The 115,343-nt window shown below is 41.3% G+C and carries 79 protein-coding genes and 1 pseudogene (2 of these 80 only partly in view); 40 read left to right on the top strand and 40 right to left on the bottom strand.

From position 1 onward, the window contains the following. Positions 1 to 779, top strand: the final stretch of a protein-coding gene (locus B4G94_RS21730; protein WP_286861916.1) for a S41 family peptidase. The gene continues 832 nt to the left of window position 1, outside the view; the window shows 779 of its 1,611 coding nt (coding positions 833-1,611); the start codon falls outside the window, past its left edge; its stop codon occupies positions 777 to 779. On the opposite strand, the gene B4G94_RS21735 is transcribed toward B4G94_RS21730, so the two are convergent. From B4G94_RS21735 to uvrA, 5 genes are all read right to left on the bottom strand, one after another. Next, on the bottom strand, positions 769 to 1,932 hold the full coding sequence (locus B4G94_RS21735) for an endonuclease/exonuclease/phosphatase family protein (RefSeq protein WP_286861917.1): 1,164 nt from the start codon (positions 1,930 to 1,932) through the stop codon (positions 769 to 771). The two genes, B4G94_RS21730 and B4G94_RS21735, sit on opposite strands and share 11 nt — an antisense overlap. Next, complete coding sequence (locus B4G94_RS21740) at positions 1,877 to 2,755, bottom strand: rhomboid family intramembrane serine protease (RefSeq protein WP_286861920.1); 879 nt, start codon at positions 2,753 to 2,755, stop codon at positions 1,877 to 1,879. Before B4G94_RS21740 ends, B4G94_RS21735 begins: the two co-directional genes overlap by 56 nt. A gap of 11 nt (positions 2,756 to 2,766) precedes the next feature. Continuing rightward, the gene (locus B4G94_RS21745) at positions 2,767 to 3,447 is read right to left on the bottom strand and encodes a rhomboid family intramembrane serine protease (RefSeq protein WP_286861921.1); all 681 of its coding nucleotides are present in this window, start codon (positions 3,445 to 3,447) and stop codon (positions 2,767 to 2,769) included. 13 nt (positions 3,448 to 3,460) lie between these two features. Further along, complete coding sequence (gene mutL / locus B4G94_RS21750) at positions 3,461 to 5,341, bottom strand: DNA mismatch repair endonuclease MutL (RefSeq protein WP_286861923.1); 1,881 nt, start codon at positions 5,339 to 5,341, stop codon at positions 3,461 to 3,463. A 185-nt stretch (positions 5,342 to 5,526) separates the two neighbouring features. Beyond that, the gene (uvrA, locus tag B4G94_RS21755; protein ID WP_286861925.1) at positions 5,527 to 8,370 is read right to left on the bottom strand and encodes an excinuclease ABC subunit UvrA; all 2,844 of its coding nucleotides are present in this window, start codon (positions 8,368 to 8,370) and stop codon (positions 5,527 to 5,529) included. Positions 8,371 to 8,705: 335 nt separating this feature from the next. Here uvrA and B4G94_RS21760 point away from each other — a divergent pair, with 335 nt between their 5' ends. Then, positions 8,706 to 9,761 (top strand): DUF2157 domain-containing protein, encoded by a 1,056-nt coding sequence (locus tag B4G94_RS21760; protein ID WP_165309261.1) that lies wholly within the window; start codon positions 8,706 to 8,708, stop codon positions 9,759 to 9,761. Positions 9,762 to 9,849: 88 nt separating this feature from the next. On the opposite strand, the gene B4G94_RS21765 is transcribed toward B4G94_RS21760, so the two are convergent. Both B4G94_RS21765 and B4G94_RS21770 read right to left on the bottom strand, forming a co-directional pair. Further along, on the bottom strand, positions 9,850 to 10,527 hold the full coding sequence (locus tag B4G94_RS21765; RefSeq protein ID WP_108634837.1) for a response regulator transcription factor: 678 nt from the start codon (positions 10,525 to 10,527) through the stop codon (positions 9,850 to 9,852). 148 nt (positions 10,528 to 10,675) lie between these two features. Then, positions 10,676 to 11,995, bottom strand: a complete 1,320-nt coding sequence (locus B4G94_RS21770) for a sensor histidine kinase (RefSeq protein WP_286861926.1) — start codon at positions 11,993 to 11,995, stop codon at positions 10,676 to 10,678. Positions 11,996 to 12,108: 113 nt separating this feature from the next. Between B4G94_RS21770 and B4G94_RS21775 the strand changes: the two genes are divergently transcribed. After that, positions 12,109 to 14,481, top strand: coding sequence for an outer membrane beta-barrel family protein (locus B4G94_RS21775; RefSeq protein WP_286861928.1), 2,373 nt, complete (start codon positions 12,109 to 12,111; stop codon positions 14,479 to 14,481). Positions 14,482 to 14,558: 77 nt separating this feature from the next. On the opposite strand, the gene B4G94_RS21780 is transcribed toward B4G94_RS21775, so the two are convergent. The 3 genes from B4G94_RS21780 to B4G94_RS21790 form a co-directional block, all read right to left on the bottom strand. Further along, positions 14,559 to 14,975, bottom strand: coding sequence for an OsmC family protein (locus B4G94_RS21780; RefSeq protein WP_104383749.1), 417 nt, complete (start codon positions 14,973 to 14,975; stop codon positions 14,559 to 14,561). Positions 14,976 to 15,230: 255 nt separating this feature from the next. Next, entirely contained in the window at positions 15,231 to 16,580 is a 1,350-nt protein-coding gene (locus B4G94_RS21785; protein WP_286861929.1) for an SGNH/GDSL hydrolase family protein, read from the bottom strand. 6 nt (positions 16,581 to 16,586) lie between these two features. Then, positions 16,587 to 17,807: an OmpP1/FadL family transporter gene (locus tag B4G94_RS21790; protein ID WP_286861930.1), complete on the bottom strand. Its 1,221-nt coding sequence runs from the start codon at positions 17,805 to 17,807 to the stop codon at positions 16,587 to 16,589. A 146-nt stretch (positions 17,808 to 17,953) separates the two neighbouring features. On the opposite strand from B4G94_RS21790, the gene tpx reads away from it, so the two are divergent. Continuing rightward, a complete protein-coding gene (gene tpx / locus B4G94_RS21795) occupies positions 17,954 to 18,454 on the top strand; it encodes a thiol peroxidase (protein ID WP_108634842.1) in 501 nt (166 codons plus the stop codon). A gap of 81 nt (positions 18,455 to 18,535) precedes the next feature. Here tpx and B4G94_RS21800 read toward each other — a convergent pair whose 3' ends face one another. Continuing rightward, positions 18,536 to 19,708, bottom strand: coding sequence for a trans-sulfuration enzyme family protein (locus tag B4G94_RS21800; protein ID WP_286861932.1), 1,173 nt, complete (start codon positions 19,706 to 19,708; stop codon positions 18,536 to 18,538). 64 nt (positions 19,709 to 19,772) lie between these two features. On the opposite strand from B4G94_RS21800, the gene B4G94_RS21805 reads away from it, so the two are divergent. Next, a complete protein-coding gene (locus B4G94_RS21805; protein ID WP_286861933.1) occupies positions 19,773 to 20,525 on the top strand; it encodes a hypothetical protein in 753 nt (250 codons plus the stop codon). A 63-nt stretch (positions 20,526 to 20,588) separates the two neighbouring features. Here B4G94_RS21805 and B4G94_RS21810 read toward each other — a convergent pair whose 3' ends face one another. Further along, entirely contained in the window at positions 20,589 to 21,077 is a 489-nt protein-coding gene (locus B4G94_RS21810; RefSeq protein WP_165309258.1) for an META domain-containing protein, read from the bottom strand. Positions 21,078 to 21,492: 415 nt separating this feature from the next. Between B4G94_RS21810 and B4G94_RS21815 the strand changes: the two genes are divergently transcribed. The 5 genes from B4G94_RS21815 (at position 21,493) to B4G94_RS21835 (ending at position 30,210) form a co-directional block, all read left to right on the top strand. Beyond that, the gene (locus B4G94_RS21815; RefSeq protein WP_286861935.1) at positions 21,493 to 23,376 is read left to right on the top strand and encodes an alpha-L-fucosidase; all 1,884 of its coding nucleotides are present in this window, start codon (positions 21,493 to 21,495) and stop codon (positions 23,374 to 23,376) included. After that, entirely contained in the window at positions 23,366 to 25,705 is a 2,340-nt protein-coding gene (locus B4G94_RS21820; protein WP_286861937.1) for a glycoside hydrolase family 95 protein, read from the top strand. Before B4G94_RS21815 ends, B4G94_RS21820 begins: the two co-directional genes overlap by 11 nt. 246 nt (positions 25,706 to 25,951) lie before the next feature. Then, a complete protein-coding gene (locus B4G94_RS21825) occupies positions 25,952 to 26,812 on the top strand; it encodes a helix-turn-helix domain-containing protein (RefSeq protein ID WP_286861939.1) in 861 nt (286 codons plus the stop codon). A 157-nt stretch (positions 26,813 to 26,969) separates the two neighbouring features. Then, on the top strand, positions 26,970 to 28,688 hold the full coding sequence (locus B4G94_RS21830; RefSeq protein WP_286861940.1) for a M64 family metallopeptidase: 1,719 nt from the start codon (positions 26,970 to 26,972) through the stop codon (positions 28,686 to 28,688). Positions 28,689 to 28,764: 76 nt separating this feature from the next. Further along, positions 28,765 to 30,210: a hypothetical protein gene (locus B4G94_RS21835; RefSeq protein WP_286861942.1), complete on the top strand. Its 1,446-nt coding sequence runs from the start codon at positions 28,765 to 28,767 to the stop codon at positions 30,208 to 30,210. A gap of 178 nt (positions 30,211 to 30,388) precedes the next feature. Here the strand turns inward: B4G94_RS21835 and B4G94_RS21840 are convergent, their stop codons facing one another. The 4 genes from B4G94_RS21840 to B4G94_RS21855 all read right to left on the bottom strand — a co-directional run bounded on the left by B4G94_RS21840 (position 30,389) and on the right by B4G94_RS21855 (position 34,932). Then, the gene (locus B4G94_RS21840) at positions 30,389 to 31,858 is read right to left on the bottom strand and encodes a glycine--tRNA ligase (RefSeq protein WP_286861944.1); all 1,470 of its coding nucleotides are present in this window, start codon (positions 31,856 to 31,858) and stop codon (positions 30,389 to 30,391) included. A gap of 134 nt (positions 31,859 to 31,992) precedes the next feature. Next, on the bottom strand, positions 31,993 to 32,454 hold the full coding sequence (bcp, locus tag B4G94_RS21845) for a thioredoxin-dependent thiol peroxidase (RefSeq protein WP_286861946.1): 462 nt from the start codon (positions 32,452 to 32,454) through the stop codon (positions 31,993 to 31,995). 130 nt (positions 32,455 to 32,584) lie between these two features. Next, positions 32,585 to 34,309, bottom strand: a complete 1,725-nt coding sequence (locus B4G94_RS21850) for a M23 family metallopeptidase (RefSeq protein ID WP_286861948.1) — start codon at positions 34,307 to 34,309, stop codon at positions 32,585 to 32,587. Between the two features lie 11 nt (positions 34,310 to 34,320). After that, positions 34,321 to 34,932: a fumarylacetoacetate hydrolase family protein gene (locus tag B4G94_RS21855; protein ID WP_286861949.1), complete on the bottom strand. Its 612-nt coding sequence runs from the start codon at positions 34,930 to 34,932 to the stop codon at positions 34,321 to 34,323. A 483-nt stretch (positions 34,933 to 35,415) separates the two neighbouring features. Here B4G94_RS21855 and B4G94_RS21860 point away from each other — a divergent pair, with 483 nt between their 5' ends. The 9 genes from B4G94_RS21860 (at position 35,416) to B4G94_RS21900 (ending at position 50,641) form a co-directional block, all read left to right on the top strand. Further along, positions 35,416 to 36,051, top strand: a complete 636-nt coding sequence (locus tag B4G94_RS21860; RefSeq protein ID WP_286861951.1) for a DUF6266 family protein — start codon at positions 35,416 to 35,418, stop codon at positions 36,049 to 36,051. 36 nt (positions 36,052 to 36,087) lie between these two features. Next, positions 36,088 to 36,747 carry an HAD family hydrolase gene (locus B4G94_RS21865; protein WP_286861953.1) on the top strand — a complete coding sequence of 220 codons (660 nt, stop codon included), beginning with the start codon at positions 36,088 to 36,090 and terminating at the stop codon, positions 36,745 to 36,747. Between the two features lie 87 nt (positions 36,748 to 36,834). Next, a complete protein-coding gene (locus B4G94_RS21870; protein WP_108634856.1) occupies positions 36,835 to 37,323 on the top strand; it encodes a gluconate 2-dehydrogenase subunit 3 family protein in 489 nt (162 codons plus the stop codon). A gap of 7 nt (positions 37,324 to 37,330) precedes the next feature. Next, complete coding sequence (locus tag B4G94_RS21875; RefSeq protein WP_286862172.1) at positions 37,331 to 39,046, top strand: GMC oxidoreductase; 1,716 nt, start codon at positions 37,331 to 37,333, stop codon at positions 39,044 to 39,046. A gap of 382 nt (positions 39,047 to 39,428) precedes the next feature. After that, entirely contained in the window at positions 39,429 to 42,605 is a 3,177-nt protein-coding gene (locus B4G94_RS21880; protein WP_286861955.1) for a SusC/RagA family TonB-linked outer membrane protein, read from the top strand. 17 nt (positions 42,606 to 42,622) lie between these two features. Next, positions 42,623 to 44,185 carry a RagB/SusD family nutrient uptake outer membrane protein gene (locus B4G94_RS21885; RefSeq protein ID WP_286861956.1) on the top strand — a complete coding sequence of 521 codons (1,563 nt, stop codon included), beginning with the start codon at positions 42,623 to 42,625 and terminating at the stop codon, positions 44,183 to 44,185. Positions 44,186 to 44,683: 498 nt separating this feature from the next. Continuing rightward, positions 44,684 to 47,737, top strand: a complete 3,054-nt coding sequence (locus B4G94_RS21890) for a SusC/RagA family TonB-linked outer membrane protein (RefSeq protein ID WP_286861958.1) — start codon at positions 44,684 to 44,686, stop codon at positions 47,735 to 47,737. 12 nt (positions 47,738 to 47,749) lie between these two features. Next, the gene (locus tag B4G94_RS21895; protein ID WP_286861960.1) at positions 47,750 to 49,396 is read left to right on the top strand and encodes a RagB/SusD family nutrient uptake outer membrane protein; all 1,647 of its coding nucleotides are present in this window, start codon (positions 47,750 to 47,752) and stop codon (positions 49,394 to 49,396) included. Positions 49,397 to 49,747: 351 nt separating this feature from the next. Continuing rightward, positions 49,748 to 50,641: an alkaline phosphatase gene (locus B4G94_RS21900; RefSeq protein ID WP_286861962.1), complete on the top strand. Its 894-nt coding sequence runs from the start codon at positions 49,748 to 49,750 to the stop codon at positions 50,639 to 50,641. 78 nt (positions 50,642 to 50,719) lie between these two features. Here B4G94_RS21900 and nrdF read toward each other — a convergent pair whose 3' ends face one another. The 4 genes from nrdF to B4G94_RS21920 all read right to left on the bottom strand — a co-directional run bounded on the left by nrdF (position 50,720) and on the right by B4G94_RS21920 (position 54,580). Further along, positions 50,720 to 51,706: a class 1b ribonucleoside-diphosphate reductase subunit beta gene (gene nrdF, locus B4G94_RS21905; protein ID WP_108634860.1), complete on the bottom strand. Its 987-nt coding sequence runs from the start codon at positions 51,704 to 51,706 to the stop codon at positions 50,720 to 50,722. A 133-nt stretch (positions 51,707 to 51,839) separates the two neighbouring features. Beyond that, entirely contained in the window at positions 51,840 to 53,945 is a 2,106-nt protein-coding gene (gene nrdE / locus B4G94_RS21910) for a class 1b ribonucleoside-diphosphate reductase subunit alpha (RefSeq protein ID WP_108634861.1), read from the bottom strand. Beyond that, positions 53,905 to 54,312: a class Ib ribonucleoside-diphosphate reductase assembly flavoprotein NrdI gene (nrdI, locus tag B4G94_RS21915; protein ID WP_104383772.1), complete on the bottom strand. Its 408-nt coding sequence runs from the start codon at positions 54,310 to 54,312 to the stop codon at positions 53,905 to 53,907. The genes nrdE and nrdI overlap by 41 nt, the downstream gene beginning before the upstream one ends. Positions 54,313 to 54,346: 34 nt before the next feature. Beyond that, complete coding sequence (locus B4G94_RS21920) at positions 54,347 to 54,580, bottom strand: thioredoxin family protein (protein ID WP_077437059.1); 234 nt, start codon at positions 54,578 to 54,580, stop codon at positions 54,347 to 54,349. Positions 54,581 to 54,937: 357 nt separating this feature from the next. On the opposite strand from B4G94_RS21920, the gene B4G94_RS21925 reads away from it, so the two are divergent. From B4G94_RS21925 to B4G94_RS21960, 8 genes are all read left to right on the top strand, one after another. Beyond that, positions 54,938 to 57,340, top strand: coding sequence for a S9 family peptidase (locus B4G94_RS21925; RefSeq protein ID WP_286861965.1), 2,403 nt, complete (start codon positions 54,938 to 54,940; stop codon positions 57,338 to 57,340). Positions 57,341 to 57,598: 258 nt separating this feature from the next. Then, a complete protein-coding gene (locus B4G94_RS21930) occupies positions 57,599 to 58,468 on the top strand; it encodes an AraC family transcriptional regulator (protein ID WP_108634862.1) in 870 nt (289 codons plus the stop codon). A 482-nt stretch (positions 58,469 to 58,950) separates the two neighbouring features. Further along, positions 58,951 to 61,965, top strand: coding sequence for a SusC/RagA family TonB-linked outer membrane protein (locus B4G94_RS21935; RefSeq protein WP_286861967.1), 3,015 nt, complete (start codon positions 58,951 to 58,953; stop codon positions 61,963 to 61,965). A 52-nt stretch (positions 61,966 to 62,017) separates the two neighbouring features. Further along, positions 62,018 to 63,643, top strand: a complete 1,626-nt coding sequence (locus B4G94_RS21940; protein WP_286861969.1) for a RagB/SusD family nutrient uptake outer membrane protein — start codon at positions 62,018 to 62,020, stop codon at positions 63,641 to 63,643. A 149-nt stretch (positions 63,644 to 63,792) separates the two neighbouring features. Then, complete coding sequence (locus tag B4G94_RS21945) at positions 63,793 to 65,610, top strand: aryl-sulfate sulfotransferase (RefSeq protein WP_286861971.1); 1,818 nt, start codon at positions 63,793 to 63,795, stop codon at positions 65,608 to 65,610. Between the two features lie 9 nt (positions 65,611 to 65,619). Further along, entirely contained in the window at positions 65,620 to 66,849 is a 1,230-nt protein-coding gene (locus B4G94_RS21950) for a glycosidase (RefSeq protein ID WP_376786666.1), read from the top strand. Positions 66,850 to 66,967: 118 nt separating this feature from the next. Further along, positions 66,968 to 67,897 (top strand): endonuclease/exonuclease/phosphatase family protein, encoded by a 930-nt coding sequence (locus B4G94_RS21955; protein ID WP_286861973.1) that lies wholly within the window; start codon positions 66,968 to 66,970, stop codon positions 67,895 to 67,897. 42 nt (positions 67,898 to 67,939) lie between these two features. Further along, complete coding sequence (locus B4G94_RS21960) at positions 67,940 to 69,853, top strand: sodium:solute symporter family protein (protein WP_286861974.1); 1,914 nt, start codon at positions 67,940 to 67,942, stop codon at positions 69,851 to 69,853. Between the two features lie 90 nt (positions 69,854 to 69,943). Here B4G94_RS21960 and B4G94_RS21965 read toward each other — a convergent pair whose 3' ends face one another. The 18 genes and pseudogenes from B4G94_RS21965 to B4G94_RS22050 form a co-directional block, all read right to left on the bottom strand. Then, positions 69,944 to 70,459 (bottom strand): DUF2911 domain-containing protein, encoded by a 516-nt coding sequence (locus B4G94_RS21965; protein WP_286861976.1) that lies wholly within the window; start codon positions 70,457 to 70,459, stop codon positions 69,944 to 69,946. A gap of 170 nt (positions 70,460 to 70,629) precedes the next feature. Then, positions 70,630 to 71,877 (bottom strand): threonine ammonia-lyase IlvA, encoded by a 1,248-nt coding sequence (ilvA, locus tag B4G94_RS21970; RefSeq protein ID WP_286861978.1) that lies wholly within the window; start codon positions 71,875 to 71,877, stop codon positions 70,630 to 70,632. A gap of 66 nt (positions 71,878 to 71,943) precedes the next feature. After that, a complete protein-coding gene (locus tag B4G94_RS21975; protein WP_104383780.1) occupies positions 71,944 to 73,107 on the bottom strand; it encodes a 2-isopropylmalate synthase in 1,164 nt (387 codons plus the stop codon). A gap of 117 nt (positions 73,108 to 73,224) precedes the next feature. Next, positions 73,225 to 74,298: a 3-isopropylmalate dehydrogenase gene (leuB, locus tag B4G94_RS21980; RefSeq protein ID WP_108634869.1), complete on the bottom strand. Its 1,074-nt coding sequence runs from the start codon at positions 74,296 to 74,298 to the stop codon at positions 73,225 to 73,227. 138 nt (positions 74,299 to 74,436) lie between these two features. Continuing rightward, complete coding sequence (locus B4G94_RS21985) at positions 74,437 to 75,915, bottom strand: ATP-binding cassette domain-containing protein (RefSeq protein ID WP_286861980.1); 1,479 nt, start codon at positions 75,913 to 75,915, stop codon at positions 74,437 to 74,439. Then, entirely contained in the window at positions 75,909 to 76,499 is a 591-nt protein-coding gene (gene leuD, locus B4G94_RS21990; protein ID WP_108634871.1) for a 3-isopropylmalate dehydratase small subunit, read from the bottom strand. The genes B4G94_RS21985 and leuD overlap by 7 nt, the downstream gene beginning before the upstream one ends. A gap of 40 nt (positions 76,500 to 76,539) precedes the next feature. Beyond that, a complete protein-coding gene (locus B4G94_RS21995) occupies positions 76,540 to 77,067 on the bottom strand; it encodes a PEGA domain-containing protein (RefSeq protein ID WP_286861982.1) in 528 nt (175 codons plus the stop codon). 31 nt (positions 77,068 to 77,098) lie between these two features. After that, positions 77,099 to 78,437 (bottom strand): annotated as a pseudogene (leuC, locus tag B4G94_RS22000) (3-isopropylmalate dehydratase large subunit). Between the two features lie 177 nt (positions 78,438 to 78,614). Next, the gene (gene ilvC / locus B4G94_RS22005; RefSeq protein ID WP_108634873.1) at positions 78,615 to 80,096 is read right to left on the bottom strand and encodes a ketol-acid reductoisomerase; all 1,482 of its coding nucleotides are present in this window, start codon (positions 80,094 to 80,096) and stop codon (positions 78,615 to 78,617) included. A 116-nt stretch (positions 80,097 to 80,212) separates the two neighbouring features. Next, a complete protein-coding gene (locus B4G94_RS22010; protein WP_286861984.1) occupies positions 80,213 to 80,674 on the bottom strand; it encodes a DinB family protein in 462 nt (153 codons plus the stop codon). A 4-nt stretch (positions 80,675 to 80,678) separates the two neighbouring features. Continuing rightward, positions 80,679 to 81,269 carry an acetolactate synthase small subunit gene (gene ilvN / locus B4G94_RS22015; RefSeq protein WP_108634875.1) on the bottom strand — a complete coding sequence of 197 codons (591 nt, stop codon included), beginning with the start codon at positions 81,267 to 81,269 and terminating at the stop codon, positions 80,679 to 80,681. A gap of 9 nt (positions 81,270 to 81,278) precedes the next feature. After that, on the bottom strand, positions 81,279 to 83,021 hold the full coding sequence (ilvB, locus tag B4G94_RS22020) for a biosynthetic-type acetolactate synthase large subunit (RefSeq protein WP_108634876.1): 1,743 nt from the start codon (positions 83,019 to 83,021) through the stop codon (positions 81,279 to 81,281). Between the two features lie 131 nt (positions 83,022 to 83,152). Continuing rightward, the gene (ilvD, locus tag B4G94_RS22025; protein ID WP_286861986.1) at positions 83,153 to 84,853 is read right to left on the bottom strand and encodes a dihydroxy-acid dehydratase; all 1,701 of its coding nucleotides are present in this window, start codon (positions 84,851 to 84,853) and stop codon (positions 83,153 to 83,155) included. Further along, positions 84,837 to 85,727, bottom strand: coding sequence for a branched-chain amino acid transaminase (locus tag B4G94_RS22030; RefSeq protein WP_286861987.1), 891 nt, complete (start codon positions 85,725 to 85,727; stop codon positions 84,837 to 84,839). The genes ilvD and B4G94_RS22030 overlap by 17 nt, the downstream gene beginning before the upstream one ends. Positions 85,728 to 86,121: 394 nt before the next feature. After that, positions 86,122 to 86,370 (bottom strand): ATP synthase F1 subunit epsilon, encoded by a 249-nt coding sequence (gene atpC, locus B4G94_RS22035; protein ID WP_028071934.1) that lies wholly within the window; start codon positions 86,368 to 86,370, stop codon positions 86,122 to 86,124. Between the two features lie 21 nt (positions 86,371 to 86,391). Further along, entirely contained in the window at positions 86,392 to 87,894 is a 1,503-nt protein-coding gene (atpD, locus tag B4G94_RS22040; RefSeq protein WP_108634878.1) for a F0F1 ATP synthase subunit beta, read from the bottom strand. A 364-nt stretch (positions 87,895 to 88,258) separates the two neighbouring features. After that, complete coding sequence (locus B4G94_RS22045) at positions 88,259 to 88,909, bottom strand: hypothetical protein (RefSeq protein WP_108634879.1); 651 nt, start codon at positions 88,907 to 88,909, stop codon at positions 88,259 to 88,261. A 149-nt stretch (positions 88,910 to 89,058) separates the two neighbouring features. Further along, on the bottom strand, positions 89,059 to 89,763 hold the full coding sequence (locus B4G94_RS22050; protein WP_108634880.1) for an NUDIX hydrolase: 705 nt from the start codon (positions 89,761 to 89,763) through the stop codon (positions 89,059 to 89,061). Between the two features lie 322 nt (positions 89,764 to 90,085). Between B4G94_RS22050 and B4G94_RS22055 the strand changes: the two genes are divergently transcribed. The 8 genes from B4G94_RS22055 to B4G94_RS22090 all read left to right on the top strand — a co-directional run bounded on the left by B4G94_RS22055 (position 90,086) and on the right by B4G94_RS22090 (position 102,616). After that, a complete protein-coding gene (locus tag B4G94_RS22055; protein WP_286861988.1) occupies positions 90,086 to 91,774 on the top strand; it encodes a ribulokinase in 1,689 nt (562 codons plus the stop codon). A gap of 16 nt (positions 91,775 to 91,790) precedes the next feature. Further along, positions 91,791 to 92,483, top strand: a complete 693-nt coding sequence (locus tag B4G94_RS22060; protein WP_108634882.1) for an L-ribulose-5-phosphate 4-epimerase — start codon at positions 91,791 to 91,793, stop codon at positions 92,481 to 92,483. 44 nt (positions 92,484 to 92,527) lie between these two features. Continuing rightward, positions 92,528 to 94,030 carry an L-arabinose isomerase gene (gene araA, locus B4G94_RS22065; protein WP_286861989.1) on the top strand — a complete coding sequence of 501 codons (1,503 nt, stop codon included), beginning with the start codon at positions 92,528 to 92,530 and terminating at the stop codon, positions 94,028 to 94,030. Between the two features lie 75 nt (positions 94,031 to 94,105). Continuing rightward, positions 94,106 to 95,806: a sodium:solute symporter family transporter gene (locus B4G94_RS22070; protein WP_108634884.1), complete on the top strand. Its 1,701-nt coding sequence runs from the start codon at positions 94,106 to 94,108 to the stop codon at positions 95,804 to 95,806. Between the two features lie 95 nt (positions 95,807 to 95,901). After that, a complete protein-coding gene (locus B4G94_RS22075) occupies positions 95,902 to 97,050 on the top strand; it encodes an aldose epimerase family protein (protein WP_108634885.1) in 1,149 nt (382 codons plus the stop codon). Between the two features lie 13 nt (positions 97,051 to 97,063). Next, positions 97,064 to 98,605, top strand: coding sequence for an alpha-N-arabinofuranosidase (locus B4G94_RS22080; protein WP_286861991.1), 1,542 nt, complete (start codon positions 97,064 to 97,066; stop codon positions 98,603 to 98,605). 104 nt (positions 98,606 to 98,709) lie between these two features. After that, positions 98,710 to 100,671, top strand: a complete 1,962-nt coding sequence (locus B4G94_RS22085) for an alpha-L-arabinofuranosidase C-terminal domain-containing protein (protein WP_286861993.1) — start codon at positions 98,710 to 98,712, stop codon at positions 100,669 to 100,671. 25 nt (positions 100,672 to 100,696) lie between these two features. Beyond that, the gene (locus tag B4G94_RS22090; protein WP_286861995.1) at positions 100,697 to 102,616 is read left to right on the top strand and encodes a family 43 glycosylhydrolase; all 1,920 of its coding nucleotides are present in this window, start codon (positions 100,697 to 100,699) and stop codon (positions 102,614 to 102,616) included. 7 nt (positions 102,617 to 102,623) lie between these two features. Here B4G94_RS22090 and B4G94_RS22095 read toward each other — a convergent pair whose 3' ends face one another. Then, positions 102,624 to 104,537, bottom strand: a complete 1,914-nt coding sequence (locus tag B4G94_RS22095) for a DUF294 nucleotidyltransferase-like domain-containing protein (RefSeq protein ID WP_286861997.1) — start codon at positions 104,535 to 104,537, stop codon at positions 102,624 to 102,626. Positions 104,538 to 104,547: 10 nt separating this feature from the next. Further along, on the bottom strand, positions 104,548 to 105,168 hold the full coding sequence (locus tag B4G94_RS22100) for a 3'-5' exonuclease (protein ID WP_286861998.1): 621 nt from the start codon (positions 105,166 to 105,168) through the stop codon (positions 104,548 to 104,550). 257 nt (positions 105,169 to 105,425) lie between these two features. Here B4G94_RS22100 and B4G94_RS22105 point away from each other — a divergent pair, with 257 nt between their 5' ends. The 5 genes from B4G94_RS22105 to B4G94_RS22125 form a co-directional block, all read left to right on the top strand. Next, positions 105,426 to 108,044 carry an alpha-d-galacturonidase gene (locus B4G94_RS22105; RefSeq protein WP_286862000.1) on the top strand — a complete coding sequence of 873 codons (2,619 nt, stop codon included), beginning with the start codon at positions 105,426 to 105,428 and terminating at the stop codon, positions 108,042 to 108,044. A gap of 103 nt (positions 108,045 to 108,147) precedes the next feature. Beyond that, a complete protein-coding gene (locus B4G94_RS22110; protein WP_286862001.1) occupies positions 108,148 to 109,686 on the top strand; it encodes an MGH1-like glycoside hydrolase domain-containing protein in 1,539 nt (512 codons plus the stop codon). 1 nt (position 109,687) lies between these two features. Continuing rightward, entirely contained in the window at positions 109,688 to 111,274 is a 1,587-nt protein-coding gene (locus B4G94_RS22115; protein ID WP_286862003.1) for a glycoside hydrolase family 28 protein, read from the top strand. Further along, positions 111,274 to 114,072 carry a glycoside hydrolase family 95 protein gene (locus tag B4G94_RS22120; protein WP_286862005.1) on the top strand — a complete coding sequence of 933 codons (2,799 nt, stop codon included), beginning with the start codon at positions 111,274 to 111,276 and terminating at the stop codon, positions 114,070 to 114,072. Before B4G94_RS22115 ends, B4G94_RS22120 begins: the two co-directional genes overlap by 1 nt. Positions 114,073 to 114,119: 47 nt before the next feature. Beyond that, positions 114,120 to 115,343, top strand: partial view of a malectin domain-containing carbohydrate-binding protein gene (locus B4G94_RS22125; RefSeq protein WP_286862006.1) — the beginning only. 2,238 nt of this gene lie beyond the right edge of the window; the window shows 1,224 of its 3,462 coding nt (coding positions 1-1,224); the start codon lies at positions 114,120 to 114,122; its stop codon lies beyond the right edge, outside the window.

Raw genomic sequence — 115,343 nt, forward strand, 5'->3', positions numbered from 1 at the left:
ATGAACAACGTCAGGACTATTACTCAGAGAAACCGGGTGAGTTTGGTGACGGACGTGTTGTCATATTGATCAACGAAAGCACAGCATCAGCGAGTGAGATTCTGAGTGGTGCCTTACAGGATTTGGATCGGGCTACTGTCGTCGGAAGACGATCTTATGGAAAAGGCCTTGTACAAGAACAATTTGATTTCTCCGATGGGTCGGCGGTTAATCTGACTGTGGCGCGTTATTATACGCCGCTTGGCAGGTGTATTCAACGTAAATATAGCCGTGCTAATTTTGATGCCGCAAAATACATGACCGGATTTGATCTCTGGACATTGGATACGGAATTTCGTCAGAAGGAGATGTTTACAACCAGCAAAGGAAAATTGGTTTTTGGCGGTGGGGGGATTTTACCTGATGTGAATATCCCGATTGACACCAATGAAACAAGTGCTAAGTATCGCGAAATCTTTCATTCCAATGCAATTGAGGAATTTGTGTACGATCGTTTTACAAAACATCTGCCGGCATATTCTATCGAAAACTTTATCAGTGGTTACCATTTGCCGGCTACAGAGTTTAATTTATTTATCGCCTTTCTGAATGCGCAAAAAAGGATTTCGGTTAACGCAAGTGAAGCAAAAAGTCTACATGATCTGATCCAGTCGGATATAGAAGCTTTGGTCGGACGATATTATTTTGGTCGGGAAGCCTATTACAAAATAAAAAACAGAAGGGATAAATTTATAGAAATAGGTCTTAAATCGCTAGGCTATCAGCTGCCTAAGGCTTAAGCCGTAGATCCGACCATACCGGATAATGATCAGATAGCTTTTGTTTGACGACCTGATAATTCATGACCTCAAATTTAGGGCTGGCAAAGATATAGTCAATCTGAAAAATCGGCAAAAGCGAATGATGTGTTACGCCCCATCCATTTCCTTTTTCTTTAAAGGCGTTATACATGCCGCCTCCAATCAAATTTACAGAATAACTCATCGGTGTATCGTTAAAATCACCAACAGCGATGTAAGGATATTGACAGTCATTCATGTGTTTTTTTAAGGAATGTGCCTGTTCACTGCGGAGCTCAAAGGCATTTTTTAATTTTCTGCTCAGTCGACGGGTTGCTGTATTGTCGTTCTCATTCTTGTTGGACAGGTTTTGGATAAACTCCTTGTCCTCATTCTGAAGAGCAAAAGAACGTAGATGGATATTGTAGATGCGGATTAGCGTATCCTGTTTTTTGATGTCCACATAACAGATTCGATTGATACCGTAATCATTGTCACGGATCGTCCCGGAATCATAGATGGGAAATCGGGACAAAACAGCCATGCCGTAGGCTTCATAGTCATTTTTGGAACTAGGCTCAAAGAAGAAATAGTCGTAACCCAGTTTGTCCTTGAATTCCTCCGAAAATACATGTTTTCCTTTGATTTTACTGATGTATTCCTGAAAGCAGATGACATCCGGTGAGATGCTATCAATGATACGCACGACGTCAGCCTTAAAGCTTTTTTTTTCATCATTGACCTTTTTGAACAGATGCGCATTGAAGGTCATGATGCGGAGCGTCCTTGTCTCGGGAGGCACTGGCGGATTTTCTTTGCGGATGTTCCAATGTTTGGTTAGAAATGGCCAGCCGATTAAAATTGCGAACAACGAATAAAGCGCAATTTTTCGTTTGCGAAGCAGCCAGTAACAGATAAAACCAATATTAACGAGCAGGATGGGGAGATAACCTAACCCCAGAAATGCGATGGGCCAAAAAGATTTCGGATTGATGAAAGTCGCTGAATAACTCATGAGCAAAGCAATGATCGCAAGCATATTTGCCAGAAACATTGTTTTGCTTATAAATCCCAGTTTTCTTCTTAAAAAAGTCCTTCTATCCATCAACCTTGTCGCCACTATTGCTTGCTCGAAAGAGCGTTTCTTTTTCATGGTGTGTCAGACTTTCGTAACCAGATACTGAAATCTTATCCAAGATGGCATCAATTTCATCCTGATTGGGTAAGTCATAACGGTGTTTCCGATTTGTCGGTATATTATTGCCTACAACAACTTTCATTTTTGCAGGTCTTTTTTGTTTTTTCTGAAAAAGTGTAGACCAGTCCATTCCTGATCTGAGGGCATAGGTAAAAGCCATACCAAATAGTACGACCGCAAAATATGAGATCGCTGCAGGTCTATTGCCAAGGGTAAAAAATAAAAATTCCAGTGCAAAATAGACAATGGCTACTATTTTTAATTTAACCGTACCAAAAAGCAACAGCCGTAATTCGTAGTTTGGCACCAAGGTGACAATTGCCGCAAGGACAGCCGCCAACGGATGGGCTCCGCCCATTAAATGCAAGCTTGTGGGTGGCGGTATCAGCGTGCCAAAGCCAACATATAAGGAGCTGCTGAGGAGCCAGGAAGCGATATAAACAAAGAAAAACTGTCTCTTGTTTAAGAAGGTGAAGAATATTTGGCCAACCCAATACAGCCATAGACTGTCAAAAATCAAATTTAAAAGCTGTACATAGACAAAGTTGGATGAAATCAGTGACCAGGGTTGTGCTAAGAAGCTCGAAAAATTGCTGGGTAAACTCAACTGTTGTACAATCGGCTGTAAAAAGCTTTGTGAGATAAGTTTCAGCTCAAAAAGAAGGTCCAGAAAATAGATGAGGACAAATAAACAAACCTGTATGCTGATCACAACCGGAATCGGCGAACCAGTCTTATACGTTTGTCTCCAAAAATCTTTTAAACCAATGTTATTCATGACACACGCTATTAATAGATTCCCTTTCTAACCTTCCAAAATTTGAGCAGCAAATAACCGAACAATGCCCCGCCGACGTGAGCCAGATGGGCTACTGAATCTCCCGGTCTGGACAAGCTCATATAGATTTCGATCAAGATAAAGCCACCGATCATATATTTTGCTTTAACTGGTACAGGAATAAACAAAAATTGAAGCGGTATGTTTGGAAAAAGGTAAGCAAAAGCAAGCAATACTCCATACACTGCGCCAGAAGCACCCAACATCGGTATTCTATACGTAAGGGCTTCATAGTTACCGGTATTTGATAAGGTAAGGATTTCATTACCACTCATTCCATGGAGTGGAAAAAAAGATCCTGTCGCCTGATATAACTGGATTCCATTGACTGCAGTATACAAAAACCAAGCTCCAATGCCCGAAATAAGATAAAAGTTCAAAAAACGTTTTGGACCGAGGACATGCTCGATCATAGGGCCAAACATGACCAAGGAAAACATATTGAAAAAGATATGGCCAAGATCAGCATGCATAAACATATGCGTGATGACCTGCCAGATTTTGAAAAAGGGTGAATCAGGATAATAAACCGGAAGATAAGCATCTGCAATAGGTACAAATTGTGATCCTAAAAAGAATATAATATTTACAATCAGTAAATTCCTGATAACGGGTGTCAATTGTTGAAACATATAGTTTTATCTTCTAGTTTTTACCAAATTTTTCTGCCAATTCCTGTAAGGTAAATGTTACGATCACGGGGTTGCCATAAATGGAGATATTCGGTGATTGGCAGGCAAAGAGCTTATCAACCAGCTCGGCCATAGCCGTGTTATCAAGCTGTGTGCCCGGTTTGATCGCTGCATTACGGGCAAGACTTTTCGCCAGATTCTCCCTTTTTGACAGCTTGTACTCGGATTGATTATTCTTATAATCTTCCAATATCTTTTCAATCATTTTTATCTCATCAAAACCTGTTCCCAAGTCTGCTGGAATTCCGTCAATAATATAGGAATTTTTTCCAAATTCACGAATCTGAAATCCCAAACCATTGATGTCGTCCAATAAATCTTTCATCAATTCATTATCCGAAGGATTGAGGTCTATCGTCTGTGGGAATAGACTTTGCTGACTTAGGCCCTTATGCTGATCGAGTTGTGCCAGAAACTGCTCAAATAAAATGCGTTCGTGCGCAGCCTGTTGATCAATAAGGATAAATCCAGAATGAATCTGTGAAACAATATACTTGTTGTGCAGCTGAAAAAACAATTTGGAGGAAGTTTTATCTTCCACCTGGATAGCCTGTGGGCGATCCGTCTCCTGGTCTGCATCCGTATGCAGGGGGAGCTGTACAGACTCTTCCTTTTCCACGATTTCGTATAATGAATCCCAATTGCTTGGTATTCCCCCGGTTTTTTTGGCAAAGCCTTCGGCATAGCTATCCGATCTGGAATAGGATGATTTGGATTTGTCCGTATCAAAAGGGTTAAAGTCCGGATTGAAGGTGACTGTCGGAATAATAATCTCATCCAATGATTTCTTTGTGATCAGATTAGTGAAGCTGGTCTCTTGTTCGAAATCCAAAGAAGGCATGATATTATAGCGTCCCAATGATCTTTTCACTGCTGAGCGGATGATCGCATAGATCGCTTTATCATCCTCGTATTTGATTTCAGTCTTTGTTGGATGTACATTGATATCAATACGGGCGGGATCTATATCAATAAACAGTACATAAAACGGGAAGGTCTCCGCTTGCATGATATCCTCGTACGCATTCATCACTGCATGGTGCAGGTAAGGATCGCGAACAAAGCGTTTATTGACAAAGAAAAACTGTTCACCACGTGTTTTCTTCGCAAATTCAGGTTTACCGACAAAGCCTTCTACCTTAATAATGGAAGTGTCCTCTTCTACAGGGACAAGGCGTTGGTTGTAATTGTTTCCGAAGATATGGACAATCCGTTGTTTCAGTGTTTCGGCAGGTAAGTGATAGATTTCATTACCATCACTATGCAGGGAAAGGAAAATCTGCGGATTGGACAAAGCGATACGTTGAAATTCGTCAATGATATGACGCATTTCAACGGAGTTACTCTTTAAGAAGTTCCTGCGGGCAGGAATGTTGTAAAAGAGATTTTTAACTAAAATATTTGTTCCAGCAGCGACAGCTTCTGGATATTGGTTGATAACTTTTGATCCTTCTATTTCGACGACAGTACCAAGTTCATCTTCGATACGACGTGTTTTTAGTTCGACTTGTGCGATCGCGGCGATGGAAGCCATTGCTTCTCCACGGAAGCCCATGGTACGGATAGCAAATAAATCTTCCGCTTTGCGGATCTTTGAGGTTGCATGACGTTCAAAGCAAAGACGGGCATCCGTTACGCTCATTCCACAACCATTGTCAATGACTTGGATCAACGACTTGCCTGCATCTTTAACAATAAGTTTTATTTTGTCAGCTCCAGCATCAATGGCATTCTCAATCAATTCTTTTATGGCAGACGCTGGTCGCTGCACCACTTCTCCCGCCGCAATCTGATTGGCAACATTATCTGGAAGTAATTGAATAATATCCGACATATAATACAAAGTTACGAAAAACCTTTATGAAATCTGCTGCTTAGCTCGTGTACCAAATTCAGTCAAAGAAAGGCCCGATCAGGTGTTATTTAAAATCTGCGATAGGAGGTTATCCTGATGCACAGCATACACCGGACCGGATAGAGGCATAAAACCAACAAAATACACCGCCTCAAAATGAATGCCTATTGCATCTCTAATTTTAAGAAACGTGCGGTTTCGCTTTTCTTGTTTTTAATTAAATTTTCTGGGGTTCCCTCAAATAATACCTGACCACCCTCTTTTCCGCCTTCAGGACCGATATCAATCACCCAGTCAGCCGATTTCACAACATCCAGGTTGTGCTCGATAATCAACACGGTATTTCCCCGGTCTACCAATCGGTTGATTACGCCCATAAGCACGTTAACGTCCTCAAAATGAAGTCCTGTGGTAGGCTCGTCAAGAATGTAAAATGTATTTCCCGTATCTTTCTTGGAAAGTTCCGTGGCAAGCTTCACCCGCTGAGCCTCTCCGCCGGACAAGGTTGTAGAAGACTGACCTAAGGTAATATAGCCTAAACCGACATCTTGTAAGGTTTTGATTTTTCTGTAAATACTCGGTACGTTTTCAAAGAAATCGACCGCATCATTGATGCTCATGTCGAGTACATCTGAAATAGATTTACCCTTGTATCTTACCTCCAAAGTTTCTCGGTTATAACGCTTTCCGTGGCATGTTTCACAAGGAACCTGTACATCGGGCAGGAAGTTCATTTCAATGACTTTCAAGCCTGCACCCTGACAGGTTTCACAACGGCCACCTTTGACATTGAACGAAAAACGACCCGGTTTATAGCCCCTGATTTTTGCTTCGGGAAGTTGAACGAACAAGGTGCGTATATCGGAGAATACACCAGTATACGTCGAGGGATTGGAACGTGGTGTACGACCTATCGGGCTCTGATCAATTTCAATAACTTTATCAATATGCTCCAGGCCTTCAATCTTTTTGAATGGAAGTGGGGTTGCTTTAGCCCGGAAGAAATGTTTATTCAGGATCGGGTAGAGCGTACCGGTGATTAAGCTGGACTTACCGGATCCCGAAACCCCCGATACCACGATCAATTTGCCGAGCGGAAATGTTACGGTCAGGTTCTTGAGATTATGCCCTGTAGCGCCATGAATCGACAGTGTTTTGTGATTGCCTTCACGACGTGTTTCGGGAATTTTAACTTCTTTTTTCCCATTGAGATAAGCTGCGGTCAGGGAGTCTGATTTTAAGATCTCCTTGGGCTGGCCTTCCGCGACAACAGTGCCGCCATGAACACCCGCCGCAGGCCCCATGTCAATCACATAGTCGGCATGAAGGATCATGTCCTTATCATGCTCAACCACTAAGACCGAATTGCCAATATCACGCAAGTTTTTAAGTGCGTTGATAAGACGTTCATTGTCCCGCTGGTGTAGTCCGATACTCGGTTCATCCAAAATATAAAGCACATTGACCAGCTGTGAGCCGATCTGGGTCGCTAAACGGATCCGTTGTGCTTCGCCGCCAGATAATGTTTTTGCCGTACGATCCAGTGTCAGATAGTTTAACCCTACATCCAATAGAAAGCCCAAACGAGCCCTTATTTCTTTGAGTATTTCCGTCGCAATGACCAGCTGGCGTTCATCCAGCTTGCTTTCCACCTGATCGAACCATTCTTTTAATGCCGAGATATCTAATGTCGATAGTTCATGGATATTCTTGTCTGCGATCTTAAAGTGCAATGATTCTTTCTTTAACCGCGCTCCCGCACAAGTTGGGCAGGTAACTTTAGTTCTGAAATCATCCAGCGAAGGTGCTTCATCCGAAGATTTTCCGGAAAATTCCTCCAGCATTTTGAAGATCCCTTCAAATTCAACACGATACTCACGGGATCCGTAGCTCCCATAGGACACGGTGACAACAATAGGTTCTTCTTTATTGCCAAACAAAAGCTGGTCGATCTGCTCATCATTAAGTTTCTCCAACGGAGTTGTGACGGCAAAATCCAATTTTTTGGCTACGGCTTTAAGCACTTCAAACGTCCAGTTTTCCCGGGTGGGGCCCAACGGCGCCAGGCCTCCTTTCTGAATGCTGAGTTTCTTGTCGGGAATGACCGCATTTTTATCAATCTCGAAGATATAGCCTAATCCATCACATGCCGGACAGGCACCATAGGGTGAATTAAATGAGAATGTATTTGGCTGCGGTTCATCGTAGGAGATGCCGGATTCGGCATCCATCAGGTAACGGCTATAAAATTGCTCCTGATTGTCTTTGGTAGACACTTTGATAATGCCTTTTGCCGTTTTCATCGCTTGCATCACCGAGGTCTGCAAGCGCTTCTTATCTTCACGTTCTATTTTCAAACGGTCAACGACAATTTCAATATCGTGAATCTTATAGCGGTCTACTTGCATTTTAGGAATCAAATCCAATATTTCGCCATCCACACGCACTTTGACATACCCCTGTTTGCGAATTTGCTCAAAAAGCTCACGGTAATGACCTTTACGTCCCTTCACGACAGGAGCGAGGATATTGAGGGCTTGGCCTTCAAACTCATCCAGAATACGTTCGATCACCTGATCGTCAGACATACGCTCCATCTTTTTGCCAGTGACATAGGAGAATGCTTCCCCGGCACGGGCAAACAAAAGGCGCATAAAATCGTATACTTCTGTAATTGTTCCGACAGTTGACCTTGGATTTTTGCTCGTTGTTTTTTGTTCAATGGAAATCACCGGACTCAAACCTGATATCTTGTCGACATCCGGACGTTCCATGCCGCCCAAAAACTGCCGGCTATAGGCACTAAAAGTTTCCATGTACCGACGTTGGCCCTCTGCATAGATGGTGTCAAAAGCCAAGGAAGATTTACCACTACCGCTTAAGCCAGTGATAACGACCAATTCATTTCTCGGAAAAGAAACATCTATATTTTTTAGATTGTGCGCACGCGCTCCAAATACCTGAACTTCACTCTGTTCGCCCAAATCCGGGCTTCTTTTTACTGCCATGAAAACTCCTTAAAACCCGTGTAAAAGGGATAAAATGCAAAACATGCAAAATTACAGATTTTTAAAGGAATTATGCGAGCATATCTGACTTTTGGAATAAAATGTGATATACATGTGATTTGGATATCCTGCGACAACCCGAGGATTTAAGAAAGTTACGAAGGTAATTGTTATCTTGGGGTCGGCTAAGGTGGCTATGGCAACTTGTAAGCCCTAATTTTGTACAGGACCTAAAAAATAAAAATAAAACAGGAAGATACTTCGGTAAGTCGAAAATTTGCCGTATTAAAATCTTTGTTACTTATTCTTTGTTCTACAATATCAATACAATAACAATGCGAAAATACGACGTCAGCAAACAGGAAAAGCAATCCATCGAAGATATTGTCCAATTTTGGAAGAAGGAAAATTTATTGGATGAACAAAAGGCCAATGAACTGATGGATAGCCTCGACGTCAAAAGTTTCGATTGGGGACAGTTGGCCCGTTACGCCTTTTGGATTGCGCTGGCCTCCCTGGTATTTGCTGTTTTTTCGTTGTTTACAGATGCTTCTTTCCTTGCTTTCGTCGATACCCTTTACGAAGCACCCAATATTTTATTCTGCTTCTTTTTTGCGGCGGTCGCTGTCCTGTTTTACACGCTCGGCTTTCGCTACAAAAAACGTTATCCCTATAAGAACCTGTCCACGGAGACCATGATGCTGATCGGCGTATTCGGAACGGCAGCCTGCATTGGTTTTATGGGGAAGGTATTGGATAAGGATACCATGCATTATTCGCTCTTGTTTTTATTGTCCGTCGCAATCTACGGAATTCTCGCTGTAAAGCTCGATAGCAAGCTGATCTGGACCTTTATGCTATTGGCACTCGGTGTTTGGTTTGCCACCGAGACAGCTTACCATAGCAACTGGGGCTTTAAATTCTGGGGAATGAATTATCCCCTACGTTTTACGATTTTCGGTGCTATAATCACGGCGGCAGCTGTTTGGCTACAGCCACGATTTGAACGTTTACAGATATTTCAACCAGTCAGTTATATCATTGGGTTGATTTATCTTATGGTTTCTTTGTGGACACTATCTATCTTCGGCAACTATTCGGACTTTTATGAATGGACCACCGTACGCCAGTATCACATGTTTTATTGGGGGATTTTATCCACTGCGGTCTCGGCGTTTCTTGTAATTTATGGGTTAAAAGCAAAAGACAATGTCACCCGTGAGGTGGGATTTGTGTTTTTGGTATTGAATATTTATACCCGCTATGTGGAATATCTGTGGGATAATATCAATAGAGCCGTGTTTTTCTTGATCCTCGCAGTTTCTTTCTGGTTTGTCGGCCGTTGGGCAGAGAAACTATGGAACAGACGAAAAGAAGAATTAGGAGGATAAATCCGATGGAATGCCTTGGGGTATAACATCGAAGACCTAAACCACATGTGCAGAACAGGGGATGATCGGCTTTGAGGCAACCTGCATATCAAAAATGAACGGTAAATCCTACGCCTCGATTTGAACTGATGCTCAGATTCGGGTCATGACTCAGGTGTTTTCGTATGCGGGTGATAAAAACGTCCATGCTTCTGCCGGTAAAAAAATCAGCGCTTCCCCATACCTTTTCAAGGATATCTTCGCGTGTCACGAGCTGACCATTGTGTTGGCAAAGGAACAAAAGTAATTGTGCTTCCCGCTCGGTGAGCCTATATTGTTCCAAAGCATGACTCAGCAACAGTTGGTCGGGGAAAAAGAGGTACGAACCAATTGGAATGGAACTCGGGGACACATTTTTTTGATTGCGCTTTAGTATATTTTGTATACGAAGTAACAATTCTTCGGGATCACAAGGCTTGGTAATATAATCGTCAGCACCGATTTTTAAACCAGTCAACTTATCGATCTTCTGCTCTTTGGCCGTTAAAAAGATAAAAGGAAGTGATGGGAAAAGTGTATTGATCTCTTTTGCCAGCGCAAAGCCGCTCACCTGGGGGAGCATCACATCCAGAATAATTAAATCATATCCCACAAGCTGCTGAAAGTCTGCCGTGAGCTCATTTGGCTGTGAAATCCATTCCACCTGAAAGTCCGAAAGCTCCAGATATTGTCTCAGCATAAATCCAAAATCAGGATCATCTTCTACCAACAATAGTTTATTCTTCATTTCTTTGTTTCATCTAACGGATATCTGGCCCTTATTTCCTGATCCATTATAAAGTTAATAATACGATTTTTATTCAAGTGCTGCTTCGCGGCACTTCGTGTGGTAACCTCTGCCGCTGATTGGCAATGTAGGCCAACGAACTGAAAAATTAGCGCGGCAATAGCACCACAAAAGTTGTTCCTTGTCGCAATTTACTTATCACGCTAATCTTCCCCGCATATTTTTTGACGATGTTCCTAACCAAAAATAGACCAATCCCTAAGCCCTTTGTATCATGAATATTGTCTTTCTGGATACGGTAAAACTTTTCAAAAATATAGGGTAACTCGCTTTCTTCCATGCCCTGTCCGTTGTCATTGACCTGAATGGATAGATAGTCTTTTTGTTCCTCAAAACGGATATTTAGTTGTGTGGCACCATATTTAACCGCATTATTCATCAGGTTTGAAAATAATGTCGCTGTATCTATTGGGTTAAGGCAAATTGGCAAGTTGGGGCTTGGTTCCACAATGAGTTTGATCGTTGGGTTACACAGCTGAAAATCATTAAAAATTGCCTGTAGTTCTTTCGCTGTTGTTGGCGATAAACTTGTTGCATTTTGACTTTCGTTCAATGGATCTAATGTTTGTTCCAAACGGCTTACTTGACGTTCAATGACGGCAACAATTGTATTGTCGGGAGATTTTTGGAGGGTTCTGGCCGCTATTTTTAAGGTAGCAATCGGTGTTTTTAGCTCGTGCGAAATATTATCTACGACATCGTGCAACACCGCAATCTGTTTTTTTTGTTTCCTGAGGTTGTTAATTGTCCGGTAAAATAACCAGATAAAAGCCGCCAGGATCAATAAGGTGCTTAATAGCAGTGAGGTTAGCTCCTTAAATAGAATCCAGTTGAGATTGACCACCTCAAAAAAAGTCTTGCGCGGAACAGAAAAAACATATAGAATCTCCCTGCTTTGGATACTATCCTGAGTCCTGTTCGTTTCAGTTTTTTCCGTAAGCCATTTACTGCTGGATAATTCTGTAGGATTATGGAAGGTACCCTTTGTGGTATACACGGTGATGGGGCCATCAACCAATGGGGTTGCCGCATCTTTATAATAAATACCTAATATTTCCTGCCGGAGGATGACATGCATGCCCAGTGGCCGGAATATACTGTCGACATATTTTGTTAACTCCGCGGATGTCTTCTGCGCGTGTGTTTTATATAAATTTTTTAAACCTTCTGCCGTGATCTCTTTTTTAACCAGTTTAATGTAATAATCACGGGCGATATCCTTGCTTAATAAGTTGTTGTCAAAAATAGAATCGGAGTCTTCTAATCTGTCCAGATTCTTTTTGATATCAGCGAATATTTCACGTTGTTTGAGCCGGTAGGTATTGTACAATTGATAACCTTGTATGCCAATGAGGATGGCAAAAAATAGGATGAAAAGGATAATATAATTTTTAGGTTTCAATTCCATATACAAATATAGCCGCTCCTAACGAAGATCATAGACCTTAACGCAGCATTAACTCTTCATTAACCATATTTAGCTGTGTTAATGAACAATTTTGGGACATTAAATACCGAAATATGAAATGCTTATTATTTTTGCTTGCAGCACCATTGTTCGTGACGGCACAGACTAAACAGGTCGGGGGACAGATCCGGAATGGTAACAAGGAGGCGCTGGCTGATGCCTCCATTATTTTGTTGGACAGTACCTATCAACAGATCAGCGAAACAAAAACAGATCGTGCCGGGAAATTTGAAGTGTCATTGATGCAGCATAGCAAATACTATCTTAAAGCCTCGCATTTGAACTTTGGATCCCTTGAAATATTTTTTTACAGCGACACCATAAAGAGTCCCCTGATAGTGACACTTTTGCCAAAGGCGAAAGAACTTGCGGAAGTGAATGTGGTGGGTCGGCAACCGCGATTGATCCGTAAATTGGACCGCCTGGAATTTAATGTTCAAAATAGTAATCTCTCTGCACTCAACACCTGGGATATTCTCAAACGGACGCCTTTGGTAATGGCCAGCGGTTCGGACCTCCTGGTGCGGGGAAGCAAAAAGATCACGGTGCTTATTAACGATCGTAAGGTGATGCTGAGTGGTGACGAACTGAAAACTTATTTGGAGAACACAGCCGGTAATGATGTACAATCCATCGAGGTGATTACCAATCCACCGGCAAAATATGAAGCGGATGGAAGCACGGTCATTAACATTAAGCTGTCCAAATCTACCTTATATGGTTATCGGGGTACCCTGCTGGCTCTGGCCGAAAAGAGTACGACCTGGAAACAGTTGTTTGGACTGACGCAGTATTATAAAAACGAAAAGTTCAATCTACGGGGGACATACAATTTTGGTCGCGGTACCTATGCCCGTTATGAAACAAACTATGTGTATTATCCCAAGGAACAGACCTCTTGGGAAGGGACAATGGACCGTTTCGATACCAATAATAGCCAAAATAGCTATGTGCTGTCGATGGACTATACGCCAGACTCAACATGGTCGGTCAATGCAGGCTTAAACGGTTATTATGGGCCGAGATCCTATGGTGTTTATGAAGTGCCCACGATAATCTATAACAAAGACCGGGTGCAGGAGTCCAGTTATTTTACAACAAATGATCATGAACGTTCCAACAAGACCAATAACCTCTATCTACAAGTGACGAAGAAACTCAGCCCTAAGTGGAGCATTAATTGGTCATCTTACTTTACGTCCAGCCATGCCAGCAATGATCAGGATGTCTTGACGGCATTGAATTTTAAAGAAGAAAAGCCGTCGAGCACACGTTTTATTAGTAATAATGACAGCAAAAATCGCCTTTTTTCCTCGCAAGTAGACGTTACAGGAAAGATAGGGGGACTGGAAGTAGAATTTGGTGGAAAGTTTAGTGCCGTAAAGACAACAAGTGACCTGCTGTTTTCAGACGATGAATCTGGTACACTACAGCACCGACCGGACAAGAGCAGCCTGTTTGATTACAAAGAACGCAATGCGGCTTTATATACATCGTTTAACTATACCTGGAAGAAATGGAGCTGGAAAGCGGGATTAAGAGGGGAGTATACCGATTTGGAAGGTATTGTCTCAGAGCCTAAGGATATCAACAAGAAGGATTATATTGTGCTATTCCCGACGTTCTATATGCAATATGCATGGTCAGACCAACAGCAATTTGGGTTTTCCTATGGTAAGCGCATCAGCCGTCCCGCTTACTCCTGGCTCAATCCAGCGAAATCTTATTATAATCTGTTTTCCTATTTTCAGGGCGACCCACGTTTAAGGGCCACCATTGTACATAACCTCAACCTGACCTGGACAAAGAACAGCTGGAATGTGGATCTATTTTACCGGTTCGAGAAATGGCCTAATATGGAAATCGCCTTGCAGGATAACGTCAATCATCAACTGATCTTTCAATATACCAATATTAAGAAAGGGCAGGGGGCGGGGATAGATCTGGGCAAGAGTGTTCAGCTAACCTCCCGCTGGGGATTAAACCTTCAACTCGAAGGAATGTACAATGAGAATTATTTCATGGGATCTGATGCTCTGCTCCACAAGAATGATGTTTACATCGGTAATGGCAATATAAGTTCAAGCTATGTGCTGGACAAAAATGCCGGCTGGAATGTAGAACTTGGAAACAGTTTTACTTCACCGACTATTCAGGGGCCATTTCGGATTACAGGTTATTCCAGCACTTACTTGACCACCAACCGTAAATTTTTTAACAAAAAACTGGAAGTCAATCTGGCTTTTATGGATATTTTCAGGACTGAAAAAATGAGGATCTCGTCAAAGTATGCCGATCAGGACAATTATTTTGACGATTACCAAGATACAAGAAAGGTCAATGTAACGCTGCGGTATCACTTTGGAAATCAAAAAATCAAGAGCAGCAATCAGCCGACCAAGACCGAAGAGCAAAAAAGACTTTAGCCCATAAAAAAGGCCTACGCTTACACCTACAGATGGAATTAAAATCTGTGGGTGTAAGCGTAGGCACTATAAAAATATTAGTTTATTTTTAGCGAATATGTGATATTGATACCACCCGCAGCAAGCATATCATGTACTGAACAATATTTTTTCACGGCTAATTCCGCAGCTTTTGTTGCTTTGACTTCGTCGATGTCCCCTTTAAGGAAAAAGTTGATATGAATATCCGTAAATACCTGTGGAACCTCTTCGCGACGCTTTCCTTCTACTTCCACCTGGATATCGTCAATTTGCTGACGTTGTTTGACCAAGATACTATGTAGGTCGAAAACGCTACAGGAACCCAATGCCATCAATACCAGCTCCATGGGGCGAACACCTTTTCCTTCACCACCAATTGCTTCAGAGCCATCGATGTTCACTTTGACGGAAGATAATTCACTGCTGGCTTCGAAATGCACAGCCTGATTGACACGGTTTAATTTGATTTTCATAAGAATAATTATTTACGCGTATAGCACTTGTTTTTTTGCATTCATTCCATAGCAGCTTCCGCTGTCAAACCCCTCTTATAAAAGAGTTATCGGATGCAACCTTTGAAGCGGATGAACATTAAACAAACATAAACATTTCATGAACGTTGATGAATGACTTTGTTAAACAAAAATACGCATTGTTTCACAAAAAAAGGTCATCTGAATGTTCAATTCAAATGACCTTTTTTAGCTCTTTTTAGTTCATGTATAGCACTAAGGCAAGGCAACACCGCCATACTGGCTGACATTTACTTTTCCTAATTTGGTGCTATATTTTGCATTGATGGCGTCAACAAAAACATTGGCCATAATGGCATAGCCCATAGGCGTTAAGTGAACACCATCCAACGAGAATATATTACCGGTGATGTATTTATTGCTGATGGCGATACCGTTGATCTGATAGCCTGATTTTACCTTGTTCAGGAAACTATAGATGTCCGCTACTGCAAGTTTTTTACTATCCGCAACCTGTTTAATAATCGCGTTGAGCGCAACAATACGATCTTGGACCATTTTTGCCTCAGCCTCATCTAAGACAAAATTGTCACCAACAGGATTTTGAAGATATAGACCATAGGGGTACGGATTGACAATACCAGTTGCTGGGTCTTTAAGATCTTGTCGGCCCAGTAAACCCGCAGATGAGAACGGTAAGATAAACATGTCTTTATCCGTTGCTGCCCGAGGGGTAGTCTTTGTTTTGATATAGATATTCTCGAAAGGTGGCAATTTGGGGTCTTTTGCCGCTAATGCTGCATTAGCCCCTGCCAATAAGGCTTGACGGGTTACTGTCGTGAAATAAGGGACGGCAGTGACATCCGGAATGGTAGCGACAACCCCTTTCTGTTCTTTGCTGGTCAACTTAGTGATAAAGCTGGTATAAAGCCCTGCAAATGTCTGCTCGGAAATTAAGGTATTTGTGGCATCCGTGGTCACGGCACCATTTGTAGCATAGCCCAGCACGTCGTTGTTTCCTAAGGAGAAGGAAAAGAACGTATGGTCTTTGGTCGTTGCAAAATCTACATACGTTTTGGTTGCAGTTTCATTGTCTGGCAACAGTCGCTCAAAATAGGGATTTAGTTCACCCATACGCGGAGCAAATGCCAAATCCAGTCGCATACCTGGTACACCCAGATTATTGATTGGACCGGTGTATTTGATGTAAAGCGGCTTTTTGTCCGGCGTCTGCCCCCGGATAGCGAGGTGGTCAGTTACGGTGCCTAATTCTGGTTGACCGTTGACCAGCGCTTTTAAATATAAAAATCCGCTGCCATTATAGTTTTCCGCAGGAAAATAAGGCTGCAAAAATTCTCCGCCGCCCACCTTTTTCATCTCTTGCGCAAGCATATTCGGAAAAGATTGTTCCTGCCCCTTCAGACTAAGTCCACTATTGGCATAACCGGAAGTCAGGGAGTTACCGACAGCAATATATTTGCTGAAATCCACATTTTCAGGATTTCCACCTTTGGTATCGAGGTCGATAGATGGCTTACAGGACGCAGCCAATGCCAGCGCCACAAAACCAATATAAAGCTTAATATTTTTTTGAAATCTTTTCATAATCTATTACCATTTATAGGTGAATGAAATTGAAGGGGCGTGAATATTTGTCTTGTAAGCGCCCTCGATTTGTGTGACAGGGCTTGTGACAGTGCGCTCTTTCAATTTTTGTAAAACATAAGCTGCGTGAAGGCTGAATTTGTCGTTGATGGCGTAAGACAAGCCCAGTGCACCCATGAGCCGGTCGTTGTCCGGAGTCTCTGCATACACATAGTCTTTATCAACCGGCGTTTTTACATATCCCACTCCGGCACGTACAGCTAACTTTTCGTTGGCTTTGTAATTCACCCCAACTTTTCCTGAAAATGCATTCTTATAATTTTTTATTTGCTCTGTATCCTGTAGCAGTGGGGTATTGTCTGCATAATCAAAGACTAGCTTTTTATAGATATTGTATTGGATAAAAGTTCCGTCGGCAACAATATCCACTTTGTCACTCACCGGAACCGAGAGGCCGAGGTTGAGTGATGCTGGCAAAGGAAGTTCTGCGCTGAATTTGGTGTCGGGAAACGAGACTGCAACAGCATCAGGTACCGTAAATTCGGCATCACCCTTTTTCAGCTTTGTAACGACTTTTGACCGGTAAGATAAAGAGATCGCGACATTGTTGTCAAAGTTGTAATGCGCGCCGACGTTGTAACCTATACCCGTACCGGTACCTGTTAATTTAGCATGTGCAGAAGATCCGTCTGGTAAAAACAAAGGTAGTGACCTAGCGAGATCGACCATGCCAATGTTGTAAACAAAACCAGCACCTACGCTTAAGTTATCCGTCAATTTATAACTGATAGTGGGCTGGATGTAAATCGCACGCAATTTTAGGTGGTTGAGTTCGTATTTTCCAGGCCAACTGTCTCCCCAGTCCACTGCTCCGCCATAAGGCGTATAGACACCCAGTCCAGCCTTCCAACGGGCATTGTCTGGCCCAAATGTCGCAAAAACAGAAAAAGGAGGAGTCACTTGCGAGCGCGTGTTATACACTTGATTGCTTCCTGATTCTTTGAAGGCTGATCGATACATTACTGCGGATATGCCTGCAGAAACTGCATTGTGGTCCATTTTTGCCAGACCTCCCGGGTTGTAGAATATACTTGTTTCGTCTGTGAACAGTGCAGATCCGGCACCAGCCATGCCTAATGCCCGTACGCCCTGTGTATTCACTTGAGACCCTTGTGCAAAGAGCAGTGATGGTGATGCACAAAGTATTGAGAATAATAATTTCTTCATACTAGTGTTTATTGTTGGTTAACGTTCCTCTTTAAAATACAATGCTAACATAGTAAATGTTTGGCTAATATTAATAAATGTTGTGTAATATTTTTTTTGCTCGTACCTTTAAGTGCAAGGAAACTAAAATTAAACAATCATATTTTATGGCTACAATCACTTTTAAGGGCAATCCAGTGAACACTAAAGGCAACTTACCACAAGTTGGTGAGCAGGCGCCTGATTTTAAATTAACTGCAGGCGATCTTTCCGATAAATCTTTAGCAGACTTTAAGGGAAAAAAAATTGTGTTAAATATTTTTCCAAGTGTGGACACCGGAACCTGTGCGGCTTCTGTACGTGCATTTAATAAAGAGGCATCGCAATTGGACAATACGGTTGTACTGTGTATCTCGAAAGATCTACCGTTTGCACAGGGGCGTTTTTGTGCCGCTGAAGGCTTGAACAATGTGGTGACATTATCCGAATATAAAGATTCGAATTTCTCTGATGCTTATCAATTGGCAATTGCTGATGGACCTTTAGCAGGCCTATTGAGCCGTGTCGTGATTACCTTGGATGAGAATGGAAAAGTATTGTATGAAGAACAAGTAGCGGAAATAGCAGACGAACCGAACTATGCGGCTGCTATTGCTTCATTGAACTAACTGGAAGGATATGGGATGTTAAGAACAAATCTCATATCTCAGTACTAAAAACCAAATAATTGATAAAAANNTTTTTATCAATTATTTGGTTTTCTCTAAAGCCTGTAAGATATCGTTGATAATATCTTCCTGATCCTCCAAGCCAACAGACAAACGGATGCTGCCCGGTTGTATGCCCAGATTTAAACGCTCCTCTTCTGATAATTTGGAATGCGTCGTAGACGCCGGGTGCGTAGCGATTGACCGCGAGTCACCTAAGTTGGATGTATATAAAATCATTTCCAGCTGGTCAACAAAAGCTTTCGCACGCTCAAAACCACCTTTAACAACCAGGGTAACTATACCACCACCGGCTTTCATCTGCTTCTTAGCTAGCTCATATTGTGGATGGCTTGGTAGAAAAGGATATTTTACATCTTCAATCTCCGGATGATTTTCTAGCGCTTGCGCGAGTGCGAGTGCATTGGAACAATGGCGATCCATACGGATACCTAGGGTGTCCAGACTTTTGGAAATAATCCACGCATTAAATGGTGACAATGCGGGGCCTGTATGACGGATAAAGAACATCAATTTGTCTATCAATTCCTGTTTTCCGACCACAATACCCCCCAAAACACGTCCCTGTCCATCCATATATTTTGTTGCTGAATGGATAACCAGGTCAAATCCATACTGAATTGGTTTCTGAAGATAAGGCGTCGCAAAACAGTTGTCGATCGAAAGAATGATATTCGGATATTTTTCTTTGAATTTGCCCAACCATTCCAGATCAACCAATTCCAACCCGGGGTTGGATGGTGATTCCAAAAATATAATTTTCGTATTTGGCTGTATGGCCTTTTCCCATTCTTCCGGATTAGCCGCATCTACGTAAGTTGTTGTAACACCCCAGCGCGGAAAAAGTTCTGTAAACAACTGATGGGTAGATCCGAATATTGCCCGTGAAGAAACGATATGGTCTCCACTTTCAATAATTGCAGCAAAGGAAGCAAATACTGCAGCCATACCCGATGCGAAGGATAAGCCTGCTTCGGCACCTTCCATAATACAGACCTTGTTGATAAATTCGGAAGTATTTGGGTTGGCATAGCGGGAATAAATCATTGCATCTTCTTCTCCAGCAAAGACCGCCCGACCTTGTTCAGCGCTGTCGAAGATAAAACTTGATGTGAGGTATAAAGGAGTCGAATGTTCGCGAAGTGCGGAACGATCGACCTGTTCACGTATGATTTTAGATTGATCTTTTTTCATGATGTGTAAAGTTACGAGATGAAATTTTTATATTCGTATAATTACCAATGAAATGACCCATTTTATGAAAAAAATCTGGCTATTTTTTTTCTCAGGAATTCTATTCCTTTCTTTTTCCTGCTCAAAAGACGAAAAATTACTCTCTGATCAGGAACTCAAAGAAATACCTGTGTTCTTGTTGAGCCCCGATTTTCTATCTAACTATAATTTTTATCCGCTTGATAATAAGCTAAAACTGGCGTACAAAGACCACCAACTTTCTCGAATTACCGGTGGCTTTTTGCCTATCCCCGGAGCAAGTGGGACGCGTAACGATTTTACAGATATTATCTATTGGATTATTAGTATTTCTGGGGATCGGGTTAAATTGGGAAAAAAGAGTTCCAGTAAGGAAGTCACATTTGATGAAAAACATGAGTTACGCTATAACAAGAAGTTGATCAGTGAAAGAAGAATAATCCGAGGAGATCAACCAATTAGCATATATAAATATGAATACGAGAACGACCTATTGAAAAAAGAATATTACTATTTAGGTGATCAATTGCCACTTGAGAAAACGTTCTATTTTAATGCGAGCAAAAATTTAGATAGCATTGTGTATAAATACCCCTATAGTGCTTCTAAAATAATTGACATATTTACTAATTATGATCAGAAACCAAATAAATTAAGGGGCCTTTTGGTGTTAGAAGAATTTTTGCCAAGAGCGCTCTCGGTAAACAATTATATGGAAATGAATAGAGTCTATGTTGATGAGGAAGGGGTTCGGAGCCCATCTGGGGAAAGAAGATGGGATGCTAAGCTTTTCCCTTAAAGATGAACTCCAAACAAAAAAGCCGGACATTATACCGGCTCTTTCATTAAATGAAGTATTTCCTTATTTCTTTACAAATTGCATCACAACAATATCGCCGGAGATAAATGTCAATTCATTATCTCTGACATCGAAATTTGTTGTGGATTTTAAACCATTCATAAATTCGTTATAAGCGGCATTCTCACAGTGCATCATAGTAGAGATCAATTTATCACCGATTTTAATGGAATTGCCTTTCTCACTTTCATAAGTACCACCGATGCCGTTACAGCCGTTGTTACCTTCTACTTTGTGGTCTTTGGTCGTGAATGTCAATGTCGGGACTTTGTCTTTGAAGAGGTCTTTGAGTCCTTTTCCTGCTGTTTCGGGTGTCGTAAGTGATTTAAGTTCCCAAGTTCCCTCCAGCGATGCATTATCCACCACACTTGGTTTTTGAACTGTGGTCGCGGTATCGCTGTTTCCCGTTGCTTCAGATTTTTTTCCTGTTGTGTTGCATGCAACAGTTGAAAACGCCAATGCAACTGTTAAAATCATTAAATTTACTTTCATAATCATTTTTAATAATATATAAACATTCCTTTTCTGCCCTAGAGAGTGTAATTATCATGCCAATCTTGTCCCAATAGCATGCAACCACCTGCCGTAGTACAGCTAACTTCTTTATCCTCTATAAATAACAGATCGGTATTTTTTGTTTGCACTTCAAGGCTGAAATAAGCTCAGTTTGATGGAATCATACTAAAAAAAGCACAACGATAACACTGCAAGAGATTATTTTGCTCTTTTAAGGGAATGTGTTATATCAATCGATTGATATGATTCAATAAGGCCAATTTTCTGTCCCAGCATGCTTTTGGGGTGTTTTTTGTTCGCTTTGAGTACGCAAATGTTACACGGATAATTTTATGAAACTTCTTATATTAGGACTTTACAACCTAATTTTCGAGTACTTATAATAAAGAATATGTTCACAATCTTGTTATCCTCCATCTTACTTTCCGGCGGTCATGTCGCCAAACCGGATACCTTAAAACCTTATGGGGCTTTACCGACCGAACGCCAATTAAAATGGCAGGAGATGGAAACCTACTGCTTGATCCATTATACCCCGACAACTTTTCAAAATAAGGAATGGGGCTATGGTGATGCACAGCCGGCTTTATTTAATCCTTCGGCATTTAATGCAAATCAGATTGCCAAAGCCGCAGCAGATGGTGGTTTTAAAGGTTTGATCAGCGTCGCAAAACACCATGACGGATTTTGTTTATGGCCCACAAAAACGACCTCCTATAGTATTGCCTCCTCGCCATGGAAAAATGGGAAGGGCGATATGGTAAAAGAATTTATGGAAGCGACACATCGCAATGGGATGAAATTCGGTGTGTACCTGTCAGCTTGGGACCGTCATGATGAACATTATGGTACACCGGCTTATGCAGATGCCTACAGGCAGCAGCTGACCGAATTGATGAGCAATTACGGGCCCTTGTTTACTTCCTGGCATGACGGTGCAAATGGCGGCGATGGTTACTACGGTGGACATGAAGGGAAACGGATCATTGACCGCACAACCTATTATGAATGGCATGAAAAGACCTGGCCAATTGTGCGCAAGCTTCAGCCCAATGCGGTGATATTCTCCGATATCGGTCCTGATATGCGCTGGGTCGGTAATGAACATGGCTTTGCCGCCGAAACTTCGTGGGCGACCTTTACGCCCATAGGACTCAATGGAAAGGTCGCGGTACCCGGTGCGACCGAATCGCATAATGCGGAATCGGGTGACCGGAATGGAAAATATTGGATCCCCGCAGAATGTGACGTGCCCCAACGTCCGGGATGGTTTTATCATGAGGAACAGAATAGCCGTGTAAAAACACCCAATCAACTGTTTGAAATCTATCTGAAATCCGTTGGTCGAGGTGCCAGTATGAATCTTGGTCTAGCACCAATGCCTTCAGGTACACTTCATGAAAATGATGTGAAATCTCTAAAGGCTTTTGGTAAAAAAATTAAAGAAACTTTCCATACCAATCTAGCAAAAGGTGCAACCATCACAGCCTCAAATACGCGTAATGGTGATTCCAAAACATATGCGACATCGTTGATTACCGATAATGACCGCTATAGCTATTGGGCAACAGACGATGCGAAAACATCCGCGATGCTTGAAATCAAACTAAAGTCGGCTGCGACATTTGATCTTATCCAATTGCGTGAAAACATCAAACTGGGCCAACGGATCGACAGTGTTGCTATTGAACAATGGGCGGATAATGCATGGAAACCATTGGCCAGAGCGACTAGTATTGGTGCGAATCGCTTGATAAAGCTTGAGCAGCCAACGACAACGGCACGCCTACGCTTACATATCTATGCTCCCGTAGCAATTACCTTGAGTGATTTTGGCTTATTTAAGGAATATAACGAAGCTTTCGCTTTTGATACAAAAGAGCTTAAAAAGCAAACGAACTTTAAATTGCAGACAGGGACGACGACCGATAAAGCCTATATTACCGATGGCAACCCAAATACCTTTGCAAACGTAGGCAATCAAGGAGTCTTGGTCATTGAAACGAATGGTGCGACCTCGGGTATCGGTTTCCTTCCACGTCAGGATAAAAAGACTGGCGGCATTCCGACAAAGTATATCATTTCTACCAGTACGGATGGCAAAAAGTGGACAAGCATTAAGGAAGGCGAATTCTCCAATATCAAAGCAAATCCAATTTTGCAACAGGTATTTTTTGAAACAGACAGCAATACCAAGTTTATCAAATTTGAACCAAAGCAATTTATTGAAGGTAATGAGCTGACAATTGCGGAGCTTGAACTATATGCGAAATAGAATTTTAATGCTTCTCGTGGTCTGCATCTCGCAGACCACGCTTTCGTTTGCACAGCAAAATCCACTCGGTCTTTGGTATAATAAACCGGCTAAAATATGGGAAGAGACGCTGCCCCTGGGCAATGGGCTGATCGGGATGATGCCTGATGGCAATCCAACGACGGAAAAAATTGTGCTGAATGAGATCAGTATGTGGTCCGGGAGCCCGGAGGATCCCAATAACTATGATGCACATAAAAATGTCAGTGCCATTCAGGCGCTATTGAAGGTCGGTAAAAATGACGAAGCCGAAAAACTGGTCAATGAAACCTTTGTCACCAATGGCAAGGGCTCAGGTTTTGGAAATGGCGCCAATGTCCCTTATGGCTGTTACCAGTTGTTGGGCGATCTGCTTTTGCATTATCAATTGCCATCTGCTACTATTACGGATTACACACGATCGTTGGATCTGACCACTGCGACGGCACAGACTTCTTTTCGTGCCGGAAAGACAAAAATTAAGCGGACGTACTATACCTCCTTTGACAAGAATGTCGGTGTTATTCAATTACATCAAAACAGCAATGCGAGGCAGACCGTAGGTATTGCTTTCGCGCGGAAGGAAAATATAGACCGTTACAGCCTGTTGAACGATGGAATTTTGGTTGAAGGATCATTGCCGGATGGTAAAGGGAACAAAGACCTCAAATTTGCCGGCCTGCTGAAAGTGCAGGGTAAAAATCTGAAGGTCAGTAAAAAAGATCAGGTGCTGGAAGTTTCTGCGGAGGGTAATCTCTCTATTTATGTCACAGCAAGTACCTCTTATTATGGGCAAGATCCAAACGTTACCGTCCAGACGAATCTTGCTGCCTTGCAGTTATCCAATGCGGATAAAATGTACCGTAATCATGTGAATGCCTACCAAAAGATTTTTAACAGGGTTGAACTAAATCTCTTTGGGAATAAATCAAATACGCGTGTTCCGACCAATGAACGAATCGCGAATTTTTATAAAGATCCAACGCAGGATCCGGATTTAGCGGCCATTTATTATCAGTATGGCCGTTATTTGAATATTTCGAGTTCGGCACCGAAAATTTCAAACTCCCTTCCACCAAATTTGCAAGGGTTATGGGCTCATCAGATCCAGACACCCTGGAATGGCGATTATCATCTGAATATCAATGCGCAGATGAATCACTGGGGTGTGGAGGTGAACAATCTCAGTGAATACCATCAGCCTTTTATTGAGTTGATCAAGCGGATAGCGAAAACAGGTGAGCAAACCGCGAAAGCTTATTATAATGCCCCTGGATGGGTCGTGTATATGATGACCAATGTTTGGGGCTACTCTGCTCCGGGCGAACAGGCTTCCTGGGGAGCAAGTACAGCGTCAGGATGGTTATGCAACCACCTCTGGGAGCACTATCTTTTTACCGGCGACCAAGGTTATCTGAAGGAGATCTACCCGATACTCAAGGGGGCGGCACAATTTTACGATCATACCTTAGTTCAGGATCCAAAAACAGGATGGTGGGTAACCTCGCCATCTGTATCACCGGAAAATGCGTTTCGGATGTCCAATGGAAAGGTGGCTGCGGTAGTGATGGGCCCGACAATAGACAACCAGATCGTGCGTGAACTATATCAGGCAGTGATTCAGGCCGATTCTATTCTGGCAATCAAAGATAGCTTTGCCACCAGTTTGAAAGGAAAACTACAAGCGATTCCCCCGCCGGTAGTGATCAGTCAATCCGGGCGTGTGATGGAATGGCTCGAAGACTATCAGGAGGTTGAGCCTAAACACCGCCATGTCTCCCATCTCTATGGCTTGTACCCTGCGGCATTTATTTCTCCTCAGACGACACCGGCTTGGGCTGAAGCTGCGCGCAAGACACTTGCCGTAAGAGGAGATGAAGGGACAGGATGGTCAAGAGCCTGGAAAATCTTGTTCTGGGCAAGATTACAAGATGGCGATCATGCTCTGGAAATTCTTCGCCAGTTGCTCAAACCTGCTTTTGCCAATGAAACAACATATCAGGGTGTCGGAGCGGGAACCTATCCTAACTTATTCTGTGCCCACCCACCATTTCAGATTGATGGCAATTTTGGTGGTGCTGCCGGGATCGCGGAGATGCTGATACAAAGCCACAATGGCTACATACATCTGCTACCGGCTCTGCCTAAAGCTTGGTCTAAGGGACAGGTCAAAGGACTGAAGGCCAGAGGAAATTATACGGTTGATATGAGCTGGGAAAATGGAAAAATTATCGCGCTTAAAATAAAAGGAAAAAAAGGAAATGTTCGCATATTTGAAAACGGAACCTACAAGGATTATAAAGTCCGCTAGTTATTTTTGCTTTCTATTTATTTTTCTGGGAGCAGCTGCTTGTTCCCGGAACGCAACCAAGCCAAAGAAGAAGCACTGTTGAAAACATTCGCTTATAAAATAACCGCAGAGATAAAGACCGCCGAAGCCCACTTTATAGCAGTTCATCGGTCAGGTTGAGGAGTTTTTGGTTAAAAATTAACGATTATTGTCTTAAAAAATGGTATATTTGAATTAACGGTTTAATATTTGTTATTTCAATAGACGATGAAAGTTGTTCAATTCACGGTTCCGGTGGTCTATCAAGGATCTATTTGTGTGCAGGAAGATATCTTACCCTCCTTCTATAGTAATTACCATCGGCATAAAGAGATCCAACTGACCTATATCTTAAAAGGGCGGGGGACCTTTATGATCGGCAACTTTACCCACAGTTTTGAAGAGGATGAAATCTATATAGTTGATGCAGATGAACCGCACATGTTTAAAACCGGAGAGGATGTCAAGGATGGCATTCATGCCATACATATTTTCTTCGATTATGAACATTTTAAATCTTTTCTGGATTTCCCTGAATTTGACGATGTCAAATATTTTTTGGAACATATCAATGTCAGTAAGAAATTGGATGCCGAACATGCTGTCGCACTAAAAGATAAATTTGTCCAGATCAATACGAGTGCCGGAATAGACCGTTTGTTATCCTTTGTCAAGCTGATTAATTTTTTGAGCAAAAAGGTCGATCAATGGACCTCCTTATATACAGGTATCCCCCAAAAGAAATTTTCTGATGCCGAAGGCTTGCGTATCAATGAAATATTTCAATATACCTTTCAGCATTTTGGCGATAAAATCTCCCTTGAAGATATAGCAGCAGTAGCTCACATGACTCCCCACGCATTTTGTAAGTATTTTAAAAAACACACGCGCAAGACGTATGTGACCTTCCTGAATGAGATCCGGATTGAACGAGCCTGTAAGATGCTGATTGACGAATCGTCTGAAAGCGTTTCCAATATTGCATTTAAAACAGGGTTCAACAATGTGGTCAATTTTAACAGGGTGTTTAAAAAGATTACAAAACATTCACCGAGTGAATATGTGCAGGAACATCGGATGCGGGATTAAGCCATCCTTGGTACATTAAAAATATTGTTGGAAAGAGGTGTCTCGTATGACGTTACAGATCCCGTCAGTGGACAATATCGGAGAAGCACTCGGCAATAAAATGTAACGATTAGGGATACGAAAACCTTAAATTTGGAGTCTAACGATTGTTACTCCGATGAATAAAAACTTAATTTTTATCCTGTTTGCGTTATTAAGCTATCTAATCCCGGCAACAGCCCAATCTCAAAATTTCAAGATTGACACCTTACAATACCAAGGAACAGCAAACAATATCGTGAACTTGGTTATTTTGGGCGACGGCTATACAAAAGATCAACTAGAGGATTATGCGGCAGATTCCAAGCAGTTCACAAATTATTTTTTTTCAATAGAACCTTTTAAACAATACAGCAGTTTCTTTAATGTATTTGCTATTCGGACGATATCCGAAGAATCCGGTGCTACACATGATTGCAAAGCAAGTGACTGCGTACAAGGGGATACCGATCTTGGTAAATTTCCAAAACGCTATAATAAATTCGCCAGAGATCATGCTGTGCCAGTCACGCACCCCAAAACAATTTTCGGCAGCAGCTTTGACAACGGTGGGCTACACCGTCTCGTGGTGCCTCAAAAAAATGAGCGCATTGAAGAAGTATTGAAAACACATATCCCAAACTTTACACAGGTGGTCATATTGGTCAACTCGCCATTTTATGGCGGATCGGGCGGAAAGTGGGCCACCTCGACGGTCAACTTCAAAAGTAATGATATTGCTGTCCATGAGATCGGACACTCCTTCGCCCAGCTGGCTGATGAGTATTGGGCAGGCAACCAATACGCCATCGAATCTGTCAATCGTTCCCAAACGGCTGATGTAAACGCCGTTCCCTGGAAATATTGGCTTGGAAAAGACGGCGTAGGTATCTATTCTTATGGCGGGAAAGGATCCCCGTCAACTTGGTTCAGACCGCATGAATACTGCAAAATGCAATACCTTTTGGCGCCGTTTTGTCCCGTTTGTCAAGAACAGTTCGTGGCTTCAATAAAGCGAAAATCGAGTCCCTTTATTGCTGTAAAACCAATATTAAATAATGTGCTGACCTTAGACAGTGTGCAGAAATTTACTTTGCGCTTAGCAAAACCTTCACCGAATACATTTAAGCTGATATGGTCTCTAAATAATGAAACCATTGCCCAAAATATAGATTCGATCTACCTGGATCCTGGAATGCTGCATAGCGGCGCAAATGAACTGAAAGTAATTATTCAGGATACGACAGATCTGCTTCGGAACCCGAGCTATCTGAACTATAGAGATTCTATTGTATGGAAACTTAATCAGCTTCAATCCAATGCGCTTGCCAAACCCACCAATCGCTGGGCGGATACATTGGAAACCTGTTTTGGGGGCGATCAGGTACTTACGGTCAAAAAGCCCGTCGCAGGACTTGAATATCGCTGGTATGAGACAGCGAGCGGTATACCTATCGGAACCGGAACAAATGTCTTTATCCGAAATCTTTCGCAGTCAAAAAAATATCATGTTGTCGCACATTGGAAAGACAAAACTTCACAACCATCGGAAATCCTATTGAAAACATTGGCCAAAGTAGAAAAACCCAAGGACATCCGTATCAGGATTGACAAAAAGAAAAATAAGGTGCAGTTGACCGTACAGGAAAAACCGGATACACGTTATAACTATATCTGGTTGAATGCAGATGGTAGCCCGATTTACGAATGGGATGCGTTCAATGGGGAATATGTGCGTCCAACGGGTGCAAATAATAAACTTGTTCTCGATCGCTCCGCGACTGTCCGAAAAGTTTATGTCCAAAAAGTAGATAAAGAGACGACCTGCAAGAGTGATCGAACAGAAGTAATTTTTTAGTTACAGTGTTGATGGCTAATGATTTATAAGTTAATTTTAATCTGCCGGTTAGTTAACTTATAAATCATTCATAATTATGAAAACGAAAACCCAGTCTACATGGGGAATTTTTTCGTGCCTATTCATCGTGATGCTAGCCGTAACGTCCTCCTGTAAGAAAAATGCAAAACTTCCTCCTGAAGAAAGCAATGAAAAAACACATGCAGTAACATTCAAAATCAAAGATTTTGAAACGATTGTAAGCCCCTTGAAAGCGCAATCGCCCAAATCCAAAAGTGCGTCGACCACCGGAAGCGGCACAGAAAATCAACTCCTCTACCATTGGAATTTTGATAATGGAAACGCTGACCCAACTATAGCGCTTGAGGATGCAGCTGTCATCGATTACAATAATGGTAAAACTGACTATAGCTATGTCGCCGGTTGGCCAACGTCCGGAAAAAGCATTAGCTTCAAAGGAGCCACGGAGATTCTGATCAAGATACCGGCGTCGGGCATTGCTACTTTGGCCAATCTGACTTTTGATGCCAATAGTTCGGGCACTGGACCCCGAGCTTTAGTATTGAGCTATTCGACCAATCAAGGTGCTACATTTACCAACTTAGCCGATACAATTCATTACCCGTCAAATCTTACTATTTCAGGGAAGCTAGCAGTGGAGCAATCGCTCCATTCGATTACGCTAACGGCAGCCAAGGAATGTTGGTTAAAATTAACGCTATTTGCGGGAAATAGAAACGGTGGAAGTAACTACAACGAAAGTACGGGGACTTTTAAAATGGACAATGTCAAAATTATGGGAACGACCGATCAATCTGTTTTGCCTGATAAATTGTACTACCACATCTTTGACGCCAATACCAAACTGCTGGTGAAGGCGGGGACACTCAATGCAAAAGAAAAGTTTAATGTCGCTTTGCCCAAAGGAACTTATTACCTGAGCCTGCTATCTAAAAATTCAGCTACGCCACTAATAATTCCGGCTTCGGTGACCGACCTTAGGAGCCTTTCGGTTTCAAATACTTTCAGTGAGCAGTCCGCTGCGGTATTTGCGGTGCGGGATACTTTTGACGTGCGGGAATCCCTTGAAAGGGTATTGACCATGGGCCGGATCTATAGTGAAGTTAAATTTGAATGTACAGATACTGAGGGGCTAGATCTTGTTGACAGTATTCAAATTAAACAACAGCATAATGCTTTTCTATATTATCCTTTCGCAACGGTGGTGGATGAAAAATCAGATAATACCATGCTGAGCGTCATTCCTAATTTTGCTAATAATTCAAAAACCTTTGTATTTAATCAGTTTATGGGCGATGTCCCAGAAAATAAGATGGTTAGGTACGAGTTGCGTATTTTCAGAAAGGGGGAACTTGCGCGTACATTTGAGCTGAGCAGTGAGATTCGGAATAACGTACAGCTTCTATTCAAAGGAAAACTACTCGATGGAATAAGTGAAAATCCAGGTTTTCAGGTGATTAAAAATGAAAAGTGGCGTGATAATGTCGTGGTAGAATACTGATCTTAAAAATCAAACCAATAAGCCAATTGAATAGATAAAAAAAATAGGTGTGTCCGATCTTGTTGGGCACACCTATTTTTTTGTTGTTCCCCATGTTGTCTCTTATCAAAATTCAACTCAGGGATTTTGCTGTTTGCCTTTTGGACAGCTTTTTTTTCTGTCACGGGGCAAATTAAATTTATAGCAGTTTTTTTAGCAAGGTATTCCAGCCGGTTAAATCATTTAAGATCCTTTCAAGATCGGCGATCGCTACGCGTTCCTGTTCCATGGTATCGCGGTGGCGGATCGTAACGGTATTGTCTTCCAAAGAATCGTAATCAACAGTAATACAGATTGGTGTTCCGATTGCATCCTGGCGGCGGTAGCGTTTTCCGATTGCATCTTTTTCGTCGTATTGAACATTGTAATCCAATTTCAACGTATTTAAGATCTCGCGTGCTTTCTCTGGTAAGCCGTCTTTTTTGGTCAATGGTAAGATCGCTGCTTTCACTGGTGCCAATGCTGGCGGGAATTTTAATACCACACGAGAATCTTGTTTTTCTGCTGTAGAAAGATCCTCTGTTACCAATGAATTACATAAAACCGTTAAAAACAAACGATCCAATCCGATGGAAGTTTCGATGACATAAGGAATGTAATTTTGATTGATCTCGGGATCAAAATATTGCATTTTCTTTTTGGAATATTCCTGATGCTGTTTCAGGTCAAAATCCGTACGGGAGTGAATACCCTCCACTTCTTTAAATCCAAAAGGGAAGTTAAACTCGATATCCACAGCGGCATTGGCATAATGTGCCAATTTATCGTGATCATGGTAACGGTAGTTAGCCGGATCAAATCCTAGCGCTAAATGCCATTTTAGACGTGTTTCTTTCCATTTGTTGTACCATTCCAGTTCAGTGCCCGGACGGCAGAAGAATTGCATTTCCATTTGTTCAAACTCACGCATACGCATGATAAACTGGCGTGCAATGACTTCGTTACGGAAAGCTTTTCCGATCTGAGCAATACCAAAAGGAATTTTCATACGACCTGTCTTCTGAACGTTCAGGAAGTTAACAAAAATACCTTGAGCAGTTTCCGGACGAAGATAAACCTGATCTGCCCCATCTGCCATGGCACCCATCTGCGTGGCAAACATCAAATTGAATTGACGTACTTCAGTCCAATTTTTGGTGCCTGAAACCGGACAAACGATATTATGCTCTTCAATGATTGATTTTAAACCAGCAAGATCGTCCGCATTTAATGCAGTGTTTAATGCTTCTAAAAGCGCTGCTGCTTCTTTAGTCTTTCCGTCTGCTTCATAACGTGCAATTTTGTCTTCGATCAATTGGTCAGCACGGTAACGCTTTTTTGAATCTTTATTATCGATCATTGGGTCATTGAACCCATCCACGTGACCAGATGCTTTCCAGGTTGTCGGGTGCATGAAAATTGCGGCATCGATACCGACAATATTTTCGTGCAATTGAACCATAGATTTCCACCAATAAGTCTTTAGGTTGTTTTTAAGTTCAGAACCTAATTGACCATAATCGTAGACGGCACTTAATCCGTCATATATTTCGCTCGATTGGAATACAAAACCGTATTCCTTCGCGTGTGATACTACACTTTTGAAAAAATCGTCTGTCTGTTTGCTCATAAGTGGCAAATATAGATATTAGTATTTAGATTTTAGATATAAGATTCTAGATATGAGATATTAGATCCAGATTGCCATCCAAATGAAATTGACATCATAAAATGGCATTCGAACCTCGACATCAATATAGGCCATTAAATGCTCAGATCGCGTATCTGTTGGGATGCATTCTTGTTGTCCACTTTTTTGATGATGTGCTGAATGATACCCTGCTCATCGATCACAAAGGTCGTCCGTGCCGTACCCATATATTTTTTTCCGTACATGTTTTTTTCTACCCATACACCATATGCCTCAACAAGGCTTTTGTCTTCATCTACAAGAAGTTGAAACGGCAGTTCGTGTTTTGTGATAAACTTTTTATGAGAAGCCTCATTGTCCACACTTACACCGATAATTTCAAAGCCCTCTTTTTTCAACGATTGATAGTTATCCCTAAAATTGCAGGCCTCGGTTGTACATCCGGGCGTATTGTCTTTGGGGTAAAAGTAGAGAATTACTTTTTTTCCTTTAAAATCCGAGAGATGGACCGTTTCACCATTTTGATTTTTTGCACTGAAATCCGGTGCTTGTTGTCCTATTTCTAGTGTTGCCATATATATAATCTATTTAGCCCATTAAGATACGATATTATCCGATAAAAATCCATCATGCGCGCTAGACTTGATCACAAAAAGATCGGGGAATAAAAGCCCATGACGGAGACAGCTCCCCGCAGGAGTTAAACTATCTGCTGAATGAGGCTTCGTATGTTTTTAAATTTCCTTTATTGTCTTTCACTTCCAGTTTGAAGCTGTGCATGCCACTGCCGAGATTGGATTCGAAGTCATGCCACAGGTGTCTTGTTTTGGGATCATATTTCATTAAAGCCCACTTCCCGTCTATATAAGCATCGAAGGTATCTATCCCCGAGAGATTATCGCTGATGGTAAAATCTATGGAGCGTTGACTGGATACATTCTTGCCGTCGGTCAGGTTACGCGCAGTGATATTAGGGGCAATTGTATCCACGGCAACATAGAACCCACCAAATTCACGCACATTGGCGACAACCCAGCCATTTTCATATTTACCACCTTGCGCTCCGCCGTCCGTGGAGACGATCAGTGCCTTACCATATAGACCTTCCGGTAAGCTATAGTCCGGCTTGATCATCAGTTTGTAATAGCCAAATACCGGTGTATAGCTATTGTGGATGTAATGCGTTGCCGAATAACCCTTAGCTGGTTTGGTACCTTGGGAATAATTAAAATAAAGGTCATTGTAAAGAATATTTTTCCCCATATAGACGCGCGCATTTTCAGCCTCATATTTGTTTTCATCGGCATAATGGAACATTTTTAGCCCTTCAGCCGGCTTGCGGCTGATCGCTAAAGACGGGTTGTTCTGTACTTTAAAATTGAGTTCGCTTTTATTGCCCTGCACATCCTTGACCACATATTTTATGTCATGGACTTCATTGTCCTTCAACTCGATCATACCCAAGTTGTCCAGGTGTTTATAGATCGTAATAGGATTATTGGGATCTTTGAAGCTTTTCTGTACGCGGACGCCCGATTTCTTGAGGTAAGGGTAGTCGATATATGATTGAATCGCCCGGGTCTGGTCAAACGGGATGGCTTCGAATAGTATGGTACTGATATTTTTGTTGTCAAGAAATAGTTCGATCGAATAAACACCGTACGTAAAAGAAATACCGCCGCGTCTGTCTACGGTATTGATGCCTAGTCCAAAGTTGCCATTGACCGGAATAGGGGAGCCAGATGCTAAACTATAATTGCCGTCACCAACTGATCGGATGGTCTGATGCCTGCGTGGTGTATTCTCGTCAAAAATTTCGCGGCCGAGATCATAAACAGTTATACCACGGATTAATGGTTTGACACCATCGGGAAACAACAGTCCAAATAATTGTGGATTTAGGGGCAGCTGCGCCTTGGTATCCCGTATTTCAAAATGTAGGTGCGGCCCTGCTGAACCGCCTGTGTTTCCGGAATTGGCGATAAATTCTCCTTTTTTGACCGGTACTTGGTTAGGTTTTAAAAATACATCGACATCAAAGCGTTTTTGTTTGTACTGCTCATCTTTTATAATATTTGCCAGGTCAGAATTAAAGCTCTCCAGATGCATATATACAGAGGTATATCCATTGGGATGGTCAATGTATACATAATTGCCACCGCCGCCAATTTGTACACGTACACGGGAGACAAAGCCTTCCGCTGCCGCATGGACGGGGATATTGATACGCTGTTGGGTACGATAATCATCGCCCCCATGGAAGTGTGTCGCCCGTAACTCCCCAAATGACCCCGAAGCCTGGGGAGCAATATCCATCGGTCGCACAAAATAGTTTTGTGGATAATTGCGGCTTTTGATAATATCCTGGGCCCGGACGAGACCAATAGCCACGCTTAATATGCCAAATAAAAATGTTGTTTTTTTTATCATGTCTACTTCCCTTATTTGATCTTGCAGCTAAACATTTTTTGTTCTCCGATATATCCTTCCAACAGATCCCCTATTGCTACAGGGCCAACACCAACAGGTGTGCCTGTATAAATCAGGTCACCTTTGCGGAGCGTGATAAACTTTGATGTATAAACAATCAGCTCTTCATAGGAAAAAATCATGTCCCTGGTGTTACCCTGTTGCACCGTTTGTCCATTTTGTTGCAGAGAGAAATCAATCGCATAGACATCCGCTAAATCTTCCTTTGGGATCATGTTGCTAATCACAGCGGAGTGGTCAAAGGCCTTTGCCAATTCCCAGGGAAGGCTTTTTGCTTTTAATTCCTGCTGTACATCTCTTGCGGTGAAGTCGATTCCAAGGCCAATGGCATCGTAATAAGTTGACGCAAATTTTGGCGTGACATGTTTACCTTCTTTGCAAACGCGGAGCACCACCTCAGTCTCGAACTGGATGTTTTTGGAAAACTCGGGGTAATAAAAATCTTTGTTGTCCTTTAAGACCGCGGTGTCGGGTTTTAAAAATATGATGGGATTTTCAGGGACTGGATTATTGAGCTCTTTCGCGTGGTCGATGTAATTTCGGCCGATGGCAATTATTTTCATTGTGTAAGTCTTTTAATGCGATGAAGCTTTCAGATTTTTTGCGCTATATTATGATGGCAACTATTCATCGTTTACTTTTTAGTCATTGATGAATTTATCATACTCACGCCGAATAAATCATCAAGATTTCATGCCTGTCTATTTTCTGAATGATATCGGAACATTTCTCAAGAGAACGACGAATTTATGGGCATGATATGCCCGCTCGGTTACTTGAAAAAACAAACTTAACAAATGTCCTAAGCTTATCCAAAAATGATCGACAGCAACTGGAGTTATCATGTATATAGTCTTATTTATTTATATAGGTTTTAGTTAGGGTTTGTTTAGGTTTTAGTTAGGTTTAGTTTAGGTATTAGCTAACTAAAACCTAAACTAAACCTAAGCTAATATTAACTTAAATCTAAACTAATGAAAACCTTATTACGAATTATTTGTTGAGCTGGAAATAGAGAAATTATAATTAAACCAAAAACTTAACAAATGGCAATATTAGAGGATGGTCCCAATGGTGGTTTTCGGGGCAAAGTAGGATCGGTATATGGATATAATCTCAAAGGACAATGGATTATTCGAGGGGCGAGGAGGAAAAGTAATAAACCTCCGACTGAGGCACAGCGTTTACATCGCCAAAAAATGAAAGCTGTCGGACAGTTTTGTGCGGAAAACAAGGCTGTTTTTGATTTTGGCTATGAGCTAAAAAAAGAAAAAGGGTCTAAATATGGTGCATTTCAGCTTGCGCAAAAACATGTTTTCAATGATGTGCTAGCTTTTGATGCTGCTTATAATCCTGTCGTGTCTTTTGAAAACTTGAACGTATTTGTGGGGGATCTAACACCGCCTGAGGGTGCTAAGGTAAGTGTGAATGACGGACGTATATGTTTGGAATGGACACCAAACCCAACGTATGATGACGACATTTATAAGTTAAATCTAGCATGCGTTAGCTTAAAAGATTTTTGTTCATTAAAATTAGCAATTGCATCCGCTAGGGATGGTCAATGTGTTGTGGATATACCGGTTGAATTAAATCAGAAAGCTGAATATCATGTCTACATCGGCTATTGGGACACTTATAGAGGTGCATTTTCAAATTCGGCCTATTGTGGCATCATTTAATAGGATTTTTCAGCCTACTTGTGTATCTTTAACACTATGAATAAACTACAAGCCGTTTTGTTTGATCTGGACGGTACCCTAATTGATTCGGAATATTTCTACTTTAAAAATTGGGCACCGATCTTAAAACAAGAATTTGATCTGCAGATAACTTATGACGATTGGATTCGCGATTTTGCCGGACATACGTTGGCGCATAACGTGAAACGCCTGGTTGAAGATTATGGATATGATACCACAGAGGAACATATGTGGAAAAGGACGCGTGCTGCTTATGCTGATTCCAATATGAGCGATATCGAATTAATGCCTTTTGCGAAAGATATTTTAACTTATCTAAAAGCAAATAACATTCGGATCGGATTGGTGACCTCAAGCTATCGCAGTACGGTGGATACCGTTTTGGGAAAACATAAACTGCTGGATTACTTTGAGTTTTTTGTGACAAGGGAATGCGTGGAGTCTCCGAAGCCGAATCCCGAGCCTTATCGTTTGGCGTTGACGAAATTGGGCTTAGCGGGAGACTCTTGTGTTGCGATCGAAGATACCATAACAGGAAGTAGATCTGCTTTAGATGCCGGCTTGCAGTTGATTGCGGTAACAAAACAAGAAGTGGAACGTGCTAGACTAACAGATGTTGATAACATTGTGGAAAACTTGCAGGAGGCAAAACAGTTGTTATCTGACTGGATTTAAAGGGAGTCGTATAATTTAATCGTTTTAGCATTTGTAATTTTATTCGGATATACGTAATATTACCGAATTGTAAAGGGAACACTGATTATGAACCGTAGAACCGCAATAAAGCAATTTTTCATTATCGCAGGCGGACTGACAATTTTGTCATCCTGTCTAAATGATGGTGGTGCATCGATTGTATTGAATAAGCTGAAATTATCAGCAGAGGATGAGCAATTTTTAGGAGATCTTGTGGATGTGCTTATCCCAAAATCGGATACACCGGGAGGGAAGGAACTCAACCTGCACCTGTTTGTAATTAAGATGGTGGATGATTGTGAATCGCCGGAAAATCAGGAGAAATTTGTCTCTGGTTTTAATAAACTAAGAAAGCAACTTAATCTGGCCAATGCTAAGGAAACAGAAAATTCCTTGGCCAACCTGAAAGATAAAACGGATGAAAAGATCTTTTTTGAGATTTTTAAATCGCGTGCGATCCAAGGTTATATGAATTCAGAATATGTGATGAAGAATAAGGTGATTTACAAGCTTATTCCGGGACCGTACAACGGAGCGGTAAAAATTAATGGATAAATCCAACATGGCGAATCTAAATATTGACAGTGAAAAAAATAGAACTTATGATGCGATAGTGATAGGTTCGGGAATTAGTGGGGGTTGGTCCGCAAAAGAATTGTGCGAGAAGGGACTAAAGACCCTGGTATTGGAGCGTGGGCGTGATGTGCAACATATTAAGGATTATCCGACCACGAATATGATGCCCTGGGAGTTTGAACATCGGAATGAAATGCCTTATCAAGTGAAAGCGGAAAATCCGATTGTCAGCAAATGCTATGCTTTTCATGAAGACGCAGCGCATTTCTTTGTAAAAGACAAAGAGCATCCTTACATACAGGAAAAACCTTTTGACTGGATCAGAGGATATCAGGTGGGGGGAAAATCTTTGCTATGGGCGAGACAGACACAACGTTGGTCAGACTTTGACTTCGAAGGTCCGGCACGTGATGGTTTTGCGGTAGATTGGCCTATTCGCTATGCGGATTTAGCCCCATGGTATGCCTATGTAGAGAAATTTGCAGGTATTGCTGGGGACCATGACGGACTTCCGGAGTTACCTGATGGTGAATTCCTGCCGGGATATCCATTGAATATTGTTGAAAAATATTTCAAGGAAAGGGTGCAAAAGAAATTCCCGGAACGCAAGGTGATCTCGGCACGCTGTGCACACCTTTCTAAACCCAACCAGATTCATATTGAGCAGGGCCGTGTACAATGCCAAAATCGGGTGCTGTGCCAAAGAGGATGTCCTTTTGGTGGATATTTTAGTTCCAATGCAACGACAATTCCTTGGGCCGCTAAAACCGGAAATATGACCCTTCGTCCACATTCGGTGGTTCATTCTATCTTATATGATGAACAAAAAGGAAAAGCCGTAGGTGTTCGTGTCATCGATACAGATTCCAAGGAGGAAATCGACTTTTATGCAAAATTGATTTTTGTCAATGCAGCTGCGATCAATACCAATCTGATCTTATTGAATTCCAAATCCAACCGTTTTCCAAATGGTTTGGGTAACGATAGTGGGGTACTGGGAAAATATGTCGCTTTCCATAATTATAGTGCACGTATTTATGCAGAATACGAAGGTCTACTGGATTTTACCGCAGAAGGCAGAAATCCTGCTGGCGGTGGATATATCCCTCGTTTTCGTAATCTGCATAAACAGGAGACAGACTTCTTACGGGGCTATGCAGCAGGGTTCGGCGCATCCCGCAGTAAAGAATCAGACCGTTCTGGCTTAGGCTTAGGACTTAAAGAGAATCTGTTAAATCCGAAGCTTGGGATCTGGCAGGTGGGTTCGCACATGATGGGCGAGACCATACCAAAAGAGTCGGGTATGGTGTCTCTGGATGGCAGTAAAAAAGATGATTGGGGCATTCCATTGTTAAAGATTGCCGTCGATTATGATGAGAACGATGAAAAAATGAAAAAGGATTACATCGCGGTCATGACGGAGATGTTTACCGATGCTGGTTTCACGAACATCCGTCCGGATACACATTGGCAGGCTCCAGGGCTGGATATCCATGAGATGGGCGGCGCACGCATGGGACACGATCCGAAAACATCTGTATTGAACAAATGGAATCAGATGCATGCGGTAAAAAATGTGTTTGTTACCGATGGTGCCTGTATGACTTCGACATCAACACAAAATCCTTCATTGACCTATATGGCCTTTTCAGCACGTTCGGTTGATTATGCGATCAGCGAAATGAAAAAAGGAAATATCTAGTTTTGGCGGGGAAAGATTTTGAAAATAAATCCTTCCCCGTTTGAATTTAAAATACTAACTTACGACCTAAATAACATTTGAAAGACATAACCAAAAAAGAGAAGACAAACAGCAATTAAACAGTATAAACCAAACGAACAAACCAATTTTTTTTACAAAAAAAGCAAAAGCGATTTAGTGTCTTAGGTGCATATATCTATCAGTTAAACTGAGCTATACTGATAGTTTGAGTGCAACCGATGCGCTAGATTGAAAAATGTATAAGGTCGAGCGAATAAGCTAAAACCTTTTATAATAATCGATTACAGGGAAAACTAAATTAAACTAAGCGTTTCTAGCTTCTTTTTGCTAAAACGTTTTTATAAACCAAATCACTATTAATATGAGCAAAGTTGACGTAAAATCATTTGCGCAGCTGGGGAAAAAATCAAAGCTATTTTTCTCATTAGCTGTCATTGCTGGTACTTTCCAACAAGTCAATGCGGCTGTAGCAACTTCGACAAATGACGAAGGTAAATCCTTCGTAAAAGAAGTTCGTAATCTACAGCAGCAAGTGAAAGGAAAAGTACTGGATGCTACTGGCAAACCCCTTGTGGGGGCCTCTGTAGCAGTTAAGGGAACTGCTATCGGTACCCAATCGGATGCCCAGGGAAATTTCACTGTTGAAGCTAAAGCTGGTGACGTATTGGTGGTCTCTTCTGTCGGTTATAAATCGAAAGAAGTTACGGTCACTGGCAGCACGGTTTCCGTACAATTGGAAGATGACCAGAGCCAATTGGATGAAGTTGTTGTTGTCGGTTATGGTACAATGCGCAAATCGGATGTAACGGGTTCCATTGCGATGGTCAAAGGTGCGGATATGATCAAAGATCAAAGCTTCAGTCCTTTGGATGCCTTGAGAGGAAAGGCATCAGGGGTGAATATCTTCTCTAACTCCAGCCAACCGGGAGCTTATGCCAACCGGGTTGTTATCCGTGGTGTAGCGACAATCAATTCCTCTTCGAATCCTTTGTATGTGGTGGATGGTGTTGTGATGGAAGATTTCCATTTGTTGAACCCAAATGATATTGAAAACATCGAAGTCTTAAAAGATGCCTCTTCAGCAGCGATCTATGGTGCCCGTGGTGCGAACGGTGTGATCTTAGTGACAACAAAACGTGGAAGTAAAGATGGCACACGTACAATCAGTTATCAAGGATCAGCAGGTGTAAGTTCTGTACAGCGTTATATGGATGTTCTGAATGCACAGGAGTGGGTTGATGCCTTTATGATCGGTCTGGAAAATGAAAATAAATACGCCGCACAATTTCTAAAAGACAGAGATAAGAACTGGACCCCTTGGTCATTAAATAAAAAGGACTGGTTCAATGATCCAAACTATTTTGATGCCAACGGAAATCCGTTATATGATACGGATTGGCAGCGAGAGGCGACTAGAACAGCCATTTCCCATAATCACCAATTGAATGTACAACAAGGCGATGAGAAATCATCTGTAGGTGCCTTCTTAAATTACACGGATCAGCAGGGTGTGGTAAACAATACCTGGAACAAGCGTGTAAATGCTAAGATGGCTTATGATGCGAAACCTACCTCTTGGTTGTCCACGGCTATCAATTTGAGTGTCAACCACACATGGGGTAGATACACGCCAGAAGATGGAGGAGGACAGGAAGCACGTCGGACCATGATCGAAATGCTGCCTTGGTATCCTGTTTATGATCAGAATGGTAAGTATACCAATTCCTCTTCATCTACAGTATCTGATAAATTAGGATTTGAAGGAATGGCTAATCCGGTATCAATTTTAGACCTGCAAAAAAGGACGCGTTACAATACACAGATCTTTGGAAATGCCGCATTAACATTTCACCTCGCAGATGGCCTGGATCTGAAAACGCAATTGGGTATTGATAGCCATCGAAAAATCTATAAAGGCTACTCATCTATATCCTTGAACAATATTTCTAGACCGAATGGCTGGGCTGAAATTAATAATACCAATACACTTTATTGGCAGGAGGAGACTTATTTGACCTATAATAAGCAATTCGACAAACATCGGATTAATGTGATGGGGGGGCTTTCATGGCAAGCGAGAACCTATGATAATGACCGTTCGCGGACGACAGGTTTCTTTGATGATTTTTACGAGTATAATAACTTAGGTATCGGTATTAGGCCTGATCCACCAACATCAGCCTGGAATAGATGGGCGATGAACTCCTATTTCGTGCGGGCAGCTTACTCGTATAATGACCGGTATTCAGCAACGGTTACGGGACGTTATGATGGCTCGTCCAAGTTTGGAAAAAACAATAAATATGCCTTTTTCCCATCCGTAGGGTTTGCATGGAATGCGTCTAACGAGGATTTCTTAAAAGAAAATGAATCTATCAGTAATCTGAAATTCCATACCAGCTTTGGTATGACAGGTAACTCAGAGATCGACCCATATAAGTCCTTGGCGATTGTGGATGCCGGAACAATTTTGCTGAATAATAATAGAGCACCCTATTCCTTTGTGAATACCATTGCCAATCCCGATCTAAAATGGGAGAAAACCGCACAGTTTGATGTTGGTGTAGAATTGGGACTATTTCAAAACCGCTTGAATTTTGATGTATCCTATTACCGTAAGAAAACCACAGACCTGTTGTTAGATGCGCCTTTACCAACGGCCTCTGGATTTAGCACCGTGATGAAAAATATCGGATCTGTCCAAAACCAGGGTCTGGACATTATGGTTAACGGAACGATTATAGATAATGAAGATTTCAATTGGAAAGCTTCCGTGAATGCCAACTACAATAAAAATGAGGTATTGTCACTAGGCGAAAATAATGCAGACATTTTAATGAATAGTTGGGTAGGTGGTGCCAATAGTATTATTCGTGTGGGCGAGAACTTAAATAGCTTCTACGGCTACAGAAGGCTAGGTGTTTATACGCAGGCTGACGTGGATGCTGGAAACGCGAAACTGGAAGATATCGGTCGAGCGAAACGTACCAAAGATAAAGAAATCATTGGTAAAGGCTTACCTGACTGGACAGGAAGTTTTGTCAATAATTTGCGCTACAAGAATTTTGATTTTACGCTCGATCTTCAATTTGTGAAAGGTGTAGAAATCATGCAACAATTCTTCCACTCTACCTATGACCGTTTTGGTATTACCAATGGCTTGAAAGAAATTTTGACAGATGCGTATAATGGTTCAAATCCAAATACGATGCAGCAGGCGATCTATCTGACGAATGGTGGACACCGTGGACAGGATTCCAATGTGGATGATGCCTGGGTTACGGATGGATCCTACCTTCGTGTCAATTTAATTCAACTGGGGTACAGCTTTAAACCGGATGCGCTGAAACGTATTGGTCTGCAGAGATTAAGAATCTATGCAAATGCGAACAATCCGTTCTTATTTACTTCGAACGATTTCAAAGGTTATGATCCAGAGAGTACATCACAAGGGGAAGGTAAATTTGGACAAAATATGACCTTTTTTGCATATCCAAGGGCGAAAACTTTCTCATTGGGTGTAAATGTTACATTTTAATCTAGAACTCATTAAAAATGAAAAATAAAATATTTCTGTTGTTGCTAGCCGGCATGGCTTTGACAACATCTTGCAATAAATTTTTGGAAGAGGAACCGAGATCCAATTTATCTTTGGAACAGTATTATGCCAATGAAGGACAAGCGACAGCTACGGTGAATTCGCTTTACCGTCGTGGAGCCCCACAACGTTATTCGGTGGCTGCTAGTGCCTATGTGGGACCAACAGCTTCGATTAATACCATGCTTACAGGTTATTTTATCAATACCTATGAAGGGCAGGAGCAAATCTGCCTATTTGCAAGGCAGTTGACAAGACAACAAAATACCAGCGTTGTATCGAGCACCATGAATACGATTTGGGATGAGAGCTATAAAGCGATTAATATCGCCAATGCGGGTGTCAAGTATATTCCTGGAATCGATATGCCTGAAACCTCTAAAAAAACCTTAATGGCTGAAACAAAGTTTTTTAGAGCATATAATTATTTTTATCTAGTCAAAACATTTGGTGCAATTCCACTGTCGGTCAAACCAAATGAAAAGCTAACAGATGAACTCTATTTGAACAGAACGGATGTTGCGAAAGTTTATGAGTTGATTGAAGCAGATCTGAAAGATGCGGTAGCTGAATTACCCGCTACTACGTTTTCCTCAAGGGGAAATCGGGTAGGCAAGTTTGTAGCTGCAATGACATTGGCCAATGTGTATTTACAACAAGGGAAGTATGCTGATGCAGCAGCAGCAGCCAGAATTGTCATTAATTCGCCACATAAGATGACCGAAAACAAAGACTTGCAGTTAAATAGTGCTTACAATATCTTACGTAAGACAGATAATCTGGAAGAAGTGATTTATGCACAGGAATATGATGCAACGATTAATAATAGTGGATGGTGGACAACCTATGCTTTTAGTTCTTCGGCGACTTCTGTTTTTGACAAATATTCAATTTTTGAGCGGATTTATGGACCGACGAATCAGTTCTTGAATGTATATGATAAGAAAGATCTACGTATCCAGCCGAATCAATTTTTCCATTGGAAGTATACCAATCCAGTGAATGGTAAAACCTGGACATCGGAGGTACCGGGCATCTGGTATTATTTTGATGAGGATGCTACTATAAATACAGGTATTGGAACTAAGGACTGGAATTTTTACCGCTATCCAGAGGCATTATTAATCGCTGCTGAGGGTATTGCAAAATCAACTGGCGTCAGTGCTGAAGCTGCTGGTTATTTGGCTCAGGTAAAAGCGCGTGCTAATACGGAAGGAAAATCTGTAGCGGCATTCACAGCCGAATTACAAACCTTATCTGCTGACAATTTTGTCAAAGAATGTTGGAAAGAACGTCTGCGTGAATTTCCGTTGGAATTCAAAATGTGGGATGATATCCTACGGACGAAAATGTTCCCTGTAATCTCTACGACAGAAGCCGGAAAAATAGACTTTGTACCTTTAATCGGTGCGAAAAATGCATCCGGAGCAACGTTTAAAGAAACCGATTTATTGTGGCCTATCTCGCCTGATGAGATACAGCGCAACAATAAATTGACCCAGAATCCGGGGTATCAATAGGGATAGTAAACTTAGTTATTATATGGATTCATTGATTAGAAATTCGATTCTTCTCAATGAATCCATTTTTTATTGTATTAGTTTAAAATGCTGTTATCGTCGTTATTGCTCCTATAGCAATACGGCAGTTGTGAGTTAAGTTGTTTATTTTAACAACTTTTTTTGATTTAAACTTAAAAATACCTACCTTAATGTCCGAATCAAACACTTAAACTAAAGACTAAACCAAAGGAGAGAATCATATCGAATTTTCAAAAGCAGATTTTGCTTTTTTTACCTGTATAGCAAAACCGATTTTGCTGGGTGAAAAGGGCAATTTAATTGCTTTATCACATTCAATTAAGATTGTTAAACACGGGTTTTACTGATTCCAGCATTTGTTTTAATTACAAATGCTAGAATCATTGCTTTCAACTCAAAATTTTGGGAGGAATACTAACTATAACAAATACGTTTTCAAAAAAGCTAAATCGTTTTACACACCAATAAATACTATATATGAGCATAATTGATTTTAAAACAGTTGCGCGATTAAAGGGGAAATCTAAATTGTTTTTCTCACTCATTGTCCTTGCCGGTACAACGCAGCACGCCCAAGCTTTTTCTTCTGAAAATAGGCTAACGAGTCGATTTTTTAAAGAATTGAAAGGAGATCAAGAACAAATTAAGGGAAAAGTGCTTGATGCCACTGGGAAGCCAATTTCGGGGGTTAGCATCGCGGTAAAAGGGACGTCAACAGGTACACAGTCAGATGTGTCAGGTAATTTCACTTTGGAGGCTAAAACTGGTGATGTATTAGTCGTTTCTTCTATTGGTTACAAAGCCAAGGAAATCACTGTTAATGGAACTGCAATTTCTGTCCAGTTGGAAGAAGATCAGAGCCAATTGGATGAAGTCGTTGTTGTTGGTTATGGGACGCAAAAAATGAAGGAAGTAACATCTTCGGTCGCCCACGTAAGTGCAGACCAATTTCGACAAAGTGGAGCAAGAAACCCCTTGGATCTGATACAAGGTAAGGTCGCAGGTCTTCAGGTTTCCAGAAGTGGATCAAATCCTAATTCGGGAGTAGCCACGCAATTACGGGGTGCAATTTCTGTCACAGGTAGCGCTAGCCCCCTTTTTGTCATTGATGGAATACCTGGAGGTAATCCAGATCTTTTGCAGCAAGATGATATCGAATCTGTGGATGTATTGAAAGATGGATCCGGTGCTGCTATCTATGGAACTAGTGCCAACGCAGGGGTCATTCTAATTACGACAAAAAGGGGAAAACCAGGTAAAGCTATATTCAACTATTCCAGTTATTTTAGGAAGGAGTTTGTTTATAACAAACCTGATTTTTTGACTCCACAGGAGTTTAGGGACAAGATCGCATCCGGTGAGTTAAAGCAAACAGATTTCGGCAATTCCACAAACTTTTTTGATGATTTGATTAATAAAGATAATTTTTCACAAAATCATAATCTTTCATTGTCAGGAGGTAATGAGTCAACTACCTATCGCGGAAGTGTGAATTTTCGAAATCTAGAAGGTATTGCTAAGGAAAATTCGCGAAAGGAGTATACCGTGCGAACAAGTATCAATCAGAAGGGACTTAATGATCGCTTGAACCTGCTCTTGAATATAGCGACAAATACAAACAATGCAAACTTGTTGGGCGGTGGAGGATGGGAAAGTGAAGCGACCAAAAATCCGACGCTTTCAAACTTTAACGAAGATGGATCTTATCGCTATGATCGGACAAGTACAAATGAATTTGCTCGATTATTTACCGAAACTAGTTATCGGAAACAACAGACATCTTCACTCGACGGAAAAGCGGATTTAAATATAATTGAAGGGTTGAAGGCCAGTGTTTTTGGGTCAGTGCAGCGTAATTCTTATATAGATGGTGCTTATAGGGCTTTAAATAGCGAAGCATCGTTGGAAGACCAAGATTATCCAGGTGGCGGGTATGCTTCCAAATCCAATCTGTTGAATGAAAAGTATGCGTTTGAGCCCACACTCCAATATAATACGACAGTCGCAGAGAAACATGGCATAACAGCATTGGCAGGTTACAGTTATCGTTATGAGAAAGATGAGGGGCAAAGTGCAGACAATAGGGGCTTTATAAACGATCGTTTTAATGAGGATAACATGTCGGAAGGGCAAGCGCTACGCGATGGACGTGCCAACCTGGACAGTTATAAAAACGATAATACATTGATCGCTTTTTTTGGTCGGATAAATTATACTTTCTCGGATAAGTATATGGCCCAATTTATTCTAAGACGTGAAGGCTCATCCAAATTCGGTGCGAATAACAAATGGGGAAGCTTTCCTGCAGTGTCGGTAGGCTGGAATATCAGCAATGAAGACTTTATGAAGGATGTTGGTTTTATAAATAATTTGAAATTACGTGCAGGTTATGGCGAAACGGGAAATACGGGTTTTGCAAATAATGCCTCTCGATTGACCTTAGGAGGAGGAGGTAAGTATTTGTACCCAGATGAAATCTATCGGGAGACCTATGGTCCTGACCGTAACCCTAACCCAAATTTGAGGTGGGAGACCAAGAAGGAGACAAATATTGGCGTTGATTTCACGATGTTGAGCAATAAGCTTTCAGGTTCAATTGATCTTTTTCAAAGGAAAACCGTTGATCTATTAGACACTTATAAGACACCGCAACCGCCTTATATAAGAGAAAATGTTTATTCTAATGTGGGTACACTTTCTTCAAAAGGTATTGAATTGGCATTGAGTTATCGTGCTATTGATCGAGATAATTTTAAGTGGAATATGGACTTTACGGCGAGTACATTGAAGAATGTAATGGAAAGTTATTCGAATAATATTTTTACGGTCAGATATAAGGAGTTCGGAGATATAGGTGGAGCAGGGGCGTTAGGGAACGCTTTCACCACCTATGAAGGACATCGTATCGGCGAGTTTTTTGGTAAGCGATTTGCTGGATTTGATGACGAAGGAAAATGGCTGTTTTATAATCGAAATGGCGAAGCTGTACACAATGACGCGATCAATAATTCAAGAGATGATTTAAATGCTTCTGACCTGGCAGTGTTAGGAAACGCGGTTCCAAAATATTATCTCTCTTGGACCAATAATTTTTCTTATAAAAATTTTGATTTAAGAATCTTTATGCGAGGTAAATTCGACTACGATATATTAAACACGACAGCGCTTTCTTACGGCAACAAAGTATGGTCAGGGAATCTTTTGAGAGACGCATTTACCAAATATAAAGAAATAGACGATACCTATATGTACTCTGATTATTATTTGGAGAGTGGTAGCCACTTAAAAATTGATGAAGTTACGATCGGTTATCGGTTTAAATTGAAGAACAATACATGGGTAAATAATGTACGCGCGTATTTGACCGTTCAGAATTTGGCAACCATTACTGGTTATTCGGGAAATGATCCAGATTTTGTATTGGATACTGGCTTAGGGAACGAAATTAATGGGCAGCGTTTGGGCATTGACAGTAGAGGTCCTTATCCCAACACCAGGTCGCTTTTGTTTGGCGTAAATTTTAGTTTTTAATGAATGATTATTATGAGAAATATTGTTAAAATTTTACTTCTAGCGTGTGTAATAAATGCATCAAGTTGTACAAACCTAGATGAAAACGCTTATGATGTTATTGTCGCAGGCGATTTTTATAAGAATAAGAATGAAGTGATATCTGCAGTATTACGACCATATACGCATGCAAATGCATGGATATCACCCTCAGGGCAGGATGGATGGTGGCGACCTGCAGAGTTATCTGGGGATCAATTGGCCTGGCCAACCAAGGGACGGCATGGAGAAGACGGCGGGAAATGGAAACGGCTACATTATCACACTTGGACAGTAGATGAGGGTGGATTAAACCAAGCTTGGGTATTGATGTATTGGGGGGTTGGTTTGTGTAATAGTCCCATTGATATTCTTGAAAAATCTGATGTGGCGGAGATGGGTTTAACAGATGTCGAGAAAACGGAATTCATCGCCGAACTTAAGCTGCTGCGTGCATTACATTATTTAAAATTAATGGATCTATTCGGAAACATCCCGATAACGACTAAAGCCCCTAGTACAGCGGAAGAACCATTACCCAAACCTTCTTCTACGAAAGAGGTTTTTGAGTTTATTGAAAAGGAAATCTTGGATAATATTGATTTAGCGCCCAAACTATCAAGAGCGATGTTGGGCCGAGTTTCGCAGGCCACAGGGTATGCGATGTTAGTCGAACTATATTTAAATGCTGAAAAATGGTATGGGCAACCACGATGGGATGATTGTATCGCGGCAGCTGACAAATTGATATCGGGTACCGGGGGAGGATTGAATGGTGCTATGGCGTTAGATCCTAATATAACAGACGCTTATGTGCCTACGAATGATATGTCCAAGGAAACCATTTTTTCAATTGCCTACGATTATAAAATAGCGGATTTTGCAACTGGATTTCCTAGTGAGTTTTATCATTTCGTACAAAGCGAGATTTACGGTGGCGGGAGAACTGGAAATAATGGTATCGTCTTGATTCCGGGGGTTTTTGGTCAATACAATGAAAAAGATCTGCGAAAAAAAGAATGGTTTTTAAACGGACCGATGGTTAAGTTTGTAGATGGTAAAATTGTGGAAGGATCAGAAGAATATAAGGGAGAGCAGCTGGTTTTTGTCGATTATATTCGAAGGGCCAAAACTGGAGGTACATCCTCTACAATGAGCGACGGTGAAGAAAATAGTGGGATCCGTTTTAATAAATATAAACTCGGTAACTCACTTGTCGGGAATGTTAATGGTGTAAAGATACCAGTGGATGAAAATTATAATAATACGGATTGGAACGTCTATCGTTTGAGCTGGATTTATTTTGCGAAAGCAGAGGCCCTAATGCGGAAAAATGGTGGTATTGCATCTCAAGAAGCTGTTGATCTAATCAATAATTGCAAAAAACGAGCATTTACGAATACAGATTGGGCTGAAGGGCAATATACAACGGGTACATTAACGTTGGATGAACTTTTAGCCGAGCGTGGTCGTGAGTTTATTTTCGAGGGATTCAGAAGGAGGGATTTAATTCGTTTTGGTAAATTCCACACAGCAACTTGGTGGGATCACAAGCCGACAACTGAAACAAAGACAGTATTTCCTATACCTCAACAACAAATATCGATGAACCCTAATTTAAAGCAAAATCCAGGTTATTGATGGAGACTAGAATGCTAGTTGAGGCAATTGAATTATAGTGGTGAATTGTCCTTTAAGAAAGCCGCTGGTAGAATTACTAGCGGCTTTTTATGTGTTTTAAATTTAATGTAACATATTGGTTAGATATATTAAATAATGTTTACTTAACATAATAATTAGAATAAAATTTCTATTTTTGAGTTATCAAGTTTTTGAAATTATAACAATTATGAAACCATCATGATTTATTCAGACCGAGTGAACCGAGTTCATGAATACAATTAAAAAACAAATTAATTATGAATGAATAATCACAAAAGAGCATGAATAAATTTGATAGCTTCATCACAATTAAAAAACGAATTTATACAGATGAAAATTAGAAATTTATTATTGCCATTACTATTGCTAGGTTTATCTACCAGTGCAGTGATGGCACAGAGCAAAAAGATCAAGCATGTGGTTTTGGTAGGATTCGATGGGTTCGGAGCCTATGCCCTTCCAAAAGCGGAGATGCCAAATCTCAAAAAGATGATGCAGGAGGGAACTTATAGTACCCATGTACGTACCGTGCTCCCTTCGTCTAGTGCGGTAAACTGGGCGTCCATGTTGATGGGGGCCGGACCGACAACGCATGGTTATACGGAATGGGATAGCAAAACACCTGAAATCCCCTCAACTGTCAGAACTGAAAATGGGATGTTTCCTTCTTTATTTAATGCGGTGGCACAGAAGAATCCCAAAGCGCAATTTGCTGTGGTTCACAGTTGGCCGGGAATAGGGTATCTGATTGATAATAAAGTCGTGCAAAAGATTATTAATACCAAGGATGATGACGAAGCAGCATTGAATACGACTGTGGATATTATCAAAAAAGAAAAACCAACAGTCACTTTTGTGCATTTCGACCAGCCCGATGGTGTCGGTCATAATATAGGCCACGATACCCCCGAGTATTACGCCGAACTAAAGCAGGTTGACCGACGGATCGGAACATTGCAGCAGGCCGTCAAGGATGCGGGCATTGCAGATGAAACTATCTTTGTTGTCGCCGCAGATCATGGGGGTACGGGTAAAGGACATGGTGGCAAATCCTTGGCAGAAGTTGAGATTCCATGGGTAATGACCGGGCCGGGAGTGCCCAAAGGTAAGGAGATCAAAGGGACAGTGATGATTTATGATATCGCACCCACATTAACCTGGTTGCTTGACGCTCCGCTTGATTCTGCTTGGCGCGGTCAGGCCATTAAAGCTTTTCAGCAATAATAGAATACGTTCACCCCAATAAAAAATCCCCGCAAGTTTTAACTTCCGGGGATTTTTTATTAGATCTATTGAAAATCCTTATATATCTACGAGGACATCCATTTTGAAGTCATCATCTTTCAGATGGACAATCTCAGTGGCTTTTTCGTAGTTTGTTGATTTCTTGGAGAAGAAGTCGTGTTGTGTCGTTTCTGTATTCAAGCCATTCAATACAATTGGGTTGACTTGTTTCACCTCAAAGATCGGATCAAAACCTAAGTTCATCAATGCCTTGTTTGCATTATAACGAACATATTCTTTAACCTCAGCAGTCAAACCTACCTCAGTATAAATCTCTTCGGTATATTTCAGCTCGTTTTCATATAGGTTATAAAGCAATGCCAAGAAACGTGCTTTCACCTGATCTTGATTCTTTAATTTTTTGAATTGATCTTGGGCCATCAATCCGACGAATACACCGTGAATAGATTCGTCAGCGATGATTTTCTTAATAATATCCGCAGAAGCAACCATTTCACCTTGACCACATAACCATAAAGGTAGGAAGAAGCCAGAGTAGAATAAGAAGGATTCCAACAATACAGAAGCAGCCATAGCCATATAGATCTCTTCATCAGAGGCATCTTCTTTATCGATAGCACGGTAATAACCATCGATCATTTGTGCTTTATATTGCAGGTATTTATTCTGTTGAACCCACTCGAAGATATCATTGATTTCAGCTGTCGTTGAAACCGTTGTGAAAATAGTGGAATAGGATTTTGCATGAATGGCTTCCATCATACACATATAGGACAATACAGCTTTATTTTGTAAAGTATCTATGTGGTCGATAATTTTTGGCATACCCGTATGACTCTGCAAGGTATCTAACAGGGTCAAACCGCCTAATGCTTTTTTATAGGCATCTTTCATTTCCGGGCTGATACGTTTCCAACTATCGATATCTTTTGATGGAATGTATTCGGTGTCAATCCAGAATTGACGGATATTTTGTTCCCAGAACATCAATACATAATCGTTCTCAGGGGTATTCCAATTGACAGCTTTATATGTTTTACTCATTTTTATTTTAAAGTATTAGGCATTTATTATCATGTACTTGAATTTCTGCTCGGTAGATTAAGCCAAAAGTTGCCGATAACTTGGCAACTTTTGACCTATTCACATTATATATCCAAATACTAAAATCTCAAGATTAGGCTGAACAAGAGACACATTCGTCAATGGTCGATTTTCTTGTTCGTGTGTAATAAAGGGATTTCAATCCCAATTTATGTGCATAGATATAATATCTAGACAAATCTCTTGTGGAGTCTTTCGAATTGGTATGCAAGATTGTAGATACCCCTTGGTCGATATGACGTTGGATGACCGAAATCAATTTCAATACTTTGAACTGATCCATATCGTAAGCCGATTTGAAATAGAAATAATTATCATTTGTCAAATATGGCATTGGATAATAGGTTGTACTGTCCCCATATTCGCGCACTTCAATAATGTCGACAATTGGCATAACCGATGCTGTTGCATTCATGATATAGGACGTAGATTGATTTGGAGCAATCGCCAAACGGTACGCATGGTAGATACCATGTTCTTTGATTTTTGCTTTTAATTCTAACCAATCTTCAACAGTTGGAACATGGATACCTTCGAACAATTCTTGTACCTTAGCTGTTTTTGGAAGGTAATCACGGTTCACGTAATTATTGAAATACGTGCCATCTGCATAGGCTGATTTCTCAAATCCAACAAATGTTTTTCCGCGTTCTTTTGCAATTTCCATGGATGCCTCCAATGAATAGTAGTTCATCATCATGAAGAATGTATTGGCAAAATCCAATGCTTCATTAGATTCATACATAATAAAGCTTTTTGCCAAGTATCCATGTAGATTCATCGCTCCAAGTCCTACAGAATGCAGCTCGCGATTTGCTTTTGCAATGGAAGGAACCATATCGATGTTAGTGACATCTGTGACAACTGTTAAAGCTCGCATAGCTGTCTTAACCGTTTCTTTGATACGTTTGTTGTCCATCACCGTAGCGATATTCAACGAACCAAGGTTACAGGAGATACCATAACGGATCGTATCTTGTTTGCCGTAGATCTCGATATCGGATACTTGTGATACTTGCATAATCTCTGTACACAGGTTCGAGAATTTCACCTGACCGATTTCATTCAAAGCATGTACACGATTGGTGTTTTCTTTGAAGAAGATATACGGGTAACCGGATTCTTTTTGCGTTTGCGCAATCTTAACTAACAGGTGGCGTGCGTTGATTTTTTTCTTTTTGACATTTGGATTGGTGATCAACTCATCGTACATCTTGTCCATATCCATTTCATCCAAGAATTGTCCATACTCTTGCATCACCGTATGTGGGTAGATCAAATAGCATGGTTCGTCTTTCTCCGCTAGTTCCATGAACTTGTCCGGAACGATGATGCCGATTGAAAGTGATTTGATACGTACTTTTTCGTCCACATTGATCTTTTTACAATCAAGGAATTCTTCAATATCCGAGTGGAAAATATTCAGGTATACAGCCCCAGCACCGGGACGTTGTCCCAATTGATTCGCATAGGAGAACGTATCCTCCATGATTTTCATGATCGGAAGTACCCCTCCGGCACGACCTTCAACACCTTTGATAGCCTCGCCACGTGCACGGATTTTGGAGATATTGAATGATACGCCCCCTCCGATAGAGGATAATTTCATGGCTGAATCAACCGCATAACCAATACCGTTCAGGTTGTCACCAATTTCATCCAAGAAACAAGATACCAATTCTCCAGAGCGTTTTTTACCCGCATTCAAGAATGTTGGTGTTGCAGGTTGGTATTCTTGGTTGATCATGATCTCCGCATATTCAATCGCTTTTTTTACACCTTCTTCGCGCGCTAGGAACAGGGATACCGCAACAACGCGGTCCTCGTAGCGCTCTAGGAATTTTTCACCGGAGTCATCACGAAGTGCATAGCTCTGGAAAAATTTGAAGGCTGCCATAAAGGATTCGAAACGGAATTTTTTGGCGTACACATAGTTGAATACTTCTTCAATTTCTTCAAATGTAAACCATTGATAAAAATCAATATAATAATTGTTTTCTATCAAATAGTCTATTTTTTCTTTCAATGTATAAAAGAACACCGTGTTCTTATTTACATATTCCAGGAAATATGCACGAACAGCTTCCTTATCTTTATGTAAGCTGAATTCGTCATCATGCTTAATCATGATTTCATTATTAAGCAATATCCAGTTTTTTGCTACTTCGTTTGCTACCATCGCAAAAGTTCTTTAAGATGTCAATAAATTGGTTTATATCTTCCATTGTTCCGGACAATTCAAATTTGAATGCCAGTGGAATGTCGAAATCCTGTGAAATACGATCCGCTGCCAAACCGAAATTTGGACCCCAGTTGCGGTTGCCACTGGAGGTTACAGAATAAATATTTTTAGCTTCTCGTTTCATGAATTCTTTTGTGTTTTCGGGTACTTGTCCAAAATTCGTGGTAAATGTGACCAAATGGCCGGGATGATTTACCTGAAGGTCAGCGCTAATTTTATGGATCTGCCAGCCAGTGATCTGTGCGACTTTGTCCATAAAACGCTGTACGTTACCCGTTCTGGAATCGTAATAAATGTGTATCATGTTGTCGTGTTTGTTTTAATGATACCTCGATTTATTAAAGTGCAATGGCTGCCAATTCTTCTGGTTTAAAGCCAATGATACGGTGTTGAATTTCTTCATCTTCCAATACGATTACCGTTGGAACCGTACGGATTTTGAATTTTGCGGCCAAGTCAGGTTCATCAAAAGGATTAACTGTTTCATATTGGATACCTTTTTGATCCAAATAAGCCGATACTTGCGCACAAGGAGCACAATCGTTTTTCTCAAATTTGATAATTCTTGCCATGTTTGTATGTTTATTTTTTTAATCCAATCTTCGTAGAAAAAGAAAGGTCGTTACTTCGTTGAATTGCCAATTCTTTCATTAGCTTAACAAATATCACATATTTTCTTGCGAAGCGGTAGTTTGACTTTTCCACATTTTGGGCAAAAGTTTGTCACAGGATGCGTTTGCCGCTAGTTGTCTTTATTAATGCATTGATAATCTTCTGTTTATAAATGTTGATAACTTTAAATTATGAAATTTTGCCTGTTTTTTATGAAACAATTTAAGTTTAATTTTAGTGTCATAAAACGACTACAATACTTGATTTTTTTGCATAAATTTATTACTTTTTATTGCCCTAATTTGCAAAATAAATTTATGAAGAAGCTATGCTATGGTCTCTTGCTATTATTGTCTCTAAAAACACAAGCGCAAGAGAATATTACCTTTCAAAAACCGACTTCCGAAATTTTGGCCCTGGCCGATTTTGTCCGTCCGCCTCAAATAAAAATGTCAAGTGACAACAAATGGCTGTTATTCACTTATCGGTCAACCTATAAGAGCCTGGAGGAACTGGGGCAGGAAGAAATGAAACTGGCCGGATTACGGATCAATCCACGCACAAATATGGAAAGTTCGACAGTCTTTTACAATAAGATCGGTTTGAAGAAAATCGGACAACAGGTAGAAGATACAGATTTTGTTGGGATGCCGAACACGCCCTCCTTGTCCAATTTTGTATTCTCCCCGGACAATAGCCATTTGGCATTTACCAATACAAACGATAATGGGACGGCTTTGTTTGTTCTGGATTTGACAACGAAAACAGTAAAACAATTGACCGCCTACAATTTAAATGCGACGTTGGATGCACCTTTTCAATGGCTTGGTAATTCAAAGAGATTAATCATTACGGCGTTGCCAAAAGAAAAAAAACCATTGCTGGATCCGTCCAGAGATCTGCCCACTGGACCGGTTGTATCAACAAGTGACGGAAAGGTATCGCAATTGAGAACCTATCAGGATCTATTGAAAAACCCACAGGACGAACAGAATTTTGAAACCTTGGTACAGTCCAATTTACAGTTTGTGGATCTGGACGGAACAATTTCCAATTTTAAGGACAAAGGTATCTACACAGGAGTTTCCTTTTCGCCTAACGGTGCCTATGTGATGATAACAACAATAGCAAAGCCTTATTCTTATGTGGTGCCAGCCTCACGTTTTCCGCAACAGACACGGATCTACGATCTATCCGGAAAAGAGATTGCACTGGTTAACGAGGTACCTTTAACGGAGGTTATGCCCAAAGGGTTTTCTTCGACACGTCCAGGAAGACGGTCTTTGCAATGGCGAGACGATCGGCCGGCAACCTTAGCTTATGTTGAAGCCCTGGATGGTGGCGATGCCAACAAAGCGGCAGAATTTCGTGATGCCCTTTATACCTTGGACTTACCTTATACGGATGCGGGAAAGCTGATCTTCAAAATGAAGGACCGCTATGCCGGAGTTGTGTGGGGTAATGATAAGTATGCCTTGGTCCATTCGCAATGGTATGATACGCGTAATGCCAAGACTTTTGTTGTCAATCCTTCGACCGGTGAATCCAAATTGCTGCAAGACAGAAATAGTCAGGATGTCTATAACGATCCGGGAACTGTATATCAGCAGAAAAATGCGCTCGGAAACTACAGCATGTATATCGATAAAGACAAAGTCTTATTTGTAGGAAAAGGCTTTACCAAAGAAGGTGAGTTCCCATTTGTTGAAGAGTTGGACCTACAAACGTTAAAGAAAAAACGATTGTATACAGCTGCCGCATCTGAGTTACAGGAACGGATCGGAGAGATTATAAATCCAAAAACGGGTGAGTTACTGATTTCACTTCAATCCGCATCAGTCTATCCGAATTATTACCTAAAAAATATAAAATCGGGTAAACAGGTTGCATTGACAACATTAGAAAACCCATTTAAATCACTTGAAAAAGTTCATAAAGAAATCTTAAACTATAAACGTAAGGATGGTGTAGAGCTTTCGGGGACGTTATATCTACCAGCTGGCTATGACCTGAATAAAAAGGAAAAATTACCCCTGTTGATGTGGGCGTATCCGAGGGAATATAAAGACAAAAATACGGCAGGGCAAAGTACGGCGAATCCAAAGGAATTTACCTTTCCAAGTTATGGCTCATTTATCTATTGGGTATCCAAAGGCTATGCTGTACTGGATAATGCGGCCTTCCCGATTGTAGGTGAAGGGAAGAAAGAACCTAATGACAGCTTTATCGAACAGTTAGTCGCCAATGCCGAGGCTGCAATTAATGCCGTAGACAAACTGGGCTATATTGACCGCAAAAAAGTTGCGGTGGGCGGACATTCGTACGGAGCTTTTATGACGGCGCACTTATTGTCCAATTCAAAACTATTCGCTGCAGGAATTGCCCGTTCAGGGGCTTATAACAGGACATTAACGCCATTTGGTTTCCAAAGTGAACAACGTAACTTTTGGGATGATCCAAAGTTGTATATGACCATGTCCCCATTTGTCAGTGCAGACCGGATGAAGACGCCTTTACTGCTTGTCCACGGCGGAGCCGATAATAACCCGGGAACATTTACGCTACAGACAGAACGTTATTTTCAGGCCTTAAAGAATTTGGGCGCGCCTGTGCGGATGGTGATTTTGCCGCGCGAGGCCCATGGCTACGTCGCGAAGGAGAATATCTTTCACCTCCTATGGGAACAGGATCAATTCCTGGAAAAATACTTAAAGAATTAATTGTTGTGTTTGAATGAAAAAATAGGCTGCATTTTAGACAGCCTATTTTTTTGACTATCCTATAAGAAGAATAAAGTCTCATCAGGTACTTTTCCACTGTACAAAATGATGACCGACCCTGGAGTGACGGGGAGGCAGCAGCTCAAATTAACGGACTGTCGCTGAGTTGACATGTTTTTTGAGAAGAAGGTGGCATTGGTTATCCGTATAATTTTAGTTAAGTTTGGGTAATTTACCAAAGGGAAAAAAGAACTGATTATGAGACCTGATATATTTCGAGAGAAATCACCATTGTCCGCTGATGACTGCTTTGTGGTCTTTGACAGGCGAAAATCTTCTTTCACTTTTCCGGTACATATCCATCCCGAGTACGAACTCAATTATGTGGAGGGTGCTTCCGGTGCACAACGTATCATTGGTAATTCCGTAGAAACGATCGGTGAACAGGATCTAGTACTGATTGCAAGCCCTGAGCTCGAACATGCCTGGAAAGATGGCGAATGCCAATCGAGCGATATTCATGAAATCACCATACAATTTCATCCCTCTCTCATCGAACAATATCTGGATAAAAAGCAATTTGCAAGTATACAACAACTTTTGTCAAAAGCATCTCGCGGGGTTGTATTTGGAAAAGATACTGTCGATCGCGTGCTTCCTTTGCTCCGTATATTGACATTAGAGCGCGATGGCTTCTATTCGGTGATGAAGCTGTTTGTCTTGCTCTATGAACTCTCCAAGGGCGAGGATATCCGTGTATTATCCACCGCAACAAATACTGTTTTGAGCAATAGCGAACTGCTTATGGGGCGTCTGCAGGAATATGTCGTTGCCAATATCAACAAAGAATTGAGCCTGCCTATGGTGGCGGCGATTATGAACATGAGCAAATCGACCTTCTCTCGCTTTTTGAAATCGGCTACAACATTGAATTTTACAGATTACCTGCTTGACTTTCGGATCAATATGGCTGTAAGGCTGTTAAAAGAGGAGACTCCAATTGCCGATATCGTCGAGCAATGTGGTTTTAATAGTGTTTCTTATTTCTACCGTGTATTCAAAAAGAAAAAAGGGATAACACCCATTGAATACCGAAATAGCCTGCGGAAACAGCAAATGATTATCTAGCAACCTGGCTGCTTAATCTTCTCCTATACGCAGATTCCGGGTACATTCTTTTATACTTACGACAGCAATGGCTGCGTACCGGAAATTTGTCGGATAGTAACCATACTGTTTGACAAACGATCGCACAGCATTGTCCAATGCTGTGAAATAATTCAATAAAAATGAACTTAGAGTTCAATGAATTGCTGTTAGCTTTATTGTAATATATTGTTTTACAGTGTTTTGATCTTTGTTTTAAGCTGGTGCATATTTTCATTAACCTCTTTTATATTTTGGAATGCGCAATCGTTTGTGTTTGTATTTCTTGAGATGCCTTGATCGGAAATATGAATTAAAAGTACAATACAAATGACCTGATCTTGCTATTCCTGACTTCTCCTTTTCTCTAATTTCGTCCTGTAGACCAATAATAGCATACCAATTAAGTATAAACATATTATATACAATCTATCTATTTATTGTAAACCTTAAATACACAAAATATGAAAAAAACAGCTTTACTGCTTTTATTTTCGGCTTATGGCACGTTTGCTTGGGCGCAACAATCCCAAAAAGTAAGGGGAAAAGTCCTTGATGCAGATAATAGGCCAGTGGCGGGTGCCACTGTAAACATCAAAGGTGGTGCCGGGGGGACAAAAACTGATGCTGATGGTTCGTTCGTGCTTGATGTTGAGAAAGGGAAGACCTTAAAAATTACCTATGTAGGGATGAAGGAACAAGAGGTTCTTGTTAATGAAGCATCGACATATCGTATTATACTTCAGTCGGGCACCGACTTGGACGAAGTTGTTGTTATCGGGTATGGTACGGTAAAAAGAGGTGATTTAACAGGTGCTGTAGCATCTGTTACAGGAAAGGACCTGCAGTCTAATCTAGCAAAGAGTGCTGCTGGTGCATTGCAGGGGCGTGTTGCCGGGGTAACGGTATCTAGCGCTAGTGGAACGCCGGGTGCAGGTATGAGCATTAATGTCCGTGGGCTAAGTTCTATGGGGAATAATGCGCCTCTTTATGTCATTGACGGGGTATTTGGTGATATCAATATGGTTGACCCGAATGATATTGCATCGCTCGAAGTACTGAAAGATGCTTCTGCAGCGGCAATTTATGGATCCCGGGCGGCCAATGGTGTCGTTATCATTACCACAAAAGGTGGTAGAAAAGCAACCCCAGCTACCTTAAGCTTAAATGCATACACAGGTATTCAAAGCCTTCCGAAAAAAATGGATTTGATGGATGGCCCACAATGGAAGCAGTTTCAGCATGACAACGGGTATCTACCAACAGAAGCACAAAATCTAAATACAAATACGAATTGGCAGGACGAGGTGTTTCATACAGCCCCAGTTAATAAGGTCAATCTCGATATTTCGGGTGGGGGAGAACAGTCTACCTATAGCGTGTCCGGAGGTTATTTAAATCAGCAAGGTATCTTGAAGACTACCGGTTATAAAGCTTTCAATCTGCGTACAAAAAATACCTTTAGTTTTTTTAACAACCACTTACGGGTAGGAAATACCTTTTTGATAAAATCAGGTGACCGAAAATTTTCAGACCTGACTATCACAGATATTTTACGGCAAAATGCCCTGGTACCTATTTATGATGCCAATTTAGTTGGTGGATATGCTACGTATGCGCCGTGGATGAAGAACTTGGACAATCCGGTGGGGATTTTGAACTTATTTAACCGACATGTATATCAGACGGATCTTATGCTCAATGGATATGCCGAAGTGGATTTGTTTATTAAGGGGCTAAAATATAAATTAAATGTCGGGGTCAACAAGACAACCGGCAGGAATTATAATAAAGGAGATGCCTATACCTATGGTACCGATGTACGTAAATCTTTTCTCAATGAAAGCGCATTTTTTAACAATCAATGGTTAGTTGAAAATACATTGCATTACGATAACACGTTTGACAAACACACTATTTCATTATTAGCGGGTTATTCCGCGCAGGAAAATACCAATAGAGGTTTTGGTGCGGGACGGAATAATCTGCCATTGGGAACTGATGCTATTGATGCTGCTTCTCCGACAGAACAAACGACTTCGGGTAGTTTAAATGAAGCGGCATTGATCTCCCAGTTTGGACGCTTAATATATAGTTATGATAGTCGTTACCTACTTACAGCGACAATACGTCGCGATGGTTCTTCCAAATTCGCCGATGGAGCACGATATGGGGTATTCCCGTCTATCGCTTTGGGCTGGAATGTGATGAATGAGAAATTTTTCGAAACAGCAAAAGCTACAGTCAATGAATTTAAACTCCGTGCCAGTTATGGTCGACTGGGTAATCAGGAAATTGCAAATTACACCACACAAAGGATAACTACTTATGGTATCAATTATTTGCAAGGTGGTACCTGGTGGCAGGGGGCAAGTACTGGTATCAACTGGGTTTCGCCGCGAAACCTGACTTGGGAAGAAACAGCGACAAGCAATATTGGGTTGGATTTGGCATTTATGCAAAAGAAATTGAACATCAGTGCTGATTATTACGTGCGTGAAACCAAGGATATTCTTTTAGGGATCAATCAACCTCCTTCGGCCGGGCTTAAGGGAACTCCGGTGATGAATGCGGGAACAATTAGCAATAAGGGTTTTGAATTATTAGCGACATACAAGAATTCTGTTGGAGCATTGAACTATAACATTGGTGTGAATGCTTCCACGGTGAAAAATAAAGTGAAAGCCGTTACAATAGGTAACGTTCAGGAATTTGGTGGCTATAATCCGCAGGGTGAGGGTACAATTACCTGGGCTAAAGTTGGTTATCCAATTGGGGGTTTCTGGGTGATCCAAACCGATGGACTTTTCCAGTCAGATGCAGAAGCACAAGGCTATAAATCGGCAGATGGTAAAGTAATTCAGCCAAATGCCGCTGCGGGGGATATCAAATTTGTAGATTATAACAAAGATGGTCGTATTGACAATAATGACCGTCAGTATGTTGGTAGCCCTTTCCCGAGTCTTGCTTATGGTATTCGCGGGGGTCTGGACTATAAAGGATTCGATATGGCTGTCTTCTTTGATGGTATGTATGGCAATAAGATTTATAACTATACCCGGGCACGCATGGAACAAACCAATGAAGTGAATAATCATTCTGCCCGTTTACTAGATTCATGGACGCCAAGCAAACCAGATACTGATATTCCGCGGTACACACGGGAGGATCCAAATGATAATAAGCGTCGGGTGAGTGACCGTTGGATTGAGAGCGGAGCTTTGTTCCGTTTAAAAACTATTGAAGTTGGGTATACACTACCCGCGGAATGGCTAAGTAAGGCCACTTTGAAAAACGCACGCGTATTTCTGGCTGGGGATAATCTGTTTACCGTGACAAAATATAAAGGCTATACCCCGGATCTAGGTCAAAGCAACGGTGATAATGGAACGCCATCGGGTGTATTAACAGCTGGTACGGATCATGGTCGTTTCCCATTGGCACGGACCATTATGTTTGGTGTTCAGGCTAACTTTTAATGGATAATCGATCTGTTATATAAATAAATTTTATGTTTTAAATACGATATAGATGAACTTTTCAATAAAAAAATATACAGTTATAGCAGCATCCTTATTGTTCTTAGGAGGCTGTAAGTCAGATTTTTTGGATCGAACCAATCCTAATTTACCTGTTGAGGAGACTTATTGGGCGATTGAATCCGATGCGCAGTCTGCGATGGCTACGATTTATTCACCAATTCGTTCACAAATGTCAGGTTACTACGGAGCGTACGGTGGTTATCAAACGATGAACAGAGCGGATGATATGTGGTTTCTCAGTGGTGAGGAAGCATTTACCTGGGAATATGTCAACTTCCTCAATTCTGCGGGTACCCCTGAAAGTGATTTTGGTAGCTTGTATAGCGGAATAAATAGAGCAAATGTGTTTTTAAAAAATATACCGCGTGTTTCAATGGATGAAAGCCGAAAAAAAGAGCTGGTCGGAGAAGCTAGCTTTTTAAGGGGAATGTATTATTTTCTGCTTGCAGCTAATTATGGTGATGTGCCTTTAAGAGTATTGCCGACAGACGATGATCCAGATGGTGCGAGCAAACTTGCGTCACCTGAAGCCGAAATATGGAAACAGGTCGTTGCAGATTTTAAAATAGCGAAGGACAATCTACCAATAACACGATCTGCAGCCGAGGCTGGCCGGGTTACGAAAGGGGCTGCGGTCGCCTATCTGGGAAAGGCATTGGTATATACCAAACAATATGCCGAGGCCGAAACAGAATTGAAGGCCTTATTGACTGCACCCTATGCTTATGATCTGACGACTAATTTTGAAGATAATTTCAAGGAAACAACTAAGCTGAATAAGGAGTCAGTTTGGGAAATAGTTTATGACAGTAAGTTCGGTGGGGATGGAAATTGGGGGGTAGACTGTGCTTCTTGTGCGATGGGGTTTGTGCTGCCTAACTTTGCTGGGCCAGATGGTACAGGTGCCTGGTTTAAATTAATGCCCGGGGCAGCTGTTGTTCGTGATTTTATTTCAGAAGAACGTCCAGCAGGTTCAGATACGCGCTTTGATAAACGAATGTACACAAGTTTCTTCTGGAAATATTCAGATTATGAGTCAGGCCTTACTGATGGTGCCTGGTTTGGCAATCAGCCTTTTGACCTTATGTGGAGTAATGCTGGACCGAAGCGGCAACGTGGGGAGCCTACTTACCCAACAATTGATGGTAAAACCGGTCGTTTCCTAATTAAGAAATATACCAATTTTTATAGAAATATTGCTGGAGCAAATAGTATGTACGATGCTGCGAACCGGAATAATAACCTTCGTGTATTTCGGTTTGCTGAGGTCTTATTGCTGCATGCTGAAGCCTGTGCTAAAAATGGAAATATCGCTGGAGCCGCATCTAGCTTGAAGCGCGTTCGTGATCGCGCAGGTTTAGCAAATAAAACCTGGGCCAATGCCGATGAGTTGATGAAAGAAATAATAAAACAGAATGAATTGGAATTTTTCTTTGAGGGACATCGCTTTTTTGATCTAAAACGTTGGTATACACCAACACAAATGAAGCAGATTTTTGTTGATAATAAAAAGCAAGGCGCGAATAATTTCCAGCCCAAACATTATTATCTTCCTATTCCTGAAGGTGAAATCAATACAAATTCAAAAATTCAGCAACATCCATTGTGGCGATAAAACGCAGAAAATGCTTACGGTTTTAGTTCATCTGAAACTGTAAGCATTTCAGCTTAAATTTGCCCCCAACCGTAAACCTAAATCTCCGCCAACAGCGGAATTTTCGCTGTTGAAATATAATAGAAGTTCCATTTTTATAACATATGGGTATGATAACAACAAGAATAGCTAGGACCCTTGCAATTTTGGCTTTATATACCACAACCTTGCTTATACTGTTTGTTTCGTGTAAGAAAGATCGGGAGACATCGGAAGCATCAACGGCAAAGCTATCCCTAAATGCAAAAGTTGAGGCTGGTGAATTGCTCCTCAACATCGAGGAGAAAGCAGAAGAGTATGTTTTCAATTTTGAAAAGAGCCGTGTCCATATTCCACTACAGGAGGTTTCTGACATTAAAGCTGAGCTCGAACACTGGCGTACCAACCTAACCTTCAGAGATGGGGATAAATTAATGGTTCCGACCAAAGGTACTGCGCTTGATTATATTGTCGAAAAAATTAAGCTCAATCCTTCGGGCTGCAATCCACTTGCGGCTTTGGTTGATGTTTGGCTACCTACTTACGGTCGTGTAAAAGTAACTGTGCAGGGCAAAAATGGTTCCGCAGGAACAATTACACATTTGTGCCATACCGATATTCCGCGACAAAGCGTGCCTGTGCTGGGCTTATATCCTGATCACGACAATATTGTCGATTTGATTTTTACCGATCGGGAAGGAAATGAAAGAGGGAAAACGACCATACATATCCAGACTGCGGCATTGAATATGCAGGACTTTCCAAGGTGGAAAATAGTAAAAGCCCAAGCCGGTAAAATGGAGCCGGGCGTCAATCTGGTGCATTATCCAGGGCGAAGCGAAGCTGATGTTTCACTTCCATATATGGTTGATCAGGAGGGTGAATTGCGTTGGCTTCTACAGTTTAAATCATCGCCTGAACTGCAACGGCTCTCTTATTCCATTGGCCTCAAGCGTACTAAAAGCGGAACTTTTATTGCTGGTGACCAATCCCAGCAAAGGGTAGTGGAAATTGATATGTTCGGTAATTTGAAGCGTGAATGGGATCTCGCTAAATTAGGATTCGGATTTCACCATGAAATTACAGAGGCTGCCAATGGCAATTTTTTAATAACAGTCACAAAAACAGCCGCGCGTTTAGTTAATGGTGAACCACGTGTGAATGATCATATCATCGAACTGAATCCCCAAACAGGGAGTTTGGTCATGGAATGGGATCTGGCCAAACAACTGGATACAGCTCGCTATGTAAAACCTGATGGTATTACACCGCCTGCATTTTCACAGACGCCCAATAATTGGGCCCACAATAATTCTATTGCCGAAATCGGAAATGACTTATTGGCGACTTTAAGATACCAGGGAATCCTACGTTTTAACCATTCTGGGCAACCACAATGGATGATATCTCCACATAAGCTTTGGGGAGCTAAATATCAATCCTTGCTTTTAAAACCTATTGCAGAAGATGGGACACGCATTACTGACCCTGCTGTTATCAATGGGGATGCCAGCACCGCAGGATTTGACTGGCCTTGGGGCCCTCATACTCCGGTCGCACTTGCGGAAGATCGTATTTTGGTCTTCGATAATGGCTATAACCGGAATTGGATTCCCAATTTTGGGAGCGGTGCAAATAATTATAGCCGGGTTGTTGAGTATAAAATTGACGCAACTAAAAGAACAGTGCAACAACTTTGGTCTTATGGAAAGGAAAGGGGAGTCGAGGCTTTTTCTCAGGCTTTGTCCGGTGTGCAATACCTCCCACAGACAGGTAATATGCTATTCTTTCCGGGTATGGGCGTCAAAACAAGTACCGGAACGGGAGGACGTGTGATTGAGATCAACCCTAAAACGAAAGAGGTTGTATTTGAGCTGGAGATCACCGCCGGTAGTGGTACGGCATTTCACCGCGTAACACGTATACCACTTTATCCCGCGAATTTATAAATAAACTTTTTGAACTTACGTAATTTTATGTCCGAATCCTTTGAACGTCAACAAACTTATATTGTCGAAACGCAACGCTTATTATTGGAAAAAACGAATGTCGGACTGTCAGATACGGGAAAGATTGTCACCCGTTATTTAAATCCTGTCGTCACCAAAGAACATATTCCACTCAGCTGGCGCTACGATTTCAATCCATTGACGAACCCTCATTTTTTGGAGCGAATTGCATTCAACTCAACGATGAATGCTGGTGCACTGCATTGGAAAGGTAAGTACCTGCTATTCGTCCGTGTGGAAGGTGTTGACCGGAAGTCTATTTTTGCGATCGCTGAAAGTGATAATGGTGTTGACAATTTTCATTTTTGGGAGCACCCGCTGTTGTTGCCTGATTTGGACGAAGCGGAAACAAACGTCTATGATTTGCGGCTCACAGCTCATGAGGATGGCTGGGTATACGGTATTTTTTGTAGTGAGCAGCATGCTCCTGATGCTGCTCCAGGTGATCTTTCAAGTGCGGTTGCTTCGGCAGGAATCATCAGGTCGAAAGATCTGATTCATTGGGATCGTCTACCCAATCTAAAGGCAAATAGCCAGCAACGTAATGTGGTACTGCACCCCGAGTTTGTGGAAGGCAAGTACGCATTTTATACACGCCCTCAGGATGATTTTATTCTGGCAAAAAGTGGCGGCGGTATCGGGTGGGCACTCGTGGACGATATTAGCAATGCCGTAATCAGCCAGGAAAAGATTATTAATAAGCGTTTTTACCATACCATCAAAGAACTCAAAAATGGGGAGGGACCAGCGCCATTAAAGACGGATCGAGGCTGGCTGCATCTCGCGCACGGGGTAAGGGGGACTGCAGCCGGCTTACGCTATGTATTATACCTTTATCTCACGAGCCTGGAGGATCCAAGTGAATTAATTGCGGAACCAGCGGGTTACCTGATGGCTCCCGAGGGAGAGGAAAGGGTAGGCGATGTTTCCAATGTGTTGTTTTCTAATGGTTGGATCATGGACGCGGATGGTACCGTGTATATTTATTATGCTTCTAGCGATACGCGGATACATGTCGCGGTTTCTTCGGTGACCAAACTGCTGGATTATTGCCTGAATACAGCGGAGGATGGGCTACGCTCTGCGGAATCATTGCGCAAAGTGATTCATCTGATCGATCATAATGCCGCGTACGTGGGTAATAAAAGCAATGGAACGATCGGTCGCCTGACAAAATAGGTGTAGATAAACTGGGCTAGAGGGCATACTTGATCGGGTATCGAGCTCAATCGCCCGGTATAAATGAAATTCCGTGTATTTCATGAAAGTTATGGCTGTGTGAAATGCCGTAAAAAAAATGTACGTTGAACAAGCTCGTGATATGTTAAAGAAAGATAATATTAAAATTCTGACTCTGATTGGTCTTCTGTGTCTGACCTCCTTTTTGTACGCGCAAGAACGGGCGACGTTGAAAATTATCTCCTATAATATCTGGAATGGTTTTGAAAAGCAGCAGGATCGCAAGGATAAATTTACTGCGTGGATGAAGAAGGAGCAACCTGATGTTGTGGCATTGCAGGAACTGGTGGACTTTAAGCGGGCCGACTTGCTGCAATTGGCAAAGACATACGGCCACAGCTACGTTGTTTTATTAAAAGAGAAAGGTTACCCCGTTGGTATTTCCTCGCGTTATCCGATTACGCTGATCAAAGCGCAGGTAGATAGTTTTTGGCATGGAATGCTGCATGTGAAGATCAAAAACTTAGATTTTATTGTAACCCATCTAAGCCCTTTTTCCTGGCAATATCGGCTGGGGGAAGCAAAACAAATCGCAGAATATGTAAAGAATAATCACCTGGACAGCTGTATTATTCTGGGGGATTTGAATGCCTACTCCCCATTGGATGCCAGCTGGTTGGAGCCGAAGTCTGTCTTGAAGGCAAATTTGGGAAAATGGGATCAGGAGCATCCACAATATGGCAACATGAGAGGGGGGCGATTTGATTATAGTGTTCTATCGACTTTTTTGGCCATGGGTTTTGAAGATTGTATCGGGCGATCTGTATTTCCCGAAATCAAACGTGCCAGCTATGCTTCAGCTACGCTTTACAATTGGAAATGGGGAGACCCAAGGTTAGCAGCGGTTTCTGAACGACTTGATTATATTTTGCTGTCTGAACCTTTAGCATCTCATGCGAAGCAGGTGGAGGTACATAATGGTCCTGCACTTGAGGGGATATCCGATCACTATCCTGTTTCGGTCGTGATTGATCAATTGGAGAAATAGAAATATAATTGTAGATTGCGGATGACCACGAAAAGAATATTCATGGAAATTTCCGTAATAGATATAGTTATCATCGTCAGTTATTTGCTGGCGATGATTGTCATCGGTTTGATCCTTAAAAAGCGAGCCGCCAAGAATCTTGATTCGTATTTTTTAGGTGGAAAAACGCTTCCCTATTACATGCTCGGCATTTCTGATGCATCGGGCATGTTCGACATCTCGGGAACCATGTGGATGGTCTATCTTGCTTTTGTGTATGGCTTAAAAAGCATGTGGATCCCTTGGTTATGGCCTGTTTTTAATCAGATTTTTTTGATGGTCTATCTGTCGGTCTGGCTGCGGCGGTCCAATGTCCTGACCGGAGCAGAATGGATCCGTACACGTTTTGGTCATGGTCGGGGAGCTGATGGAGCTTATACCATCGTTATTCTATATGCCATTGTTGCGGTAATGGGGTTTTTATGTTATGGCTTTATCGGTATAGGGAAATTCATGGAAGTTTTTTTTCCGTGGGAACAGGTATCCCGCTTTATTCCCTTAACGATTGACCCAGCAATGGCTCCGCAACTGTATGGTATTTTCTTTACAGCGATAACGACATTTTATGTCATGCTTGGTGGAATGCACAGTATTGTGTGGGCGGATATGGTCAAGTTTGGCATTATGATTATTTCGGGAATTGCCATCGCGGTTATCGCCATGCAGCAGGTTAGCCCCGAGCTATTGGCGGCAAACACACCAGAAGGCTGGGACTCTCCCTTCTTCGGTTGGCACTTGGATTTGGACTGGCGTACTTTACTTCCCTCCATCATGGATCGGATCGTCGATGATCAATACAGTCTTTTTACGGTATTTGTGATGATGATGCTATTTAAAGGCATATTTATGAGCATGGCAGGACCGGCGGCCAACTATGACATGCAGAAGATATTAGCCTGTAGATCCCCTAAAGAGGCCGCTTTAATGAGTGGTTCGGTGTCGGTAATCTTACTTATTCCGCGTTATCTGATGATCATGGGCTTCACAGTGTTAGCGCTAGTATTTTTTCGGGATGAATTTGCACATATGGGCAATCAGATGGATTTTGAAATTATCCTGCCCAAAGCTATCAGCCGCTTCGGAAAGGTTGGGTTGACCGGGCTATTGTTGGCAGGGCTATTGGCGGCATTCATGTCTTCATTTGCTTCAACGATAAATGCTGCTCAGGCTTATCTTGTAAATGATGTGTTGTTGAAGTTTATGTACCGGTCTGCTTCACCAAAGAAGCAGATCCGTTTGAGTTATGTAGTTTCTATTGCGGTGGTCGTTTGTAGTACCATTATTGGCTTATATGTGCAGAATATCAATTCGGTATTACAATGGATTGTCTCCGCGTTATATGGTGGTTATATTGCGGCAAATGTATTGAAATGGCACTGGTGGCGTTTTAATGGTGCCGGATTTTTCTGGGGAATGCTAGCGGGTATATTTGGGGCAGTGATACTCCCGCTGTTTTTTCCGGATACCCTTCCGCTCTATTTTTTTCCTTTGCTTTTTGTCCTATCGCTGTTGGGCTGTTTTGCAGGTACATGGTTGTCCCGGCCTACCGAGGAGGAAGTGCTTGTTGATTTTTATGTACGTATACGGCCTTGGGGATTTTGGGGACCCATTCATCAGAAAGCACTGGAAAAATATCCGGATCTCAAGAAGAACGATCATTTTAAGCGGGATATGGCCAATGTGACCGTTGGTATTGTATGGCAATGCTGCCTGACCTTGGTTCCTATGTATATTGTGATCAAACAGGGACAGGGTTTATTGACAACAGTCTTGCTATTGGGTATTACTACACTTATACTTAAAAAGAACTGGTATGATAAAATGACACGAGAGGAGGAAGAGTATAATGCCTTTATGTTAAAATACGGGTTAAATAAAACAGATAAGACCGTTACAGAAGAAACGACTATTGATTAACCTCACCAACTGCTTTCCGACAAGACAAAAATAGGCTACCCGTCGTAGGTCGACGAGTGTCCTATTTTGTAAATGGACTGATTGGATCAGCTAGTTACTTGCTTTGACCAGAAAAGGGATGACATAATCTCCCCATTCCAAGGATATATTTCCTTCCGGAGTCGCATTGATTTTAAACTGTTCCTGATTGTTATCAGACATTCCGTTGCTGACCGAAACACGTAGGGCATCGTCTTTGGCGTCATATTTTGTCCCCCATTGGTCCCATACTTTGCTGAACATAAGGGTTGTTTCGTGTTCTCCGGGGATACTATAGAGACCATATTTTCCCGCCGCTAGTTTTTTGCCTTCGACCAGTACATCTTTATTGAATTCGATGGTGGTCGCTTCATTGGCGCCTGTACGCCAAACTTTTCCTACGGGAGCGATATCAACACCAAGCTTACGGCCTTTGAGTGAAGGACGACTATAATTGATGTCGATCGTAACCCCATCAGTTGTGGTTACCTTGGTGTTGTCTGGAGGACTCGGGCGTTTGCTTTTGTCTGTCTGGGCGAAGCTAAGTTGACCGATTAAGGTCAAAATTGTTAAAATTAGTACTCTCATATGTGCTTATTTTTTGATTAAACACTTAAATATAAGATTTTTATGTGATGAAAATTTTCTGTTTTTTTAGAACTTGACGAAATCGTGACTGGGAGGCATCAGGCTATATGAATTATAAAATGAGCGTGTATAAAAATAAAAGCCAGCGTTTTAATCACTGGCTTTTATTTTTATACCAAATATTCGAACAATGTTTGGTCTTTGTTGATTTCAATGACATCAAACTTATACTCTTTCATTCTTGCGATCAGTGTTTCGTAATCTTCAGGTTTGTTGAGCTCAATGCCAACTAAGGCCGGACCTCTTTCCCGTTCTGTTTTTTTGATAAACTCAAAACGGGTAATATCATCTTTCGGGCCCAACACTTCAGAAACGAAGAGTTTTAATGCGCCCGGGCGCTGTGGGAAACGGACAATAAAATAATGTTTGTAGCCTTCATAAAGTAACGAGAGTTCTTTGATCTCGCTCATGCGGTCGATATCATTGTTTCCGCCCGATATAATGCAAACGACCTTCTTACCTTTTATTTCTTCCTTGTGAAATTCCAAAGCTGCGACAGAAAGTGCACCTGCTGGTTCGACCACGATGGCGTCTTTATTATATAGTTCCAAGATGCAAGTACAGATTTTTCCCTCTGGAATGGAGCGTGTATCATCTAGCAATTGTTTGGCAATCTCAAATGTGGTCGCGCCAATTTTCTTTACAGCTGCGCCATCAACAAATTTGTTAATGTGTTCCAATTCAATCGGTGCTCCGTTTTCCAGTGCGGCCTGCATGGACGGTGCTCCTTCCGGTTCGACTCCATAACACTTGATTGCTTTATTTTTGCTTTTCAGGTAGTAACTTGCTCCTGCCGCAAGTCCGCCACCACCGATCGGAATAAAGATGGCATCCATATCAGGAAGATCCTGTAAAGCTTCGACGGCCACGGTGCCTTGTCCTTCCACAACCTTGAGATCATCAAATGGAGGAATAAAGGTCATGCCATGCTCTTCCGTGTAAGCCAGTGCCGCTTTTTGGCAATCGTCAAACGTATCTCCGGTCAATACAATTTCAACATTGCCATTGCCCCACATTTCAGTTTGGGAGATTTTCTGGCGCGGTGTTGGACCGGGCATAAAGATAACCCCTTTAATGTCCAGTTTTTTGCATGAAAAGGCGACACCCTGAGCATGATTACCAGCACTCGCACAGACGACGCCCCGTTGGCGTTCTTCCGCTGTCAGGGAAATAATCTTGTTGTAGGCACCACGCAGTTTATAGGAACGGACGACCTGTAAATCTTCCCGTTTGAGATAGACTTCTGCGCCATATTTTTCAGATAAATGGCGGTTATATTGTAAAGGCGTACGATTGACCACCGATTTGATGCGCTCAAGCGTAGCTTCTGAGTTGATGTTTAGGGTTGATAGATCCATTTTTTTAATAGGGTGATTAAGGTTGTCTTTTGATAAAAAAAGGCTGCAGATGCAGCCTTCCATTTTCTATATCTTTTCTTGGATGAGGCTTTTTAAGTCATCATCACAAATATTTTTCTTTGCGTCGGCCAACACCAAAAAGCGTTGATAGCAATCTGCCAGATCATCTTTTTCAAGATGGAAACCAAGGCGCTCCAAATGGTGTTTAAGTGCATGTCTTCCTGAACGGGCCGTCAAGATGATATCTGCTTCATCAAGGCCTACATCTTCAGGTCTGATGATTTCGTAATTTTCGCGGTGCTTTAAGAAGCCATCTTGATGGATGCCTGAACTATGGGCAAAGGCATTCCGGCCAACAATCGCTTTATTGGGTTGCACGGGCATGTTCATCATATCGCTCACTTTACGGGATAGATAGGTAAACATACGGCTATCGATATTCGAAGTTAGGCTTCCGAAAGCTTGGTTATGCACTTTAAGAATCATCGCAACTTCTTCCAATGAGGTATTACCGGCACGTTCGCCGATACCATTGATGGTACATTCTACCTGACGGGCACCGTTTTGTATCGCGGCGATGGAGTTGGCCGTAGCAAGCCCCAGATCATTGTGACAGTGTGCAGAAATAATGGCTTGATCGATATTACGTACATTTTCCTTAAGATACTTGATTTTTGAACCATATTGGTCCGGTAAACAGTACCCGTTGGTATCGGGAATATTGACAACTGTTGCACCGGCAGCAATAACTGATTCAATCATTTTAGCCAAAAACTCCAAGTCAGCACGACCGGCATCCTCAGCGTAAAACTCGACATCTTCCACATAAGATTTAGCATGTTTTACAGCTGCAACGGCACGTTCTAAAATTTCTTCTCTTGTACTGTTGAATTTATATTTGATGTGCATGTCCGAAGAACCAATTCCGGTATGAATACGTGGACGTTTGGCATATTTCAATGCTTCCGCAGCTACGTCGATATCGTTTTGATTGGCACGGGTCAATGCACATATAATAACATCATTCACCGCCTTGGACAACTCTACGACAGATTGGAAATCTCCGGGACTGGAAACAGGAAAACCAGCTTCGATAATATCAACACCCAGTTTTTCTAAGTCCTTTGCGATCTCAATTTTCTCTGGAGTAGTTAATTGGCATCCCGGTACCTGTTCGCCATCACGCAATGTGGTGTCGAAGATGTAAAGATGATTAGGATCGTGTAACATAATTTCTTAATTCAAAAGATTTATAACTAAAGAAGTATGGGGCAAAGAGTGTGAGTGCATCGACTTTTTTTGATTTGTTGCACCAAAATCTCATTACTCCATACGTATATCTCATTACTATTTAATAAACTCCAATACTTTCTCGCCCATTTCCTGGGTACCCAAGACTTTAGAAGCTTCTGTATTGGCATTCGCAATATCACCGGTTCTCCAGCCTGCTTTGAGCGTTTGGGCAACCGCATTAGTAACTGCTTTTGCTTCTTCCTGTAGACCGAAGCTGATGTCGAGCATTAAAGCAGCGGATAAAATTGAAGCAAGCGGATTCGCTTTATTCTGGCCAGCAATATCATGTGCCGAGCCATGGATAGGCTCGAAGAAACCTGTGCCATCGCCAACAGAAGCTGAGGCCAACATACCCATTGAACCCGCAATCTGAGATGCTTCATCAGTCAAAATATCACCAAAAAGATTCGCCGTTAATACCACGTCAAATTTCTTTGGATTTTTGACCAATTGCATTGCTGCATTGTCAATAAACATGTGTTCAGTTTCAACATCTGGATATTCTTTTGCAATTTCTTGTACCACCTCTCTCCATAAGCGGGAAGTTTCCAATACATTAGCTTTATCGACCGAGCATAATCTTTTGTTACGCGTACGGGCGGCATCATAAGCTTTACGTGCGATACGCTCTACTTCATAACGGTGATAGTTCATCAAATCCGAAGCGAAGGTATTGTCCTCATTACGGTTTTTCTCACCGAAATACACATCACCCGTCAACTCACGGAAAAAAAGAATATCTGTTCCTTGGAGAATTTCAGGTTTTAAACTTGATGCATCCAATAGTTCATCAAATAGAAGGATAGGACGCAGATTGGCATATAACCCCAATTCTTTCCGGATTTTCAACAAACCCTGTTCCGGTCTAACCTTGGCTGAAGGATCATTATCGTACTTGATATGTCCGATCGCGCCAAAAAGGATGGCATCTGATGCTTTGGCTTTTGCTAACGTCTCGTCAGGAAGCGGATTGCCGGTAGCTTCAATAGCCGTATGGCCCATGATTGCTTCATCAAAACTGAATTCATGACCATAATTTTCACCGATCTTTTCTAAAACTTTTTTACCCCATGTGGTTACTTCTTGGCCGATGCCGTCTCCAGGTATGATTAAAATATTTTTTTTCATTGTTTTTATTCGTATTGAGATATGAGTCTTGAGATGCTATTTTTATAAAATTTGAATATCCATCCGCTCATGTCCATTGTCTAATATCTGTTATCTTTCGTCTAAATATCTATTGTCAATTGTCGTTTTCCACAATTTTTATGTTGATAAAGTCTCTTTTTTGTGGATAACTCGTTCTACGGACTTAATTTCACCCTTTTCCAGTACCATCCTGTTGTCTATACAGGTCGGTAATTGGGATTGGAAATGACCGACATAAATAAGGGTCTGGCCATTCTTGCTCAGGTCATCAATCACATCATTAAAATATTGTGATTGTTCCTTATCCAATCCTTGGCAAGGTTCATCTAATATAAGCAATTCAGGATGTTTTACAATGGTGCGCGCCAGCAATGCCAATCGCTGTTGGCCTAAAGGTAAAGATCCTAATGTTTTATGTTTCACGTCTTTGAGGTCAAAAAAAAGGAGTACCTGATCAAGCTTCTGCTGTTGTTCATAGCCCAATTTTTGATACAGGCTCATTGAATCGAAGAATCCCGAAGCAATGGTCTGTCCTACATTGGCATTCATATCGTAGTACCAATGTAATTCGGGAGAAATAATGCCCAGGTGCGCTTTGATTTCCCATATACTTTCTCCTGATCCTCTCTTTTTACCAAAAAGATGAATGTCATTTGCGTAAGCTTGGGGGTGATCACCGTTGATCAGACTTAATAAAGTCGATTTTCCCGATCCATTATGTCCTTGCAGCAGCCATTTTTCTCCTGCTTTTACTTCCCAATCAATGTTTTTCAAGACCTGCTTTTCACCGTATGAAATGTTGATCTGCCGCATCTTGACCATCGTTGGGTCGGAGATTTTGGGTGACTGCAGTAAGAAATAGGGTAATTCCTTGCGTTTCCGTGGTATGCCCCGTGAAATTTCTCCGCTATGTTGACGGAGAACAATTTTTCCATTCTGGATTTCGGCAAAACGATTAATACAATCCGGTTGTTCGTCATCATTGCTGATCAGTAGGAGGGATACGCCCTTGTCCGCAAGCTGATCGAAGATCTGGTTCAGGTCTTTTCGGGATTGTACATCAAGTCCGGTATAAGGCTGGTCGATAACCAAGACCTGCGGCTGAAGCCAAAGGGCTTTGACCAATTGTAAGCGTTTATGTTCGCCGCTGGAAAGTTCGATCAATTGTTGGTCTTTGAAATTTTCAAATCCAAAGATGATAAGGTAAGGTGCCACATCTTCGAAGGCCAGCTGTTCTTCCTTCGCAAAATGTTTCAATTCAGCAAAAACCGTTAAGGTATCGTTTTTTGCAAACTTGTTATAGCGTTGTTGGTAATAGAAGTTGCGATCACCTTCAAGATTGGTAAACTGAAACCAATTGGATACGTAATGCACAACTGGAGGAAGGGAACTATTGTTATCCAGATGAAAAGATATGGTGCCCTCATATTTTAATTGCCCTGCAATTGCTTTTGCAAGCGTTGTTTTTCCTGTGCCACTGGGACCACCTAAGATCCACTGTTCTCCAGGAAAAATTTGCCAATTCAAATCTTGCAGTACGGAATCTTTACCGTGCTGAATCGTTAAATTGGCAATATGGACGACTGGGTCTACCATTTTTTTGTTGTTTCAAATGATTCAATTAAATCTTTTTGATTAAGGATAAAATCGATGTCATCGTATCCATTGATCAAGCATGATTTTTTGTATGGATTGATTTCAAATTCAAATTGATCACCGGTCTCGGTTAACATAACCGTTTGTTTTTCGAGATCAACGATAATTTGGGTATTTGGGTTTTGGTGGACCAATTCGAAGATTTTCTCTAAAAATTCTTCGGGAACCTGAATAGGCAATACGCCATTATTAAGCGCGTTACCTTTAAATATATCCGCAAAAAACGAACTGATAACGACATCAAAACCATAGTCCTGGATTGCCCAGGCTGCGTGTTCACGACTGGAACCGCAACCGAAGTTTTTGCCGGCAACCAATATTTTCCCTGAATAGATTGGATTGTTCAATACGAAATCTGCTTTTGGCTGATTATCGCTATCAAAGCGCCAGTCGCGGAATAAATTATTGCCAAATCCTTCACGTGTGGTCGCTTTTAGAAAACGCGCTGGTATGATCTGATCGGTATCAATATTTTCGATTGGTAGTGGAACTACCTGTGAAGTTAAAGTTTCAAATTTTTTCATTTTTTTCAAAGTCAAAATAAAAAACCAGAAGCTTGAAATACTAGCCCTCTGATTTTTTATCTGTTTTATTTTCTGTCGAACTGTAGTTGTTCAAAACCTTTTCTCGTTGTTGTTCGTACTCCTCTTTGGTAATGAGCTTTTCATCATACATCTTTTTTAGCTCTTGTAATTTTGCTGCTGTTGATGTATCCACTGTTGCCTCCTTTTTTGCTCCTGCGCCTAAAGGGATAAGTTCGTAGGTATGTTGGTCTTTATATTTCATTGTCCATAGAAATGGAACCAAGACAAAAATACCACCTATAATAGCGCCAACATCGGCTTTTTCATTTCGTGAGAAACTTGTGGAAAAAGGCTCATACCCCTCTTTTTCTATTTTGATGTCAGTCGTACTACCGACAATTTTGGTGTCTTTATACGAATACGGTGTTGTACCGGCATATTCCCCCTGAATATAGACTTTGGCACCAATTGGATTGGATTGAATCAACGTTTTGCTCGCACAACTGGCAAAAAGTGTCGCCCCGGCTAAGATGATAGATGTGATCTTAATATTACTATTACTTTTCATTTTTTAGATTGATATACGATATGCTTTATTTTTAGATCAATTCTCTTACATCCGTTACTTTCCCGGTTACTGCTGCTGCTGCTGCTGTCAGTGGAGATACCAGCATGGTGCGTGCATTAGGCCCCTGACGTCCTTCGAAGTTTCTATTTGAAGTTGAAACGCAATATTTACCCGCAGGAATTTTGTCTTCGTTCATGCCTAAACATGCGGAACATCCCGGTTCGCGTAATTGGAATCCCGCGGCTTCAAATATTTTATCCAGGCCTTCTTCTTTGGCTTGTTTTTCTACCTGTTTTGATCCGGGAACAATCCATACTTCGACGTCCTGTGCCTTTTGTTTTCCTTTAACGAATGAGGCGACCTCACGTAAATCTTCGATACGGGAGTTGGTACAGCTTCCGATGAAAACGTAATCCACGCGGTTACCTAAGACCGTGGAATCATCTTTAAAGCCCATGTAGTCCAGTGCTTTTTGATAGGATGGTCTTTCTGATTCCGGTTGTGCATTAGTTGCCGGGATGTGTTCGGCGATACCCATACCCATGCCCGGGTTTGTACCATAGGTAATCATAGGAGCGATGTCAGCTGCGTCAAATGACAATACTTTATCAAAGATCGCATCTTCGTCTGAATATAATGTTTTCCAATACGCTAAAGCTTGGTCCCATTCTTCTCCTTTTGGTGCGAATTCGCGGCCTTCTACATAATCAAATGTGATTTGATCCGGTGCAATAAGCCCGCCGCGTGCCCCCATTTCGATACTCATATTACAGATGGTCATACGCGCTTCCATGCTCAAAGAGCGGATGGCTGAACCAGCATATTCGATAAAATATCCTGTACCACCTGCGGCAGAAATCTTGGCGATAATATAGAGGATAATATCTTTTGCGCCAACTCCCTTTTGTAAAGTACCATTGACTTCAATTTTCATGGTTTTAGGCTTGGACTGCAATAAACATTGTGTCGCAAAGACCTGTTCAACCTGAGAGGTTCCGATACCAAAAGCAATAGCTCCAAAGGCTCCATGCGTTGATGTATGGCTATCCCCACAGACCATTGTTTTACCCGGTAGTGTGATACCCAACTCAGGACCGATCACGTGTACGATTCCTTGGTAAGGATGTCCCAAACCATATAATTCAATGCCAAATTCAGCACAATTTTTGGTCAGCATATCAACTTGATATCGCGATAGCTCTTCTTTGATCGGCAAATGTTGGTTGAGTGTCGGTACGTTATGGTCGGCAGTTGCTACCGTTTGCTTTGGACGAAAAACTGGGATTCCTCTTTTNNATAATATCCGGAAACCCTTCTTCACGCTTGACGACGTGAGCATCCCAAATCTTTTCTACTAATGTTTTTGACATTTTTTAATCTCTCTTATGTTATTTTTATTTTAATCAGGGTGATATTGTAAATGTCTCAATATCACCCTGATTTCAATAGACTAAATTACGAAATATTCATGATTTTGGCGCATATCTGTAGATTGAATTCACCCGGACATGCTATGCTTAAAAAAAACAAATAATTCGTATAAATATTTAAACGGTTTTGATTGCTTTCATTGCAGTCATCGCCTTACGCAATTTACGTCCAACGATTTCCACAGGATGGTCACGCAAAATTTCATTGATAACAACCAACTGTGCGTTATCAACAGCAGCATCTTTACCTTCATTAAAGTTTTTACCTACTAGATCGGTATCAACAGTTTTCATGAAATCAGCCAATAAAGGTTTACAAGCCTGATCAAATAGGTAACAACCATATTCCGCTGTATCAGAAATAACACGGTTCATTTCGAACAATTTCTTACGGGCGATTGTGTTGGCAATCAATGGGGTTTCGTGCAATGATTCGTAGTAAGCTGATTCCGGTTTGATACCTGCTTCAACCATTGTTTCGAAAGCCAATTCAACGCCTGCGCGGATGAAAGCAACCATTAGGGTATAGTTATCGAAATACTCTTGCTCGTTGATTTTAACATCGCCAGCAGGTGTTTTCTCAAATGCAGTCTCACCTGTTTCAGCTCTCCATTTCAATAAGTTGGCATCACCGTTTGCCCAATCTTCCATCATGGTCTTGCTAAAGTGACCGGACATGATATCGTCTTGGTGTTTTTGGAATAATGGACGCATGATATCTTTTAATTCTTCGGAGATCTCAAAAGCTTTCACTTTTGCAGGGTTGCTCAAACGATCCATCATACCGCTTACACCACCATGTTTTAATGCTTCAGTGATCACTTCTACACCGTATTGTACTAATTTGGATGCATAACCGGCCTCAATTCCTTTTTCGATCATTTTGTCGAAAGACAAGATCGAACCTGTTTGTAACAAACCACAAAGGATTGTTTGCTCACCCATTAAATCTGATTTTACCTCGGCTACAAATGAAGATTTCAATACACCGGCTTTGTGGCCACCTGTTCCTACACAGTATGCTTTTGCTTCAGCCCAACCTTTTCCTTGTGGATCATTCTCTGGGTGAACAGCGATCAAAGTAGGGACACCGAAACCACGAAGGTATTCTGCGCGAACTTCAGAACCCGGACATTTTGGAGCAACCATGATAACGGTGATATCTTTACGGATTTGCATACCTTCTTCAACAATGTTGAAACCGTGTGAATAAGATAATGTTGCACCTTCTTTCATCAAAGGCATGACCGCGTTGATCACTGAAGTATGTTGTTTATCAGGAGTCAAGTTAATGACCAAATCTGCTGTTGGGATTAATTCTTCGTAAGTTCCTACGTTAAAATTGTTGTCCGTAGCATTTTTCCAAGAATCTCTTTTTTGTTCAATAGCTTCTTTACGTAAAGCATAAGAAACGTCCAGTCCGCTATCTCTTAAGTTTAAACCTTGGTTCAAGCCTTGTGCACCGCATCCTACGATTACGATTTTTTTACCTTTTAAAGCATTTACTCCATCCGTGAATTCGGTGTTGTCCATGAATTCAGCGTGACTTAATTGTTCTAACTGCTCTCTAAGCGGTAAGGTGTTGAAATAATTTGCCATTGTTTTGATTTAGTATTGAGTAATGAGATATGAGAATTGAGATTTTGGTTTTTCTAGCTTATGGCTTACCAGCTTTCTTTCTTCTCTTTTTATTTTTTAATTTCTATTTTTTTAATTTATAAACATCTGCGTTGTGCCAAAGCATAACCATAATGAACATTATCATGTCCTGAGGTCAAAGCGATAACATCTTCGACCGTATCCATTGGATAACCATAGGTTGCTGTTGAAAACGAGGTAATCGATCCAAAAAGGCCATTTTCATAGTCTTTGGCGATCTGTTCAATGCTTTGGATAGCGATTGCCTTTAGTTCATCAATCTCAGCCTGCTCGACAAAACGTGTGGGCTTGGTATCTTTTTTATAATCTTCATTGTATTTTACCCAAGCGGTATCCGTTTTGATACCGGTACGAACATAGACCAAAGTCTGTGTACTTACAACGATATGTCCAAAATTCCAGATAATATTGTTGTTAAATCCAGCAGGGATTTTGTTGAGTTGTTCTATGGAAAGGCTATCCACCAATTCAATGAATTTTTGGCGGGCCTGTAAGATAAATTTAAATGTTTCTTGCATCTGATTACATGGTAAATACATCATCCCGTTTGTCGAGATATTCATTTTCAACGATTTCTATCGACGGTTCCTGTGCTTCAAACTGCACCAATTTGGAGTGGAAGCCAGCACTATCTTTAATGATGGCAATACGGGCGCCACGTACAAATTCAATTAACCCGTATTTTGTCAATTCCTCGGTGAGCTTATCAATTTCTTCACGGTGACCTGCGGTTTCGAACACGATGTAATCGTTGCGGATCACAACCACATTGGCTCCATATTGACGTAGTAAACGCTCAACATATACTTTTTCATTGACAACGTCTGCAGGTACTTTATATAAGGCCTGTTCTTGCCAGATCACTTCGTCATTTGTATTATAATAGGCTTTAAGGATATCTATCTGCTTTTCCAACTGACGACAAAGCTTGCGCAACACATCTTCCGCTTCTGTAATGACAATGGTGAAACGATGTATACCTTCTACTTCAGAAGGCGATGTGTTTAAACTTTCGATATTGATTTTTCTTCTTGAAAAAATCGTTGAGATCCTTCCGATAAGGCCGATAGAATTCTCTGTGTATAGGGTAATGGTATATTCTTGTTTTTCCATTTTGACTTTTTACTTTAATCGAATCTCCGATACGGATGTTCCTTGTGCAACCATCGGGAATACATTGTTTTCCTTTCCTACCATAACTTCCAATAGATAAGCACCATCGTGGTCAAGCATGGTCTGAAGGGCATTGCGGAGATCTTTCCGTTCCGAAATTTTCTGTCCATCGATATAATAACCTTTGGCAACTGCAACAAAGTCAGGACTGGTGATATTCACAAATGAATAGCGTTTGTCATGGAACAGTTGCTGCCATTGACGTACCATACCCAAGAACTCGTTGTTCAAGATCATGATTTTCACCTTCGCGCCAAATTGCATGATAGTTCCCAGTTCCTGAATGGTCATCTGGATACCACCGTCACCGATGATGGCTACGACAGTTTTCTCAGGGGCGCCATACCAGGCACCAATCGCTGCAGGAAGGCCAAAGCCCATGGTTCCCAATCCGCCTGATGTTACGTTTGATTTGCTCTTGTTAAATTTTGCATAGCGACATGTGACCATCTGATGTTGACCAACGTCTGTGGTTATGATTGCATCTCCACCGGTTAATTCATTCAACACATTGATCACCTCGCCCATGGTCATGATATCCGTTTTTGGATGCAATTCATCTGTGATGACTTCTTTGATTTCCTCTTTTTCGAGTTCACGGAATTGAGCCAACCAAGCGGAATGATCCACGGCTTTAACCAGTTCAGTCAACATTGGAAGAGATTCTTTGCAGTCTCCCCACACGGGAACGGTTGTTTGTACATTTTTATCAATCTCGGCCGGGTCGATATCCAGATGGATCACTTTTGCCTGCTTGGCATATTTGTCCAATCGGCCAGTGACGCGGTCATCGAAACGCATACCGATAGCAATTAAAACATCACATTCGTTGGTCATGACGTTTGGTGCATAGTTACCGTGCATCCCCAACATACCGACATGAAGTTTGTGGTCTGTAGGAAGCGCGCTCAATCCCATGACAGTAGCGGCGGAAGGAATGCCTGTTTTTTCGATAAAAGCTTTGAACTCTTCTTCTGCCTTTCCTAGGATAATCCCCTGGCCAAAAAGTACAAATGGTTTTTTTGCATTATTGATCAACTCAGCAGCTTGTTCGATATACTCCTTACGAACCTGCGGAGCAGGTCTATAACTACGCACATGATTGCATTTTTCGTAACCGAAGTAATCGAACAGTTGAATTTGTGCATTCTTGGTGATATCGATCAATACGGGGCCCGGACGCCCGGTGCTGGCAATATAAAATGCTTTAGCGAGTGCGGCTGGAATTTCAGTAGCGTCAGTGACTTGATAGTTCCACTTGGTGACCGGTGCGGTGATATTGATGACATCCGTTTCCTGAAATGCATCCGTTCCCAATAGTGAAGCAAATACCTGGCCTGTAATACAGACGATCGGGTTACTGTCGATCATGGCATCTGCCAGTCCGGTAACCAGGTTTGTTGCTCCGGGACCACTCGTCGCGAAGACGACACCTGTACGACCGGAAGTTCTTGCATAACCTTGGGCCGCATGGATTCCTCCTTGCTCATGGCGCACCAAGATATGTTTCAAACGATCCGTATAATCATAAAGGGCATCATAAATGGGCATGATCGCGCCACCCGGATAGCCAAATACGGTATCAACTCCTTCGCTCAATAAGGCCTCCATAACAGCTTTCGATCCCGAAATTTGTGTCGGAGTTTCCTGCTTGGCAGCAGCCTTATTTTCTGTTATTTCCAGTGTACTCATTACGTTGATTTTTTAGTTTTGTTGATTATTCAGTCTTTTTTAGTCTTTAGATATTAGATCTGGAGACATTAGATCGAAGAGTCTGTTTGTTTAAATCTCCAGCACCAAGTGTCTCCATTTTTTTTGATTTTCTACAGGTCAGTTACACAACCTTCTGAAGCGTCGGCTACGGTCTTAGCGTATTTGTATAACACGCCTTTACTGACTTTCAAAGCCGGTTGTACCCATGCTGCACGACGTTGTGCAATCTCCTCATCGGAAAGCTTCACATTGATCGTATTGTTGACAGCATCAATCTCGATGATATCGTCATCATGCACTAAGCCAATTAACCCGCCTTTGTAAGATTCAGGTGTAATGTGGCCTACAACGAAACCGTGTGTACCGCCAGAGAAACGCCCATCTGTAATGAGTGCCACTGATTTACCTAAGCCGGCACCGATAATTAATGAGGTCGGTTTGAGCATTTCCGGCATACCTGGAGCACCTACTGGGCCTTCATTTTTAATAACCACAACATCTCCGGGCTTAATTCTGCCTGAGGCAATTCCTGCTACTAAGTCATGTTCGCCATCGAATACACGTGCGGGACCCGTGAATTTTTCGCCTTCTTTGCCTGAAATCTTTGCTACGGAACCTTTTTCAGCCAGATTTCCGTAAAGTATCTGTAAGTGTCCTGTTGCTTTGATTGGGTTGCTCAATGGTTTGATAATAGGCTGATCATATTCCATAATGGATTTGACATCCGCTAAGTTTTCAGCAACAGTTTTTCCGGTTACAGTGATACAATCACCATGTAATAAACCTTCGTCCAAAAGGTATTTCATCACAGCGGGAGTTCCACCATATTGTTGAAGATCTTGCATCAAGTATTTGCCAGAAGGTTTAAAGTCTGCCAATACAGGTGTTTCGTCACTCATGCGCTGGAAGTCATCTTGTGAGATGTCAACGCCTACAGCCTTACCGATCGCAATAAAGTGAAGCACGGCATTGGTACTACCTCCTAAGATCACGATGGTACGTAATGCATTTTCGAATGCTTTGCGCGTCATGATATCGGAAGGTTTGATATCTTTTTCAAGTAGGGTGCGGATATGTTTACCAGCTTCTAGACATTCATTTTTCTTTTCAGCTGAGATTGCTGGATTAGAGGAAGAGTACGGTAAGCTCATTCCCAATGCCTCAATTGCTGAAGCCATCGTATTTGCTGTATACATGCCGCCACAAGCACCGGCGCCAGGGCAGGTATGTTTGATAATACCTTCGTAATCTTCATCGGAGAGATTGCCGCAGATACGTTGTCCTAAGGCTTCAAAAGCAGAAACGATATTGAGTTCCTCTCCTTTGTAATGTCCGGGTGCAATTGTACCACCATAGACCATGAGCGAGGGGCGATCCAAACGTGCCATCGCCATGATGGCGCCGGGCATATTTTTATCACATCCGGGAATAGAGATTAGGCCGTCGTAATATTGACCGCCACAGATCGTTTCAATGCTATCAGCGATTACATCACGGCTTACCAAGGAGTAACGCATACCATCCGTACCGTTGCTCATGCCGTCACTGACACCAATGGTACCAAAGGTCAGACCCACTAAGTCATTGTTCCAAACACCTTTTTTGACGATCTGTGCCAAATCATTGAGGTGCATATTACACGTATTACCATCGTATCCCATGCTGGCAATACCGACCTGTGCCTTGTCCATATCGGCATCTGTCAGGCCGATACCGTAAAGCATTGCTTTAGCAGCAGGTTGCGTTTCGTCTTGTGTAAATGTACGGCTGTATTTGTTCATTGCATTTTCGCCGTTAGATGATGACTTCATAATTTTCGTTCTCTAATACTAAATTTTTATATCTTCTTTGGATCGACGCACCTATGCTGTGTTCCCACTCTTCTTGATAGATGACATCGTCGACTTGTTTGATTCCGATAATTTCAGCAGCTGTACCGCATAAGAATGCACTATCAGCTGTATAGATATCTTCTACTGTCAATTGTTTTTCAATGACTTCGAAATTCAGTTTTTTACAGATGTTTTTAACGGTCTGCCGTGTAATGCCGGGAAAAATGTTTTTCGCTGGCGGTGTATAAATTTTGAAATCTTTCTCAATAAAAATATTCTCGCTGGAAGCTTGGGCAACGAAGCCTTCATGATCAAGCATAAGTGCCTCATCAAAACCCCTGTTGATGGCTTCTGTCGTCGCTAGAATAGAGTTTACATATTGACCTGATATTTTCGAGTCCGTTTTAAAAGATTTTGGATTAGGTCTTTTAATATCAGAGATGCATACACGTAACAGATTTTGACCAAGATAAGGTCCCCATTCCCAGGCAGCAATCATCAGATTAGCCTCCGTGGAAGAAGTCAGGTGCATATTCGAGCCGGTGAGTACCAATGGACGGATGTAGGCCTCCCGTAAGTTGTTGATGGCCAAAAGCTCATAACATTTATCAATTAGCTCCCTGTTACTCCATCGATAAGGGATATTCACCGCTTCGCAGGATTTCTTCAATCGGTCAAAATGTTTGTCCGCTTTAAAGATGCGCGGACCATTGTGGGTGTTGTACGCGCGTAAACCATCGAATACAGCGTAGCCATAGTGAAGCGATTGTGCAAAGGGATTCAATGCAGCCTCGGAGGCTTTTACAAAGGCTCCATCCAAATAAATCAATGTGTTCTTGTCGTAGTATTTCATAACCCAAAATTTACCTATATAAATAATTTCCCTTTTTGGTTTTTGCTGGTAAATCATGCTATCTCAGGCCGCTGTAAAAACCTTCGATTTTCATTTCCTCAAGGTAGCAGGAATTACAATAATTGGCAATAGGTAAAGTGCTAATTTTCTATTTAGAATAAAATTTTAAAATTTTATATTTTAAAAAATTTTAAACTGCATTTTAAGCTATTGATCGGTTTTTAATTTTGTTAGTCGTATACCGTATTTAAAATTGGTCTACCTGGTCAAAAAATTATTTTTTGTTACAAAGGGCAAATTTCTTCCTAAAATGAAGAAATTGTCAAAAAAACTTTTAAAAAAAAGCTTCCGATATTTCTATCGGAAGCTCTTCAATATTTTAAAATCAATTGATTTAATCTCCGATAATTCCTTCAGCAAGCACGGTAATGACATTGTCTTTTGCTTCCACAACACCACCTTTAATGAACACTTCTTGTCCACCTTTACCTTGTTGAATAATTACTTTTCCATCTTCCAAAGTAGAAACAATTGCTGCGTGGTCTTTCAAAATTTGAAAAGAGCCCGCAGAGCCAGGGACCGTAACAGATGTTACTTCGCCTTCGTATACTAATTTGTCGGGAGTGATAATTGTTAATTTCATTATTCTTAGATATAATCTAAATTAAACTGCTTCTGCTAATAATTTCTTACCTTTTTCAATAGCATCATCAATGTTACCTACCAAGTTGAAGGCAGCTTCTGGATATTCATCAACCTCACCATCAATGATCATGTTAAATCCTTTGATGGTATCTTTGATGTCTACCAATACACCTTTTAAACCTGTAAATTGTTCTGCTACGTGGAAAGGTTGTGATAAGAAACGTTGTACACGACGTGCACGGTGAACGGTCAGCTTATCTTCTTCGGATAACTCGTCCATACCTAAGATGGCGATGATATCTTGCAATTCTTTGTAACGTTGAAGAATTTCTTTCACACGTTGTGCAGTATCGTAATGTTCAGCACCTAAAACAGCAGGAGAAAGGATACGTGATGTAGAATCCAATGGATCCACAGCAGGATAGATACCTAACTCAGCAATTTTACGGGACAATACTGTAGTTGCATCCAAGTGAGCAAATGTCGTCGCAGGAGCAGGGTCAGTTAAGTCATCGGCAGGTACATATACCGCTTGTACTGAAGTAATAGATCCGTTTTTAGTTGAAGTGATACGCTCTTGCATTAAACCCATTTCTGTAGCTAATGTCGGTTGGTAACCTACAGCTGAAGGCATACGGCCTAACAACGCGGATACTTCAGAACCTGCTTGTGTAAAACGGAAGATGTTATCGATAAAGAATAGGACGTCACGACCTTGACCTTCGCCATCACCATCACGGAAATATTCCGCAACAGTCAAACCTGACAAAGCAACACGTGCACGTGCACCGGGAGGCTCATTCATCTGACCGAATACGAAAGTACATTTAGAGTCTTTCATTAATTCATGGTCAACAGTATCCAAAGGCCATTCACCTTTCTCCATGCCTTCCATAAAATGCTCGCCGTATTTGATGATACCAGATTCCAACATCTCACGCAATAAGTCATTACCTTCACGTGTACGTTCACCTACACCGGCAAATACGGAAAGACCACCGTGACCTTTAGCGATGTTGTTGATTAATTCTTGGATTAATACAGTTTTACCTACACCGGCACCACCGAATAAACCAATTTTACCACCTTTAGCATATGGCTCTAAAAGGTCAATAACTTTGATACCAGTAAAAAGTACTTCGGATTCAGTGGATAGATCTTCGAATTTAGGAGGGACGTTGTGGATAGGACGACCATTCTCTTTACTCAAATTTTGGATACCATCAATGGCATCACCAACTACATTGAATACACGACCTTTGATTTCTTCACCAACAGGCATTTTGATAGGAGCACCAGTATCGACAACTTCCATTCCGCGAACCAAACCTTCAGTTGCGTCCATGGCAATTGTACGTACACGATCCTGACCTAAGTGTTGTTGAACTTCCAATACAACACGTTGTCCATTTTCTTTTTGAATGTACAATGCATCGTAAATTTTAGGTAGATTTTCACTGTCGGCGAAGTTGACGTCAACAACTGGGCCGATAATCTGCGCTATTTTACCAATCTTGGGCATATTATAGGGACTAAATATTTATTAATCAATTTTATATAAGAGACATAAAAGGCCTCTTTTTTGGTCAGCAAAAATAAGGTTATTCGTTTTTAAAAACAAATAGAATTTGTAATTAAATTATATTTTCATTAATGTAGGTCAAAATGTTATCTCTTGTAATTCTGTGAGTTTCGACTCTTGTTGTTGCAAATATACTATTTCGGCGTATTGGCGACACTATTTTTTTGAATTGCTGCTCCTTTCCGACGTTCGTACGATGAGGCTCAGCGTGTATATAAATGTGATCGACCTGAAGCGGGGTCTTCATGAGGAGCCGCTTCAGGTCGATGAGAATTCTGTATAATATCGTCTTATGAAGACCTGACTAGATCTTTTTATTTAATTCATCTTGCAATTGACGTTTCAGCAATTGTTCTTTTTCCATGGCTTTTTTACGGAATGTCGCAAATTCCTCTTGTGATTGTTCTGCTGTCTTTTGAAATTCTACTGTATCGACTTTCGCTTTTCTATAGGAAATTAAAAAGATGAAAGTCGCTACAGCCAAGACGGCAATGATGGTCCAGACGACCGTACTGTATAAGCTCTTGGATGTATTGATACCCAAGAATGAAAAGCTATCTGTCTTTTGTTGCTCCTGTGCGAGTTGATCCTTTAATGTCTGAATAGAATCTTGCAAATTTTTGGTGTTTGATGAATAATTGCTGGATGAGGATTTTAGGGAATTGATTTCCTTATGCAGCTTTGCAACAGTATCAACAACATTTCTTTTGACGATATCAAGGTTGGTTTTGCGCACCATCTTGAAGTCATAATTGTTTTTCGATATATAATTTAAGTGATCAAATTGATTTGCCAAGCTGCCTTTTTTTAGTCCATCCGGGCTGTATTTGTAAGCGTTATTGGCCTGCTGGGTGGCGGTAACCGGCGCTGCTGCAGGAGTTTGAGCCTGTAATAAAGTGTACGATGAAATAAATAAAATCGTAAAGAATACAAATGCTAATCTCAATTTGCTCATGTTGTCTATCGTTATTATAATAAGTTTAATCAGAATATTCCAGCTGCAAAGCTAGCATATGCCTGTGATAAATATAAGGAATTATTGAAAAAACGAAAATTGAAAGTGAAATATATTCCGATTATAGTCTATCCTTTTGGTAGGTATCTTTATGTTTCGAGGCCCCAGCTAGGCAGATAACGGAGAAATGACATAATTTTCTCTTTATAGATTGCTGTATTTAGCTTAAAATAATATGCCCCTTTTTTGGAATTTTCTTTGTCTTTTTCCTGTAGTTTGATGATTAAGCCCGATGAGAGTAGTTTCCGACTAAAGTTACGCTTGTCAAGCTCGATATTATAGACACCTTCATATAAGGCTGCGATTTGCGGAATCGTGAATTTTTCCGGTAGCAGTTCGAACAGAATAGGATATAGCGCTGCTTTCATACGTAGGCGGTGTTGTGCCGATGATATCATTTGTTCGTGATCGAATATCAGTGTAGGATGCTGTTGTAATGGAAACCATTTTGCTTCGTAATCGTCGCTTAAGATATGCTTATATTGTTGGGTGTCGATCAATGCAAAATAGCAGATACTTATCACTCGGTCATTGGGTTCGCGCTTGGGCTCGCCGAAGACACTGCATTGCTCCATATAGACATTTTCGAGACCTGTTAATTTTTTCAACACCCGGCTGGCAGATTCTTCTGGACTTTCGTTGGGTTGAACAAAACCACCCATCAAACTCCATTTATTTCTTTCAGGTTCAAAATCACGCTTGATCAACAATACTTCTAGGGATTCCCCATTGAAGCCAAATATAATACAGTCTACAGCTAAAAGAATCCCTGAATCTTTTTTATAATATTCCATTGTCTATTGTTTTTTATCTCTTTTTTGACTTCCTCCCGTTTTCATGATCAAAACTATAAAGTGACTAGCTAAAAATAAGTACAATACTTGGTCGGTAACTGATTGAAAAATGTTTCAATATAACATATACAGGCATTTGGGCTCATCATGATTAACGGGATGAAGTTAATTCATTTTTTTAAATATGAAAATTTTCTTTCAAATTCAAAAAAATAAATGTTTATTTGACACTAATTATTTTTGAATGCTTATCTTCGATTGAGGGCACTGAAAAAAAATAATGCTAGAAACAATTATAAGTTATAAACCAAATTCAGCAAAAATGAATGAATCATATGTCATCGGGATAGATTACGGAAGCGATTCTGTCCGTTCTGTATTGGTCGATGCGATTAATGGAGAAGAAATATCATCTTCAGTATTTTATTATCCACGATGGAAAAGAGGGGAATACTGCGATGCTGCATCGAGTCAGTTTAGACAACATCCCTTAGATTACATCGAAGGTCTGGAGGCGACAGTAAGGGATTGTTTACAAAAATCGGGAATAGCGAATATTGGACAGGCCGTAAGAGCAATTTCGGTAGATACCACGGGTTCAACCCCCATTGCTGTCAATGAGCAAGGGGTTCCTTTGGCTTTGCTGGATGAATTTAAGGATAATCCCAATGCGATGTTTGTCCTGTGGAAGGATCATACCGCCGTTAAGGAAGCCAAGGAAATCAATGATTACAACGAAACAAGTGCGGTTGATTATTTGAAATACGTTGGTGGTGTTTATTCTTCGGAATGGTTTTGGGCTAAGTTACTTCATATTTTTAGAGTTGACGAGCAAGTTCGTAAAGCGACATTTAGCTGGGTTGAACATTGTGATTATATTCCTTTCTTATTGACGGGAGGCACGCATGCATCTGCGATTAAGCGAGGTGTATGTTCTGCCGGCCATAAGTCGCTTTGGGCGGAAGCATTCGGTGGCCTGCCTCCAAATGCTTTCTTCACGGATATTGACCCGCTATTGGATGGTGTTGTGGATCGTTTATTTTCAGAAACTTATACGGCAGATAAACCTGCCGGGAATCTCTCAGCCGAATGGGCCGAACGTTTGGGGCTTTCGACATCGGTAATAGTTGGTATCGGTGCCTTTGATTGTCACATGGGGGCTGTAGGTGGACAGATCGAACCTTATTATCTCAGTAAAGTCATGGGTACATCGACTTGTGATATGCTTGTTGCACCAAAAGAAGAGGTTCAGGATACACTTGTGAAGGGAATCTGCGGTCAGGTGGATGGTTCGATCATTCCCGGAATGATCGGTATGGAAGCTGGGCAATCCGCCTTTGGCGATGCTTATGCTTGGTTAAAACAGGTCTTGTTATGGCCTGCTAAACAGGCGTTACAAGATGTAGAGGGTCTGAATGATGTCGTTCGTGAGCAAGTTGTGAATGGTTTGGAAGAGAAGTTGCTGGTCAGTTTGAGTAAAAAGGCTGCGGAGTTGTCAGTAACCGCAACTTCGGAGTTGGCGATAGATTGGTTGAATGGTCGAAGAACACCCGACGCGGATCAATCATTGAAAGGTGCAATTACAGGATTGCATTTAGGAACCGATGCGCCACGGATATTTAGAGCTATTGTTGAAGCAACCTGTTTCGGCGCAAAAGCCATTGCGGATCGTTTTGTTGATCAGGGAATTCCTGTTAAAGGACTGATCGGTCTCGGTGGCGTTGCCAAAAAATCCCCTTTTATTATGCAGATGATGGCTAATGTCATGAACATGCCAATTCGTATACATAAGAGTGAGCAGACTTGTGCTATTGGTGCGGCCATGTTCGCGGCGACTGCAGCGGGGCTGTATGACCGTGTTGAGGATGCCATGAAAACCATGGGGCAAGGTTTCGAATGTACCTATGTACCCGAAGAGAAGTGGGTGCCAATCTATGCTGAACGTTATGAACGCTACAAGGCACTCGGAGCTTTCATGGAAGGGAAAGAATCGTTAGCCATTACTGTTTAATCGTTGAATATTTATTATGTATAATTCAATTAAAGAAGAAGCATACCGTTGCAATATGCAACTGCCCCAATTGGGCCTTGTACTTTTCACATTTGGAAATGTCAGTGTTGTGGATCGGAAGCATGAAGTTTTTGCCATTAAACCTAGTGGGGTACCTTATGAGGAGCTTTCTCCTGAGCAAATGGTCATTGTTGATTTTGACGGTAATGTGGTTGAAGGTGATCTTAGACCTTCATCGGATACAAAAACGCATGCTGTTTTATATAAACACTGGAAAGAAATTGGCGGTATTACACATACGCATTCAACTTATGCAACAGCATGGGCACAAAGTCAACGCGATATTCCGATTTTCGGAACGACACATGCCGATCATTTAACGACAGATATTCCCTGTGCTCCGCCAATGAGTGATGAGATGATCGCCGGAAACTACGAGCATGAAACAGGTTTTCAGATTATCAATCACTTTACCGAAAATAAGCTTGATTATAAAGAAGTGGAAATGATTCTAGTTGGCAACCATGCGCCTTTTGCCTGGGGTAAAAATGGAATGAAGTCTGTTTACAATAGCGCGGTATTGGAACAAGTTGCCAAGATGGCTTTGTTGACAGAACAGATCAACCCCAATGCGCCGAGGTTAAAGTCCGCTTTAATCAAAAAACATTATGAACGGAAACATGGAACCAATGCCTACTATGGTCAATAATTCGCGATAATAAAAAAACAATAGCAAAAAACTACTATTTAAAAATGAATATTAATTTAAAAGAACTTGAGGTCTGGTTTATCGTTGGAAGCCAAGATCTATATGGAGAAGAGACCTTACGCCAAGTTGCACTGCATGCCGAGGAAATCGCAAACTATTTAAATGCACAGACTGTGATTCCTGTGGCAGTGAAATATAAACCGATCGTCAAAAATACAGATGAAATTTACGCAACGTTAACAGCTGCCAATAGCGAAAAAAATTGTATCGGTGTCATTACATGGATGCATACATTCTCGCCTGCTAAAATGTGGATTAGAGGATTAAAAGCTTTACAAAAACCATTATTGCATCTACATACCCAGTATAATCAGGATATCCCTTGGAGCAGTATTGACATGGATTTTATGAACCTCAACCAAAGCGCACATGGCGACCGTGAATTTGGCCATATTGTAAGCCGATTGAAAATAGGCCGTAAAGTGGTGACCGGACATTGGCAAGACCCTGAAGTATTGGAGCGTATTAATGTATGGTCGCGTGCCGCAGCAGGCTGGAATGACTGGCAAGGCGCCAAATTTGCGCGGTTCGGCGACAATATGCGTTATGTAGCTGTTACGGATGGCGACAAGGTGGAAGCGGAATCTCAATTTGGTTTTTCTGTAAATACCTATGCGATTGGTGATTTGGTTCAGATTATTAACGCGAGCACTAATGAAGAAATAGACGCTTTATTGGCCGAGTACGAAGCTACGTATGAATTGGCAGAAAACGTAAAGGTCGGTGATGAATTTCATGACAATCTGATTGAAGCTGCTAAAATTGAAATCGGCTTACGTAAATTCTTAGCGCAAGGCGATTTTAAAGGTTTTACGGATACTTTTGAGGACCTGCATGGCATGGTGCAGCTTCCGGGTTTGGCAGTACAGCGCTTAATGGCCGAAGGGTACGGTTTTGCCGGTGAGGGAGACTGGAAAACGCCGGCCTTGGTCAGAGCATGTAAAGTCATGGGAGCTGGTCTGGCAGGAACGACAGCATTTATGGAAGACTATACCTATCATTTTGATCCGCAAAATGCCATGGTTTTGGGTTCACACATGTTGGAAGTCGATCCCGCCTTGGCTACCGACAAGCCGCGAATCGAGGTACATCCATTGGGAATAGGTGGCAAAGCGGATCCAGCTCGTCTCGTCTTTAACGGGCAGAGCGGAGATGCACTCAATGCTTCGCTGGTTGATATGGGTACACGTTTTCGATTGATCGTCAATAAGGTTGAAGGGGTTTCTGTCGAAGAGGAATTACCAAAACTTCCAGTTGCGCGGGTATTATGGAAACCACTTCCAGATATGAAAACAGGTTGTAGTGCCTGGATCGTTGCTGGCGGTGCTCACCATACCGCCTACAGCTTGAGTTTGACACCTGAATATCTTGAAGATTTTGCGCGCATAGCAGGGTTAGAATATGTGTTGATTGATGAGGAAACTACGGTTGCAAAACTCGAAGATCAATTGAAGTGGAATGAACTTTATTATTTACTGAGTAAGTAATAGTTTGTAAGCCATTTATGTACCCAATCTTCGGGACATAAATGGCTTATTTGATAAATAACCAATTTGGAAAATATGGAAAAATTTGCAACGGTAGATTACGTTATCTTCGTAATTTACTTCTTTATCGTGGCAGGCTATGGCTACTGGATTTATCGCAAGAAGACAAATAGTCTCAGCAGCAGCAAGGATTATTTTTTGGCGGAAGGGTCACTGACTTGGTGGGCGATCGGCTCCTCATTGATTGCATCCAATATTTCTGCGGAGCAGTTTATAGGAATGAGCGGTAATGGATTTGAAGTTGGAATAGCTGTAGCAGCGTATGAACTTATTGCTGCGGTGGCGCTTATCATTGTTGCGGTTTGGTTTATCCCGGTGTATCTAAAAAATAAGATTTTCACCATGCCACAATTTTTAAATAACCGATACAATGAAACAACAAGCCTTATCATGGCTATTTTTTGGCTGTTTTTGTATGTGTTTGTCAACCTGACGTCGATTCTATATTTAGGAGCCATTGCCATTTCTAGTATGGCAGGCGGTGGAGATAGCTTCCATACGATCACGGTGGCTTTGGCTGTGTTTGCTGTGATTATCACATTGGGAGGAATGCGTGTGATCGGTTTTACGGATGTTATCCAGGTTGTGGTACTGATTATTGGTGGTATCGCTACAACGTATGTTGCATTGACTTTAGTCAGTGAACATTTTGGTTTGGGACAGGATGCTTTGGCTGGATTCAATAAGCTGATGGAAGATTCTCCGGAGCATTTTAATTTGTTTGTTTCCAAACCTGGGCCAGGGGCTAGTCAGGAAGATATTAATAAATATCTGATGTTGCCAGGAATAGGGATGTACCTTGCAGGAATCTGGATTGTTAACCTAAATTATTGGGGCTGTAATCAATATATCACGCAGCGGGCTTTAGGAGCTGATTTAAAAACAGCGCGAACTGGAATTCTTTTTGCCGGTTTTCTTAAATTGTTTATGCCAATTATCGTGATGCTGCCGGGGATTGCTGCTTATGTGTTATATAAAAATGGAGCCTTGCAACAGGAAATGGCTCCGGGAGGTGTATTTCATGCCGATAATGCTTATTCGGCGATATTGGGTTATCTGCCAAATGGTATGAAGGGGCTTGCGCTGGCAGCACTTACAGCTGCTATTGTGGCGGGATTGGCCGGAAAGGCCAACAGTATTGCAACAATCTTTACATTGGATATTTTTAAAAAATATATCAATAAAGAGGCGAGCGAAGCAAAAATGGTATGGGTTGGCAAGATAACTATTGTTATCTCTATTTTGCTTTCCGTATTGTTTACCTGGAATGATGCTTTGGGCATCGGTGGCGCCGGCGGGTTTACTTTTATCCAGAAATATACTGGATTTATCAGCCCTGGTGTTTTTGCGATGTTTTTATTGGGCATGTTTTGGAAAAGAACAACGGGGGCAGCTGCTATCACAGGGCTTGTCACGGGCTTTGCTTTGTCCGTATTTTTTAACGAGTTTGCAACAAAAGTTTTCGGACCGGAAACATGGATCTATACAGCTTATCCAAATAAAGCGGGGGTTTATGAGATTCCATTCCAGATCTGTATGGGACTGGCGTTTGTTTTTACCATGATAGCCATGATAGGTGTAAGCTTATTTGGGCCAAAAATTAATCCAAAAGCTTTTGTCTTGGATAAATCGATGTTCAAGGTTGAGCCATCCGTATTGGCGTTAATTGTTGTAACCTTATTGTTGGTGACAGCCATTTATGTTCGGTTTTGGTAAAATGGCCACTTTTGAATACTAGAAATTATTATGAACCCTTCCTAATGTAACTAGGAAACTCCATCTTGGTTGATGGAATAAAAACTTAAATACAGATGAATAAGAAAATTATTATTGGTTTGTTGACTTGTGCTTCTTTAGCGTATGGATGTCAGTCCTCTTCGACTCAAAATAAGCAAGCGGCAACTTCGGCTGATTCTACGTCGAGCCAGGCCTTCGATGGTCAGATTGATGGTAAAGAGGTTAAATTGTTTCAACTAAAGAACGATAAAATAGCTGTCACACTCACGAATTATGGCGCGCGATTGGTGACATTAAAAGTTCCGAATAAAGACGGTGGTGTTACGGATGTAATTTTGGGTTATGATTCAGCGAAGGAATACAAGGAAAACTATAATAATTTTTACGGAGCAATTGTGGGACGCTATGGTAACCGCATCGGTAAAGCTTCTTTCACACTGAATGGGGAGTCTTATTCCCTGGAAAAAAATGATGGTGAGAATTCGCTTCATGGCGGTACAAATGGCGTATACAACAAAGTGTGGGATGTGATCAATCGTACGGCTACCTCGATAACACTGGCGTATACCTCACCGGATAAAGAGGCCGGTTATCCCGGAACAGTCAAAATGGAGGTTACTTACACACTCGAAGAAAATGGTGGGCTGGCCATTGATTATCTAGCAACGACGGACAAAGAAACGGTTTTAAATCTGACGAATCATGCCTATTTTAATCTCAATGGTGCAGGCGATTCTTCTATTTTAGATCATGAACTTCAAATTGATGCAAAGGCGATAACGGAGGTTGATCATACGTTAATTCCGACAGGAAAGAGTTTGCCTGTTGCAGGTACAGCATTTGATTTTACAAAACCACAGCGTGTCGGTGCCCATATTGAAGATGAAAATGCACAATTGAAGATCGGAAAAGGCTATGATCATAATTTTGAACTTAACAAGAAGGATGGTTTCCAGAAAGTAGCTGCGGTATATGCTTCGAAAACGGGAATTGAAATGCAGGTCTACACAACAGAGCCGGGTCTGCAATTTTACAGCGGTAATTTTATGAAGGATTCAGATCCAAAAGGAAAAGAAGGAAAGGTTTATCCATTCCGTTCGGCATTCTGTCTGGAAACACAACATTTTCCCGATGCACCGAACCATCCCAATTTTGCATCAACGGTATTGAAACCCGGAGAAAAATATAGTTCAAAAACAACTTACCGATTCAATGTTAAATAAGGAAGTTTAGATCATGAAGCTAAGATTAAAATTAGGCGTTGCTTTTACACTGATCAATGGGCTGTTGTATGGGCAAAGTAGCGTGAAATTAGAGGCCATACAGGGAGAAGTTACGATAGATAGGCATATCTATGGCCATTTTGCGGAACATTTGGGTCGGTGTATTTATGATGGTTTTTATGTGGGAGAGAAAAACGATTCCATTCCGCACGCCAATGGGGTACGAAAGGATGTGATTGAAGCGCTAAAGAATTTGAACATTCCAAATTTACGTTGGCCGGGGGGATGTTTTGCGGATACCTATCATTGGAAAGACGGGGTCGGACCCAAAGCACAGCGCCCTGCTATTGTCAATAATTGGTGGGGTGGAGTGACAGAGGATAATTCCTTTGGTACACACGATTTTCTCAATATGTGTGAATTACTTGGTGCAGAACCTTATCTGGCGGGTAATGTGGGGAGCGGTGAGGTGCAGGAGCTTGCCGATTGGGTCCAATATGTGAATTTTAAGGGGGAAAGCCCCATGTCGGATTGGCGACGAAAAAATGGTCGGCAGGAACCTTGGAAGGTAAAGTTTTGGGGCGTGGGAAATGAAGCCTGGGGCTGTGGTGGAAACATGACCGCTGATTACTACACGGATATATACCGTAAATACGCCACGTTTATGTCGGACTGGACAAATGGAAGTGGCTTATATCGAATTGCTTCTGGAGCCAATAGTGCAGACTACAACTGGACCGAGACCCTAATGAAGAAAATACCGAGTAGCTTAATGAAGGGTATGGGCCTGCACCATTATGCCGTGATTAACTGGGACAAGAAAGGTTCAGCGACCAAGTATTCCGAAGAACAATATTTTAGGACGATGAAGTCGGCTTGGTTCATGAATGAACTGGTGGAAAAGAATATTGCCATTATGGACAAGTATGATCCAAAAGGAAAAGTGGACCTGATCGTTGATGAGTGGGGCGGCTGGTATGAGGTTGAGCCAGGTACCAATCCCGGCTTCCTTTATCAGCAGAATACGATGCGTGACGCCATGATTGCGGGGATGACCTTGAATATTTTAAATAATCATGCCCGCCGTGTTAAAATGGCCAATCTCGCACAAGCCGTAAATGTATTGCAGGCTGTTATTTTGACAGAGGGTAAGAATATGATCCTAACACCGACTTATCATGTGATGGAAATGTATAAAGTGCATCAGGATGCGAAATTAATCCCGATTTCTCTTCAATCAACAGATTTTGAATTTAATAACGAAAAGATTCCGGCAGTGTCTGTTTCTGCATCACAAGACAAACAAGGGCGTACACATATTTCTTTAGTGAATATAGATCCAAAAAGGAAAAATAAAGTACACGTGGACCTTGGCTCGCTCAAAGCGGCAAAAGTCACCGGTCGGATACTTACTGCAGCGAATCTACGGGATTACAATTCATTTAAAAAGCCTACGGTCATTACACCGGTAGTCTATAAGGACGCAAAAATTGTAAATGGAACTATTGAGGTTGATATTCCTGCGTTTTCTGTTATTGTACTGGAGTTGATGTAGCATTTTGTAAAGGCCTGATAAATGAAGGATTGATCCGTATATAACCGAGTGGAACGAGTTCATTTACCATTAAAGACAATAGAAAAGATAAATAATTCTAATAGATGAAGAAAATTGCGTCAATGATGCTATTGCTGGCGAGTTTAAGCTCTTCGGCAGTGGCGCAGTCCCCAATTGAACTGAATATACAGTTGGACAAACCTACGGGCAAAATATCGCCGCACATGTGGGGCGTCTTTTTCGAAGATATTAATTTGGGCGCCGATGGAGGGATTTATGCCGAATTGGTGAAAAATAGATCGTTTGAATTTGATCAGCCATGGATGGCCTGGAAGAAGCTGGAAAATGGGCCTGAAGGTACTTATTTACTATTAAACGACAGTAAGCGCAAAGGGAATAAACGTTATCTAAGACTAAATAATGCGACCAATTTGAAATTGGGACTGCAAAATGAAGGTTTTAGAGGTATGGGCGTCAAATCAGGCGCTGCTTACGAATTTTCTCTGCAGTATCAGGGTGCTGCGACTGGGATGAAAATCCATGTCGAAGTTTTAAACGAACAGAATAAAGTAATTGGTGAAGCTGAATTTCCATTAAATGCGGCTACATCATGGTCCGAAGCCGCTGTTAAATTTTCAGTGTCGGAAACGACAGCTAAGGCTAAATTAAATGTTTGGTTTACAGGATCAGGTACTTTAGATGTTGATATGCTGTCGTTATTCCCAGTAGATACATGGAAAGGAAGGCCAAAGGGCTTGCGTAAAGATATGGTTCAGATGCTCGCAGACATGAAACCTGGTTTTATCCGTTTTCCGGGCGGCTGTATTGTGGAAGGTAAAGATCTTGCCAATAGATTCCAATGGAAGAAAACGGTTGGCCCAATTACCGAAAGGGAGTTGATCATCAACCGTTGGAACACCGAATTTAAACATCGTTTGACGCCAGATTATTTTCAGACGTTTGGCTTAGGATTTTTTGAGTATTTCTTATTGGCGGAGGATATCGGTGCAACGCCGGTTCCCATCCTCAATTGTGGAATGGCATGCCAGTTTAATACCGGTGAAGTCGTGCCTTTAGAAGAGTTAGATGATTATGTTCAGGACGCGTTGGATCTGATCGAATTTGCCAATGGATCTATAGATACGAAATGGGGCAAATTGCGTGCTGAAATGGGACATCCCGAACCTTTCCATCTCAAGATGTTGGGGGTTGGAAACGAAAATTGGGGGCCTCAATATATCGAACGGTTGGCTGTTTTTAAGAAAGCGTTGAATGAAAAGCATCCCGAAATTTCACTTATCGCCAGTTCAGGGACTGATCCCGAGGGAGACCGGTTTGATTTCCTTAATGAAAAACTTCGCGCGATGAATATAAATATCATAGATGAACATTATTACCGTCCACCATCCTGGTTTCTTTCAAGTGCAAGCCGCTATGACAATTATGAACGAAATGGAGTAAAGATTTTCGCGGGTGAGTACGCTTCACATACAACACGGCCAAACGGCCCGGGGAAAAGTACCTGGGAGGCCGCACTTTCTGAAGCGGCTTTTATGACTGGGCTGGAGCGAAATGGCGATGTTGTCGAGATGGCGTCTTATGCACCTTTATTTGGCCATGTAGATGGATGGCAATGGTCACCTGACTTAATTTGGGTTGACAATTTGAAGGTATATGGAACGCCTAGCTACCAAGTGCAAAAATTGTATGCCACCAATAAAGGGACGTCTATTATTCCGATCAAACGTGAGGGCAAACCCGTTGCCGGACGAGATAGCCTATATGCCTCTGCCGTCTATGACGATTTTTCGCAGCAGTTGGTTTTGAAAGTGGTCAATTACAACAGTAAGCCTATAAAGGTGAGTCTAGATGTAGTTTCGAAAAAAAAGTTGCTGGGGACGGCTCAAAAAATCACGTTGGCAAATGCCGACCTCAATGTGAGTAACAGTTTGGACGAGCCATTAAATATTCGTCCAAAGGAAGATACGGTGATTTATAAGGGAAAGAAGCTCGTAGAAACATTTGAGCCTTATTCATTTACCCTGATTAAAATGTCCACGAAATAGGATGATTATTTGCAGGCTCTTTATTATGAATAAAAAAAAGTTGATGTCCATCATTGGGGCTGTTTGTTCAATCATTGGATCCTTATCCGGCGTATTTGCTCAGGAATACAAATTTGGTCCATCGGAAAAAGATTTTGCGGCGTACTTATTTACCTATTTTAAAGGAAATGCCGTTGCAGACGAGGCTGTTTGTTTTGCGATCAGTACCGATGGCTACACGTTTAGAACGCTGAACAATAATCAGCCGATATTGGATTCTAAGATCATCAGTAGTACAGGTGGGGTCAGGGATCCTCATATTCTACGTGCGCAAGATGGAAAATCATTTTATATGGTATTAACGGATATGATTTCCTCAAAAGGGTGGGATTCTAACCGCGGCATGGTTCTGTTAAAGTCTACGGATCTGATCCATTGGGATCATCATGCTATTAACATACAGGAACGTTATCAGGGACAGAAAGACTTAAAAAGAGTCTGGGCACCGCAGACTATATTTGATCCGGGCGCAAATAAATATATGGTTTACTGGTCCATGAAATACGGAGATCAACCCGATGTGATTTATTATGCCTATGCCAACCCCGATTTTACAGATTTGGAAGGCGAACCTAAGGTGTTGTTCTTGCCAAAAAATGGTCAATCCTGTATTGATGGGGATATTATTGTTAAAAATGGATTATTTCATTTGTTTTATAAAACGGAGGGCGATGGAAAAGGTATAAAACAAGCCATTACAGATTCCTTGACCTCAGGAAAATGGGTGGAACAGCCGGGTTACAAACAGGCTACCTCAGAAGATGTGGAAGGGTCGGGTATTTTTAGGCGCAATCAATCTGATACTTATGTTCTCATGTATGATGTTTATAAAAAAGGGAAATATCAGTTTTGCGAATCGCATGATCTAGATCATTTTAAAGTGATAGATCAACAGATTGATATGGATTTTCATCCGCGACATGGCACAGTTTTGCCTATTTCAAAAAATGAATTAAACAGATTGGTGCAACGTTGGGGTAAGCCCAAAGATATTGCTTTAAATAAGGCGAAGAACCCTGTATTGGAAGGCTTTTACGCCGATCCGGATGTATTGTATTCCAATAAGACAAAGAAATATTATATCTATCCAACGAGCGATGGTTTTGACGGTTGGGGTGGATATTACTTCAAAACTTTTTCCTCTACGAACCTCAAGGAATGGAAAGATGAGGGTGTGATATTAGATTTAAAAAAAGATGTTCCTTGGGGTACGCACCATGCCTGGGCACCGACAATTATAGAAAAGAAAGTTAAAGGCGGGTATAAGTATTATTTTTATTTTACAGCAGCCCAGAAAATCGGTGTTGCCGTAGCTGACTCGCCGACAGGACCATTTAAAGATTCAGGTAAACCGCTGATAGATTTTAAGCCGAATGGTGTGAAAGGTGGCCAAGAAATCGATCCCGCGGTTTTTACTGATCCCAAAACAGGTAAAAGTTATCTGTATTGGGGGAATGGACATCTTGCTGTGGCCGAACTTAATAAGGATATGATCACGATCAAGGAAAATTCGATTAAATTAATAACACCGGATCGCACCTTTCGCGAAGGTACTTATGTTTTCTTCCGAAAGGGAACTTATTACTTTTTATGGTCTGAAAACGATACCCGTAGTGAAAATTATCGGGTTCGATACGGTACTTCAACATCTCCTTTGGGACCAATTCAAGTTCCTGATGATAACCTCATTTTGCAGAAAGATGCGGGGCTCGGAATTTTGGGTACTGGGCACAACTCCATACTACAGGTACCGGGAAAAGATGAGTGGCATATTATTTACCATCGATTTAATTACCCTAATGGAATTACAATGGGGGATGCTGCCGGTTATCACCGGGAGGTCTGTATGGATGAATTGCACTTCGGCCCAGATGGAAAGATCCTACCTGTGATTCCGAGTCATTAACAATGTACTAACCAAAAAGGTTATTGGTGAATTTCACTTTGATGCCCAATTGGAAGTTATTGATCGTTTTAAAAATTTCTTTAATGGTTGCTTTTTCAATATTTGTCAGACTGTCCATCGGCACATAATTGTTTGGACTTAGTTTGGCTATTCGAATTTGATTCGCTTGGTTTTTCAGGCGAATCGACATCAGATAGTAGTAAGATTGATGCAATTCCTCATATTGTTCCTGCGTAAAAACACCTAAATCAAGTAGTTGTTTGAGCCTACCACCGGTGTTTTCTTCATAAATACGGTTTTTCAGGGCATAAACACGAACCAAGTCTACAATAGGTGTCATCGCTTTTTTTATGTTGAAGACTTCCGATGAACCGATGGTTTGTGTTTTGATTGCTTTAAAAAATGTTAACGGCGGCTCATATTGTAAGGCATTTTTGGCGATAAATGCAAAAAAGCGATCATTAGGGCGCTGTAACTCGATATTGAGAAATTCTTTAAGCTGATCAATTATCTCTTGGTCGCCGTATAATCGTCGGCAGTCAAAAAATGTTGAAAATTTAATGGCATTTTCCGGAATACTTTCTTCAATCCATTTTTTGTAGTTGTTTTTCCAATGGGAAAGGGAGTGTGTCCATTCGGGATTGCTAGCCATATAACCACCTGTGCAGTAGCTAAAACCTATTGTATTCAAATGATCGGATACTTGAGAGGCGAAACGGAGAAAATAATCACGTACCAGTTCACGCTGTTCGTTGGCTTTATCTTCATAGATAATTGCGTTGTCCTGGTCCGTCATCAACGTTTGTTCTTTTCTACCTTCACTGCCCGTAACCATGAAAACAAATTTTGCCGGAGGCTCACCTATTTCCCCGATTACTTTTTCGATTACTTTGAGCGCAATACTATCTGCTACCGTCGTGATCACCTGATTGGCAATTTCAGCATTTACACCTCTACCAAGCAGTTGGTGGATAATTTCCGGAACATTGTTCCACTTCTCACGCAATTCTTCCAGCGTCTCTGCTAGTTTTACCGATTGAATGAATACTAGTGGCGATTGCCCTTGTTCGCTCAATAGGCGATTACGACTTAGGAATCCAACATAGTTTCCTTCTTTTTCGACAAGCAGGTACCTTGATTTTGTACGGAACATTTTTAATACAGCCTCATAAAGATAAGACTGATCAGAAATACTAACAATAGGATTGTCCATGACTTCCACAATCGGATGGTCGACCGGTATTTGTCGAGCAACTACGTTATCCCGCAAAGTCATATCGGTCACATAACCAATAATGCTATCGTCTTCTTTGATAAATAAGCAACTTACCTTTTGGTTTGCCATTGTCTTTGCAACCTCATAGATGGGCGTTTCAGGGGTAGAGGCAACAATATCTTTGTAGATGATGTGTTCGATCTTTCTTGAGTATAACTGATCTGCTGCAAAATAGCTTTCTTCGAAAGAAGCTGGGGATTTGACAAAATGAGAAAATTCTTCATCCAGCATTCTCCTACCAAAAGAATTGGTAAAAAAATGGAAAAACTCTTCATTTGCGTTACAAAGCTCAATAAAGTTTTTCCGGGGCAATCGATAAATGACGGTGCCTTTCTTGGCAATTACAGATTTTAATGCTTTTGTTCGATTCAAAAGGACGGATATTCCGCCAAAACAATAAGGTCTGTGGTGAATTTCCGTCAATCTTTTGTTGTCTAAGTCATCCAAGAAGAACGTTTCGTATTCACCTTCAAAAATTAAGTCGACTCCATCCATGTCGGTAATGTTCTGTCGATAGACAAGTGTGTCTTTGGAGAAGCGGTATTCATTGAATATATCTACAATACTCAGCTGTAGGGAATCGGGCAGTGCCTGAAAAGGGGGGGTAGATTTCAGTATGGAAAGAATAACCTCGGGATTTTTCATGAGGACAGCATTAGGATATGTTATCAAACTCTGTTTGTTGGTTTAGGATATCTTGATGGGTCAGGTCTTTTCGTTGAATCATTTCAAAATAACATTTTGCCGTGATCTCAGCATCCTTTTCTGCATCGTGCATATGTTCTGGCGGAGCCGAAAAAAGGGATTCATGTAATAGCGAAAGCGGAAGATGGACCATGTTGGGGTTTCTTACGTATCTTTTGCTATGTAACAGTGTGCAAAAATAATCTAAGTCACCAAATGGGAGAACCAGGTTCGATCGGTAGAATTCTGCTGATAATACTTGGAGATCAAAGGAAAGAAAATGTCCCACAATTTGCGGTTTATATTTTTTAATGTCATGACTTAGCTTGCGCAGCACATCTTTTTTCTTCTCACCATATTTCATTAAAAAGGGGGGTGTCAACCCATGTATTTGTTCTGATGCCGGACTGATCGGAATAAGTGGTTCATAGATATACTTGTTAGTACGTTTTATTTCATTTTGGTTTTCGTCAAAAATGATCCAAGCCAATTGCAGTACATATGGCCAATTGTCGCTTTCTGTGTAACTTTTGCTCCATTTTTTTGGCAATCCAGATGTTTCCGTGTCTAAGAATAAAAGATATTTTTTCAAGGAATCGTTGATTATATACTAAAAATAGTAAAAATAATCTAGTTGATGCGGATTAAATCTCTATCTGTAAAAAATTTACTTTGTAAAAAACGAGATACTTATTCTAATATTTGGAATTTTATATGTAAAATTGACATTTATTAGTGAATTGCAAATAACCAATTATGTACAGAAGACTATTATGCGTTTTACTTTGTATCTGTTCTCTCATTGTAGAGCTTCACGCAGGAAACAAACAAAAAAATATTGTTTATACGATGGCGGGAATCGTAAATCAAGAGCGATTTCAATACGCCATTGACCTGCTACAAAAAGAACTGTTCAAATCGATCGTCACAAACCCTGTACAGGTTGAGGTGAGTACGTTAGCACAAAAAAAGTCTTTACCAGACTCTATTAAAGCTAAATTGATCGAGAAAGAACATTTTGTTTTATATCGGAAAGCAGGAAAAGGAGTCATTGAACTTATCGGAGCAGACGAGTCAGGGGTATTGTACGGTTGTATGGAATTACTTGCTAATAAAACCTGGCATGGAAACCAGCCCTTTTTTATACAAGATGGACCCAAGATGGTGATGCGAGGGACGAGCATCGGGCTTCAGAAAACGACCTATCTACCGGGGCATGATATTTATGAATATCCTTATACACCAGAGTCCTTTCCTTGGTTTTACGATAAGCAATTGTGGCTGAATTATTTGGATATGATGGCTGAAAATAGATATAATGCACTTTACCTTTGGAATGGGCATCCTTTTTCCTCCTTAGTCAAATTAAAAGATTACCCTTATGCGCTTGAGGTTGATGAGTCTACTTTTCAGAAAAATCAAGATATCTATACTTTTTTGACCAAAGAAGCTAATAAAAGAGGGATCTGGATTATTCAAATGTTTTATAATATTATCCTACCAAAGCCTTTCGCCGATCGCCATGGTTTAAAGACACAGGAGCGAAATCGAATTATTACACCTTTAATTTCAGATTATACACGTAAAAGCATCGCTGCTTTTGTAGCCAAATATCCGAATGTGGGGCTCTTGATTACTTTGGGTGAAGCAATGGAAGGGGTGGGGCAAGACGATATCAACTGGTTTACAAAAACGATTATTCCGGGTGTGAAAGATGGTTTACAGTTGTCTCGGACAGCCGGTGAACCACCTATCATCCTAAGGGCCCATGATACGGATGCGCCTGCTGTTATGCAAGCATCACTGCCGATATATAAGAATTTGTACACGATGGCTAAATATAATGGAGAGGCATTGACGACCTATACACCTCGGGGAAAATGGGCAGAATTACATCGTTCATTAGGTGATATTGGTACGGTACATATTCAAAATGTGCATATATTAGCCAATTTGGAGCCTTTCCGTTATGGCTCGCCTGATTTTATCCAGAAATCGGTTAAAGCTATGCACGAAGTCCATCATTCAAATGGCATCCATATATATCCACAGGCTTCGTATTGGGATTGGCCTTATTCAGCGGATAAAGTTGACAATAGATTATTACAGGTCGATCGAGATTGGATGTGGTACAAAGCTTGGGCTAGATACGCTTGGGACGAAAATCGAGATTTATTAAATGAGAAATCCTATTGGTCAAAGGAACTTGTGCACTATTACGGTATTCCTGAGAAGGATGCGCAAAAGTTATTATCGGCCATTGAAGAAATAGGTGAGATATCGCCTAAAATCCTGCGGCGATTTGGTATCACAGACGGTAACAGACAGACCTCTTCTTTGGGAATGCTGATGACACAACTGATAAATCCTTATCGTTATGGATTGTTTACAATGCTTTATGAATCTGAGGCGCCAGAAGGAGAGATGATTGTTGATTATGTAGAGAAGGACTATCGTCATGAAGGCCATATTGGAGAAACACCTGACCAGGTGGCAAGAGAAATTGTGCAACATGGAGCGCGCGCAGCGGCTCTTATCAAAACATTGGGAACGCCCACCAAAAATGTAGCTGAATTTGATCGATGGCTTAATGATATCCGAATCCATCAACTGTTGGCTAATCATTATAGCTATAAGGTGAAGGCTGCCATTCAACTTCTGCGCTATAAATATATACGTGATCTAAGTGCTCTTCGAAAAGCTTTACCGGATCTGGAGCGAAGTGTCGAAGAATACCGTAAGCTAACAGCGATAACGGATAAGACCTATTTATATGCAAACAGCATGCAAACCAAACAACGTAAAATACCAATGCGGGGAGCGGATGCAACCTTTATTCATTGGAAGGAAATGCTGCCTGTCTTTGAAACTGAATTGAATAACTTTAAACAAGCGATAGATTCTTTATCAAAGATGAGCGATACCCCTACGCAAATAAAAGTTGGAGTAAAATCTCAGCAGGTCACGTTTTTGGATAATCAACAATTGATTCCATTGAAAAAGGGCGCGAAATTGTATGCGGATCAGGAATTGGTCGTGACACATTTAGCAAATGAATTAGAAGGGGTTCAAGCGATACAGATTGATGCGGCTAATCAAAAATTAGTCGGTACACATCTCCGGTTCAAAAGTGAAAAACCAGTCAAGATATTAGTTGGCTATTTCAATAGCACCGACAAAGTTTTTGCCCCCAAACCTGTTTTGGAAATCGATGCGAGCGCCAATGATTTTGGACAGGCAGAGGCAAAAGTGCGTAATGCGATCCGAATTCAGTACATGCCTATGGTAGATATTCATACTTACTCCTTTCCTGCGGGAACAAACGAACTGAAAATTCCGAAGGGCGAGGTACTGATTTTAGGCGTTGTGGACGATAGGGAGCTCCCACATCCGTATAATGCCGATGTGGATAATCAAGGGGATGACCTCGACGATTTATTTGGCTATTATCAGGGTACAAAACTGTAACATAACGAGGCTCAGGATAGTACAGGATAAATAACTTAAACGAAGTAGGTATTTTACGAAAAACACAATACATTGATTTCAACTTTTTGATATTAAATAAGTAATGAAAATTAAAACATCTATTCTTGCGCTTCTTTTCTGTGGACTTTCCTATGTAAAGGCGCAGGAAAAATTAGTGGAGAAGGTCCGATCCTATGTTCGGGAATTTAATAGTAATGACAATGAAGCAGTGGTCAACAAGATTCCAAATAAGGATGCTTACGATTGGCTGGTGGCGAATGTCCCCTTGCTGGATTGTCCTGATAAGGAAGTTGAGCAGACTTATTATTTTAGATGGTGGTCCTATCGCAAACATATAAAGTCAAGTCCAGAAGGTACTTTGGTAACAGAATTTATTGAACCGGTAAAGCATGCTGGAAAATACAATTCAATTAGCTGTGCGCTTGGTCACCATTTGTATGAAGGGAGATGGATTCGCGACAATGCGTTTTTAAAAGAATACATTGATTTTTGGCTTTATCATGCTGATAAAGGTCAATCCAAGCGGAGATTCCATCAGTTCAGTTCCTGGCTGCCTGATGCATTATTGGCCTATTGCAAAGTCAATCCTGATAATCACTATTTAGAGGCTCGTTTGATGGACTTGGATCAAGATTTTGAAAAATGGGAAAAAGAAAGAAAGGCTAATAATGGTCTTTTCTGGCAATACGATGTCCAGGATGGGATGGAAGAATCTGTTTCCGGTGGACGGAAAGAGCATAATATGCGCCCATCTATTAACAGCTACATGTATGGGAATGCTGTTGCGATTGCAGCAATTGCCAAATTGGTGTCGAATAAGGGATTAGAGAAGAAATATAGTTCATACGCACAGTCTTTGCGTCAATTGGTATTGGATTCACTCTGGGACAAGGAGGATCAATTCTTTAAAACAAAGCTGGAAAAGGGACCGCTACATTCCACACGTGAAGCAATTGGTTTTATCCCCTGGTACTTTCATTTACCGCCCGATAAAGCAATGTATGGACAGGCATGGCTTCAATTGCCCGATACGACGGGATTTAATGCCCCTTGGGGAACAACGACTGCCGAGCGACGTGAACCAACTTTTAGAACGCGTGGGACAGGGCATAGTTGTGAATGGGATGGTGCGATTTGGCCTTTCACAAGTTCGCAGACAATCCGTGGAATGGCTAATTACTTAAGTGATTACAAGCGGAATAAGGCGATAAATGCGAATGATTTATACGAGCAGATTCATAAATATGCCAAATCGCATGTGATGAACGGTAAGCCTTATATTGGTGAATACCAAGATGAGCGGACAGGAGCATGGTTAAAAGGCGATAATCCGAGAAGTAAGTTTTACAACCACTCTACATTTGCGGATATCATTATTCAGGACTTAATTGGCGTAAAGCCACAAACCAACAATACATTGGAAATAAGGCCATTGATTACAAAAGACAGATGGGACTATTTTGCGCTGACTCAGTTAACTTACCACAATAAAAACATTGCGATTTATTGGGATGCTACCGGCGAAAAATATAACAAAGGAAAAGGATTTACTGTGTATGTGGATGGAACAAAGTCCTTCCACCAGATGGATTTAAAAAATTGTAAGATTAACTTAAATTAATATGATCAGAAAAAACTATCATCGTGGATTAATAACAGTTTTCTTTTGTTTATCCATGTTGGGTCTACAGGCACAAACTTGGCTAAATGTTATGGACTTTGGTGCGCGGAAAGACAGTACTGGCAGCAATACATTGGCTATCAAAAAGGCTATTGCAGCAGCAGCAAATAAAGGAGGAGGAACCATCTATTTCCCGGCGGGAAAATATATAACAGGTCCAATTCACCTGAAAAGTAATATCACCATTTATATTGATGCTGGTGCTGAATTGCATTTTAGTGATAATTTTGATGATTATTTACCGATGGTGGAATCGCGATGGGAAGGAACTGCAGTAACCAATTTTTCACCATTATTCTATGGCAATAACCTAGAAAACATTAGTATTCAGGGACGTGGTACTATCGACGGGCATGGTAAAAAGTGGTGGGGCTATTCCGAGGTTGAGGTTAAAAAACAAACCGAAGACAGTAAATGGCAAAAAGAGTTTAAACGCCTCAATAAGGATGTACTGGCTCCAGATCTTCCGGGATGGATCGAGAGAGGTTTTCTACGTCCGCCGTTTATACAATTCTTAAATTGTAAAAATGTACAGATCAAGGATATTAAAATTCAAAACTCACCATTTTGGACAATTAATCCCCAATATTGTGATAATGTCACAGTGGATGGTGTGACAATAGATAATCCTCCATCTCCTAACACAGATGGTATTAATCCAGAATCTTGCTCCAATGTTCGCATCGCTAATTGCCATATTAGCGTGGGGGATGACTGCATTACGATAAAATCAGGAAAGGACCGTTCGGGACGAAAAATTAACATCCCAGCCGAAAATTATACGATTACAAATTGTACAATGCTTCGTGGTCATGGCGGCGTTGTGATAGGAAGTGAGATGTCCGGCGGTGTTAAAAACATTGTTATTTCCAATTGCATTTTTGATGGTACTGATCGTGGTATAAGGCTTAAGACTGCTCGGGGTAGAGGAGGTATCGTTGAAAATATTCAAGTGTCCAATATTGTCATGCGCAACATTAGAGATCAAGCCGTTGTGATGGATATGCAATATGCTAGAACTGAGATCGAGTCTGTCGGCGAACGTACACCTAAGTTCAGGAATATTTTTATTAACAATCTATCAGGGACAACCAATCGTGTTGGATATATGCGGGGGTTGGAGGAGATGCCAATTGAGAATGTAGTATTTTCAGATATTAATATGCAGGGGAACACAGGTTTTTCGGCTCTTAACGTGAATGGCTTGACATTAAACAATGTAAACTTGGCCATCAAACAAGGAGCCTTGTTGACTGCCAACAACAGTAAGGAATTGCATATTTTGAATGTGAGAAATACGACACCTGCAGTGGAGAAATCATTAATCGAACTGGAAAACTGTAAATCAGCGAATGTGCAAAGCTGTTTCCCTTCAGCAGGAACAGGAGTATTTCTGGATTTAGTTGGTTCCGCAAATGAAGAAATTTACGTACAGAGCAATAATCTGGCTCGCGTCAAGCAAATCCTCCGTGGAACTTATAAAAGTGGTCAGTTAACATCAAATATAAACCCTTCAGACAATAAATAATGCGTTTACAACTGTATATCTTATGGTCGTTTTTATCGATATGCTCTTTGCGCTCAGCTTTTGCGCAGTCGCGCGTATGGTTTGATCATCCTGCTACACAATGGGAAGAGGCTTTGCCTATTGGGAATGGCCACCTGGGGGCCATGATTTATGGTGGTGTTAGCAATGAGGAGATACAGTTTAATGAAGAGACTTTGTGGACCGACGGCCCACGGAATTATAATAAAAAAGGAGCATCAAAGTATCTTCAAGAGATCCGAGAGCTACTGGATCAAGGGCGCCAGAAAGAAGCAGAATCTTTGGCGATGCAGGAGTTTATGGGAGTTAAAAGTGAATCCGAAGACCCTACCGCTTGGTTAAACAAGATTGACAAAATCCGAAAACAGGAACATGGTCCTTTTGAATTCGCTTTTGATGATAGTAAATGGCCACTTATTACCGTTCCTCATTATGAGGGTTGGGAAATAGAGGGGCTTGAAGGCCTAGACGGAGCAGTCTGGTTTCGTTATGAATTTAACCTGTCAAAAAATGATCTAGCTGAGCACTGGTCGTTGGATTTAAATAAAATACGAACCAATGATTATACCTATATCAATGGTGAGATCGTCGGCCAATCTGTGGGGGATGAAACCAGGAGACACTATCAAATTCCTATGGGATTATTGCGTGAAGGGTGGAATAGTATCGCTATTCAGGTAATCAATCTGGAAGGTAAGGGCGGTGTGGCAGGATATAAAGATCCCAAACAAGCTATCGGTTTAAAAAGTAACACCGGTAGATTTGTGTCGTTGAAGGGAAAGTGGAGATACCATATTCAAGATCAAAACAGTCCGAAAATAGGAAGTTATCAAGCATCTTATCAACCTTTCGGTTCGTTGAAACTGAAGTTTGATCACGATGCTGCTGAAAACTACAGCCGGATACTCGATTTGGATAAAGGCGAAGTCCGGGTCAATTACGCTTTCAACGGGGTGAATTATAGGAGGACCTATTTTGCGAGTCATCCCAATAATTTTATTGCTGTACGCTTGCAGGCTGATCAGAAAAATAAAGTTACTTTTCGACTCGCTATGAATACCAAACATCAGCGCGCTAAACTTCATCACATGGACGGCACATCAATCCGTTTGGAAGTGTGGGTGAAAAATGGGGCAATGCGCGGGACGGCTTTCCTGCAACTCAAATTGAAAGGTGGTGCAGTATCTTATGAAGGTGACGAACTTGTGGTACAACAGGCTGATGAAGCGCAGATTTATCTGATTGCCGCAACAAATTTTAAATCTTATCGGGAATTGAACGAGCAGTATGCTGCTACTGCTTTAGAACGATTCAAGAACTTATATACGCTTGATCTAGATAAATTGTATCAAGTCCATCAAAAAGATTACCAACGATTGTATCATCGCTTTTCAATAGATCTTGGTGTCAGCAACCAACTTGACACAATTCCAACTGATCGAAGATTGCAGCGGGCGGCTGGACATGCTGACCCTGGGCTTGTAGCACTTTATATGCAGTTTGCCCGATATTTACAGATCGCAGCTTCTCGCGAAGGTAGTCAGCCGATGAATCTCCAAGGTATTTGGAATCCATTTTTAGAACCGTCATGGGGCAGTAAATATACCACCAATATCAATTTGGAAATGAATTATTGGCCGACAGAAGCATTGAATCTTTCTGAGTTGCAGCAACCCTTATTTCAGATGATCCAGGATCTTCGTCTAGCTGGTGGGCAAACGGCTAAGGAATATTATGCCGCTCGAGGCTGGGTATTGCATCATAATACAGACATATGGCGTGGAACAGCTCCCATCAATAACTCCAATCATGGAATATGGCCCACAGGTGGGGCTTGGCTGGTGCGACATCTTTGGGAGCATTATCAATATACACAAGATCTACGCTTTTTACAGCAATATTATCCTATCATCAAGGACGCGACCTTATTTTTTAAAGATTTTCTAGTTCAAGACAAAACAACAGGATGGTGGGTTAGTTCGCCTTCAAACTCTCCAGAAAATGGAGGTTTGGTTAAAGGACCTACAATGGATCATCAAATTATCCGTTCGTTGTTTGCTATTTTCGATCAAAGTTCCAAGTTATTGAGTAAAGATGTTCAATTGCGGGATTCAATTATGGAGATGCGAGATCAAATAGCACCAAACCAAATTGGGCAACATGGACAGCTCCAAGAATGGTTGACGGATTTGGATGATCCAGAAAATAAACATCGTCATGTATCCCACTTATGGGGGTTATTTCCAGGAGATGAAATCAATACGACGCATACACCGCAATTGGTTGAAGCCGCAAAACGTTCGTTGGTACTACGTGGTGATGAGGGAACGGGTTGGAGCCTGGCCTGGAAAATTAATTTTTGGGCTAGATTAAAAGATGCTCAGCATGCTTATCACATGGTAAAAATGCTATTGCGGCCAGCGGGTAAAGGAGGTGGTTCCTATCCAAACCTATTCGATGCCCATCCACCATTTCAAATCGATGGCAATTTTGGTGGAGCCTCAGGGATTATGGAGATGTTGCTTCAGAGCCATATCAACGGGATTGAATTATTACCGGCATTGCCAGTGGAAATGAGCACAGGGAAAGTGAAGGGACTCAGAACGCGTGGAGCTTTTCAGGTTGATATGGAATGGAAAGACAATCAGTTATTGGAGGTGACTGTAGAATCGCTTTCTGGAGGAGAACTCCATTTGCGTTATGCTAGTCGCGAAGTAAAAATCAAAACAAAGAAGGGCAAGTCTTATGCCTTCGATCAAGAATTGAAGTTAAAGAAATAATGATGACCAGATTGATGCTGTTGAGTAGGCTGTTTTGCTGTGCCTGTATGTTATTATTCGGAATGTTTTCCTATGGTCAAAAAATCCGTAAGACGATCGCTCTGGATACTGACTGGTTGACGATAATGGACCAAAAAGATTCTGCTAGGTATGGTGGATTTCACCGTCTGTCTTTTAAGACAGATAAAGATTGGCGGAAAGTAAATGTCCCACATAATTGGGATAGCTACGAAGGATATCGCAGATTGCTGCATGGCAATTTACACGGTTACTCATGGTATCGAAAAACTTTTTCTCTTAAACAGGAAAGGAATAAAAATAGGTTCTATTTATTTTTTGAGGGGGTAGGATCCTATGCAACAGTTTGGTTAAACGGCATACAGGTAGGATATCATGCTGGGGGAAGAACCACATTTACACTTGATGTCACTGATGCGATCAAATTGGATGGGAGTCCCAATCTTTTGGCCGTTCGGGCAGATCATCCGGCACATATTATGGATCTTCCTTGGGTGGATGGAGGATGTTCGACAGAACGGGGATTTTCTGAAGGATCGCAGCCTATGGGAATTTTTCGTCCAGTGAGTCTATTGATCAAAAATGAAGTGTCTATTACGCCTTTTGGAGAACATTATTGGAATGATGAAACTATTGATCATAAGAAGGCGGTCGTACACCAAGTCGTGGAAGTGAGTAATAAAAGCCAAGTTAATAAAGATCTGGAGCTTATAACGGAGGTTTTGGACCAAAAGGGAAAATTAATTGTTCGATCTACATCGAAAGACCAGATTAAAGGAAATGCTATAAAGGAAATTAGACTGAAAGATCTTGTTTTTAGAAATCCACAATTATGGTCTGTGGCCTTACCCTATTTGTATCGCATAAAAATAAAATTAAGAGTAGGTCGACAGATCTTAGACGAGATAGAAACACCTTACGGAATTCGCACTGTTCGCTGGTCAAAAGGGTTAAAACCATCCGGTGATCCACGTCTTTTAGTTAATGGAGCGCCAGTATTTATTAATGGTATCGCGGAATATGAGCATAAATTAGGGCAGTCACACGCCTTCGAAAAGGAAGAGATTGATTCCCGTATTAAGCAGATCAGAGCACTCGGGTTCAACTCCTTTCGTGATGCGCATCAACCCCATAACCTGCGTTATCAACAGGCATGGGATCAACATGGTATTTTGTTATGGACACAGCTTGCGGCACACATCTGGTTTGATACGCCTGCATTTCGGGAGAACTTCAAGAGATTGCTGACAGAA

Source organism: Sphingobacterium sp. UBA7625 (assembly GCF_002484085.1).
GTDB classification, from domain to species: domain Bacteria; phylum Bacteroidota; class Bacteroidia; order Sphingobacteriales; family Sphingobacteriaceae; genus Sphingobacterium; species Sphingobacterium athyrii.

Bases quoted from the DNA above. Each gene is read 5' to 3' on its own strand.
- B4G94_RS21735 (WP_286861917.1), bottom strand. From the start codon at position 1,932: ATGAAAAAGAAACGCTCTTTCGAGCAAGCAATAGTGGCGACAAGGTTG.
- B4G94_RS21740 (WP_286861920.1), bottom strand. From the start codon at position 2,755: ATGAATAACATTGGTTTAAAAGATTTTTGGAGACAAACGTATAAGACT.
- B4G94_RS21745 (WP_286861921.1), bottom strand. From the start codon at position 3,447: ATGTTTCAACAATTGACACCCGTTATCAGGAATTTACTGATTGTAAAT.
- mutL (WP_286861923.1), bottom strand. From the start codon at position 5,341: ATGTCGGATATTATTCAATTACTTCCAGATAATGTTGCCAATCAGATT.
- uvrA (WP_286861925.1), bottom strand. From the start codon at position 8,370: ATGGCAGTAAAAAGAAGCCCGGATTTGGGCGAACAGAGTGAAGTTCAG.
- B4G94_RS21760 (WP_165309261.1), top strand. From the start codon at position 8,706: ATGCGAAAATACGACGTCAGCAAACAGGAAAAGCAATCCATCGAAGAT.
- B4G94_RS21765 (WP_108634837.1), bottom strand. From the start codon at position 10,527: ATGAAGAATAAACTATTGTTGGTAGAAGATGATCCTGATTTTGGATTT.
- B4G94_RS21770 (WP_286861926.1), bottom strand. From the start codon at position 11,995: ATGGAATTGAAACCTAAAAATTATATTATCCTTTTCATCCTATTTTTT.
- B4G94_RS21775 (WP_286861928.1), top strand. From the start codon at position 12,109: ATGAAATGCTTATTATTTTTGCTTGCAGCACCATTGTTCGTGACGGCA.
- B4G94_RS21780 (WP_104383749.1), bottom strand. From the start codon at position 14,975: ATGAAAATCAAATTAAACCGTGTCAATCAGGCTGTGCATTTCGAAGCC.
- B4G94_RS21785 (WP_286861929.1), bottom strand. From the start codon at position 16,580: ATGAAAAGATTTCAAAAAAATATTAAGCTTTATATTGGTTTTGTGGCG.
- B4G94_RS21790 (WP_286861930.1), bottom strand. From the start codon at position 17,807: ATGAAGAAATTATTATTCTCAATACTTTGTGCATCACCATCACTGCTC.
- tpx (WP_108634842.1), top strand. From the start codon at position 17,954: ATGGCTACAATCACTTTTAAGGGCAATCCAGTGAACACTAAAGGCAAC.
- B4G94_RS21800 (WP_286861932.1), bottom strand. From the start codon at position 19,708: ATGAAAAAAGATCAATCTAAAATCATACGTGAACAGGTCGATCGTTCC.
- B4G94_RS21805 (WP_286861933.1), top strand. From the start codon at position 19,773: ATGAAAAAAATCTGGCTATTTTTTTTCTCAGGAATTCTATTCCTTTCT.
- B4G94_RS21810 (WP_165309258.1), bottom strand. From the start codon at position 21,077: ATGAAAGTAAATTTAATGATTTTAACAGTTGCATTGGCGTTTTCAACT.
- B4G94_RS21815 (WP_286861935.1), top strand. From the start codon at position 21,493: ATGTTCACAATCTTGTTATCCTCCATCTTACTTTCCGGCGGTCATGTC.
- B4G94_RS21820 (WP_286861937.1), top strand. From the start codon at position 23,366: ATGCGAAATAGAATTTTAATGCTTCTCGTGGTCTGCATCTCGCAGACC.
- B4G94_RS21825 (WP_286861939.1), top strand. From the start codon at position 25,952: ATGAAAGTTGTTCAATTCACGGTTCCGGTGGTCTATCAAGGATCTATT.
- B4G94_RS21830 (WP_286861940.1), top strand. From the start codon at position 26,970: ATGAATAAAAACTTAATTTTTATCCTGTTTGCGTTATTAAGCTATCTA.
- B4G94_RS21835 (WP_286861942.1), top strand. From the start codon at position 28,765: ATGAAAACGAAAACCCAGTCTACATGGGGAATTTTTTCGTGCCTATTC.
- B4G94_RS21840 (WP_286861944.1), bottom strand. From the start codon at position 31,858: ATGAGCAAACAGACAGACGATTTTTTCAAAAGTGTAGTATCACACGCG.
- bcp (WP_286861946.1), bottom strand. From the start codon at position 32,454: ATGGCAACACTAGAAATAGGACAACAAGCACCGGATTTCAGTGCAAAA.
- B4G94_RS21850 (WP_286861948.1), bottom strand. From the start codon at position 34,309: ATGATAAAAAAAACAACATTTTTATTTGGCATATTAAGCGTGGCTATT.
- B4G94_RS21855 (WP_286861949.1), bottom strand. From the start codon at position 34,932: ATGAAAATAATTGCCATCGGCCGAAATTACATCGACCACGCGAAAGAG.
- B4G94_RS21860 (WP_286861951.1), top strand. From the start codon at position 35,416: ATGGCAATATTAGAGGATGGTCCCAATGGTGGTTTTCGGGGCAAAGTA.
- B4G94_RS21865 (WP_286861953.1), top strand. From the start codon at position 36,088: ATGAATAAACTACAAGCCGTTTTGTTTGATCTGGACGGTACCCTAATT.
- B4G94_RS21870 (WP_108634856.1), top strand. From the start codon at position 36,835: ATGAACCGTAGAACCGCAATAAAGCAATTTTTCATTATCGCAGGCGGA.
- B4G94_RS21875 (WP_286862172.1), top strand. From the start codon at position 37,331: ATGGCGAATCTAAATATTGACAGTGAAAAAAATAGAACTTATGATGCG.
- B4G94_RS21880 (WP_286861955.1), top strand. From the start codon at position 39,429: ATGAGCAAAGTTGACGTAAAATCATTTGCGCAGCTGGGGAAAAAATCA.
- B4G94_RS21885 (WP_286861956.1), top strand. From the start codon at position 42,623: ATGAAAAATAAAATATTTCTGTTGTTGCTAGCCGGCATGGCTTTGACA.
- B4G94_RS21890 (WP_286861958.1), top strand. From the start codon at position 44,684: ATGAGCATAATTGATTTTAAAACAGTTGCGCGATTAAAGGGGAAATCT.
- B4G94_RS21895 (WP_286861960.1), top strand. From the start codon at position 47,750: ATGAGAAATATTGTTAAAATTTTACTTCTAGCGTGTGTAATAAATGCA.
- B4G94_RS21900 (WP_286861962.1), top strand. From the start codon at position 49,748: ATGAAAATTAGAAATTTATTATTGCCATTACTATTGCTAGGTTTATCT.
- nrdF (WP_108634860.1), bottom strand. From the start codon at position 51,706: ATGAGTAAAACATATAAAGCTGTCAATTGGAATACCCCTGAGAACGAT.
- nrdE (WP_108634861.1), bottom strand. From the start codon at position 53,945: ATGGTAGCAAACGAAGTAGCAAAAAACTGGATATTGCTTAATAATGAA.
- nrdI (WP_104383772.1), bottom strand. From the start codon at position 54,312: ATGATACACATTTATTACGATTCCAGAACGGGTAACGTACAGCGTTTT.
- B4G94_RS21920 (WP_077437059.1), bottom strand. From the start codon at position 54,580: ATGGCAAGAATTATCAAATTTGAGAAAAACGATTGTGCTCCTTGTGCG.
- B4G94_RS21925 (WP_286861965.1), top strand. From the start codon at position 54,938: ATGAAGAAGCTATGCTATGGTCTCTTGCTATTATTGTCTCTAAAAACA.
- B4G94_RS21930 (WP_108634862.1), top strand. From the start codon at position 57,599: ATGAGACCTGATATATTTCGAGAGAAATCACCATTGTCCGCTGATGAC.
- B4G94_RS21935 (WP_286861967.1), top strand. From the start codon at position 58,951: ATGAAAAAAACAGCTTTACTGCTTTTATTTTCGGCTTATGGCACGTTT.
- B4G94_RS21940 (WP_286861969.1), top strand. From the start codon at position 62,018: ATGAACTTTTCAATAAAAAAATATACAGTTATAGCAGCATCCTTATTG.
- B4G94_RS21945 (WP_286861971.1), top strand. From the start codon at position 63,793: ATGATAACAACAAGAATAGCTAGGACCCTTGCAATTTTGGCTTTATAT.
- B4G94_RS21955 (WP_286861973.1), top strand. From the start codon at position 66,968: ATGTACGTTGAACAAGCTCGTGATATGTTAAAGAAAGATAATATTAAA.
- B4G94_RS21960 (WP_286861974.1), top strand. From the start codon at position 67,940: ATGGAAATTTCCGTAATAGATATAGTTATCATCGTCAGTTATTTGCTG.
- B4G94_RS21965 (WP_286861976.1), bottom strand. From the start codon at position 70,459: ATGAGAGTACTAATTTTAACAATTTTGACCTTAATCGGTCAACTTAGC.
- ilvA (WP_286861978.1), bottom strand. From the start codon at position 71,877: ATGGATCTATCAACCCTAAACATCAACTCAGAAGCTACGCTTGAGCGC.
- B4G94_RS21975 (WP_104383780.1), bottom strand. From the start codon at position 73,107: ATGTTACACGATCCTAATCATCTTTACATCTTCGACACCACATTGCGT.
- leuB (WP_108634869.1), bottom strand. From the start codon at position 74,298: ATGAAAAAAAATATTTTAATCATACCTGGAGACGGCATCGGCCAAGAA.
- B4G94_RS21985 (WP_286861980.1), bottom strand. From the start codon at position 75,915: ATGGTAGACCCAGTCGTCCATATTGCCAATTTAACGATTCAGCACGGT.
- leuD (WP_108634871.1), bottom strand. From the start codon at position 76,499: ATGAAAAAATTTGAAACTTTAACTTCACAGGTAGTTCCACTACCAATC.
- B4G94_RS21995 (WP_286861982.1), bottom strand. From the start codon at position 77,067: ATGAAAAGTAATAGTAATATTAAGATCACATCTATCATCTTAGCCGGG.
- ilvC (WP_108634873.1), bottom strand. From the start codon at position 80,096: ATGGCAAATTATTTCAACACCTTACCGCTTAGAGAGCAGTTAGAACAA.
- B4G94_RS22010 (WP_286861984.1), bottom strand. From the start codon at position 80,674: ATGCAAGAAACATTTAAATTTATCTTACAGGCCCGCCAAAAATTCATT.
- ilvN (WP_108634875.1), bottom strand. From the start codon at position 81,269: ATGGAAAAACAAGAATATACCATTACCCTATACACAGAGAATTCTATC.
- ilvB (WP_108634876.1), bottom strand. From the start codon at position 83,021: ATGAGTACACTGGAAATAACAGAAAATAAGGCTGCTGCCAAGCAGGAA.
- ilvD (WP_286861986.1), bottom strand. From the start codon at position 84,853: ATGAAGTCATCATCTAACGGCGAAAATGCAATGAACAAATACAGCCGT.
- B4G94_RS22030 (WP_286861987.1), bottom strand. From the start codon at position 85,727: ATGAAATACTACGACAAGAACACATTGATTTATTTGGATGGAGCCTTT.
- atpC (WP_028071934.1), bottom strand. From the start codon at position 86,370: ATGAAATTAACAATTATCACTCCCGACAAATTAGTATACGAAGGCGAA.
- atpD (WP_108634878.1), bottom strand. From the start codon at position 87,894: ATGCCCAAGATTGGTAAAATAGCGCAGATTATCGGCCCAGTTGTTGAC.
- B4G94_RS22045 (WP_108634879.1), bottom strand. From the start codon at position 88,909: ATGAGCAAATTGAGATTAGCATTTGTATTCTTTACGATTTTATTTATT.
- B4G94_RS22050 (WP_108634880.1), bottom strand. From the start codon at position 89,763: ATGGAATATTATAAAAAAGATTCAGGGATTCTTTTAGCTGTAGACTGT.
- B4G94_RS22055 (WP_286861988.1), top strand. From the start codon at position 90,086: ATGAATGAATCATATGTCATCGGGATAGATTACGGAAGCGATTCTGTC.
- B4G94_RS22060 (WP_108634882.1), top strand. From the start codon at position 91,791: ATGTATAATTCAATTAAAGAAGAAGCATACCGTTGCAATATGCAACTG.
- araA (WP_286861989.1), top strand. From the start codon at position 92,528: ATGAATATTAATTTAAAAGAACTTGAGGTCTGGTTTATCGTTGGAAGC.
- B4G94_RS22070 (WP_108634884.1), top strand. From the start codon at position 94,106: ATGGAAAAATTTGCAACGGTAGATTACGTTATCTTCGTAATTTACTTC.
- B4G94_RS22075 (WP_108634885.1), top strand. From the start codon at position 95,902: ATGAATAAGAAAATTATTATTGGTTTGTTGACTTGTGCTTCTTTAGCG.
- B4G94_RS22080 (WP_286861991.1), top strand. From the start codon at position 97,064: ATGAAGCTAAGATTAAAATTAGGCGTTGCTTTTACACTGATCAATGGG.
- B4G94_RS22085 (WP_286861993.1), top strand. From the start codon at position 98,710: ATGAAGAAAATTGCGTCAATGATGCTATTGCTGGCGAGTTTAAGCTCT.
- B4G94_RS22090 (WP_286861995.1), top strand. From the start codon at position 100,697: ATGAATAAAAAAAAGTTGATGTCCATCATTGGGGCTGTTTGTTCAATC.
- B4G94_RS22095 (WP_286861997.1), bottom strand. From the start codon at position 104,537: ATGAAAAATCCCGAGGTTATTCTTTCCATACTGAAATCTACCCCCCCT.
- B4G94_RS22105 (WP_286862000.1), top strand. From the start codon at position 105,426: ATGGCGGGAATCGTAAATCAAGAGCGATTTCAATACGCCATTGACCTG.
- B4G94_RS22110 (WP_286862001.1), top strand. From the start codon at position 108,148: ATGAAAATTAAAACATCTATTCTTGCGCTTCTTTTCTGTGGACTTTCC.
- B4G94_RS22115 (WP_286862003.1), top strand. From the start codon at position 109,688: ATGATCAGAAAAAACTATCATCGTGGATTAATAACAGTTTTCTTTTGT.
- B4G94_RS22120 (WP_286862005.1), top strand. From the start codon at position 111,274: ATGCGTTTACAACTGTATATCTTATGGTCGTTTTTATCGATATGCTCT.